Below are 115,343 nucleotides of genomic sequence, written 5' to 3' on the forward strand. Positions count from 1 at the left end.
GATTGCCAGGGATATCGGCCGGGCGCTCGGCGGCCGGATCGAGCAGGGCTTCGGCGCCGAATTCACCTCGATCGTCCTCTCGTTCCCGCTGACCGAACGCGAACGGGCCGCAAACTGGTCGATCGCAAAGCGCCAGATGAGGGCTCCGCGCCGCACGCGAGCCACCGCTTCAAACGACGCGGTGCTCACGGCAAGCGCAGCGGCCGATCAACGCGGGCCCACCGTTGAGACCGATCCCTTTGCCGGACGACTGCGCCAGCAAGAGGGCGAAATGGTCGTCCCCCGCCAATCCGCCGATCCGCTTGGCGGGCTGTTGTCATCTTCCCATCATACGGACGCGCCATGACAGGCCAATTCTCAAAGCCCGTTCGAACACCACATGTGGGGACGGCCCTCGCCGCAGCGACCGTGCTTGCCAGCGTTGCGCTGACTGGTTGCAACGATAACACGGCGCGGACGACCACACGGGCAACGCTGGTCCGGACCACGATCGTGCAGCCCCGCGACAGGCAAGGCTCCATCACATTGACTGGAGAGGTTCAGGCGCGCTTCCGTGCCGATCTTTCGTTCCGGGTCAGCGGACGTGTTGTCGCCCGCGATGTCGAGGTTGGCGCTCACGTCAAAAAGGGTGACGTCCTCGCCCGGCTCGATCCGGCCGAGCAGGCGGCCGACGTCGATGCTTCGACCGCGGCAGTGGCCTCCGCCGAAGCTCAGCTGCGCGTGGCGAAGGCGACGTTCGAGCGCCAGAAAGCACTGATCGCGAGCGGCTTCACCACCCGCACCGTTTACGATCAGGCCCAGGAGGGCCTGCGAACGGCGGAGGGCGTGCTGCAAGCAGCCCGGGCGCAGCTCGGCACCGCGCAAGATGCGCTGGGCCATACCGTTCTTCGCGCCGAAGCCGACGGCGTCGTGACCGCGCGAAATCTCGAGGTCGGCCAGGTCGTGCCGGCCGCGCAACCCGTGTTCTCGATCGCGCAGGACGGGGAGCGGGATGCCGTTTTCGACGTCTATGAGTCCGTCTTTCTCGGCCAGACCGACGGCCGCCGCGTCACGCTGGCGCTGGTCTCGGATCCCGCCGTGACCGCGACGGGCGAAGTGAGAGAGATTTCACCTGTGATCGATGCGAAGAGCTCGACGATCCGCGTCAAGGTGTCCATCGAAGATCCGCCGGTTGCGATGACGCTGGGCAGCGCCGTCGCTGGAACGGTCAAGGCGAAAGCCCAGCAGGAGATCACCTTGCCCTGGAGCGCGCTGATGGCCGCGGGCAGGAAGCCCGCCGTCTGGACCGTCGACCCCCAAACGCAGACAGCGTCGCTGAAGCCGGTCACGGTCGGCGCTTATGAAGCCGGCCAGGTGCTGATCAAGGCAGGGCTTGAGCCCGGCGAGCACGTCGTCGTCGACGGCGGCAAGCTCTTAAGCGCCGGCCAGCCTGTCACTGAAGAGGGAGGCCGGTCATGAAGCGACAGGTCATGATGATTGCCGGCACGCTCGCGGCGGCCTCGTTGCTCACAGGGTGCCAGCAGGAGACGAACGCGCCGGAGCCGGTGCGCCCCGTGCTCTCGATGCTGGCCAAGCCCAACAGCGGTGATAGCGCGGTTGCCGTGGGCGTCGTCGAGCCGCGCTACAAGACCAACCTTGGCTTTCGCGTGCTCGGACGGCTGACCTCGCGTCCGGTCTACGTCGGCGACATCGTCAACGAAGGGCAAATCATCGGGACGATTGACCCCACCGCGCTCGATCTCGCCGTTCGCGCAGCCAAAGCCCAGCTTGCGAAGGCCGAGGCGCAGCTTGCGACGGCCAGGGCCACCGAGGATCGGCAACGCACGCTCATCACCAGCGACGCGACCACCAGGCAGACGCTTGATAATGCCGAGCAAGCGCGCGCCGGTGCGGAAGCGACCGTCGCCCAGGAGCAGGCGAGCCTGACGAAAGCGATCGAGCAGCTCGGCTATGCCCAGATCAAGGCCGATTTCGGCGGCGTCGTCACCGCCGTCGGGGCGGAAGTGGGCCAGGTGGTCTCGCCCGGTCAAACAGTGGTGACGGTCGCGCGCCCGGACATCCGCGAGGCGGTCGTCGACATCGGGGAAGACTTTCCCGTGCCGCTCGAGGTCGGCCTCGCCTTCACCGTCAGCCTGCAGCTTCTTCCTGCCGTTCAGGTCGAGGGCAGGATCCGCGAAATCGCGCCGCAAGCCGATCCGGTGACACGGCTGCGACGTATCAGGATCGCGCTCGACAACCCGCCCGAAAGCTTCCGTCTTGGAGCGACCGTCACGGCAAAGCTCGGCAAGGATCAGGGCAAGGTCTTGCGCCTGCCCGCATCAGCGGTGCTCGCCAGGGACGGCGCCGATTTTGTCTGGGTGGTCGATCAGTCCACAAGCACTGTGTCCTTGCAGAAAATCGACAGCGTCGCCGAACCGGCGGGCATCCGCGTCTCCGGCGGGCTTGCCGCAGGCACTCGCGTCGTTACCGCCGGAATTCACAGCCTCAAGCCGGGACAGCACGTCCGCATCGAACAGGATCAAGAGCCATGAAGTCGTTCAACCTCTCCGACTGGGCGCTCGGCCATCGCTCGCTCGTCTGGTATTTCATGATCGCCTTCATGGCGGCCGGCCTATTTGCCTATCTCCAGCTCGGGCGCCAGGAGGACCCTGACTTCACCATCAAGACCATGGTGATTCAGGCGCAGTGGCCGGGCGCCTCGCCCGAGGAGATGACGCGTCAGGTCACCGACCGGATCGAGAAGAAGCTGGAGGAGCTGGAGTCGCTCGACTACACCAAGAGCGTGACGGTCGCGGGCCAGACGACCGTTTTCGTTTACTTGCGAGATTCGACCAAGGCGGCTGACGTCAAGCCGACCTGGGTGCGCGTCCGCAACATGATCGCCGACATCAGGGGCGATTTTCCCCAAGGCGTGATCGGCCCCGGCTTCAACGATCGCTTCGGCGACGTCTTCGGCAATGTCTATGCGTTCACCAGCGACGGCCTCAGCCAGCGGCAGCTCCGCGATCAGGTCGAGGACATCCGCGCCAAGGTGCTGACCGTGCCCAATGTTGGCAAGGTCGACATTCTCGGCGCGCAGGACGAGGTCATCTACCTCGAATTCTCCACCCGCAAGATCGCGGCCCTCGGCCTCGACGTCCACGCCATCATGAATTCGCTGCAGGGCCAGAACGCGGTTGCGCCCTCCGGCGTGTTCCAGGAGGGGCCGGAGCGGATCAGTGTCCGCGTCAACGGCCAGTTCACCTCCGAGGCGAGCCTGAAGGCGGTCAATCTGCGCATCAACGACCGCTTCTTCCCGTTGACCGATGTCGCAACCATCACGCGCGGCTACGCCGATCCGCCGTCAACCCTGTTCAGATACAACGGTCAGCCCGCCATTGCGCTCGCGATCGGCATGAAGTCCGGGGCCAATTTGCTCCAGTTCGGTGAAGCGCTGAAGGAGGAGATGACGAAGATCGTCGCCGACCTGCCGATCGGCGTCGGGGTCCACCTCGTGGCCGACCAGCCCGTCGTGGTCGAGCATGCCGTCTCGGGTTTCACCGAGGCGCTGTTCGAGGCCGTGATCATCGTGCTCGGCATCAGCTTCCTGAGCCTGGGCCTGCGCGCCGGCCTCGTGGTCGCCATCGCCATTCCGCTCGTGCTTGCGATCACCTTCGTCGTGATGGCCTATTGCGGCATCTCGCTGCAACGCATTTCGCTGGGGGCCCTGATCATCGCGCTCGGGCTGCTGGTCGATGACGCCATGATCGCAGTCGAGATGATGGTGGCGCGGCTCGAAATCGGCGATCCCCTCGAAAAGGCGGCAACGCACGTCTATACCTCGACCGCGTTCCCGATGCTGACGGGAACGCTGGTCACCGTAGCCGGCTTCATCCCGATCGGGCTCAACAGCAGCAATGCCGGCGAGTTCACCTTCACGCTGTTCGTGGTGATCGCGGTATCTCTGATCGTCTCCTGGATCGTCGCCGTCTTGTTCACGCCGCTGCTCGGCGTCACCATTTTGCCGGCCAGGATGAAGGGACATCACGGAGAGAAGGGCCGGGTGGCGCAGATGTTCGCGCGCCTCCTGCTGTTCTGCATGCGTCATCGTTGGAGCACCATCGCCGTGACGGCCGGCGCCTTCCTGCTCGCCCTGTTCGGCTTGCAGTTCGTGCAGCAGCAGTTCTTCCCCTCATCGGATCGCGCCGAGCTCGTGATCGACTGGAACCTGCCGCAGAACGCCTCCATCACCGAGACCAACGGGCAGATGGCGCGCTTCGAGCGCGAGCAGTTGCAGGGCAATGATTCGGTCGAGCACTGGTCGACCTATGTCGGCACCGGCGCGCCGCGCTTCGTGCTGTCCTTCGATGTGCAAACCGCCAACACCTGGTTCGGCCAGCAGGTGATCGTGACCAAGGGCGGCATCGCCGCGCGGGACAAGCTCAAGTCGCAGTTCGAGGATTACTTGCGGAAGACCTTTCCGGGCACCGACACCTACGTCAAGCTGCTCGAGGTCGGTCCTCCCGTCGGCCGTCCGGTACAATACCGCCTGAGCGGCCCAGACATCGCTGAGGTCCGCGACCTCTCGCAGAAACTTGCAGGCGTCATTCGCAGCAGTCCTGATCTCGGCAACGTGGTGTTCGACTGGATGGAGCCGGCGCGCGTCGTGAAAGTCGACGTGCTCCAGGACAAGGCGCGCCAGCTCGGCGTCACCTCGGAAGACATCGCCACCACGCTGAACTCAGTGCTCCAGGGCTCGCCAGTTACGCAGGTGCGTGACAGCATCTATCTGGTCAACGTCACGGGACGCGCGAACGCGCCGGAGCGCGCCTCGATCGATACGCTGCGCGATTTGCAACTGACAGGGCTCGGTGGCCAATCCGTGCCGCTCGGAGCCGTCGCCAATCTGCGCTACGAGCTGGAGCAGCCTACGATCTGGCGCCGCGCGCGGATTCCGACCATCACCCTGAAGGCCGCCGTGGTCAGCAACGTTCAGCCGAAGACGGTCGTCGACCAACTCGCGCCGAAGGTGACCGAGTTTGCGAAGCAGCTACCCGCGGGTTACTCGATCAAGATCGGCGGCTCGGTGGAGGAGAGTGCCAAGAGCCAGGGGCCGATCATCGCGGTCGTGCCGTTGATGCTGTTCGTCATGGCCACCGTGCTGATGGTGCAGCTGCAGAGCTTTTCGCGCCTGTTCCTGGTGTTCGCGGTCGCGCCGCTCGCGCTGATCGGCGTCGTCATGGCCATGCTGCCGAGCGGCGCGCCGCTGGGCTTCGTCGCCATCCTCGGCGTGCTGGCCCTCATCGGCATCCTGGTCCGAAACTCCGTGATCCTGATCGTGCAGATCGAGGATCTCAAGAAGGAGGGCAGGCCGGCTTGGGATGCCGTGGTGGAAGCAACCGAGCATCGCATGCGACCGATCCTGCTCACGGCCGCCGCCGCGAGCCTCGCGCTCATTCCAATCGCGCGCGAGATTTTCTGGGGCCCGATGGCCTACGCCATGATGGGCGGCATCATCGTCGGCACGCTGCTGACGCTGCTGTTCCTGCCGGCGCTGTATGTGGCCTGGTTCCGGATCCATCCGGGTCATGCGGATGAATCACCTTCACACGAGGCGGAAGCCGTTGCGAACGATGCGCCGGCCGGAGACAGGCCCGCTCTCCACGCGCCCCAGCCTATGCTCGAGCCCCAGATCTAGAATGGAGAAGACGATGCTCTCGAAGACGCTGTCAACCTTTGCTGTCGCTGTGACAGTCGCGGCAAGTTCGCTGGCCTCGTCTACTGCGTTTGCGCAATTTCCGCCGCCGCCACCGATGGCGCCCGCCGGCCCTCCGCCGATGGTGCCGGCAGGACCCCCAGCCCTCGCAGCTCCCGGTCCGGCCTCCGCGATCGCCACTCCCGGCCCTCGTCCCGCTCCAGCAGCCGGGCCGCGCGTTGATCTCGCCGCGCGAGGTGCGGGCGGTGGACCGGCTATCGTGGGCGCCGCGCGAACGACCGCGGTCAACATCGGTGGTGCCGGCTATCGCTACGGCGGCGAGCACGGCTATGGATATGGAGCGCGCGCCGCGGCCTATGCAGGCGCATACGCAGTCGGGGCCTATGCCGGATACGCCTATGGCGGTACGCGCTCGAGCTACTACGCGAGTAGCGAATGCCGTTACGTCTACAGCCGCCATCGCAGGTATCTCGTCTGCGATTAGCTTGTGAGCACGTTGCATGTGAATAGAGCAGCTTCGCTGACGGCCTGTGAGTCTCGGCATCATCAAGATTGCGGAAGCAAGTATGCATAGGATTTTCGCCTCCACCGTGGTTGTTGCAGCGTCAACCGCCACGGCGATTCTAATCCCGCCCGGAGCCGTCGCGGCAAAGGAATACGCGTTCTGCCGGCTCGACTACGACTCAGGCGTGCGGAGTTGCGCATTCGAGACGATCGACCAGTGTGTGTCGGCAATCGCCGGGCGTGGAGGAAGCTGCTTTCGCAGCCCGACGAGCCAGGCGAATGCATCATTGGCCCATGCTCCGAAGCTGCATGTTCGTCACGGCCACTGACCTGGCGGGCGCGGGTCGATAGAGAGGATCAGCTCAACCAGTTGCGGATTGCCGATGAGCGATACCGCGCGCTGATCAAGGCGGCTGGAGCCGTGGTATGGATCGCCAAATCGGATGGCCGAATCCATGAGCTCATCAACTGCGATCGTGGCGGGCAGGCCGTTGCGTCCGAGCTCGGCTGGCTGCAGCTCATTCATCCGGATGATCAGGACAGGATGATCAGAGTTCGCGATGAGGCAAGCCGGGAAAAGCGTGACTACGATGTCGTGCACCGCATCGTTCGGGCCCGACGGCACCTTCAAATGGAAGCCGTCGACCGGTCAGGCGGTGCTCGATGATGGGGGAACATCAAGGAGCGGCTCGGGATCAGCGTTGATCTCGACCGCAATACGACGCGCTCCGCCGACCGCCGCATGCTAGTCCAGCCCCAGGGCAATGCGTTCGAGATCGTCGCCAGACGACGCCGTTTCTTTGCCGCAAGCAAGCTCGCCGAGGAGCAGGGAATGCCGACCGCAGATGTCCTGCTGCCATGCGCGGTTAGGCAATTTTACTGTCTCCCAAGGCTTCCTTCAGTGCCTCACGGCGGCCTTGGAGCGGCGGGGAGGGCGGCCGACCTCGTGCATGTCTTCGATATGCAGATCGATGATATCGCCGAAGGTTTTTGCTTGGGCGCTGCGCGGGGTTTGCGCGATCCACTGCAGTCGATATTGCGCTCCATATCGAGCGCCCAATCTTCGCCGTTCTTGCGTCGGCGGAAGGTCTCTGCCACGTAACGGTTTTTCCGGCGGAGCTGGACGCGCCAGTTCCCGTGCACTGAGAGGTCAAAACAGGTACAAACGTGTGCAATTTCGGCGAGTTTGGAGTGCACATGTGCCGGATTCATCCCATTGAGAACATAGGATAAAGTATTGAAATCGCAAGGCTATCGCTTTTCCGTGGCTCCGATGATGGATTGGAACGAGAGTTCAAGTTTTTCAATCAGTTAGAGGCCGGCGTGTGCACGACGTGTGCACCGGGAGATCAAGAAAAATCCATTGGAGGCAAGCGCAGGTGATCCTTCGTTGGACCTACGCGCGACGTCCGCAAAGCGCGACGAGTGGAGAGCGGGTGCGGTGCGCAGGCTGGGCATAATCTCGCGAGCAGGGCTCAGCGTCGGTCAATCCCGAGATGTCACGTGAGCTGCAGCGAGAAAACAAAAAACCGGCGTCAGGGGTTCGAGTCGCTCCAGCGACTCGAACCCCCGACAACTCCAAGAACTCATTCAAACTCAAGCTGCTCTTCGTCGAGAGTTTGCTACCGAGCCATTCCGACAAGGGTAAAACCTGTTGGCGGTTCAATGCAGGATCGAGAGAGGTTTGTCGGAATAGCTACTGATTTTACTAGGAAATCATACGCCCCTTAATCAGCGGGTCCCAGGTTCGAGCCCTGGTGCGCCCACCATATAAATCAAGCACTTAGCAGCAGGTGTGACGCGGTGAGGTGGCCTCATTTTACAGATTGTTCTCGCTTCGAGCTTCGGCACCGCAGCTTCGGCGAGCTGAGTATCGCGACCCAAGTAATGTGCGGCAAGAATATCTGACGGTTCTATCAACGCTGCCCATCGCCTACGGAGATGTCGGACGCTGCGAGTCCGCCGATGCGCGCGTAAGGCCGGCCGCCGGTCGCCATCACGAGCCCGAAGGCGATCTCGTCGCGACGTGGCGCATCCCACAGCGTCATCTCGGCGGTGCCGAAATGGCTGCGAACATAGGCAGCGTGGATATGACCGAGCGGCACCATCAGCCGCGTACCGGGCCCGCCGATCGTCTTCGCCGCCGGCACGATCGCCTTCGGTTGTCCCAGCACCTCGCGCATACCGTGGCCGCCGGCCTCGTGCCAAACGGCGCCATGCTCGAGCTCGCCGTCTTCGCCGACGATGATGCCCTTGCCATAGGCCTCGATGCGCGATGCGCCGCCGAGCTGCGCGATCAACGCGCTTGCGAGCTCGCGCCCGAGCAAACGCAAGGACGCCTGAAATGGCATCAGGTCAGGCTCATAGCGGCCGGCGAAGGGATTGCGGATCACCGCAACAGCCGTTCCGACCAGCAGCGGCTTCTCCAGGCGGGGGCCGCGCTCATGCAAGATCGTCTCGACGCTGAGTGCGGACTTGCGGATGTCATACATGCGTGGCTCTAGGCCTCGTCCACGACGGGATTGCTGAGCACGCCGATATTCTCGATCTCGACCTCGACCACGTCGCCGGGCTTGAGGAAGACCGGCGGCTTGCGGGTGAAGCCGACGCCGGCCGGCGTGCCGGTGGCGATGACGTCGCCGGGGACCAGGTCGAAGATGGTCGAGCAATATTCGATCAGTCGCGGGATCGAGAAGATCAGCATCGAGGTGTCGGAAGACTGCACGGTCGCGCCGTTGACGCGCGTCTCCAGCTTCAGCTTGGTGGGATCGCCGATCTCGTCCGGCGTGACCAGCCACGGTCCGAACGGGCCGGTGCCGACGAAGTTCTTGCCCGAAGCGATCTGTTGCGCGTGGCGTTGCCAGTCGCGCACGCTGACGTCGTTGTAGATCGAGTAGCCCGCGACGTGATTCCAGGCATCAAGCTGGCTGATGTGGCGGCCGCCTTTGCCGATCACGACGGCGAGCTCGCCCTCCCAGTCGAAATTGTCCGAGACCTTCGGCCGTATCACCGGCGCGTTGTGCGCGACCTGCGAGCGCCAGACCCGCAGGAAGATCGGCGGAAACTCCGTGATCTCGCGCTTCATGCCGAACGCCACCGCCTCGTTGTGGTGGTCGAGATAGTTGCGCACGGCGCAGACGATCTTCTCGGGACGCGGGATCACCGGAAGGTATTTGATATCGCCGAGGGCCAGGGTGGGCTTGTGCTGAGCGACGATGGCCGCGCGGCGCGCAAAGTCGTCGCTGCCGAGGAAGTCGGCCAGCGTCGGGTATTGGGGCAGGGCGCGGCCGAGATCCACGACGCCGTTTTCGACAACGGCGCCCCAGCTTTCCCGATTTCCGTCCAAGAACGACAGCAGCTTCATGGTTTCGCCCCTAGGGTCAAAATTTTCGATATCTATATTATTTTCGAAAATCAGCCGGGACGCAAGCCCGCCCCGCATGAAAATGCGGGCGGCCTATTCGGTGTCGAGCAGATGCCCGGCGTAGGCCGCGACGTTGTCGGAGGTCGAGCGGATATGCGCCTCGATCAGCTGCACGGCGAGATCGGCGTTGCGGGAGATTGCGGCCTGCATGATCGCTTGGTGCTCACCGGCCTTGTCGCGCGGACGCGGTCGGAAATTGGCGGACAGGTGCCGGTAGCGCTCGGCGCGGTCGAACAGCTCGGCGCGAATGGCGAGCAGTGTCGCGGAGCCGCAGGCGGACACCAGCGCCTGGTGGAACTGGCGATGGGCGATCTTCCATTCGGGATCGCGCAGGGGATGTTCGGGATCACGCTGCTCGATCCGCTTCAGGCGGTGCAGCGTCGAAATGACGGCGATTTCCCAGTCATCGTCGCCGCGCTCGATCGAGCGGCGGATCAATTCCACCTCGATCAGCACCCGGGCGTCGGTGACCTCCACCAGATCCTGGCGGCTGACCGGCGCCACGCGAAATCCGCGCTGCTCCTGGGCGTCGACCAGGCCTTCGGCGGCGAGCGCGGTCAGCGCCTCGCGGAGCGTCGTAAAGCTCGCGCCGAACCGCTCGCGCAGCACGTCGAAGCGCAGCGGCTCGCCAGGTGCGAGGCCACAGGCAATGATCTCCTCGCGCAGCCGATGCGTGATGTCGGCGGCGATGGTCTTGCCGAATTCCTTGCGGGGGCGAATGGCGCTTTCGGACATGGCTCAGCCAATGAATCGATGCCTCAACATGCCGCGACAACGACCATCTTGCAATAATTTTCGTAAACGGTATTATTTTCGAAAATATCGGGCTGGGAGGCCGTGACATCATGAGGGCAGTGCTGGTGCGTCAGCCGGGTGGGCCGGATGCCCTCGAGGTGGTCGAGCTTCCGGTGCCTGTGCCGGGCGCCGGCCAGGTGCAGATCCGGGCCGAGGCGTTCGGGGTCGGGCAGCCCGACGCGCTGATCCGGCGCGGCGTCTACAAATGGATGCCGCCGCTGCCGGCCAATCCCGGCAACGACGTCGCCGGCCGCATTTCCGCGCTTGGGCCCGGCGTCGAGGGATTTGCAATCGGCCAGAAGGTGCTGCTGAGCGCGCGTGATCTGTCCCAGCGCGGCGGCTGCTACGCCGACTATGTGGTCGCGCCCGCGGACGCCGTTCACGCGCTGCCCAACCATGTCGATCTGCAAGCTGCTGTGTGCCTCTCGAACTACCAGGTCGCTTGGGCACTGCTGCATGAGTGCCGCCATCCGCGCGCACCCAGCAGCGTGCTGGTGATCGGCGCCGCCGGCGGCGTCGGCACTGCGCTGGTGCAGCTGGCGAAGCTCGCCGGGATGACCGTGATCGGCACGGTCTCGACCGAAGAGAAGGCCGCATTCGCACGAAGCAACGGCGCCGATCACGTCATCTTCTATCGCAGCGAGGATGTCGTGGCGCGGACGCGCGAGCTGACGAAGGGCGAAGGTGTCGGCCTCGTGCTCGACCACGTCTGTGGGCCCGAGTTCACCGCCTATCTCGGCGCGCTCGGCAAATGGGGCACGCTGCTGTCATACAACGCCTTCGCCGGATTGCCGGAAGAGAATCTGATGGCGGCGATGCGCAATCATCTCGACATCTGTCCGGCCGTGCGCTGCTTCTCCTTCCACATCTACGACCATGATCGCGACGGCCGCCGCGCCCTGATGCGCAGCGTGATCGAAGCGCTGGGCCGCAATGCCATCAAGCCCGCGATCTCGGCGGTCTTGAGGCTCGACGAGGTCAGGAAAGCCCATACGCTGCTGGAGCAAGGCTCCGCACTCGGCAAGATCATCATGACGCCGTGAGGGGATGGACCGCACGATGACACAAGCACCCATTGCACGCTTCACCCGGCTGCGGCACGCGACCTTCACCTCGCCCGATCCCGAGCGGCTGCTCGACTACTACCGCGGCGTGATCGGTCTTGGCCTGGTTGCCCGCGACGGAGGCCGCCTGTTCCTAGCCAACGACTCCGAGCAGCTGTCGCTGGTGATCGAGCGAGGGGACGCCGCGCTGAAGAGCATCGCCTTCGAGATATCTCCCGACGTCCAGCTGGAGGCGCTGGGCGCCGCGCTGAAGCAGGCTGACTTGCGGCCCGAGCTCCACAGCGATGCCCTGCCTGGCGTGTCCCGGCTGCTGTCCTTCAGCGACCCCGAGGGCACGCGCTTCGAGTTGATCCAGGGCTGGACGCCGACGCCCGCGCAGGAGCGGATCGGCGCCCTCGCTGTCGCCAAGCTCGGCCATGTCGCGCTGCGCACGCCCGATCCGAAAGCCGCTTCGGAGTTTTACGCCAACATGATGGGCCTGCGGGTTTCCGACTGGATCGAGGATCGCTTCGTCTTCATGCGCAGCGGCTTCGAACATCACACGCTGAACTTCGCCCGCGCGCCCACGCGCAGTCTTCATCACTTCGCCTTCGAGCTGCGCGGCCCCGAGCACATGCATCGCGCCTGCGATCATCTCGCGCGGCACAAGCTGCCAGTGCTCTGGGGGCCGGTTCGTCACGGCCCCGGCCACAACACAGCGATCTACCACCGCAATCCCGATGGCCATCTGGTCGAGCTGTTTTGCGATCTCGACCGCATGACCGACGAGGCGCTCGGCTATTTCGAGCCGCGGCCCTGGCACCGCGATCGTCCGCAGCGGCCAAAGGTCTGGGTTGGTCTGCCGCGCGATATCTGGGGCATGCCGCCATCGCCTGAATGCACGGAGTTCGCGCGCTAGCGCGATCGCGACTTGAAGACGCCGCACGCGCTGCGGTCAACGATAGAATAGTCAAAGGGAGAGAGCATCCATGCGTCGGATGAAGCGGCTTGCTGCGTCCATTTTTCTGCTGGGCATTTGTCTCGCAACCACCTCGGCGCCGGCGGAGACCTATCCGTCGCGTCCGATCCGCTTGCTGCACGGCTTCGCTGCGGGCGGTGCGGCCGACACGCTGTCGCGCATCATCGCCGACGGGCTCTCGAAGAAGCTCGGGCAGCCGATCATCGTCGAGGCCAAGCCTGGTGCTGGCGGCAATATCGCGGCGGACGCGGTCGCAAAGGCGGCACCGGATGGTTACACGCTCGGGCTCGTCACTGGGGCGCATGCGATTTCCGCGGCGACCTACAAGAGCCTCGCCTATCAGCCGGCGGAGAGCTTCGACATGATCTCGACACTGGTCTATTACGCGCTCGTCGTCGCCGTGCGCAGCGATTACCCGGCAAAATCGCTCGGCGAGCTCATCACGATCGCGAAGGAGAAGCCGGGCGCGCTCAGCTTCGGATCGGTCGGCTTCGGCAGCACGCATCATCTGGCGGGAGAGCTGTTGAACGCGACTGCCGGCGTCGAGATCGTGCACGTGCCGTATCGCGGCGATTCGCAATCCATCACCGCGCTGCTCGGTGGCGAGGTTCCGGTCATCGTCGGCACGCCCGTGTTGCTCGCCCCGCAGATCCAGAGCGGCGCGATCCGCGGCCTCGCGGTGACGTCGCCGACGCGCACCGCGTTGTTGCCCGATGTTCCCACGATTCAGGAAACCGGCATCAAGGGCTATGACGTGCGCACCTGGGCGGGCCTGCTGGCGCCGAAGGGCACGCCACCTGCGATCGTGGCGACGCTCAACGCGGCGACGCTCGATGTGATCAAAGATCCCGAGATCAGGCAGCGCCTGGAGACGGCGGTCGGCGGTGAAGTCCGCGGCAGCTCGCCAGCCGAGATGAAGGCGCTGATCGAGACCGAGATCGCCAAATGGACGGGCGTCGTGGAGGGGGCGAAGATCCCGAAGATCTGATCGCGAGCAACACCTCACGATGATCAGGGGAGCCGCCGAAACGTCGTGTTGCCGCCAGCAGGCGTTTGGCACAGCAAGTCCAAGGGGAGTCAACGTGTCAGGGGACCTTCGCTTTCGGCGATTTGATCTTCGGTGAGGTGTCTCACTCAGTCCGAACATTCTCGAAGGACGTGATGCCGACGGTTCGAGAAGCGAACTCCGCCGTGAGGCACAAATTTGAAATGGCCGCATGAGGTGTCGTATCGACGACCTTGCGGCAGGACGGCGACGAAAGGCGCGCTGGTGCGATTTGGGATGGCCAAATGTTTGATGATAATCGCACGCGTCGAGTGACAAGGCTGCTGAACTGTACCGCCTCAGAGGGGGCGTTGGACGAGCATCAGTTTCCCGGTTTCCCGAACGGTCTTTCCCAGGCTCGATCACCTATTGGTCCGCCAGTTGCAGCCGCAAGCTGGCGGACCTGTCATTTAAAGATCTCTCAGGCGCCGGGCCGCTGTCCCAGCCAGCCCGGACTCGGCTCGCCTCTCACTTCGCCAAAGTAGATCGCAAAAGTCTGGCGCCACCTCTCGACCAAGGCTCGATCTTCCATGAACCGCGGAAACTCGGCGAAATGGGAGTTTGCATAGTCCCATACCGGCTTCAGGCCGCCTTGCGGCTGCACGTCCGTGCGAACCGACCAGCCGTTATAGGCCTTGCGCTGATTCTCCTCCGAGATCTGCCAATTCATGTACAGCTTGGCAGCAGCCTTGTGAGGCGCCTCCTTGGGGATCGCGGCTCGTTGCCCCCAAGCAAGGAATGGATGTCCGTCTGCGATGGCCCATTTCACCGGCGCGTTGGCCGGTGTCGTCAGCGATCCGGATCCGCCGAGACCAACCGCTTTCTGATGCTGGGAGACGGCGAGGCCCGGCGAGTGCGTGCCGCGCGCGAACTGCAGGCCCTGATCTGCCAGCTTCTGGATCCAGTCCCAGCCATAGGTCTCCGCATAAAGCTTGTAGAGAAAGAGCACGGCGTCGTCGTCGCTCGGATATGAGGACGCAATGCGCCCGCGCCATTCTGGATTTGTCAGCTCCTTCGGCGATGCCGGCGGCTTTCCATCCACGGCGGACGGGTCATACATGTAGCTGAATGCGATGACGCCGATTGCCATCCAGGCGCCGTCCGGATCCCGAAGAGAATCGTGAAGTTTCGGAAACCCGGCAGGTTTGTAGTTGAGGAGGTGTCCCTCCTTTTTCCAACGCGCAAAATTCTGCAGGGTCTGCAACTGTACGACGTCGGGGACGACTGAACGGTCGGCAAGCTGACGATCAAGACGGACATCGTGATACTTGCTGTAGTCCACGATGATCGAGATGTTCATTTTGGGGAAGCGGGCAAGGAATCCCTTTTTGTTGTTGTCCTGCTGTGTCGGCGTATCGCCGCCCGCGTAAACGACGAGGTTGCCGCCCTCCGCCAATGCATCCTGATACAGCTCGTCCAGGCTGCGCGTCTCCGCTCCGCCACGCCCGGTGGCGGCCGGCGGCGCGGCCAAAGCGTGATCTGCGGCTATCGCCACGGGTACCGCCAGAGCCGTCGTTAGCAGCCTTCGTCGATCGAGCAGGGCCGGTTGTGCTTTCGCGTCCATTGTATCTCCACAAATTGGTTAGCAAAATTAGCATGTTAGACGATCTGTTGCGGTGCAACTCAAATGAGCTTGGGTATTGTATCGAATTGCTTTACAAATGAGACGTGAGCGAGCTTCGGGAGCTTGAGGCATTTGTGCTGACTGTGGAGCGCGGCAGCCAGACGTCGGCGGCCGCTGCGCTCGGTATTTCCCGCATGGCGATCAACCGGCTGATCGGCCAGCTCGAAGCGCGGGTGGATGGTCCGTTATTGATACGCACAACACGCAGCCAATCATTGACCGAAGCCGGCGAGCGTCTGCTCCGCGAAGCACGGAACATCCTCGATGATTATGACCGCGCGCTCCGCGGCGGCGCCGGGACGCATCAATCCAAAATTCGCCTCGGTGCGCCAATCTCATTCGGCTTGCGCTGCCTCATGCCGATCCTCGGGCAATTCAGTGAGATGTTCCCAGAGATCGAGATCGAGCTGATGTTGAGCGATCGACTGGTCAATCTCGCGGAAGAGGGACTGGATCTCGCAGTGCGGGTCAGCAACCGGCTCGATCCCGCGCTTAGCACCAAGCTTCTCACTCATTCGCGAACGGTGATCTGCGGCGCGCCCTCCTATCTCGCCCGCGCCGGCACGCCCCAAATTCCGACTGATCTGAGCAAACACAATTGCCTGCGCTATACGTCGGCGGAACACGGCCACGACTGGGTTCTTCGCGATGCCGATGGGAAATCCCATCGGGTGCCTATCCGAGGCACGCTGAGCTGCAACAATGGCGACGCCCTGGTGGCGGCGGCAGTGGCCGGAACAGGACTAGTGCTTCAGCCGAGCTTCCTTGTGGCCGACGAAATCGCGGACGGTCGACTTGTACCGGTGCTCGCGTGCTACAAGACGAGACAGTTTTTCGTCCAATCGCTCACGATTCCGACCGCTCGCCCCCGCAAGGACATTGCAAAGCTTTCGGAGTTTCTATTCGAAACGATGCGGCTTGAGAAATACTAGCGATGCCCGAGGCTGGCGTGGGTCAGATGTCAGTATGCCTCCGGATGTGAAACCTGCAATCCGAACCGTGTGAAATTCTGACCAGAGACACCGCGTCCTACCACACGACAGCGGCATCGAAAATGCGTTCGCGATCCTTCGCGACAAAGGCCGCTTTCACCCGACTGGTAGCCCGAGATCTTTCAGCATTCCCCTGCATGAGCGTAAAGCTGCGCTTACCCCAGGGTCCACGAACTGCCCTACGCGTAAGTTTGGATGAGATATCGTAGGTTTGGTTGGTGTGGGTGAGCGGCCCGAGACATAGGTGACAGAACGTACCGGACACATGGGTTACACTTTCCGCTTTGGTTCTGCGGGAGGTGTGGATGCCGTGGAAAGCGAGTTCGAAGCCCAGCGGCACGCCGCTTTTCGCCTAACAGGCAAGGCAAGGCCATGCTTCGTGCCGATCGCGCCGATCGTAATCTCCGTCCGATCAGACGTCGATGCTGGCCCATAGAGCGTGAGGCCGTTCGTCGGATTATCAGAAGTGTGCCCGTGCGCAAATTCGCCAGCCAGGCAAGCGGACCCTTACACCTCCACTATCCCATCAAAGTCGCGCTCAGGACCGACCGGCACGATTCCGGTTGGGTTGAGGAAGTTGTGGCTGCCATAATAGTGTGCCTTGATGTGTAGGAAACTGACGGTCGGCCGAATATCCGGATGCTGATAGAGGCGCCGGGTGTAAGACCATAGCGCCGGATAGTCGACGAGCGCGCGCAAATTGCATTTGAAATGCCCGAAGTAGACGGGATCGAAGCGCAGCAAGGTCGGCAGCAGGCGGATATCGGCCTCGGTCAGCTGCCCTCCAACCAGATAGGATTGCGTCGCGAGCCGGTCCTCGAGCCAGTCGAGCGCGTCGAAAACGGCCGCGACTTCGCGCTCATAGGCTTCCTGGGTACTGGCGAAGCCCGTCTTGTAGACGCCGTTGTTGAGATTGTCATAGACGCGGACATTCACGGCGTCGATTTCGGCCCGCAGCTCGTCGGGATAGTAGTCGCCGGCTTTTGCACCCAAATGATCGAACGCCGAGTTGAACATTCGGGTAATTTCGGAAGATTCATTCGAGACGATTGTCTTCTCTTGCTTGTCCCAAAGGACGGGAACCGTTACCCGCGACGTACAGGAGGGGTCAGCGAGGGTATAAAGCTCATGGAGCTTCGTGGCGCCATTGACGACGTCGGGGACGACACCGGGTCCCGGCTCGAAGGTCCATCCATCATCGAGCATGAGCCAGTGAACGACCGAGACGCCGATCAGATCGCCCAAACCCTTGAGTTGTCGCATGATCAGCGTTCGATGCGCCCATGGGCACGCGAGCGAGACGTAGAGATGGTAGCGGCCTGCCTCGGCCCTGAAGCGTCGTTTTCCCTCGGCGGCGTCCCCGTCAGGTGTGATCCAGTCGCGAAATATCGACGGCCGACGCTTGATCGTCCCACTCGACATATCGGCGCTTTTTGAGATATCGCCGCCCAGATCTACCTTCTGCCAGACGCCATTGATCAGTTCACCCATGCTATCTACACTTTCCGGTCTGGCGCGTCTCGAAGCAGTGGCACGACTTTGGTGCCAAGGAGCTCGATCGATCGCCGCATAGCCTCTGTTTCGAGCGCGGCGGTGCTCATCTGAAAGGTGATGCGGGACACGCCGCCCAATGCTTGGATGCAAGCCTTTATCTTGGCAGCGACCGTGTGCGGACTGCCGATCAGGAAGGCCCCTGCGGGACCGCACATCGCCTCGAATTGCGCCCTCGTCGGCGGCAACCAGCCCCGCTCCTTCGCGCCGGTGCTAAATGCCTGGAGCCAGCCGGGAAAGAAAGCCTCTCTGGCCGCCTCGTCCGTGTCGGCGACAAAACCCATGGCATGGACACCGACTTTTTGTTTGGCCAGCGGATGACCCGCGGCCCGCCAAGCGCGCCGGTAGAGGTCGACAGCAGGCCGGAAGCGCTCGAAACTGCCGCCGATAATGGCGACCATCAGCGGCAGGCCAAGCGTACCGGCGCGGGCGAACGAACCTGGCGTACCGCCGACGCCGAGCCAGATCGGCAACCGTTCCTGATGCGGGCGAGGATAAATACCTTCACCATTCAGCGCTGGCCGGAAACGGCCATTCCAACTGATATGAGGCGCATCGTTGAGCTTGAGCAGGAGGTCGAGCTTTTCGGCAAACAACGCATCATAGTCGCGCAGGTCATAGCCAAACAGCGGATAGGCTTCGGTGAAAGACCCCCTGCCAACCACAAGTTCGGCTCTGCCTTTCGAAATAAGATCGAGTGTCGCGAACTCCTGAAACACCCGTACCGGGTCGGCAGCGCTGATGACCGCCACAGCGCTTGTCAGCCTGATAGTCTTCGTGCGCGCCGCCGCAGCCGCGAGAATAACGGCAGGCGCCGAGTCGAGCGCGTTCTCCCGGTGATGCTCGCCCATGCCGAAGACGTCCAGGCCGACTTGGTCGGCCAGCTCCATTTCTGCAAGCACGCTTTCCATGCGATCAGGGGCGGACTGCAAATGGCCTGTCCTCGGGTCGATCGCAAGCATCGCAAAACTATCGATACCGATCTCCAATCTTCATTCCTTTCGAGGCGCGATGCCGAGAACTTGCGCGATCTGTAACCTCGACCTGCGATGTTGATCTTCAAGAGTGCCTGTTTTGAGCCCGACTTCGGTTTCAGCCGTGGTTCTGGAGGACGTTGGACAGACTGCGGCGATGCAGCCATGCGACAGTCGATGTGATCGCCAGCAGCACGATAGCCGGGAGCGGGCTCCCGCCGATCAGCGCCAGGTGAGTGAACACGGCGCAGACCATGGTAACAGCCAACAGAACGGCGCCGAACGCCGCCGTCGCCGGGACCAGAATGGCAATACCGCCCACGATCTCGACCACGCCAGTGAGGATCCTGAACCACTGGCCGGCCCCGATCTGCTCGAAAATAGCAACCATCATCGGCACGCCCGCAAGCTTGGCGCCGCCGGCAGAAATGAATGCAGCCGCACTGAGCAGGCGAAGAACCCGCGAAGTGATCGTGACAGCTTTGGTGGGAGTCTGTGAGTTTTGCGATGATGGCATAGAGCACCTTGAAACTGAGTGTTGGGGGGAAACTGCGCAGTCCAGACGAGTTTCCGCGAGGTAAATTTGCGAGGGCATGAAAGCTGATCGCGACATCACTTTTCTCGCGGTCCTTGCCATCTGAAAAGCCGTTATTATAAGATACATACCATCGGCCAATCCGATGGTTCATATCTCATGCTGGACGGTTTATCGCTTGATCAAGTGCGCACCTTCATTGCTGCGGTCGACGAGGGGAGTTTTTCCGCCGCCGCCCGCAAGCTGGGTCGCGCCCAGTCCGCCGTCAGCGAACTCGTGCGCGCTCTTGAGCATCAGTTGGGGGTGGAGCTCTTCGACCGGACCGGTCGCTACCCTCAACTCACGCCAGCCGGAAGCATGCTGCTCGCGGCCGCGCGCGATGTGGTCGCCAAAGTCGATGCGTTCAAGTCGCAGGCGAAAGGCATGGCATCCGGGCTCGAACCCGAGCTGTCGGTCGTCATCGACGTGTTCTTCCCCATCAGCGTCATTGCCGGGGCCGCCCGGGATTTTCGGGAGCAATTCCCTACCGTGCCGCTGCGGCTCTTCGTCGAGGTCCTGGGTGGCACGGTTCTGCCGATCCTTGATCGCCGCGCCCATTTGGGCATCGTCGGCACCTTGCCTGTCATGCCGCCCGGCATCAGCACAGAGCCGCTCGGCGCCGTGGACTTTGAAGTCGTGGCCGCTGCCAACCATCCGCTTACCGCGTTCGACGCGCCGATCCCGCGCGGTGAACTCAGCAACCATATCCAACTCGTCCTTACCGATCGGACCGAACTTTCCCAGGGGCGGGAGTTCGGGGTGCTGTCGTCACAGACCTGGCGGCTGGCGGATCTTTTCGCCAAGCACACGTTCCTGCTCAACGGCCTCGGCTGGGGCGGCATGCCCGGCCATGCCGTGAGGGCAGATATAGAGGAAGGGCGGCTGTCCCGCCTGCGCATCGAAGGCGTCGCCGCCAGCGATCTCAAACTGCCGATGTCCATCGCTTATCGCGCCGATGATCCCCCGGGACCGGCCGGCCGATGGCTTATCCAGCGATTGGGAAAATGCGCGCATCACCAGACAGATTCCTGACGAGGGCGAAGTGAAACGTCGCAATTCTATCGACGACGTCATTGCTTCGCGAGCGATGGCGACGCGAAAATTGCCCGTCCCGTTCCTCTGCTCGAATCATCTGGATCGCCAACACCGGTTAGCAAGGTGCCTAGCAGTCAGGGAGAACACGCTGATGTGTACGGCTACAGCCCGAAAACACCGCACAGCATTCTGAAACGAGTTCGACGGCTGATAGGCCGTTTGTCGATGGAAGCGTGTCCCCCCGTTTGGTCCTCACGATGGTGCCGCCGGATCTACGATCGAGCGGCGAAACTATGGCGAGTCGGATATGGAGCGGTAGCTTGCTGGCTGCTGAAGTATGGAAAGCGAGCGCGCTCGTCACCCTGGGCGTTTCTTGGACGAGAGCCGCTCGGCCTAGCCATCAGGTCCTTCAATTCAGCCGATCCACCTCTCGTTCTATTCAGCATCGGCCACAAGGCGCCGAGCATCCAACATCTGCTTGCGGCATCGGGATTCGTGATAAACCAAGCGGCATAGCCTCGGTGGTAACACGCCTAATTCCCGACCGAGCCTTCGATGACGGGACCGAACCCGACCCATCGCACGCCGTCGAATCGTTGCAACTGCATCTGTTCGATTGGGAAATGATCCGTCGCGGAGGTGTTCAGCCTGATGGTCGGTAGCAGGAGATCCAACTCGACGTCTTTGAGGCTTTCTGCCTGCCGTAGAACATTTTCGCGCGTGAGCGTATCGCCACACATCTCGAGCACCTTCACTAGCGTCTGCGCTGCGGTGTATCCGTAGGCCACGTAGGCGTTGTTGGTCTCCTCGTTCGGCAGATATTTTGCGGCGAATGTCAGGTATCGCTGCATGCCAGCGTCATCTTTCCATGCCGGGTCGTCCGGGTCTTTTATGTAATTAGCCGTGATCGTATCCTTGGCGTTTTCGAGGCCGGCAGGTTTCAGAACCGCGCTGATGGACTGCGAATTGCCGTGTAGGATATGGATCGGATGCCAGTTCAATTCAGCCGCCTTCTTGATCGCTTGCGCGGCAAACTTGGCCGAAGCAAAGTTGACGAAGATGGTCGCGCCCGACGATTTCATTCTGACCATTTCCGAGTCGATCGTCGGAGCGCTTGTGTCGTAGGTGACCTCAGCAACAATATTGCCTGCTCTTGCGCCAAGCCCGTCCTTCAATCCCTTGATGTTGTCCCGACCGAAATCATCGTTCGAGGACAGCACGGCGATCTTGGCATCGGGATGGTTTTCGACGATGAATGTCGCGAATACGCGCGTTTGGCTCTGGTAACTCGGCGCAAGAGGCATCGTCCACGGGTAAGCCTTGAAGTCTCCGAAGCTCGTCGCACCAGTCGCCAGGAAGAGTTGAGGGACCTTGCTGCTGTTGACGTACTTTATGACGGCTGCATTTGTCGGAGTGCCGAGTTGGTTGAACAGAAGGAGGACTTCGTCGCTTTCAATCAGCTTACGGGTTTGTTCGACGGTCTTTGGCGGGCTGTAGGCATCGTCATAGGAGACGAACTCGATCTTCCGGCCGTTGATGCCCCCTCGTTCATTGATCATCCTGAAGTAGGCAGCTTCGGTCCGAGGCACGGCGGCATTTGAGGACAAGGGACCGCTATAGGGAGCGGTATTGCCGATCTTGATCGTTGTGTCCGAGGCACCTGGTCCATAGGCCTTCGAACTCTGAGCCGCCGCAGGCGATAGCATACAATAGATTGCCGCGGCCGCGCTGAAGAAGGCGCGCGATGTCTGTCTGACCCTGTGAGACATGGATGCTCCTGTCATGCGCGAAGAACTGCCGGAACTATTGGCGCCTATACCGCCCGGAAGTCGAAGTCGAAGCGCGTGTTCCAGGTCGTGAGTTGTCCCAAGGGCCAAACACGCGGCCGCTGCGGAAATGCGTCGTGCCATGGGCGCGGTTCGAATATGTCGAGTTCGGGAATGACGATATCCATGTCCGTATAGCACTCGACGAGGAAGTGGCTCGGATCGAAATGATACGAAGCAAGATTGTGACCGGCTGTATGCCGGGATGGTCCCCACACGATGCCGTGCCCTTCGGTCGCGAGGAAATCTGCGACATCATGATGAGCGGCGCGACTGCGCAGCTCGAACGCCAGATGATGCAGCTTGTTGAAGGGCGCATTGACCACGTTGAGTACGTGATGCAGCCGATTGCAGGTGAGGAATGTCGCTGTTTCCTCAAACCAGTCCGTGGCACGAAATCCGATCGCGCTCAAGAATTTCACGAGTTTTTCGGCTTCACTTGACATCACGGCCAGGTGCCCAAGCTGTGTCGGAACGATGCCTGAATGGCGGAAGCCCGGGCCGGTCATGGTCATGTCCGGCACCAGATGGAACGTCTGCCCGCCAAGCTCCACTTCGACGAGTGCGGAAACACCTGGGCGCGAATCGCTTTTCGACACGCCCGACAGGCCTAGTCGTTGAAGATGCGCAAGTGTATCCGCAATCGGCTGTGGTTCGATCCGCAAGCCGATTGCCGCCAAGCGTGGGGTCGATGCCGCTTTGAGGCTGATGTTATGATGGTCGAGGCCGAGACTGAAATAGGCACGATCGCCGGCGACGGCATCAACTGCAGTCGCACCGATGATTCGTTGATAGTAGCTTATCTCCTCGTCAAGGACGTTTGTCTCGAGGTCGACGTAAGCAAGCTGATAGGCACGCGTCATTGAACACCTCCTCGTTACGCCGTCACCGGCGTGATATCTTCCGCGTCGTAGCCAAACAGCCTGTCGGCGACCTGGGGGCCGCCGCGACCGCCAATCTTTCGATAGGATGCATCCCTGGCGCGCTGCTCGGGGCCGTCGCGGAGATGGAACGTCAGCGAGTTGGCTCTGGCTGCTTGCTGTACCCACGTCGTTCGGGGCTGACGGGCCAGCACATAGGCTTCAATGGCCTTCTCGAGGTCGGCTCGGTCGACTTTGCCGACATGGGCGGCGAGGCAAGCGCCATCTTCAATCGCCTGGGCCGCGCCCTGCGCCATGTACGGCAACATCGGGTGGCAGGCGTCGCCGACGAGAACGACGTGTCCGGTGCTCCACCGCGGAAGCGGATCGCGATCAAACAGCGCCCATTTGAACGTTTCGTCGACGGCGTGCAGAATGGTGGCGATCTGCGGATGCCACCCGTTGTAGCTATCGGCAGCATCATCGACCGAACCGCGATCAGACCACTGCTCCCGCTGCCAGTTGCTCTCTTCTGTTACGGCAACGAAATTGAGGTAACGACCTCCGGCAACAAAATAGTGAACGAAATGGCCGCCCGGTCCCACCCAATTCGTGGCCTCGTGCGCGAGCTTCAGATGCGCAATTCGTTCGGCCGGCACGAGGCCACGATAGGCGACATTGCCGGAGAAGCGTGGCTGTTCGAACCCAAAGAGTTGTTCCCGGACTTTCGAATGAATTCCGTCCGCACCGATAAGGAGATCACCCCGGGCGCTCACGCCGTTGTCAAATTGCGCAACGACGCCGCGCTCATCCTGATCGAGGCGGGTCAACCGATGTCCCAGCCTGATATGCTCTTTGCCGTAATCTTGGGCCAGCAGCTCGATCAGATCGGCGCGATGGAAATGGTAATACGGCGCGCCATATTTGCCGGCGATTGCCTCGCCGAGAGGTTGCCGAGAGAGTTCGCTTCCATCCTCCCAGCGCCGGTGCACAACCGCAGAGGGCCGTACGGCCACCCGCTCCATCGCTTCGCCCAAGCCAAACCGGTTCAGGAGCCGCGATGCGTTTGGGCTGATTTGGATGCCGGCTCCCACTTCACTGATTGTCGAGGCTTGCTCGAATACCGACACATCCAGGCCCGCTCGGCGCATCGCGATCGCCGCCGAGATTCCGCCGATCCCGCCTCCGATGACGAGCGCGTGCAGGCCACTCATTGGCTTTCGCCCCAGCCGGCCGCCCTTCCCAGCACCTGGTCGGCGTTCTCTGCGGTCGGTCCGCGCCAGGCGATATGATGGTCTGGACGGACAAGAAGCATGCCGTTGCCGTAGATCCCTCGTGCGGCGGCTTCCTTAACGGTAAAGATCGACAACGGCACGTTTCGCCGTTTTGCAGCAGATGCAAATGCAGACGTGTCATGATCGCCAAAATTGAGAAGCGTGAAATATGGCCCTAATTGATCGTAGAGCGCCTTGCCATCCTCGAGGAAGATGCTCGGCAGCCGAGCGCCGGGTCTTGTCGTGGGCTTGTAGGTTAGCGGTTCAAAGGGAAATGCCTCGGTATCGTCGTCAGCCACGATCGGTGAGTCGCTATAGATAAAGCCATGCTCGATGCCGAAGCTTTCGTTTTCAGCGTTGCCGAGACGGGCGATACGCGCGCCCACCTCGGCCCGGCTCACGCTGTTGCCATCACCATCTTCAGGTATCGCCGCGCCGTAGGCTTCCGCGATCTTGATACGAACCTGCATGTGCCCGCCGGAAGCCTCGCGGTTGCGGGCACCAACGGGTCGACGTTCGATCTCGTAGGATGGCAGGAGCTTTGGACCGCCCCATCCTGAAAGCGTGGCAGCAAGCTTCCACCCAAGGTCGACGGCGTCGCCAATCCCTGTATTCATTCCATAGCCGCCGGTTGGAATGTATTGGTGGGCGGAATCTCCGGCCAGGAAGACTTGGTGGCTTCCATAGCTTTCTGCCAACAGCAGATGTGGCGTCCACGGATTTGCCACGAGCACCTCAAAGTCGAAAGAGCGACCGACAAACCTTTCAACAAGCTCTCGCGGGTTCATCGATGCCGGATCCTGGTCCGGTTTGACCCGGAAATGGATCGTCCAGATGTCCTTGTCGTTCTGCGCGATCATTGTTCCGAAGGGGGACTGATAATGCCAGGCTGTGCCCCATCGCTGTAGGATCTCGCGCTCGTTCGAGCGGAAATGCACCATGTAAAGGACGCCGATGCGAGCCTGTCCTTCAAGCTTGATTTTTGAAATCTCGCGGACGCGGCTCGACCCACCATCACACCCTACGAGGAATTCACAACGAACCCTCTCTTCGGTTCCGCTTTCGCGTTCACGCACCGTTGCGACGACACCTTCATCGTCGGTATCATAGTTTTCCAATGCGACGCCAAAGCGGACGTCGACATGATCGAGCTGATCGATTGCCGCTTTCAGGACCGGTTCGATCTCGACTTGAGAAACCCGCATGGGCGGTTCGAGCGTGAAGGTTCCGTCGTTGCGGATGCGGCTCCGGGCTCGGTACTCCTGCGGGCTTGCATAACGAAATCGATGCAGTTCGTAGCCGGACAGACTGGTGATCCACGCGACATCAAACGGATGGCTTTCTGGCACCGCGACACGGCGCAGCGCGTCTGCAAGACCGAACCTTCGGAACAGCTCCATGCTTCGGCCGTTGGTGATGTCCATCTTGGGATGACGCGTGGTCTCCCGATTGCGCTCGACCAGCATCGATTGGATGCCGAAATGAGCAAGCACATTGGCAAGCGTCATACCGACCGGGCCGCCGCCAGCAATGAGAACGGGAACGGACTTCATTGATCACTCCCAACATTTTATACGGCCGCCCTTATTTCGAGCGTTGTCGACGTTCGCGAAACTAAGCGGCGATGGTCGCGGAGCTTTCTGATTCCTGAATCACAGGATTGCGAAGGATGCCGAGGCCTTCAATTTCGACCTCGCATACGTCGCCGGGCTTCATGAAAACCGGCGGCTTGCGTGCCGCGCCCACTCCTGCCGGCGTGCCGGTTACAATCAGGTCACCGGGCAACAACGTCATGCCCACGCTGATAAGCGCGACCAATTTTGCGACGCTAAAGATAAGGTCATCGGTCGATGCTCTCTGCATCACCTTGCCGTTGAGGCGCGTTTCGATCTTCAGTCCGCGCGCGCCTGGCGGCAGCGCGTCGGCCGTTACGAGGGCCGGCCCGAATGCACCTGTGCCGTCAAAATTCTTGCCCATGGTCCATTGCGGGGTGCGCAGCTGATAGTCACGAATGGACCCGTCGTTGAAGATCGAATAGCCGACAACGTGCTCAAGGGCTGTCTCTTCGGGAATGTGCCGGCCCGCCTTGCCGATGACGGCAACGAGCTCGCCTTCATAGTCGAAGCGATCCGAAGCATTGGGCCGAATGAGTGGAGCTCCATGCCCGATAAGGCCCGATGCAAATCGTGCGAACAGGGTCGGATAATCCGGCTGCACCTGTTTACTCTCAGCGGTATGATCGGCGTAGTTCAGGCCGACGCAAATGATCTTGCCTGGTGACGGCAGCGGCGGCAGGCACGTGGCCCTCTGCAGGTCTATCAACTCCCCGTTGAGAAGAGCCCGGGCGAGGTCCCGCAGCACCGCCGGCCCGCACGCGACGGCGGCCTCAAGCCCTATGTCCAGCTGCGAGTTTGGCAAACCTCGGTACGACTCGTTCTGGTCAGCCGCGGCCAATCCCTGAACGCCATCGATTTCATAGGCCAGAAAGCGCATCGGCGTGCCGTGCTCCTGTTTCCTCAGATCGTCCGATAACGAGCTTCCGTGCATAAGTCAAATAAAAATGCATTTTATTTTCGATTGTGCATGTTACAACGGTTATGCCGGCTCGGTGTCAAGCGATCCCTTCTTCACGGCGATCGGTGATGCCCGATTTGAGCGTGGGCAAGCAGTCCGAGTTTCGTAGTGAGGGAGCTTCAATCGATGCCGACCGACGAGGGTCTATTGCGTCAGGGCGGCGCGAACGAAAGCGCGCCACTGACCCCGCCGGCCGGCCGTGCGATCGACTCGTCTTCAAGTCTTACCCAGAGCGCCTATGCGCGCCTTAGGTCAGAGCTCCTAAGCAGCCGTTTCGCGCCCGGAGAGAAGCTGAAGATCGACGATCTATGCGAGCGGTTGAGTGTTGGCTCAAGCGCAGTACGTGAAGCGCTATCGCGGCTCGCATCAGAGGGTTTTGTCGTCAGCGAACCGCAGCGTGGTTTTCGGGTTGCGCCGCTATCGATCGATGTGCTGCGAGATCTCACCGACGTACGCTGCAAGATCGAAGGTCTTTGTTTGCGTGGGGCCATAGAGAAAGGCAGCATCGAATGGCAATCGCAGGTGGTCGCCGCCCTGCATCGTTTGTGTCATACGCCGATGAAGCCCGGCAAGGATGGCGCCTCCTTCAACGGCGAATTCGCAAAGGCGCATGCCATATTCCATGAGGTGCTTGCAGCCGGATGCGGAAGTCCATGGCTCATGCAGCTCAGGCAAATCCTCTTCAACCAATCCGAGCGATATCGGTGGTACGCGACGGCCATCGCCAAGGAGAAGCGCGATCTTGAGAAAGAGCACCGGGACATTGCTGCGGCCGTCCTGGCCGGGAATGCCGATTTGGCGGTGCAGCTGATGAATGAGCATCTCTGGAAAACGGCCGACATTATCCTCGCTGCGGGTGGGAATCCGTTTCAGGCACGCACGACGAGCCGTCCGCGCAGAAATCCACGTGCACAATCGCCTGGGTAAAGCGCCGCAGCCCGATCCGAAGCCCTCAAGGCGGATTCGGTTTATCTCTCAATGACTAGACATTAGCCACTGCGTTCGGGACGCAGGAAGCCCGCTGGTCAGATCATCACCTGATCGGAATGTCCGTATCGGTGGTTGCGCCTCCGGGATTTGAACCTGCAATCCGACTCGTTTTATGAGTTGATGAGAATTGGGCGCATCGGCACGACAACGATCGGACGTCGGCGACTACTCGCTCATGCCATCAGACACGCAGAATTCGGTCCGTTTCGTCTGTCCGCTTGCACTTGGAGGTAGGGGTGCGGACGGCCAATCGGGCACCGCCAAAAAATAACATCATGTTAAGTTCGTGTAATAAATCGATAATTGTACTAGGTCAGCAACACGCTATCGTCGCGCAAGTCGGGCCTCCGCATTGGCGTTTTCCCGAAGGGCAGCGAACCGCTCATGAGTCACTGCAGCCGACCGCCTCGGCGACAGCCGCTTACTGACTGGCCTGATCGGCGCGGCTGCCGCGCATTTCGGCGTCGCCCGCGTTGGATGGACGATTGCGAACTCGTCTACGTGTCGTTTTTTAAGGTCGTCGAGCGGCGCAACTATCTGCCACCGACGTCGCTGTCCGGCTCGCCGCGCCGACCCGCGAGTCGCGGCCCCTGACAATGCCGATCATGGATTTGGCGGCTCCAGGCTGCCAACACAAAACAATAAGCAAGGGGAGAGAACGATGCCGATCGCGCGAAGGAATTTTTGGGCACTACTGCTGGTGGCTGCGACTTGCCAGGTAACATCGGCGTCCGCCGAGCCGATGGCCTGTGACGACGGCATCAAGGCTGCCTTTCATCCCGACGAGATCACGACCGTGATCGCGGTCCGCCAAGTCAAGAAGGGTGAGGAGTTGTTGGCGCCCGATGCGGCGAAGCCGGTCACGGCGGCAGCCGATCTTTGCCTCGTGAAGCTGCTGGTCGGTCCCGGCGTCACGGCTGAGAAGGACAAGACCGCGCCCTCTTATTCAGAAGGTATCGGCATCGAGGTCTGGCTGCCAACGCAGGCTAACTGGAACGAGCGCATTCGCAACTATGGCGGCGGCGGCTGGGTTGGCGGCGGCCATCGCTATGCCGACAAGATCGGCAGCAAGGTGCCGGCGATCGTCAATGCCAATATCGGCTATGCTTCCGGGACAACGGACGCCGGCCAACCCTGGTATCAGGACGGTTCGTTCGCCTTCCTCTCCGACGGCAAGGTCAACGTCGAGGGCTTCCGCGATTTCTCGGTGCGGGCGATGGTTGAGCAGGCGGTCAAGACCAAAGCGCTGGTCAACCTCTACTATGGCAAGACGCCGAAATTCGTCTACTACGACGGACACTCGCAGGGCGGCCGCCAGGGCCTGAAGATCGTGCAGGAATATCCCGAGCTCTATGACGGCTACATGATCGCGCAGCCTGCGCTGAATATCCCGAAGTTCGGCACCACCAGCCTCTATCCGCAGATCGTGATGAAGACCGAGCTCGGCTTTACCGCGATCGACAAGCCGGAGGCCGCCGCTTTCGCCGCGAAGGTCGAGGCCGCCAACAAGCGCGCCGTTGCGACCTGCGACAAGGCCGGCCTCGGCTTCCTGCTTGATCCCTTCGCCTGCGACTATAATCCCGCGCGTGACGCAGTGCTGCTCTGTGCGGGCGAAGCGGGCGACGGCGTCACTGGCAGCAATGCCGACAAGGCGGCCTGCATGAGCCCAAAGGAAGCGGGTGCGCTCAACAAGATGTGGTACGGCGCGACCCGCGATGGCAGCGTTGATCCGGCTCAGACGGCGGAAGCCCGGAGCGGCAAGGCGCTCGGCGTGAAGCAGCTGTGGTGGACTTTTACCAAGGGCACGTCGATCTCGATGCAGATCACGAGCGCCTCGACTGATAATTTTGCGCTCGGCGTGCAGGACGTCAGCTACGCCGCCGATGCCAGTGCAACGTCAGCCATTCCGATCACCAACGCCTCGACCGCCAAGCGTAACCGCTGGCTCGAGCTCGACTATGCAGACCTCGCCGCTGGCGTCGACAAGAACGTCGCGCTGCAGCCCACGCTATTCAGCAATCTGATCACTGACAAGACGGATCTCTCCAAGCTGCGCGATCTCGGCCGCAAGGTGATCGTGTGGAGCGGACTTGCGGATGATGCGATCCCGCCGGCAGGCAACGTCAACTATCACGAGCGCGTGCTTGCTGCGATGGGCGGCGATGCCGAGGTCTCAAAATTCATGCGGATGTATCTGGTGCCGGGGGTCGCGCATTCCTCGCAGGGTCGCTCGTACACCGTGACCGGCAAGAACGACGCAGTGCCACTGCCGAAACTGCCGGGCAACGCCAACCAAACGCCGACGCGCGACCGGGATCAGTTCTTCTCCGCATTGACCGATTGGGTCGAGACGGGAGTGGCGCCGGGCGAGATCACGTTGACCTCGCGCGATGGCAGTGTGAGCTATCCAATCTGCGTCTATCCCCAGCGGACGACATGGGATGGCCACGGCCCGGCGACGCAGCCTTCGAGCTTCAGCTGCCGCTAGCTAATCCCTGAAGCGCTGCGGGCCCGAAACCTGATTGTTGCGATGTGACGCGGGCGTTCTCAGTCAATCGCCTGCGTCCCAACGGTTCTCCGGAAACCCTTGAGCGATCCCCTCAATCGCAAGCAAATGGCCGGCTTCGGGTTCGCTGCTCAACTGCTCTGCGTTGAGAAATTTTTGCGCGCTGGTGACGAACATCGTCTTGTAGTCGCTGCCGCCGAAACAGACGCAGGTCGGATTGGTCACGGGCAGCGGGATGATCGTATCGATCCGGCCGTCCGGCCGGTAGCGCACCACGCGGGCTCCAGAGAAGAACGCCGTCCAGAGTCCACCATCGGCGTCGACACAGGCGCCGTCGGGCCGCTCCCCGGAAGCCGAATAGTCCGCGAACAAGCGCCTGTTGTCGATCGCGCCGTCGTCGAGATCGAAGTCGAAAGCCCAGGTACGGTACCGCCGGGTGTCCGTGAAATAGAGCGTGCGATTGTCGGGCGAGAACGCAATCCCGTTGGTGACGATGACGTCGTCGAAGAGCCGCGCCACCTGACCGTCGCCGGTCACGCGATACAGTGCGCCATTCGGCCGATGCAGCTCATTGTCCATCGTCCCGATCCAGAGACGTCCCCGTGCGTCGACGCGTCCGTCGTTGAGCCGATTATCCAGCCCCGTTTCGACCTCGCAGATGCGGCCTGTCAGGCCACCCGTGGCGTCGCGGCGAAACAGGCTAAGATCCATCGCAAGGACGTGCGAGCCGTCAGCCGTCAGCGCCTGACCACCGAGGAATTGGCAGTCGTAGGACGTAAGCTCATGGGCGCCCGTCACTGGGTCGAAGGATTGATGCAACCGGCCATCAATGTCGACCCACCACAGCTTGCGGGTCCGGTCGCACCACAAGGGCGTCTCGCCGAGAATATCGGTGCTGGCGACGGCGGTCTCAACCTTATTCGAGGGAATCGAATTCACGGTCATGCCGGAATCCGATTCCAGCCACGGGCGCCATCACCAAAGGCCTGATATCCGTCCGCGGTCACCGCAATGGTGTCCTCGAGCTTGATAAAACCCCGTCGTGGATGCGGCAGCGTCGTTTCAATCGAGATGACCATGCCTGCTTCGAGCGGCGCGTTGGCATCGTCGGCGGGATAGGGGATCGGACCGCTCGCCGTCAGGCGTGGCGCTTCATGGCTGACGATGCCCATGCCGTGCGCGACGAAATGCATCTGCTTGCCGTGAGGGGACCATGCCAGCGCTTCATTCGCAGCGGCATAGATCTCATGGCCGATGAGACCCGCGCGGATCGGCGTGCGGGCCGCCTGCTGGATCACATCGATCTCGTCGAGCAGATCGACAAGCTCGCCGTCCGGCGTCCCGTGCACGGCCATCCGGCAGAGATCGCCGATATAGCCTTTGTAATTTCCGCCCGAGTCCAGCGAGATGATATCGCCGCGCTTAAGCAGTTGCTCGGACGGTGCCCGGTTGAGGCTCGTCCCCATTGTTATCAGCGCATACTCGAAGGTCATGTCGCGCGAGAGTTCGGCGTGGCGCAGATGCGCGATGATCTCGCGCTTGGTCTGGCCGAGGCAGGTGCGGCTGGCTGCATCCATCATCGACGCAACCACGCGTTCCGATGCCTCGCGGAGGATCTCCAGCTCCGCTGGGGTCTTGATCGAGCGCAGTTGTTCCAGCGGCCGCATCGCTTCGATGAGCCGGCAATGGGGCAAGTCCCTGCGCAGCAAATCGGCGGCATCGGCTGGCAGGAACGACAGCTCCGCGCCGATCCGAAGCGAGGTCGTTGCGATCGATTTGATGTGCTTGAGCGCGAGCGTCATCGCCTCGACCGAGGTTGACGATCCGAACACTACCGGCGGCATCCAATAGCCGGCGTCGGCTCTATTCTGCACGCTGTCCCGCTCGTTGCGGTTGGCGATATAGGCCGACTTGTCAAGATCACCCTTCACGTACACGAAGACGGGGAGATAACGGCTGATGCCGATCGCTTCCATGTAGTCGAACTGGAAGTGATAGTAGCCGCCAAGAAGATACTGGATGTTGTGCTTGGAGGTGACGACCAGGATGTCGATGCCTGACGCATCGAGCAGGCCGTCCAGCCTGGCCGCGGAGAAGGGAATCTTGGCGTGCACTGATCGTTCCTCTGCGTCGACGATTTGCTTCTGTTACAGGCGAGGGCGATCAGGCGTCCTTCCAGGACGACAGCGCATGCGCGACGCAGCCGTTGATGTGGTCAGTGAGCACGGCCCTGGCGTGCTTAATGTCCCGCTTCAGGGCGCATTCCAGCAATGCCTTATGCTGGTTGATTGTCTCGTTACCGCGATAGCGCAGCGCGTAGCGGAAGTATTTGTCGAACACGATCGCGTGGGTGTGCATCAACTCGCGCGACCCGCAAGCCGAAATCAGCGCCTGGTGGAATTCGCCGTCGTAGCGCTTGCGCAGCTCGGGATCGTCGCCTTCCTTCTGGACGGTGCGTTCGGTCGCTGCCAGCTTGTGGTGCGCCGAGACGACGCGGCCCTCCCATTCGACGTCGCCGGCGCGGAACGACTCGGCCATTGCGTGATGCTCGAGCAAGATGCGCAGCTCCGCGAGCTCACGAAGGTTCTGGATCGAGACCGGTGCCACCTCGAAGCCGCGCTGGCCTTCGGCAACGACAAAGCCCTCTGACGTCAGCCGATTGAGGATCTCGCGCAACGTCGAGATGCTGACTCCGTAATCCTCCTTCATCGCATCGAGCTTGAGACGCCCGGAGGGCGTGAGCACGCCGAAAATGATGTCGGCGCGGATCCGCTGATAGCCGCTATCGCCCGCCGACATCGGTCGTTCCTCAAGTGCCGTCATTTCCTCTGATCCCGCTTTTCTGACCGCCGGCTGCCGTCCGGGCGTCCGAACCATCAATGTTGCCAGAACTATAGCAGGCTTCGCACATCAGACGTCTGCAATAATCTCATATGAAACATGTAATGTCGTTTGACTTCGAAATATATGTATGATGTGTAAATAGCCTGAGGGTTCGGGAAATGAGCGCGCTTAAGCTGCCGTCCGTGCCCCTAGGAACAGGGAGGAAACGATGAGCTTGTGGGTACGGGCGCTGACTGCGACGGCGATCTGCGTGGCGCTGATGGTCAGTGCATCCGCCGCTGACGACATTCAGGAGCGGACGATCAGGTGGGGGCACCTGAACAACACCGATCACCCCGTCAGCTTTGGCGTGCAGAAGTTTGCCGAGATCCTGCTGGCGAAGAGCGGGGGCAAGATGAAGGTCCGCGAATTCGCGGCCTCGCAGCTCGGCAACGAATTGCAGCAGCAATCGGCGCTGCGCGGTGGCACCCAGGAGATGCTGTCGGCCTCGACGACGTCGCTCGCAACCGTCATTCCGGAGTTCGGCCTCGTCGATTTCCCATTCCTCTTCAACACGGTCGAGCAGGCCGACGCGCTGGCGACCGGCAAATTCGGCACGGCGATGCTCGATACGTTGCCGTCGAAAGGGCTGATCGGTCTCGGCTATTGGGGCCTCGGCTTCCGCAACGTCACCAACAGCACCCGTCCGATCACGAAGCTCGAGGATTTCAGCGGGCTCAAGCTTCGCGTGATTCCGAACCCGGTCTATCTCGAAACCTTCGGCGCCTTTAAGGCCAATCCGGTCCCGATGGCTTTCGGCGAGCTGTATTCGGCGCTGGAAACCCGCACCGTCGACGGCGAGGAGAATCCCTACACGGTCATTCTCTCGAACAAGTTCTACGAGGTGCAGAAATACGTCTCCGCCACCAACCACACCTTCACCCTGAACATCATCCTGGTGAGCAAGGCGTTCTGGGACAAGCTGTCACCGACCGAGCAGCGGCTGATGCGCGAGGCCTATGAAGAAAGCCGCGGCTATCAGAAAGAGCGGACCCGTCTTCAGACCGAAAAGGCGCTCACGGAATTGCAGGCCAAGGGCATGCAGTACAACACCATCGCGCCCGAAGAGACTGAGCGCATGCGCAAGACGTCGCAGCCGGTCGCGGACAAGATCTCAGCCGGTTTTCGTCCCGAGACGGTGAAGCTGTTCAACGACGAAGTCGAGCGCATCCGCAAGGACGTGAAGTAGTCGATCTCTCCATCACGCAGGCGGCGGAGCCGGCACATGGCCGGCTCACGCCCCTCATTTGCCCGGACGTCACGCATGGCGCGAGCTCTCGATCTCTATTGCACCTTCCTGAAGGCCGTCATCGCCGCGTGTCTCGCGGTTATGGTCGTCCTGGTCTTCGGCAACGTGGTCCTGCGTTACGGTTTCAACTCCGGAATCACGATTTCGGAGGAGCTGTCGCGCTGGCTGCTGGTGTGGCTGACATTCTTCGGCGCGATTGTCGCGATGCGCGAGCACGCCCATCTCGGCGTCGACACGCTGATCCGGAAGCTGCCGGCGTCCGGCAAGCGTATCTGCTTTGTCCTCAATTATTGCCTGATGCTGTTCGCCGACTGGCTGCTGCTGTCCGGCAGCTGGCGGCAGACCATCATCAATCTGGACGACCGCGCGCCGGCCACCGGTCTTTCGATGGGTCTCTTCTACGCTGTCGGCGTGATCTTCGGCGTCTCGACGGCAATCATCCTTCTCTACGACCTGTACCGGGTGATCAGCGGGCAGGCGAGCGAGGAGGATATGGTCGCCATCAGGGAATCGGAGGAGCAGTGACATGACAATCGCGGTCTTCACGTTCTCCCTGCTTGGCGCAATGGCGCTGGGCATGCCGATCGCCTTCGCGCTTCTCATCTGCGGCGTCGCCCTGATGAGCACGATCGACATGTTCGACTCCCAGATCGTGGCGCAGAACGTCATCAACGGCGCGGACAGCTTTCCGCTGATGGCCATTCCGTTCTTCATGCTCGCGGGCGAGGTCATGAACAAGGGCGGGCTTGCCAAGCGCATCGTCAATGTCGCCCTCGTTGCGGTCGGACATTTTCGCGGTGGACTTGGCTACGTCACGATCATGGCAGCCTGCATCCTGTCGTCGCTATCAGGATCGGCGGCAGCCGATGCCGCCGCGCTGGCCGCACTGCTGGTGCCGATGATGGTCGCCGCCGGGCACAAGAAGACCTACGCGGCTGGCCTCGTCGCCGCCGGTGGCGTCATCGGCCCGGTTATCCCGCCCAGCATCGGTTTCGTGATCTTCGGCGTCGCGGCCAATGTGTCGATATCCAAGCTGTTTCTGGCCGGCATCGTACCCGGATTGTTCCTTGGCTTGGGTCTTTGCGGCGCCTGGTACTGGGTCGTGCGCAAGGAAAACCTGTCCCCGCCGCCGCGGGCCTCGCTTCGCGAAATCCTGCACGCCATCATCGACGGCTTCTGGGCGTTGATGCTGCCCGGGATTATCATCGTGGGCCTGCGCTTCGGCATCTTCACGCCGACCGAGGCGGGTGTCGTCGTCGCCGTCTACTCGCTGTTTGTCGCGACCTGCATCTACCGCGAGCTGAAATGGTCAGAGGTCTACGCGGTGATGGTGTCGTCCGCGGTGACGACGAGCGTCGTCATGTTTCTCGTCGCGGCGGCGTTGGTGTCGTCGTGGCTGATCACGGTATCAGAGATCTCCGCCCAGGTCGTCGATCTCCTGAAGCCCTTCATGGGTAACAACACGATCCTGATGCTGGCCATTATGGTCGTGGTGGTGATCGTGGGAACGGCGCTCGACATGACGCCGACCATCCTGATCCTGACCCCGATCCTGATGCCGATCATCAAGGCGGCGCATATCGACCCCGTCTATTTCGGCGTGCTCTTCATCATCAACAATTCGATCGGCCTCATCACGCCACCGGTTGGCATCGTGCTCAACGTCGTCTGCGGCGTCTCCAGGATCAGCATGGAGGATATCATCAAGGGCGTCTGGCCTTTCATGATCGCGCAGCTGATCGTCTTGTTCGCGATGGTACTCTTCCCGGGACTGGTGACGATCCCGGCAAGATGGCTCGGCGGCTAGTCGCACCGGACATAATTGAAGGAGCAGGGCAGTGGCCACGAAAATCATGATCCTCAACGGGCCCAATCTCAATTTCCTCGGCATCAGGGAACCGCACATCTACGGCCGGACGACGCTGAAGGAGATCGAAGCGAGCTGCCAGGCCTTGGCCGACCAGCTTGGCGTGTCGATCTCTTTCCACCAGTCCAACATGGAGGGCGAGCTCGTCGGCCTGATCCAGTCCGCGCATGGGAGCGCGGATGCGATCATCATCAACCCGGCGGCCTATTCTTTCACCTCGATTGCGCTGATCGATGCGCTCAAGATCTTCGAGGGCGTGAAGATCGAGCTGCATATCTCGAACATCCATGCCCGCGACGAGCTCCATCGTCACTCGATCACATCGAGCGCCTGCACGTCGGTCATTTGCGGCCTGGGTCCTTACGGCTATCTGGCCGCTATGCTGGCGGTTGTCCAGCGGCTCGGACAATTGCCTGCAACGATCCCGCCGGCGCTGCACGGGCTTAAGACCTAATACGGAGAGGCATCATGCGCGGATCGGGATTTCTCGCCATCTGGAGTGACGTCGCGGCGGAGGATTGGACCGATTACCGGCACTGGCTGACGCGCGAGCACACCACCGAGCGCGTGACGACGAGGGGCTTCCTGGCATCGCGCGTGTTCCGCGCTGTCAGGGACGACATCAACCGCGTTTTCATCCTGTACGAGCTGGAAGCACCGGAAGTGCTCGACGGTGAAGCCTATCTGGCGCGGCTTAACGCGCCGACGCCGTGGTCGCAACGGATCATGCCAAGGCTCGGCAACTTCAAGCGGGGCGGCGGCGTCATGGTAGCGCGGGCAGGGCGCGGTGAGGGGGCCACGATCATGGCGCTGCGGATTGAAAAACTGCCGGGAAACCCGCAACAATTGGCAGACGCGCTGGTTGTCTGCGACGGGATCGCCGCCGTGCAAATCGGAGCAACCGACGAGGCGCGGACATCGGTGTCGACAACTGAAAAGGGCATGCGCAAGGAGGAGGGGTTCTTCTCTGGTCTTCTCTTGATCGAGGCGCTCGACGGCGCCTCACTGCAAGCTGCCCTGCAGCAGGCGCGCAGGCATGCGCCTGATGTCCTCAACCGGGCAAGCGAGCCGGAGGTTTATCAAAGCATGTTTACGCTCGACGCCCGCATCGCGGATTTCGGCTGATGGCCACCTTCTCGCTCGCCGCGCTGACCGTGCTCGAGCTGGCGCCACCCGAGATGGTCGAGCTGGCGACGCGCTGCGGCTACGAGAAAGTCGGGCTAAGGCTACTGCCAGCAATGCCGGGCGGGATTGCCTATCGCCTGATGGATGATGCGGCGCTATTGCGGGAGACGCTGGCGCGACTGCAGTCGACGGGTGTGACAGTCGCCGATCTCGAGGTCGTCGCATTCAGACCGGAGACTGATCTCGCGTCGTTCACCCCGTTCTTCGAGACGGGCGCGCGGCTTGGCGCCAGGCACATCCTCGTCGCGGCCTACGATCCAGATCTGGCGCGGTTCTCGGACCGCTTCGGGCAGTTCTGCGACGCCGCCGCCAAATATGGGCTCACGTCGGATCTCGAATTCATGCCCTGGACCAGCGTCCCGGACCTCAAGACAGCCATGCGGATCGTCGCCGAGGTCGATCATCCCGCGGCCGGCGTGCTCGTCGACGCGCTGCATTTCGATCGGTCGCAGAGTTCGCTTGCGGACCTCCACACCATCCCGCGACATCGGTTGCACTATTGGCAGCTCTGCGACGGTCCGGCCGAGCGTCCCGCGACAACCGAGCAGCTCATCCACGCCGCGCGCGAGGACCGGATGTTTCCGGGCGAGGGCGGCATCGACCTAGTCGGATTGACGCGGGCGATGCCGGACCATCTCACGATCAGCATCGAGGTCCCGACCGTTCAGCTGGCGAAGACCGTGGATGCCGAAACGAAGGCACGCCGGGCGCTCGCGGCGGGCAAGTCCGTGGTCGAAAGGGCGCGCGCGAAGTCCTGAGGGAAGGGTGCTCCGGATGCCGCAAGGCAATCATTTCTGGGACATCGAGACCGACCTGCTGGTCGTCGGCGCAGGCGCGGGCGGCATGACAGCGGCGCTGGTCGCAGCCCTTGAAGGGCTCAACGTCATCCTCTGCGAGAAGTCGGACATGGTCGGTGGCACGACCGCGACCTCGGCCGGGACCGTCTGGATCCCCGGCAACCGGCAGGGACAGCGTGCCGGCATGCCTGACACGGTTGAATCCGCCAAGGCCTATCTGGCGGCCATGCTAGGCGCGCACGCGACAGACGAGCGCCTGGAGACGTTCCTGACGGCCGGCCCGATCGTTCTCGACTATCTCGAGCAGAAGACGATCGTGCAGTTCGCCGCGCCGGCCATCCATCCCGACTACAAGAATCTGCCGGGCGCTGCGATCGGCGGGCGGGCGCTCGGGGCAATTCCGTTCGACGGCCGAAAGCTCGGCAAGGACTTTGCCCGCGTCAGGCCGCCACGCCGGGAGTTCATGGTTCTTGGCGGCATGATGGTCGGGAAGGCGGACATTGCGCCCCTGCTGGCGCCCTTCCGCAGCTGGGCAAACTTCATGCACGTTGCCGGCCTGCTCGCACGGCATGCGCTGGATCGGCTCACGTACAAGCGCGGGACGCGCCTGATCATGGGCAATGCGCTGGTCGCCAGACTGTTTGACAGTGTCCGCCGAGCCGGCGTCGAGGTGCGGTTTGAGACGTCGCTTCGCGAGATCATTCGCGAGGGCGAGGACATCATTGGGGCCATCCTGTCGTCCCCCGGCGGAGAGATCGCCGTCCGTGCCAATAAGGGCGTGGTGCTGGCGACAGGAGGCGTCGGTTGGAGCCAGGACCTTCGCAACAGGCTGTTTCCGGATGCCGCACGCCGGCTTTCGCTTGCGCCATCATCCAACACCGGCGACGGCATTCTGGCAGCCGAGAGCCTTAACGCCGCTGTTGCGTGCGACCTCGAAAGCCTGGCCTTGTGGATGCCGAGTTCGGTTATGACGCAAGCCGACGGCCATGTTTCGGTCTACCCGCATATCATGCTGGATCGCGCCAAGCCGGGGCTGCTGGCCGTGAATAAATCTGGCCGCCGCTTCGTCAATGAGGCCGACTCCTATCACGACTTCGTCGCGGCGATGTTGGCGACGTCAGCGACGCCGGCGTTCCTGATCTGCGATCGTAGCTTCGTCAGGGACTTTGGCCTCGGGCTGGTTCGCCCCGGGGGCCAGGGACTTGAACGGCTTCTTGGGCGCCCACTATCTGGTGGAGGGCGACACCATCGAAGCCTTGGCGCGCAAGATCGGCGTCGATGGCGACCAGCTTGCGCGAACAGTCGCGCGATACAACGGCTTCGCGGACACCGGCCTGGACGAAGACTTCGGCCGAGGCTCCAGCGAACTGAATCGATTCAATGGCGATCCCCAGAGCCAGCCGAACCCCTGCCTGCGACGGATCGGGCCCGGGCCGTACTATGCGGTGGCCGTGTGGCCCTCTGATCTCGCCAGCAGCGCTGGCTTGCGCACGGATTATTGCGGCCGGGTCTTGTCTGGTGACGGGACGATCTTGGCTGGGCTGTACGCTGTCGGGACCGATGCATCCTCGATCTTCCGCGGCACTTACCCGGGACCTGGCGCAATGATCGGCCCGGCCATTGTCTTTGGCTGGTGCGCCGCGATGGACGCTGCAGGTACTCTGCCTAACCTCCCGCAGTCAGGTGCTTGAATTGGGGAGTCCTGCTGGCCGCAACGCGTCAGTTCGGCGGCATCAGATCGTCATGGTGGCGGGGACGGCGCCGATCAGGGCGAAGAAGGTCCGCTACTACGAGGATCGGTGGTTCACCGAACGGGTTCTGCCTCCGCCCGATCCCGCGAGCGCCGGCCGGTCATCGCGAACGGACGGATGGTCAGCGCTCGGACCGCTGAAGCCGACGGCATGCTCAACTGCTGCGGAGGCCGAGGAAGACAGGGCGAACGGCGGGCTCCGTCGGGAGCCCGAACTCTCCGATCACGTCGCGATCGCCAAGGAGGTGCCGAACCGACGCTTGCAGAGGAAGTTGCCGCCGTTCTTCATGATGACGAGGATCCCGTCCGCCAGTCTCGGCTTATGCGTGACGGCGTTAGATCAAGGCAGAATTGGTGGATGGTAGGTGAAGGTCGTCATCAGGATTGCAGCCAGGATCATGACAATCGGGAAGTGTACGAAGAACTGCACGGACGTGTAGCCGATCAGGTCTTTTGACTTCAATCCGAGCACGCCCAGCAGAGGCAGCATCCAGAACGGGTTGATGAAATTCGGCAGCGTCTCGGCGATGTTATAGACCATGGTGGTCCAGCCGAGATGAGCTCCGACTTCGTTGGCCGCCTTCATGATGTAGGGCGCCTCAATGAACCATTTTCCGCCGGCTGACGGTATGAAGAAACCCAGCGCCGCGGAATAGAGCCCGATCAGGAACGAGAACACGGTTGAGTTGACCGAGACGTTTGCGAACCAGTGCGCGACAGTATCGGACAGCGTCAGGCCGCTGCTGTTCGGAACCTTGGTCAGCATATGCGCAATGCCGGCATAGAAGGGAAACTGCAACAGCAGGCCGGAGATGCTGGGTGTTCCCTTGGAAAAGGCCACGAGAAGGCTGCGGGGGCGCCAATGCAGGAGGATGCCGAGCACCAGAAACACGAAGTTGTAGGTATTCAGGCCCGACAGGGTGATCAGCGGGTTGCCGGATTGAAAGGTCTGCCAGAGCCAGCCCGACGCCAGTACGACGATCAGGATGGTCAGAACGGGGCTGAACTCGAGAAAGTCGCCCGGCCGGGCCGGCTTCTTTGGCTCGATCCGGTCGTCGTCGAGAGACACGCCGAGATCTTCTGCGGTTCTGGTCAGCGCCTCGTTTGGCGCCGTCAGATAGCAGATCGCCGCTGACAGTGCAGTCACGACGACGATCGTGACGAGGTTCTGCCATGTCAGGATCGTCTCGGAGAAGCTGATGACGCCGGTGATTGGCAACAGCGAGGCCGGAATGCTCGCCGCATTGGCCTGGAGCTGGGCGACCGATGAGGTGATGCCGAGCGTGAAGCCGCAGCCAAGGCCGAGGTAGCCTGCCGCGCCGGCTGCGCGATAGTCGAGCTTGATGTCCTTGCGCCGCGCGATCTCGCGCACCAGAAGGCCCGAAAAGATCAGGCTCAGGCTCCAGTTCAGCAATGACGCGGCAATGCTCAGCACGCCGACGAAGACCACGGCGCCGCGGGCGGTGGAGGGTACGTTGGCAAGCCGTCGCATCAGCGCAGCGACGGGCGGCGACATCGCAACCACGTAGCCCGCGACCGCAGCGAGCGCCAACTGCATCGTGAACGGAATGAGATTCCAGAAACCGTCGCCGAAGGCGCGGCTGACCGCGAGCGGCGAGCCGCCATGCACGATGGTGCCGAGTGCGATGACCACCACGGCGACGAGAACGAACACGTAAGCATCGGGGAACCAGCGCTCCGCGAAGCTGACCATGTGCTGGGAGAATCTCGCAAGCACACTGGCCTTTGTCGGCATCTCATCCAGGAAGATGGTTTTATCCGTCGTGTCGGTCATTGCGGCCCCCATAGTCGCGTTGGTGTTGCGTTCGTTTCATGGCTGTGGATCAGAGTGCGAGCGTGAGTTCCGAGAGCGGAACGGATTGGCAGGTCAGGCACTGATCGGGCGTGCTCTCCGCGCCGCCGAGCTGAGCGACATTGCCGTCGACGACGCGCATGAGGCAGCTCTCGCATTGGCCGACACGGCAACCGCTGGGCAGGGACAGACCGGCTGCCTGAGCCGCGTCGAGAAGGGTCCCGAGCTGCGGCGTCCAGGTGAAGCTCCTGTCCCTGTCGACGATGTGGACGGTTTGCGACTTCAGTGTGCGCGGCACGACCGGCGGCGAAGCGAAAGCTTCCGAGAAAACATCGTAGCGCGGAACGCCCCGGTCGATCAGGCGGGCCGTCATCGATGCCGTGAAGTCCGGCGAACCGCAGAGATAGGCGAGGGGCCTTTGCGGCAGCAAAGGATCGATCGCCGAGAGGTCCAGCCGTCCCGCGTAGTCGTAGTCGCGGGGGCAACGATCCTGTGCGCGCGGCGCCGAGTACGCCGTGACGAGATCGAGCTCCGGCAGCAGGTCCGCCAGCTCTCGCAACCGGCCGGCAAATGGATGTTCGCCGCCGTTGCGGCAACCATGGAGCAGCAACACCCGAGCGACGCGTTCGGCAGGCTCCAGCCTCGCCAGCGCTTCGAGATGACCGATAAACGGCGTGATACCGATTCCGGCGGCAAGGAAAATCAGCGGCCGGCTTCCCTGCAGCGGCGGTGTGAAGATGCCCCTTGGTGCTTCGATCCGAACGTGATCGCCAACTGCCAGACGATGAACGTGATCGGAAAGATGAACCGTTTCGTCGGCTGGTCCTGAAGCGTGGGTCCGCCGTTTCCTGACCGCGATCGACAGACCATCGCGGCCGTCCTGGCCGGTCAGCGAATAGGCGCGGGCAACATCGAGGCCCGGCAGGCTCAGCATGACGTGCTGTCCAGGAAGAAAGGTGGGAAGCGCGCCGCCGTCGCGCGGCGAAAGCTCCAGGGCGACGACGTCGTCGGCCTCGCGATGTACGGCCGAGACCGCGAAGTCGCGTTTGCCGGTCCAGTGGCCGCGGCTTGCGGTCGCATCCTTGCGGATGTTGCAACTCGTGGCGCGCAGCGGTACCGAGCCGCTCACGGGATCGCGAGCCGCGTCGTTCAGGGCATCGTTCATGTTCGACGTCGATCGTCCCGCAGCCGGCATCGCGTCTCGTCCGAGCGGTGGACAATCCTCCCACCAGCCGAACTCGGCGACGGCGACGCGATGGTCGAGCGCCTCGTTCAACCGCACGCGCAGCCGGACCTCGCTCGTCGAGGTCATGACGATGGCCCAGTCGCCATCCCTGAGGCCACGCGCGGCTGCGAGCGTCGGGCTGATCTCGATCGCAGGATCTGGCGTCTTCTTGCGAAGCGAAGCGACGTGACGATGCGAGGAGTGGACGAACCAGCCGCTCTTGGCTGTGGTGAGCACCAGCGGAAGGCGGCCGTCGGTGTGGTCAGCGAGCGGACTCTCGGCGGGCTCGATGTGGCCTGGCAACGGCGCGTAGCCGTGTTCTAGCATCAATTCCGAATAGATCTCGACGCGCCGCGTCGCGGTGGCAAAGCCCGCAATCGTGCCATCCTGTTGCGCGAGCGCATACTTCTCGTAACGAAGGCGATGCGGGAAACGCTTGCCCTCGGGATGGCCGCGTAACTCGTCGACCGTCACGCCGAGCGGTGCGAGCTGATAGTTCCAGCCGGCGTAGATGTCCCCGCCAAAGAATTGATCGGTCAGGCCTAGCCTTGCCGCAAGTTCGATGGCGATTTCATAGTCCGCCTTGCAAGCGCCGAGCTGCGGCAACATCTGAGGGCGGAACTGGATCGTCTCGACGGCTTCCTGAGTGATCTCGAAGCCGATCTTCAGGGCATCCCGTTCCCAGGGCATGTTGGCCGGCAGCACGATGTCGGCATTCTCAGCCGTCGGATTCATGAACATGTCGACGTGGACGTGGAAGTCGAGCGCGCGTAGCGCCTCGCGGTTGCGCGACGAGTGGCCCTGCGAGACAACGAAATTGGTCCCGAAGCTCATCAGCGCCCGCACCTGGTAGGGCTCGCCGGTCAGCACCGCGCGGCTGAAGTCCCGTGCCGTGATCCATCCCCGGCTCGGCGGCCCGAGCGGCAATTCGTCCAGGCCGAGCGCCTTGGCCTGTTGCTCACGCGGCAACAAGGAATAGTCGTTGACGCTGCGCGTCGGAGGAGGCGCCAGCCAGACATTACCGCCTGGGCGATCGCAAGCACCGGTGAGTGCATAGAGCGTTGCGATCGCCCGCTCGATCATCGTCGCGTTGGTGTGCTGGCCGACGCCGGTCCAGGAATGATAGGCGAGCCGCGGACTGTTCTCGAACAGTTGGTAGAAATCCGCGATCTTGCTCTCGTCGAGCCAAGTCAATTCGGCCACGCGAGCAGGCGTGTAAGGAGCGGCCTCGGCCTTCAGTAAACGGAAGGCTGTTGCGGCCGCAATCGCGCGCCCATCCAGCGCAGTAAGCGTTGCACCACCATCGAGCTCGCAGGAGGCCGGGTCCAGCGCCGCAAGGCCTGGATCGAAGGCGTGCGCTGCTCCGGACCGATCTAGCACGACAAAGCTGCCGTTTGATTGATGGGCCCAGAGTTCGGACGCGCGAACGAAGCGGCCCGTATCGATGTCGATCAGGAGCGGCCCGTTGGTCCAGCGCGTCACGAAGTCTGAGTCATATGCGTTCGTGGTGATGAGGTGCCGGATTGCGCCCATCGCCAGTGCGCCGTCGGCGCCGGGTCGGACGCGCAGCCAGATATCGGCCTGCTGTCCGGAACCGTTCGGCTTGGGATCGACCACCGCGACCCGCGCGCCGCGTCGCCGAGCGTCGGCGACGCGTGTGGCCTGGGCGAGCCAGGTGCGGGCCGGATTGTGTCCCCACAGCACGATGGCATCGGCTTGGTCGTAATCGGGCACGCCGATGCCGCGTCCGAAAGTCAGCGCATGGGCGTAGTCCTTGTGCCAACCGCAGACTTCGACCGCGTAGATCAAGTTAGGACTGCCGAAGCAGCGGATGAAGCGCTCGACCCATTCGAAGCTATCCACCATCGGCGTGCCACTCGGAGTGGTGACGGCGAAGGCCACTGCTTCGGCGCCGGATGTATTACGGATATCCCCGAGCTTCTCGGCAATCTCGTCCAACGCCTCTTCCCAGGAAATTTCGCACCAGCCGGGATCGGCTGCGTCCCTGGGCACGGTACGGCGAAGCGGTTTGGTCAGGCGGCGCGGGCTGTGCACCATCTCGGGCGCGGCCCGGCCCTTCGCGCAGAGCGCGCCGCCGGTCGGATGGCCGGGCAGGGTCTCGACAGCGATGAGCCGGCCATTCTCGACCACCATGGTCGATCCGCACCGGGATCGGCAGAGCGTGCAATAGCCGGGTACGCGCTGCGCCATATGAGGTGCCACACCGTCCGAAGGTTAGTTAGTAGTGCGTTACTGTAAAACGTTACATATCCTCATCCGTGACGTATTCTTCGTCAAGCCCATTTATTGTGCCGTGACCAAACCTGACTATTGTGCCGCGGACGAACCGGATGATTCCGGGAGCCGACGAAGCGGGAGCGGAATGGATCAGAATCTAAGGGAGCAGGTGCTGCAGCAGGTGCGCGCGGAGATCATTTCCGGCCAGAGCATGCCCGGATCGATGTATTCCGTGCCGACACTCGCAGCCAGCCTGGGTGTGTCGACGACTCCCGTCAGGGAGGCGCTGCTCGAACTGGCACGCAGCGGCCTCATCGAGCCAATGCGCAATCGTGGTTTCAAGGTGGTCGAGCCGACTTTGGCCGAGCTGCGCAACCTGTTCGATCTCCGCGAGGTGCTGGAGCTTCATGCGGCGGCGGTGGTCGCGCGCAAGCCGAAGAAGAATCTCAAGAAGCTCGTTCCGTTTGCCGATGAGGTCGCGCGCGCGGTCAAGGCGGAGGACATCAGGCTTTATCTCGAGGCCGATCGAACCTTTCACCGATTGCTGACGGAGGCGGCGGACAATCCGCGCCTCACCGAAATGGTGATGGGTTTGCGCGATCAGATGCGTCTCTACGGCATCAAGTCGCGCGCGGGTCTTGCCCGCCAGAATGAATCCGCGGCCGAGCACTATCAGATCATCGAACTTGCGATGGCCGGCAAGGAAGAGGCCCTTACCAATCTTCTCAGGCGTCACATCAGGTCGTGGGAGCCGATCTTTGTCGAGGCGCTGTCGCGGATGACAAATCCGCGCGAGCCGATCGTCGCGATCCGCGGGCGTGGCCGGCTATAGCTGGCCGAAACCAAAGCAGATCAAGGGTTACCTCGATATTGGCGATCGCAATGAACCGGCGGGGCGAGGCCTGCTGGTGTCTTCGCGCGTTCACGAGAGCTCCGCAACCGCGCGCGCGATGCGCCGGCATGCATCTTCGAGTTCGACAGCGGAGGTCGCGTAGGAAATCCTGAAATAGGGTGCGAGGCCGAACGCCGACCCAGGGACAACCGCAACGCCCGCTGCGTGCAGGAGATGCTCGGCAAAGTCCTTGTCGCTCTTGACCGTTCGCCCATCGGGAGTGGTTTTTCCGATCACGCCTGAGCAGCTTGCGAACGTATAGAAGGCGCCCTCGGGTACGCGGCAGGTGATGCCTTCGACGCCGTTCAATGCGCCGACCACAAGATCGCGCCGCTCTTGGAATGACCGGCAGCACTCGCGGACAAAATCCTGCGGACCATTCAACGCTTCGATGGCAGCGGCCTGACTGAGAGAGGAGGGGCAGGAGGTCGACTGGCTCTGAACAACGGCCATGGCCCGGATCAGGGCGCTTGGTCCGCCGCCATAGCCGATGCGCCAGCCGGTCATCGCGTAAGCCTTCGAAACGCCGTTCACGGTCAGCGTCCGATTGCGCAGAGCCGGCTCGATCGCTGCCGGCGTGGCAAAGCGAAAGCCGTCATAGACAATATGCTCGTAGATATCGTCCACCATCAGCCAGACGTGCGGATGCTCGAGGAGCACGTCGAGGATCGGTCGATAGCCGGCCTCCGAATAGGCCGCACCAGATGGGTTTGACGGCGAGTTCAGCATGACCCATCGCGTGCGAGACGTGATGGCGCGTTCGAGATCATCAGCCGTCAGCCGAAAACCGTTGACTTCGGAGCATGGCACCAGCACCGGCGTGCCGCCGGCGATCGCGACGATGTCGGCATAGGTCACCCAGAACGGCGTCGGGATGATGACCTCGTCGCCAGGGTTGAGGGTGGCCATCATAGCGTTGAAGATCACCTGCTTGGCGCCGGCTGACACGGTGATCTCGTCCTGCGCGAATTCGAGCCCGTTGTCGCGCCTGAACTTTGCACGGATGGCGGCCTTGAGGTCCGGCGTGCCGTCCAATGCTGTGTACTTGGTTGCGCCGGCGCGCATGGCGCGCTCGGCTGCATCCTTGATGAAGTCCGGCGTATCGAAGTCAGGCTCGCCCGCACCGAGGATGATGATGTCCCGACCCTGGAGCTTCATCTCAGCGGCAAGCCCGCTGATCTTCAGGATCTCCGACACGCCGATCGACGAAAGGCGGTGGGAGGGGCGGAATAATGCCGAGCTGTGAAGAGGCGCGTTCATCTATCTTTTCTTTACGCCACGTCGAACTTGACGCCCTGCGCGAGCGGCAATGTCCGGCCGAAATTGATCGTATTGGTCGCGCGGCGCATGTAGGCCTTCCAGGCATCCGAGCCCGACTCGCGTCCACCGCCGGTTTCCTTCTCGCCTCCGAAGGCGCCGCCGATTTCGGCGCCGGATGGGCCGATATTGACATTGGCAATGCCGCAATCCGATCCGCGCGCCGACAGGAACGCTTCGGCCTCGCGAAGGTCGTTGGTGAAGATCGAGGACGAGAGTCCCTGCGGCACTGCGTTGTGCAGGTCGAGCACCGCATTGAAGTCGCGGTATTTGATCACGTAGAGAATGGGCGCGAAGGTTTCGTGCACGACCGGGCCAGTCTGTTCTGAGATCTCGACCAGCGCCGGGCGAACATAATACGCCTCATCGGCGCTGTCGGCGAGAACGCGCTCGCCGCCGAACACCCTGGCGCCCGCCGCCCGCGCCTCGCTCAGCGCTTTCTGCATCGAGGCGAAGGCTGCGGCGTCGATCAGCGGACCGACCAGGGTGCCGTCCTTGAGCGGGTCGCCAATGGTGACGGATTCATAGGCGCGCTTCAGTCGCGGCACGAACGTGTCATAGACGCTTTCGTGGACGAAGAGGCGTCGCAGCGTCGTGCAGCGCTGACCTGCCGTGCCCATGGCGGCGAAGGCGACCCCGCGCAGCGTCAGGGCGAGGTCGGCTGTCGGCGCGACGATCGCGGCGTTGTTGCCGCCGAGCTCCAGGATCGCGCGCGCAAAGCGTTTTGCGAGCCGCGGGCCGACGGTACGTCCCATCGCGGTCGAGCCGGTCGCCGACACCAACGGCACCTTGGCGTGATCGACAAGGATCTCGCCGATCTCGCGACCACCAAACAGAACAGCTGACAGCGCGTCCGGCGCCTTGCCGCCTTCCGCTCTGAAGCGCTCCAGCGCGCGATCGAACAAAGCTTCCGTCGCAAGAGCCGTCAGCGGCGTCTTCTCGGACGGTTTCCAGACGATGCTGTTGCCGCAAATCAGCGCCAGCGCCGCATTCCAGGACCATACCGCGACCGGGAAGTTGAACGCCGAGATGATCCCGGTGACGCCGAGCGGATGCCAGCTTTCCATCATCCGGTGCTCGCTGCGCTCAGTCGCAATGGTCAGTCCATAGAGTTGGCGCGACAGACCCACCGCGAAGTCGCAGATATCGATCATCTCCTGAACCTCGCCGAGGCCCTCGGACGCAATCTTGCCGGCCTCGATCGACACGAGCCTGCCAAGCGCCTGCTTGTTGGCGCGCAACTCCTCGCCGAGAAGGCGGACGAGCTCGCCGCGCTTCGGCGCAGGCACCAGTCGCCATTCGAGGAAGGCCGCATGCGCCTTGTCGATGGCCGCCTGAGCATCGGCGGTACCAATCTCGTTGACATGGCCCGTGATCTCGCCGGTGATCGGCGATCGCGCAATCAGCTTGCCGCCGGTGTACCGGCTGTGCTTGACGCCGAGTGAGCTCAGGAGTGCGTCTGCCTCGCCCGCCAGGGAATTGATGGCGCGTGCTGAAGTCTGGGTTGTGATCGTCATGGCGGTCTTTTCTTAGAGGTTTGAAATGCGGTTCGATCAGGCCATCGCCCGACGTGCGAGGTGCGGTGACCCGAGCTGGACCAGAGCTTGCTCCAGGGACTCCCTTTCCGCCCGCGCGTAGAGCTCCATCTCGTCGTAAACCTTGGCACCGAGGGCGGCTTCGAACGCAGCGCGGTTGGAACGCGCGGCGTAGTTCTGCTGCTGGTCGGTGCCGAGATTCGACTGGAAGATTCCCGCCGCGCTGACAGGGAGGAAATCCTCGTAGACGATCGGATCGTAGCGCAGAAAGCCCGCAGCCACCAAATCATCAAGGCTGGATGGCGGAGCTTGCCGCTTGCATGCCTCAATGCCTGCTTGCGTCGCCGAATAGCGGAAGAAGGCGAGCCCCTGCGCGCGAAGCTCCAACCAATCGTCCGGAAACGCTTTGAATTGATCGGCCAATTCGGTGTCGTAGTCGCGCGCGGTCGCGCCGGCCTGCCGCACGGAGGCGAGCAGTCGGTCGTAGAGCTCGCGGCCCTTGAGCGTGAGGGCAACACCGCGCTGCTCGATCTCGCCGAAGCGGGCTGTATGCGTTCCGGTGATTTTTGTGGCATTCGCCTGCCTGAACAGGATGGGCTCTTCGAGTGCCTTGAAGCTGGTCTGGCGCAGCAGGATCGGGCAGTCGCGGCGCGGCGGCCCTTCGATGACAGCCTTCGGCACAATGCCGCGTCGTGGCATCCCGGCCTGGACGGCATCAATGTCCAGCGTGCGCGGCGTCAGATGGTTGATGTGAGGGCCTCTAAAGCTCACCACGTCGGCGATCAGCCGATGGGCGTCATGCAGCCTCTTGTAGACGTCGAGGTTGACGGTCGCTTCGCTATGCCAACGGAACGTATCAAGCGCTTCGCGCACGAACTCCTCCGCCTGCGCGACGGTCAGGTGACCCTCCGTCTCGAAAATGCTCACGAGCTCGAGTGTGCGAGGCGTAAAGATGCGGCGCTCACCAAGGATTCGCTCCGCCTGGGCGCGAAGGGTCTCATCCTCGATCAGGTCGAGGCGCAGCAGCGAGGTGAATACCCGGAATGAGTTGTGCCGGAGCGCGGCATCGTCGATCGGCCGAAAGGCCGTGGCATGGACAGGCACGCCGGCCACCGACAGGTCATAATAGCCAACCGGGTGCATCCCCATCACCGCAAAGGCGCGACGCATGTTGCGCAATTCGTCCGCGCGCCCCAGGCGAATAGCGCCGTGACGCTCGACGTTCAACCGCTCGAGTTCGTCGCCTCGCTCGAGGCTCGCACGAAGCTGCGCGTGCTGCCGCAACGTTTCGCGATTGGTTTCGTTGACGAGCTCCATGAGGGTGCCGTATTGCGGCACTTCGAGCCGGTACATGTCCGACATGGCGCGGGAAAACAGAGTGCGGATCTCGTCCGCGTCCGCGCGCAGCGCTGGCATCAAAAATCTCCATCGACGGCGGATCGGCCGTCCTCGTTGGCTGGATCCAGAGATCATACAATTTCATCATGATCTCGGCGATTAGACCTTGCCTGTTCGGCTAGTTCAAACGATGTTTTGTCAGAAGATCATTCTAAAACGGAATGAATGGGGATGACCCCGCAAACACCACGTCGCTTTCTTCCTTCGACCGCCGTCCTGTCGGCGTTCGAAGCCACCGCGCGGACCGGCAGCATGACGCTCGCCGCGCGCGAGCTTCGACTGACCCAAAGCGCCGTTAGCAGGCAGATCAAGATCCTGGAAGAGCAGCTCGAGGTCGAGCTCTTCATCCGTGAGCGTCAGACGGTCCGATTGACCTCCGTTGGCGAGTCCTATGCCCGCGAGATCCGCGACGCGCTCCACAAGATCAGCACCGCCTCCTTCAATCTCCATGCGAACCCGCGGGGAGGGACTCTCAATCTCGCCATTCTGCCGACCTTCGGCACCCGCTGGCTCGCGCCGCGCCTGCCCGGGTTTCTGGCTGCCAATCCTGGGATCACCATCAATCTTACGACCCGCTTGTCCTATTTCGATTTCCGGGCCGAGTCCCTGGACGCGGCGATTCACTTCGGCCAACCGGAGTGGCCCGGGGCCGAGATGGCTCTGTTGCGATCCGAGCAAGTTGTCCCTGCGTGCAGCCCTGGGCTGAAGAAGCAATACGGCTTCCGGCTTGCGGGTGATCTCCGAAAGGCGCCGCTGCTGAGCATCTCAACCCGCTTTCACGCGTGGGATCGGTGGTTTTCCGCTCACGATGTGTCAGCCAGGACCGCTCAGGGCATGGTGTTCGACCAGTTCGCGACCGCAGCCCAAGCGGCGATCGCCGGCCTCGGCGTTGCGCTTCTGCCGACCTTCCTCATCCAGGACGAGCTGGCGAGCCGCAAGCTGGTCCGCGCCATCAACCTGCCTATGGAAAGTCCCGAACGCTATTACCTTGTTTGGCCCTCCGATCGGGCGACGTACCCGCCGCTTGCGGCTTTCCGGGAGTGGCTGGTCGCGGAGACCGCGCCGGATCGTTAATGACGATGGGCTGGACCTTTCTCCAACGGAGCGCAATAATTTCCCTTCGTTTTGTTCAGAACCAGTCACTTTGCGGAGTTGTAAATGGCGCGCCCGGCAGATGCCAGGAAAGACCAGGATCTTCTCAACATCCTGATCGCAAATGCGCGGACGTCGATCTCCGATATCGCCAAGGCGTTGGGCGTGTCCCGCGCGACCGCACAGGGGCGAATGGCGAGACTGGAAAAGGAAGGAACGATCGCCGGTTACACGGCGGTTCTGGGCAAACAGGATCATGTCACGGCGATCTCCGCGATTATCCTGATCGAGCTGGAGGTGAAGCAGCAGGGAAATGTCATCGCGGCCCTGCGAAAAAAGGCCGAGGTCGTGCACTGCTACACGCTGAGCGGTCCGTTCGATCTGTTCGTGAAGATCAATTGCGCGACGTCAACGCATCTCGACGAGATCATCGACTGGATCGCCGAGATGGAAGGTGTTCGCCGCACAACGTCATCGATTCTTCTCGCCAGAAAATTCGAAAGATGAGCAGCGCTTAGGCAAACACTGCCTCGCAGCTGGTGTCGCTGCTCCATTTCTTAGCAAAATTTCTCATTTCCCATCGAAATAGAACTTAGTCCGACGGTCTGTAACTATATTCTTCCTATAGCCGGCGGTTTGGATATTTATGTCGCGCCTATGCTCCTGAATAAAAGTAACGACCAAGGAGCATTTTGGAAATGAATGGTGCGTCCGCTCTCGTGAGCATGCTGTCCGGATACGGTGTCGAGGTCATTTTTGGCGTCCCCGGCGATACGAACGTTGCCTTCTATGAGGCTTTGAGAATCACGAGGGATGCGCCGCGTCATATCCTGTGCCGCGACGAGCGCTCTGCGGTGTTCATGGCCGACTGCTATGCGCGCCTGTCCGGAAAGCCCGGTGTGGCGGAGGTGCCGAGCGGCGCGGGCGCGCTTTACGGTCTGCCGGGCGTAGCCGAAGCGAACAAGTCTTCAGTGCCGCTGATCCTCCTCGTGAACGATATTCCCCAGCCCGGCGTCGGCCGCGGCACCCTGACCGAGCTGCCCGTCGAGGAGTTGTTCAAGCCGGTCAGCAAGCGCGCAGAGACGCTAGGTCATGTCGGAAAATTGCCTGAGCTCGTACGCCGCGCCTTCCGCGAGGCCACCGGCGGGCGTCCGGGCGCCGTCGTTCTCGCTCTGCCCGAGGACGTTCTCTATCAGGAGCTTCCGGATGCAGCCGCGTCCCTCCATGTCGAGCCGCAGTGCCGACGAGCGCCGTCGTACCGAAGCAGGCCGCCGGATGGCGATCTCGATGCGGCCATCAAGGCCATTCTCGCCGCCGAGCGCCCGCTGATCGTTGCCGGCGGTGGCGCCAATCGGTCCGGCGCGGGGGGCTCCATCACGGCGTTTGGCGAACGGCTCGGCATCCCCGTGGTCACCACGATCACAGGGCAGGGCGTCATTCGCGATGACCACAAGCTCGGTATTGGCATCATTGGCGACAACGGCTTCCATCCGCATGCGGTGTGGGCGCTCGGACGAGCCGACCTCGTCATCTATGTGGGCTGCCGCATGGGCTCGGTCGCCACCATGAACTGGCAATGGCCGCTGCCGAATGGCGAGACGCGCATCGTTCAGATCGATCTCGAGCCGGAAGTCATCGGCAATACCTACGCGATCGATCATCCGCTTGTGGGCGATGCGCGTGCGGTGATCGATGCCCTCCATGCCAAGATACCCGCGGATCATGCGGCCACTACGGTGGGATGGGTCGGCGACATCAACCACCGCCGTGCCGAGTTCTGGGACGTGATGGCGCCGCATCTCGAGAGCGACGCTATCCCCTTGCGTCCCGAGCGGGTCATCGAGACGCTCAACCGCTGCATGCCTGTGCCCTGCAACGTGGTGTCAGACGCCGGCACGCCGACCCCCTATGCGACGCGCTTCCTGCGCCTGCGCGATCCGCAATCCAAGCTCGTGATCCCGCGCTTCTACGGGGGGCTTGGCTATGCCATTCCGGCTGTCATCGGGGCCTATTTCGCAGCGCCGCATCTGAGGCCCGTTGGCTTGTTCGGCGACGGTTCGCTCGGCATGTCGGCGGGTGAACTTGAGACGCTGTCGCGCTTGCAGATCCCGGCCGTGCTGGTTCATTTCAACAACGCATGCTTTGGCTGGATCAAGGCGCTGCAGCGGGTCGTCGACTGTGACCATGCCCGCAAGGCCTCCGGGGCTGGAGAGCCTGCACCGGCCAACGACCCAACGTTCAGCGTCGATTTCGGCCGTTACGATATGAGCAGGCTCGCCGCCGTGTACGGAATCCGGAGCTTCCGCGTCGAGACGCCGGCGCAACTGGAGACGGCCTTGCGTGAGGCTTTCGCGTTGAGCGAGCCGGTTTTCGTCGATGTCGCGGTCGAATCCATCGCCGATCGCCTGCCGCCGGTGTTCTCGTGGCTGAAGAAGGTAGGCGCCGACCCGGCTGCGATTGGCGTCCAGGCTGCTCTCTAGAGAGGTTCGAAATGGCTCATTCATCGCAAAAGATCGCAGTTTTGGGGGCCGGGCAGATCGGCGCCGTAATCGCTGGCATGCTGGCGGGGCAGGGACACAAAGTTACGCTGGCTGACGCTTCAGAGACGCAACTCGGCTTGAGCGTTGGGCAAACCTTCGCTACCAAGATCGTGGACGCTGGAGATCTCCATGCGGTGCGCGGCTTCCTGAAGGACCAGGATATCGTCGTCAGCGCCTGTCCGTATTTTCTCAATCAGGGTATCGCGCGGATCGCTGTGGAGACCGGAACGCACTATTTCGATCTGACTGAGGACGTGGCGACAACGGCCTACATCAAGGAGATCTCAGCAGCCGCAGACGTGATGCTGGCACCGCAGTGCGGGCTTGCGCCGGGCTTCATCTGCGTGCTCGGAGCCGATATGGCGGCCCGTTTCGAGACGGTGAAAGCCATCAAGATGCGGGTCGGAGCACTGCCGCTCTATCCGACCAACGCCTTGCGCTACAACGTCACCTGGTCCGTCGACGGCCTGATCAACGAATATTGCAATCCCTGCGAGATCGTCTTCGATGGCAAGCCGATATCGGTTCCGGCCCTCGAGGGCGTCGAGAGCGTGATGATCGACGGCGTCGCCTACGAGGCGTTCAACACCTCGGGCGGCCTCGGGACACTGACGGAGACGCTGGCCGGCAAGGTCCGCGACATGAGCTACAAGACGCTGCGCTATCCCGGCCACGCCGAGATCATGAAGCTTCTGCTGCAAGGCTTGGGGCTCGCCGACGATCGCGAAACCATGCGGCGCATCCTCAACCGCGCCGCGCCGTTCACGCGAAAGGACGTCGTCGTCATCTTCGTGACCGGCATCGGCGAGCGCAATGGGCGCATGGAGGAGGATAGCGTCGTGCTGCGCTACGATGGACGGCCGGAGCTCGGCGCGATCCAGCTCACCACGGCTGCCGGCTGCGTCGCGATGGTCGAGCTGTTCCTTTCGGGCAAGCTTCCCGCAAGGGGATTCGTGCGGCAGGAGGATGCGAGCCTAGCCGATTTTCTCGCGACACGCGAGGGCGGCCGGCTGGCGAAAGAGGCACGCAGCTCCGAGACGAACGATTTTGCGGAACGGTTCTCCACCAAGCGGGCAGCTTAGGGAGCGCAGAGACCGATGGACCGGATCTTGCGTCCATAGTCAGGGTTTGAGGAATTCAACCGAAGAGGGGTAGCTTGATATGGTCAATCGTCGTGACATCGGATCGCTCGTTGGGCTCGGCGCCGCCGCGGCGGCTATGGCGGCCGGCTCAGCCGTGTCCCAGGCCGTCGCCCAGACGCCGCCGGCCGAGAGTACGTTTGCGCAAATTCGCAGGACGAAAAAGCTTCGCATCGCCGGAATTGTCGGGACGGAGCCCTACTATCACAAGGACATCGCCACGGGGCAGTGGTCGGGCTTTTGCGTGAGCATGGCGACTGATCTCGCCAAGGCGCTCGAGGCCGAGGTCGAGAATCATCGAATCGACCTGGGGCAACTCGGTCCTCGATCTTCAGAGCAACAAGATCGACATCATGTTCGGCCTCAGCCCGACGCCCTCGCGCGCCCTGATCGTCGAATTCACGCGCCCGATCATGAACAACACCTTCACGATCATCGCCAAGTCCGGTTTTGAACCGAAGACATGGGAAGATCTCAACAAGCCGGAGGTGCGGGTTGCCGTCGATATCGGCTCCACCCACGATCTCTACGCGCGCCGGACGCTGCCCAAGGCAACGCTGGTCGCGCTGAAGACGCCTGACGAGGCCGTGCTGGCGGTGCAGGCCGGGCGGGCGGATTGCCTGATCCAGGTCGCGATGCTGTCGCTGGTGACGGTCAAGAAGAATGCGAAGGTGGGCAAGGTTATCATCCCGACTCCGGTTGCCTCGCAACCGACCTGCTGCGGCGTGCGTGTGGACGTCGATACCCGCTTCCGCACCTATGTCGATAACTGGCTCGAATACAGCCGCTCGCTTGGTGCGCTGCGCGAGTGGATTCTCTCGAGCCTGTCGCTGGTCAATATCGGGGAGCAGGACATTCCGCCCGGCCTTCAGTTTTGATCTCCGGCTGCCCGCGTCGTCAGATGACGCGGGCAGTTTCGTTTCAACAGCGTCGTTGGGTTTGGACCATCCGGCGTCCGGCGAGATAGGAACATCCGATCGATGCAACATGAGCGATATCCTCCGCTGGGCATCATCATGCTTGACATCGCGATCGAGCGCCCGCCGGGAGATGTGGGGCATTCCGCAAGCTGGCCCTTCGACGTCGTCTTCAGGGCCGTCCCGGGCGCGACTGCGCGGAAGATCGTGAGCGGCGACGACGCCGACCTCATGGACGCATTCGTCGCGGCCGGCGACGAATTGCATGCGGAGGGCGCGATCGGCCTGATTACGTCGTGCGGCTTTCTGGCCTCGCGTCAGCGCGAGCTTTCCGCGCGGATGAAGCTGCCGCTCGCGACGTCGAGCCTCTTGCAATTGCCCACGGTGGAGCGCTGCCTTCCCTCCGGTCGCCGCGCAGGGGTCGTCACCTACGACGCGGAGGCGTTGACGGACAGGCATTTTGCCCGGGTCGGCGCTGATCCAGCGACGCCGCGTGTCGGCCTTCCGCCAGACGGTAGCTTGCGCGCGCATATTGAGCAGGGCCGCCCCTATGATCGAGATGGGCTACGGCGTGACGTGCACGCAGCCGTCGGCGCGCTGCTCTCGCGCAATCCGGGCATTGGCGCAATCGTCTTCGAATGCACCAACCTTCCGCCCTTCTCGGAGGAGGTGTCGCGCGAGTTCGGATTGCCCGTCTACGACATCATCACGCTCGGGCGCTGGTTCTATTCGGGACTGATCCAGAGCGCCTATTCGCAATCGCCGAGCATGGGATAGCAGCGATGCACTACGACTGGAATTTTGGTTTCCTTCTGCAATACAGCAAGCTGATCGGCGTCGGCACCGCTTACACGATCGGCTTTACCATCCTCACCGCGGCGAGCGGATTTGTGATCGGATGCGTCGTCGCTATCGCCAGCCTGTCCAACATAAGGTTCGTCTCGGCGCCTCTCGTGATGCTGGTCGAGGTGTTTCGCTGCACGCCGGTGCTGGTTCAGCTGGTGTGGATCTATTACGCGCTTCCGGTGCTGATCGGCGTTGAGCTCTCTCCCGCCGTCGCGGCATTCATCGCACTGAGCTTTTATGGCGGTGCGTTCTATTCGGAAATCATACGCGGTGGCATCGTGTCGATCGACGTGGGGCAATGGGACGCCGGCCGCGCGCTGGGCATGCGCCGCTTCGATCTGATGAAGCGCATCGTCATGCCGCAGGCCCTGAAGCGAATGATTCCTCCGCTCGTCAACCAGGCCGTGCTGCAACTGAAGAACACCTCCCTGCTCTCGGTCCTGGCGGTCCCGGACCTGCTCTACCAGGGGCAACTCATCACATCCGCGACCTACCGGCCGTTGGAGACATACACCATGATCGCCGTGATCTACTTCCTCATTCTGTTCCCGATGACGCGCGCTGCGAGCGTGCTCGAAGCGCGGCTGGCGCGGTGATGTCGATCAAAGAGAGGAATGGTTCCGTGTCTGACAACGCGATGATCGAGCTGGTGCACGTGAAAAAGTCTTTCGGGACCGTCAGCGTGCTGAAGGACATATCGCTGCGAGTCCCCCGCGGCGGTGTGCTCGCGCTGATCGGGCCCAGCGGATCGGGCAAGTCGACGCTGCTGCGATGCCTCAATCTGTTGACCATCCCGGACAGCGGCGCCATCCGCGTTGGTCAAAGCACCATGGATTTTACCAACGGGCACAAGCTGCCCCGTGACAAGGAACTGGCGGCGTTCCGCGCGCGGACCGGCATGGTGTTCCAGAATTTCAATCTCTTTCCTCACATGTCCACTCTTCAGAACGTGATGGAAGGACCAGTCACGGTTCTGAAGATCCAGCCGGAGGCGGCGCGCGAGACGGCGCTTGGGTTGCTGGAGAAGGTAGGGTTGAAGGACAAGGCCGACGTCGCGCCCGACAAGCTGTCCGGCGGCCAGAAGCAGCGCGTGGCGATCGCGCGTGCTTTGGCGATGAAGCCGCAAGTGATGCTGTTCGACGAGGCAACGTCTGCGCTCGACCCCGAGCTGGTTGGAGAGGTCCTTGCAGTGGTCCGCCAGCTCGCGGCCGAGGGAATGACCATGGTGCTCGTGACCCATGAAATGGCGTTTGCGCGCGAGGTGGCTGATAGCGTCGTCTTCATGCGCGACGGCGTCGTCGTGGAGGAGGGGCCGGCCCGGCAGGTGATCGACACGCCAAGCCAGCCGGCAACACGGGCCTTCCTGAGCCACTTCCATAGCAGCGGCTTGCCGGCAGCCGTCGTGAACGGTTGACGTGACGATTTGCAATCGGGTTGAAGGATGAAGCAGGATAGGACGCCCTTGCGCATCGCTGTCATCGGCGCAGGTATCGTCGGCGCTGCGACCGCATGGGAGCTCATCAAGGAGGGACACGACGTTACGCTGATTGAGCCAGGAGAGCCGGGCGGGCCGCAGGCGGCGAGCTATGGCAACGGTGCCTGGATCAGCCCCGCCTCGATCATCCCGATGTCCATGCCCGGCCTGTGGCGCAAATTGCCGAGCTATCTGTTCGATCCGAACGGGCCTCTGGTGTTGCGCTGGACGGCACTGCCAGCGCTTGCGCCCTGGCTCCTCCGCTTCCTCGCAGCTGGATGGACGGTCGCGAAGGTCGAGCGTACCGCGCGCGTACTCGCGTCGATCTTGCGCGACGGTCCGGCGCGGCACGTCGTGCTCGCGAAGGAGATCGGGAAGCCGAACTACATACAGCAAACGGGCCTGCTCTACGCCTATCCCGATCGCAAAGCGTTTGACGACGAGGCGCTCGCCTGGCGGCTTCGAAAGGACAATGGGCTGCAGTGGCTCGAGCTCGATGCCGCCGAGCTGCGCCGGCGGGAGCCGGATTTGAGCTCCAGCTATCAGTTCGGTGCTTTTGTCCACGAAGGAGCCTACTGCACCGATCCGGGCGCTTATGCGCGAGACATTGTTGATGCCGCGCGTGCGCGCAGCGCCCGTCTGGTCAAGGCGCGCGCAACCGGCTTTGTTGTTGCCGATGGCCGTCTCACGGTGGTCGTCACGGATCAAGGCCCGATTGAATGCGATCGCGCCGTCATCTGCGCCGGCATCTGGTCGAAGGCGCTTGCTGAGGCGGCGGGCGATCGCGTGCCGCTGGCGAGCGAGCGGGGCTATCACGGGGTCATTGCATCGCCCGCGGCCGGCCCAAGGCTTCCGATCATGCCGAGCGACGGGAGAATGGCCAACACGCCGACTCCGGCGGGCTTGCGCCTTTCGGGACAGGTCGAGCTCGCGCGGCTTGACGCCGAGCCCGATTGGGCGCGGGTCGAGATTCTCGTTGCGCATGCCTTGCGCACATATCCTGGCCTTGGACCGCGCGTCAACCTGTCGATCGATCGCTGGATGGGACACCGGCCATCGACGCCGGATGGGCGTCCTGTCATCGGCACGGCATCGGCATCGACGGATATTGTCCACGCGTTCGGACACGGCCATGTCGGCCTGGCGTCGGGCCCGGTCACGGGCTCTATCGTCGCCGATCTCATTGCCGGCAGGACTGCCGGCATCGATATCGCGCCATTTGGCGCGCCACGTTTTCGCCATTGATCCCTGGAGACGACTATGAAACTGCGCGGCGGCTACACCAACCATGGCGAGACGATCGGCATTCTGATGCTGGACACAAAATTCCCGCGCCCGCGCGGTGATATCGGCAATGCGCTCTCCTACGATTTTCCGGTGCGCTACAAGATCGTGCGCGGTGCTCATGCGACCAAGATCATGGGCGACCATCCGGATGCGAGCCTTCTGGAACCCTTCGTGGCCGCCGCGAAGGAGCTGGAAGCCGAGGGTGTCAAGGCGATCACGACCAGCTGCGGTTTCCTGGCCCCGTTCCAGAAGCAGCTTGCCGCGGCGGTGAACATTCCTGTTTTCGCTTGCGATTTTTCGCGACAAAGGCCGCCTTCACCCGACTGGTAGCCCGAGATCTTTCAACATTCCCCTGCATGAGCGTAAAGCTGCGCTTACCCCAGGGGCCACGAACTGCCCTATGCGTAAGATTGAATGAGATATCGTAGGTTTGGTCGGTGTGGGGAAAGGCGGTAGCGCTCCACTGACTCGAACCCCCGATCGCTCTTCGGGCGAGACGATTTGAACCTCAGAATTCACTTCCATGCGGCACGACGCTATTGTTAACGGGTTCTAGTTGGACCTTGGTTGCCCGAGCTAGTTCAAACTTGCCCATGATGGATTGGAGCGAGAGGTCAATTTTTTCAATTGGTTAGAAGGCGGCGTGTGCACGACGTGTGCACCGAGAGATCAAGAAAAATCTTGTCACAGCCAACGTGAGCAAGGCGCATGCGCAGGGTCTGAATACGGTACGCATTTCCCGATGACTTCGACGGAACGGCGATCAGCACCGCGTGCCGCTTCCGGTTCTTGCAGGATTCTTCTGACCGAGCGGGAGCAGAGCCCGCAGTGCACCAGGTGACCGAGCGATTGTAGACCTGCGCGGTCGAACACGACTCGTCATCAGCAGAGCCGACAGCGTCTCTCACATCATGATCGCTGATGGATATTGCAGGAGCAGATGATCATTGCAATTGCGCCTCCTGGCATCCGGGCTCGTGGGAGCGCAAGGTTGCGGGATGATGCGACGACGTCGGGGCAGTTCGGCCCATAGAATAATTTGATGACGACGCGAAGCGTATTGCACGTTTCGTCGTCGTCATCATTTTCACCTCGCCAACGTTGACGAGAGGCGATCAGTGATACCCCGCTTCGGCCTTGACCTTTCCGCGGAACACCCAATACGACCAGCTCGAATAGGTCAGGATAACGGGCAGCAGGAATAGCGTTCCGACCAGCAGGAATGCCTGGGTGCGCGGCGAGGAGGCTGCCTCCCACAGCGTCAGTTGGTAGGGCACGATCATCGGATAGAGGCTGACAGCCATTCCGATATAGGTCAGGACGAACAGCCCGATCGCACTTAAGAATGGCGCCGCCTCAGCCTTGCTGTTGAGGGATCGCCAAGTCCAGAGTGCAACCACGCCTGACAGCACCGGCACCGGCATGAACAGCACGAAATTGGGCAAGCTGAACCAGCGCGCCGCCACCGCCGGGCTCATGATCGGTGTCCAGACACTCACGATGGCAATCGCGGCGACGACGCCGACGAGGCAGATTCGGCCGTAACGGCGGGCCGCGGCCTGAATGTCACCTTCAGTCTTCAGGATCAGCCAGCCCGCGCCGAGAAGACCGTAGCCGAACATCAGGGCGACGCCGGTCAGGACCGAGAACGGCGTGAGGAACCCAAAGGACGTTCCCGCGAACTGCCCGTCCTGCACCGGAAAACCCTGCACGAACGCGCCGAGCACGACGCCTTGCGCGAAGGTGGCGATGGCGGATCCATAGCAGAATGCGCGGTCCCAGAACGTCTTGTGTTCGGCATCGCGAACGCGGAATTCGAAGGCCACGCCGCGAAACACCAGGCCGAGCAGCATAACCAGAATGGGGAAATACACTGCTGGAATGATAACCGCGAAGGCGGCGGGGAAGGCGGCGAGAAGGCCAAGGCCGCCAAGCACCAGCCAGGTCTCGTTGCCATCCCAGATGGGGGCAATCGAGTTCATCATGGTGTTGCGGGAGTGCTTGTCGCCTGCCAGGCCATAGAGCATCCCGACGCCAAGATCGAAGCCGTCCAGCAGCACGTAGAAGAACACGGCCGCGGCCAGGATCACCGTCCAGATTGGGACCAAATCGAGGACCTGGGTCATTACACCTCTCCTTTGACGACGTTGATGGCGGGGGTGAGGACCGGCGCGGAGGCAATGCCAGCCTCGATGGCCGAAGCCGTTTCACTGATCTCGGCCGGCCCCTTGCGAATGAGCCTGGCAATCAGCATGACCCCGCAGGGATAGATCAGCAGGTACACCGCCATGTAGGCCAGCAACGACAGCGTCACGTCGGAGCTCGTCAGGGACGGCGACACCGAGGCTGCCGTGCGCAAGAGCCCATAGACCGTCCATGGCTGCCGGCCGACCTCGGTCACGAACCATCCGGCCACGACGGCGATGAAGCCGAGCGGAAGCGCGCACTGACATGCCAACAGATAAAGCCGCGTGTCGTAGAGCTGCTCGCGCCACCGCAACCAGCCGCCCAAGAGCACGAGTCCCAGCATCAGGCCCGCGCATCCAACCATCGCGCGGAAGGCGAAGAACGGGATCGCCACCGGCGGCCGCTGATCGGCGGGGAAGTCCTTTAGGCCCTTCACCTCGCCATGGAGCTCGTGAGTCAGGATCAGGCTTCCGAGCAATGGAATTTCGATCGCGAACTTGTTCTGCTCGGCCTTGTCATCGGGGATCGCAAAGACCGTCAGCGGCACGCCCTTGCCGGTCTCCCAGCGGGATTCGATGGCCGCCAGCTTTGCAGGCTGATATTTGCGGGTGTTGAGCCCGTGCATATCGCCGATCAGCATCTGCATCGGCACCAGCACGGTCAGCGCCCACAGTGCCATCGAGAACATGGTGCGCGCTTCGCGAACCGAGCGGCTGCGCCTCAGCAGGTATGCGCCGACACCGAGGACGACGAAGCCGGTGGTGGTGAAGAATGCGAATGCGGTATGCGCCAGCCGATAAGGAAAGGACGGATTGAAGATCACCTTGATCCAGTCTATCGGAATGAACTGACCGTTGACGATCTCGTAGCCGGCTGGCGTCTGCATCCAGCTGTTGGCGGACAGGATCCAGAACGTGGAAAACAACGTCCCGATTGCCACCATGATTGCCGCGAAGAAGTGCGCCCACGGCGGCACCAGCTTGCGGCCGAACAAGAGCACGCCGAGGAAGCCGGCTTCCAGGAAGAAAGCAGTCAAGCCCTCATATGCAAATAGCGGCGACAGGACGTCGCCGACGGCGGCCGCATAACGGCTCCAATTGGTGCCGAACTGGAATGGCATGACGAGCCCGCTCACGACGCCCATGCCGAATGCGATGGCGAAGATCTTGGTCCAGAATGTCGAGATGCGGGCATATTCTTCGCGTCCGGTCGCGAAACTCAAGCCCTCGACGACCGCGATGAAAGACGCACATCCCACGGTGAACGCGGGCAGCAGGATGTGCCAAGCGACGACCCAGGCGAACTGGATGCGTGATAACAGGACTGGATCGACGTGCATCGCTGAACCTCTCGTGTTTCGGTCATGTAGAGAGAGAGCAGCCGAAGGGCTCTCAGAGCTGTCTGCAAGGCATGCAGGCCCGTTGAAAATAGATCGCGCAGCTCGGATGCATGAGTAAACGCCGCCAAATCCCAGCAAATTGTTCAAAAGCAGCAGAAACAACTATGTTGGGTGCATGCTCAACGGTGATCGAGCACTCGGCCCAGCGTTGCTCGCTGAAGTCCGGCAGCGGATTGGCTGCGCGGCCGTTCATCAGCTCGCGCAATTCCGAACCACCAAACGCTTGTTACTGCTCGCTCTAGGTGCTCTCATTGGAAAATGTGCACGCTTGCGAAAGTCTCCGCGAGCCGTTTGCCTCCCTGCTCGTAAGCCGGCCTATCCCCGCCTGAGCTGTTCGAGCCAGCTCGCAAAGCGTGGGTGCCTGGTAAATCTACCCTCTAGAGCAGCCAACTCTTGCCGAAAAAACGGAAGAGAAAGAGTTCTTTCAATATCGGGCTCCCTTATCTTCCAGATCGCCGATGGAAGGAAGCCATGCACCTTGAGCTCATAAAGCTCGTAGATAGAGTAGATGATTTCATGTGCTGCTCGACGCTCTTCCGGCGTCATGTCGAGGTTGCACGCTGTATCTGTTTCAACGAAAGCAGCTATCGGGAGGGTGCGCCTCAGGTTGGAGATCCGATCGGAATATTTGAGGAAAATGTCAGCTCCGACACGCCTGTTGTTGGTGTGCAGCGCGGCGTAGATGGCAATACTGCTAACTATGACGGTGCCAAGCGTCATAAATCTCAACATGTGATCTAGCACCTGCATTGTCCATCAACTCGGGGATCCGAATTATCGACTTTAAACGTGGCGTCCTTTTACGATGTCGACTGGTAGCCATCACGCGAGTCCGGCATGGGAGACGCGACCCTCGGCGGCTCCGGGATCAATCGCGAGCTGCGCTGTCCAGTGAAATACGACCAGAGCCACTGGTGCTGCACGCGCCAACGGTTCTGCAACTGTGGCAGGGCGAGGACGTGAACGAACGCCCACACCAGCCACGTCAGGGCGCCGCTCGTGCGCAGCCAGCCGCGCTCCAGTACAGCGTAATTCTTGCCGACGACCGCCATATTGCCCTTGTCGAAGTAGCTGAACGGGCGCTTGGCTTTCTGTCCGTTCAGCTCCTTGGCGATGAGCCGCCCGACATAGTGTCCTTCCTGAATCGCCGCCTGCGCCACGCCTGGCACCCGCTGTCCGTTTTTCATGATCGCCGCCGCATCGCCGGCGACGAAGACGCCGGGCGCCTCCACGACCTTGAGGAAGGGATCAACGAGCGCGCGCCCTGCGCGGTCGGTCTTGGTGCCGAGCATCGTTGGGATCGGCGATGCCGCAACCCCCGCAGTCCAGAGCACCGTTGCGCTGGGGATCCGGTTTCCGCCGGCGACCACGCCCTGCGCGTCGACGGTCTCGACTTTCACTTCGGTCAAGATCTTTACGCCGAGCTTTTCAAGCCGTCGGGTTGCCCTGCGGGACAGCGACTCGGCAAAGGTCGACAGAATCCGCTTGCCTGCGTCAAGCAGAATGATGTTCGCCTGTGCCGGATCGATGTAGCGGAAGTTGCCGCGCAACGTGACCTTCACCATTTGCGCGAGGGATGCTGCGAGTTCCACACCCGTTGGACCTGCGCCGACCAGCACGAACGTCATTTGTCGCGCGCGTTCGGCCTCGTCCTCACTCGTTGCGGCCAGTTCAAACGCGCCGAGGATTTTGGCTCGGATGGTCTCGGCGTCACGGAGGTTCTTGAGGCCCGGTGCATATTGAGCGAACTCGTCGTGCCCGAAGTAGCTCGGACGCATGCCGGTCGCGACCACCAGATAGTCGTAGGCGATCTTGAGCGCGCCCGCGCCAGGCGAAGACGCCTCGATCGTGCGGGACGCCACGTCAACGGCGGTGACCTCCGCCAAGAGCACGCGGAGGTTTTTCTGCCTCACCTCGAGCTGGCGGATCGGCGCGGCGATCTCGGCGGGCGAGAGGACCGCCGTCGCGACCTGGTAGAGCAGCGGTTGAAATATGTGGTGGTTGCGGCGGTCGATTAGGATGACATCGACATCGGCGCGCCGCAGTGCCCGTGTGGCAGCGACGCCGGCAAAGCCGCCGCCGATGATGACAACGCGCTTGCGCTCACGCCGGGTAGCCTGTGCGACGGCAGTCGCTTCGTCAGCCTGAGTCTCAGCCATGATTACACTCATAGGTTCACCTCGTTCGTGCTCACCGCCGCTTCAGGTGTTTCGGTCGTGCGGTGATGTTTCTCAAGGCTGCATCCCACGGATTCGCTACGGTAGCCCCACGCACCAGAGAGCGGCCAGTCTGCAGTACGCAGGCCTGCCCGATTGTGTTACCGCACCGGTCGGATTTGGCTTCAACATGGTCAGGAACACCGCGAAGCACAGAGCTCCCGCGGCGAACGTGACCACGCTCAAAACGCTTTTCATATCTGCTCCACCCTTCCTTCCGCACGGCGCCGGAGCGATGCGGCGCCGTGTTGTTGCCATGAGCGCTGAAATCTGATTGCGACCTACGCCGTCGTCTTGTTGAAATTGGGCGGTCGCTTCTCGAGAAAGGCCGAGAGCGCTTCCTTGGCCTCTGGTCCGCTCACCCGCTCCATGAACTCCTTGCTTTCGCTCTCGATCGCCGCATTGAGCTGACCAATCGAAGCCTGCTTGAGGAGCCGCTTGCTCGTCCGCAACGCCCCGCTCGGTTTTGCCGCGAGCTTCTGCGCTGTCGCGGTGGCGGTCGGGACCAGATCGGTGTCGGGGACCACGCGGGTCACGAGGCCAAGCTCCGCTGCCCGCGCGGCGGTGAAGGACTCTCCCAGCAGGTACAATTCCGCCGCCCGGAGATGGCCCGTGCGCGCCGGTATCGAAAAGCTCGATCCGAATTCCGGCACCAGCGCCAGGTTGATGAACGGTAATTGGAATCTTGCGCTCTCGACCGCATAGACGAAATCGCAGTGCGTCAGCATCGTCGTTCCACCGCCGATCGCCGCGCCTTGCACGGCTGCGACGATCGGCTTTTCGAACCTGACGAACGCCTCCATCAGGTCGCCCTGCGGAAATGCCCCCGGCCTTGGCGGATTCTTGAGGAAATCCGCGACGTCGTTTCCGGCGCAGAACACGTTTCCGGTGCTGTGCCAGAGCACGACACGGATCGTGTCGTCCTTGGAGGCTTCGTTGAGGATGTCGGTCAGGTTCGTATACATGGCGGACGTCATCGCGTTCTTGTGGGCTGGGCGATTAAGCTGAACCCGCAGGATGCCGTCGGTACGCTCGGCGAGAATGTCGCTCATGGGCTTGTTCCTTTCTCTCAGTCCGCCCTGTGTCAGGCGTGTTCCTTGACTTTCGGCACGGCGCCGCTCGTGCGCAGGCCGTCGATGCCGTTGGCGTCAAATCCCAGGTCACGGAGGATCTCTTCGGTGTGCTCGCCGAGGCGGGGCCCGCGCCGGGCTGGGACCTTGGCGATACCGTGCACCTGGATCGGACTGCTGATCGTCGTGGTCAGCCGGCCCCCGGCGCCTTCGAGCGGAACGATGACATCGTTCGCCCGCAACTGCGGATCTTCGATCACCTCTTGCGGTTCGCGCACGGGGCCGAACGTGACGTGGACGCCGCTGAAGATCTCGTTCCAGTGCGCCATCGGCTGCGCGGCGAAAACTTCGTCGAGGATGGCCGCGAGATGATGCATGTTTGCCATCAGCTTCGTCGGTTCAGAGAACCGAGCATCGGTCAGGAGGTCCGGACGGTCGATGGCTTTCGCGACGGCGCTCAACCTGTCGGGGGTGACGATGAGAACGAACCAGGTGCCGTCGGAGGAGCGATACACGTTGAACGCCGCATTGGCCGGATGCATGCGATCGTGCAGCCCATAGAACTTCGCGCCGGCCAAGGCGGCCTGGATGGAAACGCTCGCGGACCAGACGCCCTCGGCGAGCAGCGAAGTCGTGACATACGAACCCTTGCCGGTGCGCTCGCGGCGGTAAAGCGCCGTGACGATCGCCGAATAGATTGCGACAGCCGTCGCATTGTCACCGCTGCCGCTCACCGGCAAGGTCGGCGGCGCGCCGGCATCGCGCGTCATCGACAGCAGGCCGCTGCGCGCCCAGTATGACGTGATGTCGAAGCCCGGTAGACTTGCATCCGGCCCCTTTTCGCCGAAGCCGGTGAGGTCCGCGTAGATCAGACGCGGATTCCAGCGCACCACATCATCGTATTCGAGCTTTAATTTCGTGCGCGCGGGGTGCGGCGTGTTGACGATGAATACGTCAGCCCACGTGACCAGCTTCTGCAGAACCTGCTGGGCGCTGGGCGACTTCAGGTCGAGCGTGATGCTACGCTTGTTGCGGTTGACGAGATGCCACTGGTAGGGATCGTCTGCCGCCGGCTGCGGCGGGATCCTGTGCCCATTTCTCCAAGGGTCGCCGCTCGGCGGCTCGACCTTGATGACATCGGCTCCGAAGTCCGAAAGGATCACGGCGGCTCCGGGCGCCGCAACGAAGCTCGAGAAGTCAACCACCTTGAGCCCGGAAAAAATGTTGTCGTTTGCCATTGAATCTCTCCTGAATTGTCGTGCTTGCTTCACCGCCCCAGGAACTGGGGGGCTCGCTTTGCGAGGAAGGCGGAAGTGCCTTCCTTCTTGTCGTCTGTCCCGGCGCACAGCCCGAAGTAGGAGGCTTCCAGCGCAAACCCCTCGCTCTGGCTTGTGTCCAATCCCTTATTCACCGCGTCGAGCGACAGCTTGACAGCGACAGGCGCGTTCGCGGCGATCATCTTCAGGATGGCTTCCGCGCGCGGAATGAGATCGGCTGCCGGCACGACCTCGTTGATGAGTCCGATGCGATGGGCCTCCTGCGCGCTGATGGTCTCTCCGGATAGAATGAGCTGGAGTGCGCGGCCCTTTCCGACCAGGCGCGGCAGACGTTGCGTGCCGCCGCCGCCGGGAAGCAATCCCAGCTTGACCTCGGGCTGGCCGAACTTGGCGTGCTCGACCGCGATGCGGATGGTGCATGCCATTGCCGTCTCGCAACCGCCGCCCAGCGCAAAGCCGTTGATCGCTGCGATCACCGGCTTGCCGAGATTCTCGACGAGATCGAGCACCTCATGCCCGTAGCGGCTTGACCGTTCGGCGTCGATCGCGCTCGCACGCGCGAGCTCGCTGATGTCGGCGCCAGCTATGAATGCCTTCTCGCCTGCGCCGGTGAGAATGATGCCACGCACCGCAGCGTCGTCCCGTGCAGCCTCGAAGGCCGTCCGCAGATCCTTCCATGTCGGGGTGTTCAGCGCGTTGAGCACCTTGGGCCGGTTGACGATCACATAGGCGATCGCGCCGCGCTTTTCGTACAGGACGTTCGCGAGCGTCAGGACCGCCGCCGATGAATCGGCTGGCACTGTCGCAGGCGATGATACGAGTGTCGTCGTTGTCGATGACATATTTATCTCTCTTTCCAGTTGGGGAGCCGGCGCAAAGCGCGCCGGCGCGCGTTGGGGGTCTCAGGCGAAGGCGCTAAATCCGGTGATCGCCTTGCCGACGATCAGGTTCTGCATCTGATAGGTGCCTTCGTATGAATAGAGCGCCTCGGCATCAGCAAAGAAGCGCGCGACGTTGTAGTCGACGATAATGCCGTTACCACCGAGCACCTCGCGCGCCCAGGCGACCGTCTCGCGCGCCTTGGCCGTGCAGAACGCCTTCGAAAGCGCGGCTTGCTGATCGGTCAGCTTGCCTTCGTCTGCGAGCTGGGCCGTGCGAACCACCATGCCCTGGCACGCAGTGATGTTGGCGAGCATCTTCGCAAGGAGGTCCTGAACTAGCTGGAACGAGGCGATCGGCTTTCCGAACTGCAATCGCTCCTGCGTGTATTTGAGCGCATGCTCGTAGGCGCCCATCTGGATTCCCGTCGATTCAGTTCCCACGTAGTACCGCGTCCCACGCAGCACGCCCGCGGTGTCGCGGAAGGTCTGGGCGCCCGATGCGAGGTGATTTGCTACCGGGACCCGGCAGTCTGTCATCGTGATCTGACCGTTCTGGACCACCTTGAGCGCGACTTTGTTGTGCATCTTTTCAACGCTGAAGCCGGGCGTGTTCTTGTTCTCGACGATGAAGCCCTTGACCTGGTTGTCGTCGACGTCGCGCGCCCAGATGACCGAGATATCGCACCAGGGGGCGTTGCCGATCCAGCGCTTCTGGCCGTTGAGGACCCAGGTGTCGCCCTCGCGCTTTGCCGTCGTGGTCAGGCCGCCAGCCGCTCCCGAGCCGACCAGCGGCTCGGTCAGACCGAAGCAGCCGATCTTTTCCATGCGCGCCATCGGCGGCAGCCACTTCTGCTTCTGCTCCTCCGATCCGGCAAGCGCGATCGAACCCATCGACAGGAGGTTGTGGACGCCGAAGAAGGTCGCGATCGAGGCGTCGACCCGCGCCATTTCGATTCCAACAAGGCCGATCAGCAGTTGACTACCGCCGGCGCAGCCATATCCCTCGGTGCCGAGGCCGCCAAGGTTCAGCTCGTTGAACGCGGGCAACAGCTCAAACGGGAAAGTGTCTTCGACCCAGTACTTGTTGATGATCGGCTGGACTTTGGATTCCATGAACGTGCGCACCTTCTGCAGCACCGCTTGCTCGTCTGCCTTCAGCAGATCTGCATAGTGATAGAAATCACTGTTCGGCGCTGGAAGCTGGTTCGGGGTCTTGGTAAGCATTCTGGGTCTCCTGTTGCCGTGTTTGAAAGCCGGGGGCGTCGGCGCAAGGCGCGCCGGCGCACTTGCATCTCACACGAAAGCGCTGAAGCCGGTGATCGCCTTGCCGACGATCAGGTTCTGCATCTGGTAGGTGCCTTCGTAGGAGTAGATCGCTTCGGTATCGGCAAAGAAGCGCGCGACGTTGTAGTCGACCAGGATTCCGTTGCCGCCCAGCACCTCGCGGGCCCACGCGACCGTTTCCCGCGCTTTAGACGTGCAGAACGCCTTGACAATCGCTGCCTGCGCATCAGTCAGCTTGCCTTCGGTCTCCAGCTGCACCGAGCGAACCAACATAGATTGACAGGCCACGATGTTGGCCAGCATCTTCGCCAGCAGCTCCTGAATGAGCTGGAAGGACCCGATCGGCTTGCCAAACTGCAGGCGCTCCTGGGCGTACTTCAGGGCATTTTCGTAGGCACCCATCTGGGCGCCGGTGATTTCCCAGCCGACACCATGCCGAGTACCGCGCAGCACCAGCGCAGGGTCGCGAAACGTTCCTTGGCCTCCCTGGAGACGATTCGCATCGGGCACACGGCAGTCGGTCATCGTGATCTGGCCGTTCTGCACGACCTTCAGCGCGATCTTGTTCTGCATCTTCTCGACGCTGAACCCGGGTGACTTGTTCTCGACGATGAAGCCCTTGACCTGGTTGTCGCCCACGTCGCGCGCCCAGACGATCGAGATGTCGCACCACGGTGCGTTGCCGATCCAGCGCTTCTGGCCGTTGAGGATCCAGGTGTCGCCTTCGCGTTTCGCAGTGGTCATGAGACCAGCACCAGTCCCTGAGCCCACCAGCGGCTCGGTCAACGCGAAGCAACCGACCTTTTCCATGCGCGCCATCGGCGGCAGCCACTTCTGCTTCTGCTCCTCGGTGCCCGCGAGATAGATGGAATTCATCGCGAGACCGGTGTGGACACCATGGAAGGTGCAGAATGAAACATCGGTTCGCGCGATCTCGAGGGCGACCAGGCCGAACAGCAAGGGGCTTCCGCCTGGGCAGCCGTAACCATCAATGCCGAGACCGGCGATGTTTAGCTCCTTGTACGATGGCAGCAGTTCGAACGGGAAAGAATCCTCGACCCAGTGTTTGTTGATGATGGGTGCGACTTTCGTCTCCATGTAGGCGCGTACCTTCTTTACGATCGCCCGTTCCTCGTCGCCCAGCGTTTCGGCGAATTGAAAGAAGTCGCTATTTGGCAGCGGAAGCTGCTTCGGGGCTTTGGTAAGCATTTGGGGTTCCTGTTGTTGTGGCTTGAAAGCCGGGGGCCTGAGCCTGCAGCGATCGCTATTCGGCTGCGACTTCGCGCGGAGCAACCGTCTCCGACCGCTTGCGCAGTTCGATGAGCCCGAGCAGAACCTCGTCGCGCGTCTGCTCCAGCTCCTGGACGGAGCGTGATCCGACTTCGGCATGAACGCTGTCGATAAGCTTTTTCTGCACGTCCGGACTCAGCACCGGCGAACCGAGGGTCTTCCACCAGGCCGACATCGGACCGGCGAACTGGTGAAAAAAGTGCTCGATGCCGCCCGGGCCGCCGCCGAGGTGGTTAAGCATCATGTTGCCCATGATGCCCCAGCGCAGGCCCGGCCCCCAGGAGAGGGCGGTGTCGACGTCGGCGGCGCTGACAATCCCTTCGGAGACGAGGTAATAGACCTCGCGGCCCAGCGCGGCCTGTAAGCGATTGGCAACGTGGCCAGGCAGCTCCTTGTTGATGCGCACCGTCCGCTGGCCAATCGAGGTGTAGAACTCCTCAACGCGCCGGAGCGTCTCCTCGGAGGTCTTAGCTCCGCCGACGATCTCGGTCAGCGGGATCAAGTGCGGCGGATTGAAGGGGTGGCCGATGACGCAGCGCTCAGGATGTGCCGCGGCGCCCTTCTGGATCTCGCTCATGGTGAGCCCCGACGAGCTCGATGCAATGATCACCTCGGGCGCCAGCAGCTCGTCGAGCTGCCCATAGAGCTTCTGCTTGAATTCGATCCGCTCGGGGCCGTTCTCCTGAACGAGGTCGACGCCGGCGATCGCTTGCGCGAGATCTGCCGTGAAGGTGAGGTTCGACGGCGATGCTCCCGCCGACAGGCCCAGACGCTTGAGAGCTGGCCAGGCCATGTCGACGAACTTGCGGAGCGAGGTCTCCGCGTTCGGCGCCGGGTCCGTTGCGACAACCTGCAATCCCTTGGCGAGGAACAGCGAGGCCCAGCTCGCGCCGATCACGCCGGTGCCGATGATGGCGATGCGGCGAATGGGTTTGGTGTTGGTCATGTCATGTCTCCGATGCGTGCGTCAGATTTCGGCGTAGGCGATGCCGGTGAGGTTACCCTGCGCATAGAGGAAGTTGCGCTCGTTCTTGCCATCGAGATCGGCGGAATAGACCGAGCCGGCGAAGTCGGTGACGAACATCCGATTGCCGGGAACGTCGAGGGCGATTCCGATGCCCTCCATCAAATGCGTGACCACGATCTCCGGATCAGCCCTTGTGTCGACCGGCGCACGATTGACGGTGTTGCCGCGCGGTGGATCGCCACGATCGGTCCAGTAGAGGACACGGTTCGCCACATCGAGCTCGAGATCGATCGGCTCCGGCAGACGATCGAACAGCACCTCGATGTCGGAACGGTTCGTCGGGGTCTCGCCCTTTGGGATCTCGATGTTGGCGCGTAAGATGCGGCCCTGCTCGCCATTATCGGGGCCCTTCTGCGTCCAGTAGATCTTCTTGAACTTCGGATCGATCGTGATCCCGACGCACCATCTGCTCTGATCGCGCGCATCCTCGTCGCCGTGGCCGGTCTGGACCAGTGTCTCGACCTGCGAGCCATCGAGATTGGCGCGCATCACGCGCATGCCCTCGCGGTCACACCAGTAGAGTTTGCCGTTCTCTTTATCGAGGTGGATCTGCTTCGGCGTGTGGGTCACGCCCTGCGGGACGATGACCTTGCGGTTCCTGCCGTCGATGTCGGAGCGCTCGATCGAGCCATCGTTGAGAGGGGGGACGCCCATGTTGGTCCAATAGATGTGACCCGCCTCTACATCCACGACGATGCCGTCGGGGAGGCGGCCATCGGTCACGATGACCTTGCGGTTGGACCCATCGGGATTCATCGAGTGAATGCGGTCGCCGCTCAGTTCGAGAACGAACAGCCGGCCGGAGCTGGTGCCCGATGAGGCTTTGGATGTGGTTGCTTGAAGGACTTTCATGTCTTTCCTCTGTGTCGCCCTTGCGCCTGGAGTGTCGCTCGCCGACAGGCACTCTTACGGTTGGGATTGTCGGGATTGTTCGCGCTCAGTTGTTGGTCTTCGCAGCCGAACTGCGTCTGGTGCGCTCGCGGTGGGGCGGACGAGGCGAGTAGGCGTAGGCGTTACGGTCGACCGTTGCGATGCCGTTGCTTCCGAGAGATGATGCGCTCAAGCACTCTCCGCCGCGACCGGACCGCGCCGCCTCGCACATCTCGATCGAACTAAAGCTGCAGTCGGTCATGTAGTCGGTATCCCGGCTGCAATACTCGCCGGCGCGCGCTGCGGGTAGCAGTGCAGCGAATGCGATCGCGGCAGCCAGAGCGGCAGCAGGAATAGTCATGGGTCTCAACACGGCGGTGGTCATCTGGGGCTCCTTTCAGCAGGCCTGCGTTGGGCACTATTTGATCCGGATGTGCTGTGCGTGCGAGTGAAGCGGAGCAAATCGCGCCAAATCGTTGCGAACGAATGTGCCCGAGCGCCGGTCGTTTCGACCGCTGTTGTTGTTCACCAGACAGCACAACGCGCGGCATCGGGTGATGCCGCGCGCTGCAGAGCCTGCGTAGACTTAGTTCTTGTCCGGCAGAGCGTATGCGATCAGGGAGTCGCCCCCCGGCGTCATCATGAAGTGATGGCCGCCTGCCATGATGACAACGTACTCCTTGCCATCCTGCTCGTACACGATCGGGGCTGCCTGGCCGCCGGCGGGGAGCACGTCGCTCCAGACGATCTCACCGGTCTTGATGTCGATCGCCTTGATCAGATCGTCGGTTGCTGCCGAGATGAAGATCAGACCACCGGCCGTCACGACCGATCCGCCATTGTTCGGCGTGCCGATCTCGAGCGGAATGAAGGTCGGCATTCCGAACGGACCATTCCGCCTCGCCGAACCGAACGGGCGATCCCACAACGTCTTGCCCGTCGCGAGATCAATCGCACGGATGCCCCCATAGGGAGGCCGCGTGCAGAGCACGCCAGTCGGCATCTGCCAGCCCGCGTTCACGAGGATGCCATAGGGCGTTCCCGTCTGGGCGCCGGCGCCTTCAGCGCTTGAGGCGCTTCCGGCCGCACGCGGATCGCCGGCGGGGAACAGTCCCATCGCGTCCGCGTCCTTGCGAGTGACAAGCTTGTCGTAGTTGGGCATGTCGTTGTAGTTCGCGATGATCACCCCGCGCTGCGGATCGACGGCGACGCTGCCCCAGTCCGACCCGCCGTTGTAGCCGGGATATTCAATGTTGTGGCGGTCGAGCTCCGGCGGAGTGAACGGGCCCTCATAACGAGCACGCTTGAAGTTGATCCGGCAGATCATCTGGTCGATAGGCGAGATGCCCCACATGTCGTGCTCGACCAGATCGGGTTTGCGCAGCGTGTGGTAACGCGAGAACGGCTGCGTTGGAGAGCGCTGGTCGGGCTCGGCGCCGCCTTGCGGGACGGCAACTTCGTCGACCTGGTGCAGCGGCTTGCCGGTGGCACGGTCGAGCACGAACATGTCGCCTTGCTTGGTCGGCAGCAGCACTGCTGGCACCTTGCCGCGCGCGGTGGGGAATTCGACCAGGGTCGGCTGAGAGCCGAGGTCATAATCCCACACGTCGTTATGCACGGTCTGGTACACCCAGCGCGGCTTGCCCGTCTCCACATCGAGCGCGACGAGTGCGGAGCTGTACTTCTTCTCCTCATCCGAGCGCAGCGAGGTGTGGTAGTCGCCCGCCGAATTGCCCATCGGCAAGTAGACGAGGCCGAGCTTTTCGTCACCGACGGCGGTCGTCCACATGTTCGGCGTGCCCATCGAGTACGGCTTGCCGTCCGGCGGCAGCTTTGTCACCTCCGGCTGGTTGATGTCCCAGGCAAAGCGCAATTCACCCGTGACAGCGTCGTAGCCGCGGATGACGCCAGATGCTGCCCAGCGGCGTTGACCATCGAGCACCTGATGCCCGGTGACGACGACCCCGTGCACGATGACAGGGACGCCAGTGATGGCCGCTGTGCCCGGAACGACGGGCGTGATGGCGCCATTGGCGCTATCCTTCTGCGCAAGTCCGACCTTGAGATCGGCGGCGCCGTTCTTGCCAAAATCCTGGCACGGCTGGCCCGTCTTGGCGTCCACCGCGATCAGGCGCATGTCGAGCGTTCCCTCGATGATGCGTGCCGCGCAGGCCTCGCCGGCTGCGGCCTTGGGGTTCTCATAGTATGCCACACCGCGGCAGGCCGCCGTGTAGGGCACCCAGGACGCCGGAACCTCGGGATCGTACATCCACTCCTTCTGGCCTGTCGCCGCATTCAGCTTGAACAATTTGTTCATGGGCGTGCAGCCGTAGATCGCATTGCCGATCTTGAGCGGCGTCAATTCCGATCCGTATTTCTTCGGAATGTCGCCCGTGTGGAAGGTCCAAACGCGCTTGAGGTCCTTGGCGTTCGCGGGCGTGATCTGCGCAAGGTCCGAAAAACGCTGTGCGCTCTGACCGCCGCCATAGGCGTTCCACTCACCCTTCTTGGGCGCATAGGCGGAATCCGCGAAGGGGGCGTTTGCGTGCGCCTCAGGGAGCTGGTTCGGTGCCGCTTGCTGATTGAAGATCGGGATGAGAACCGCAAGGGCCGCGACGAAGAAGCCGGAGCCCGCGAGGCCCAAATTGCGTGCCCGCCGTCCCGTCGCTCGGTCGAGTACCGGAGCCACCAGGATTGCCAGCACGAGCAGGACGAAAGGTCCGACAAGCCGCGGGATCAGCTCCCAGCCAGACAGGCCGACCTCCCAAAAGCTCCAGACAGCCGTGAAGGCGACCGCGCCGATGTAGGTGTAGACGCCCGCGATTTTGCCCTTGATCATGAGCAAGCCCGCAGCGATCAGCATCGCGCCGGCCACAACGTAGTAGAGGCTGCCGCCGAGCGAGGCGAGGTAAGCACCGCCGCCCGCGAGAATGCAACCGAGCAGGGCGATCACGCCGCCCAGCAGCGCAGGTGTCCACGCGAGGTATTTCTGCAACTCTGATGCCCGGTGTCGAGTCGGTGCTTCCGGACCTACATGAACTGTCGAAGACATCTCGTTCTCCTTTTTGGATATCCAGTATTTCAAAAGCGACGCGCCCAGCGTTTTCACGCTGCGAGGGCTCGAGGCCCACCTCAGTGATCGCCGGCCTTAGTTCAGCTCGGCGCGCGCGTAAGAGTTGATTTCCAGGCCGACGGCGATCTCGACGATGCATGGAGTGGTCCACCTCATCGGCGTTACTTCCTGAGCCGGCGGAGGAAGCGGGCTCGCCGTCGAAGCTCTGAGTGCTGTAGCTGTGGGCATCTGGATCTCCTTTGTTTCACGCGTGAGTGCGTCGGTATCCATTTGACCCGCATGCGCAGAAGGCGCGAGTGAAGGGCGGCAAATCGCGCCAAATTGTTGCTAGTGAACACGGCGTATCGGCGTACGTTGAGCCAGAAAGATCAACGGACGGACGGCATGTCTCGGCAGCGATCGAGTCCATCCAGTGTTTTGAGACTGGACTACGATTTGCCCGGTCCGAATACACGACGACGAGAGATCGGCTGAACATGCAAATGAGTTCGAGTGCACCAGCGATTGAATGTGCGTGAGCCTCCCCGTCGCGGGTGTTCCAGCACGTTGCGTGTGCTCGGACCGAATCCCACTCTCCCTTTCCTGAATGGCCTGGAGCACCGAAGGCGGCTGAAAGGCTAGCCTGGTCGCCCGTGTTGGTGCGCCGTCGTTCAGCACGTCTCGATATGGATACATGGCTTGGAAAGCATCCGGATCGCCAAAGGGCGGCTGAGCGAGAGCCGGGATCGCCGTCACGGCCCACAAGAGTGCGGCTTTGGCGACGGCTTTAAATGAGGTCGGAATATTGTCGCGTGCTGTTGCCATTTGGCTTCCCATTCTTTCACACTGCCAACGTTGGCTTCCAGCTAGGCCGCTTGCGCTACCCTCGCGAGTAAAGCCCCCCAAATCGCGGCAAATTGCTGCTAGGGAGACGGGCGGATCCGTGTGCGTCCGGACCAGGCAAGGTGAACAGGCGGCTGGCATTTCTCGGGCGATGCGGTACGATTTCTGCTGAGAGGCATAAGCAAAAGCCCGGTCAGCCAAGTTCGACCCGGAAGCCCGACCCCGGAGTTCGTCAGGTGGTGCCGCATTCGGTAAACAGTGCGTACTCGAACGGTGGCCTCCAGTTCCTGTGGGAGGACGGCGAACGCATCTTGAGCCGCGACTGGCGACTGGACGATACTGGCAAGCGCCGCGCCGTGCTGGTCGCTACTCCAGCGGCCGACCATCCGTCTCGATCAAGTCTCGACCGCCTCGCGCATGAATTCGAATTTAGGGATCAGCTGGACGGGGCGTGGGCGGCGCGGCCGCTGGAGCTCATACGCGATGCTGGTCGACCCATGCTGGTGCTCGAGGACGCGGGCGGCGAGCCACTCGAGCGCTTGCTGGCTGGGCCGATGGAAGTGGGACGCTTCCTGCGCCTCGCCGTCGCTGTGACGTTCGCTCTCGGCAGACTTCACCAGAGTGGGCTCGTTCACAAAGATGTCAAGCCGGCCAACATCCTGCTTAACGACGCGACCGGCGAAGTGCGGCTGACCGGGTTCGGCATCGCCTCGCGCTTCGCGCGCGAACGTCAATCGCCTCATCCTCCCGAGACGATCGCCGGCACGCTTGCCTACATGGCGCCCGAGCAGACCGGTCGAATGAATCGCTCAATCGACTCCCGGAGCGACCTGTACGCCCTCGGCGTCACTTTCTACCAGATGCTCACCGGTGTTTTGCCGTTTGCCGCTGCGGAGCCGATGGAATGGGTGCACTGCCATCTCGCCAGACGGCCGATGCCTCCGGCCGAGCGACTGAAAGAGATCCCGGTCGCCGTCTCGGCCATTGTCATGAAGCTGCTCGCGAAGCGGGCGGAAGATCGCTATCAAACGACGGCCGGCCTCGAAAGCGATCTTCGCTACTGTCAGACCGAGTGGGCAGCGCAGCGCCAGATCGATGATTTTCCCCTTGGCGAACACGACACATCCGACCGGCTCCTAATCCCGGAGAAACTTTACGGGCGGCGACGCGAGGTCGACATTTTGCTCGCTGCCTTCGATCGTGTCGTTAAGGGCGGCGCGCCCGAATTGGTCCTAGTCTCGGGCTATTCCGGCATTGGCAAATCCTCCGTGGTCAATGAGCTGCAGCCGGTGCTGGTGCCGCCGCGCGGCCTGTTCGCTTCCGGCAAATTCGATCAGCTCAAACGGGATGTTCCCTACGCGACGCTGGCACAGGCGCTTCAGAGCCTGGTCCGGCCGCTGCTCGGCAAGAGTGACGCCGACCTTGCGCCATGGCGTGACGCGCTGCAGGAGGCACTGGGGTCCAACACAGGACTGATGGTGGATCTCGTTCCCGAGCTGAAGGTTCTCCTCGGCGAGCCGCCGGCGGTCCCCGAACTTCCACCTCAGGACGCGCAGCGGCGCTTCCAGATGGTGCTTCGGCAATTGATCGGTATCTTTGCGCGGCCGGAACATCCCCTGGCACTGTTCCTCGATGACTTGCAGTGGCTCGACGCAGCGACGCTCGACCTTTTGGAAGACCTGTTGAGCCGGTCCGAACTCCGTAATCTTTTCCTCGTCGGTGCTTTTCGCGATAACGAAGTCACGGCGGCACATCCGCTCATGCGCAAGCTGGAGGCGATCCGGGCAACTGGAAGAGTGCAGGACATCAAACTTGCTCCGCTCACAACCGAGCATCTGGACGAACTCGTCGCGGATACGCTCCGCTGCAACGCGGAGCGGGCTTGTTCGCTCGCAAGTTTGGTGCACGCGAAGACGGACGGCAATCCGTTCTTCGTCATCCAGTTTCTTCGCGTGCTCGCCGACGAGGGCCTGTTGGCCTTTGATCATGCGCGGGGGCGATGGTCTTGGGACATCGGCGGCATCCATGCCAAAGGGTACACCGATAATGTGGTGGAGCTTCTGGCCGGGAAGCTGACGCGGCTACCGCTCGACACGCAAGAGGCGTTGCGACAGCTCGCGTGCCTCGGCAACGTTGCCGATATCGATATCCTTTCCGTCGTTCTCGGAACGGTCGAGGAACAGGTGCACGCGGCTCTCTCGGAAGCCATGCGTCAACAACTGATCGATCGCCTCGTGCGCTCATACAAGTTCATTCACGACCGGGTGCAGGAAGCGGCCTATGCGCTGATTCCGGAAAGGTCTCGCGCGGAATCGCATTTGACGATCGGCCGGCTACTGCTGGCGAGGGCTTCACCGGAAAAGCGCGACGAGGTGATCTTCGAGATCGTCAACCAGCTCAACCGCGGCGCAACGCTGATCACGTCCGATGAGGAACGCGAACAACTTGCGGAGCTAAACCTGGCCGCTGGCAAGCGCGCCAAGGCGTCGTCGGCTTATGCCTCCGCGCTGACCTATCTGACCACCGGTGCGGCCCTGTTGCCAGGGGACATCTGGGAGCGCCGGCCCGACCTCGCCTTTGAACTGGAGCTGCATTCGGCCGACTGTGAAGTTTATGCGGGCGCGGCGCAGCCTGCCGATCAACGTCTAGCGGCGCTGGCACGGCGCGCGCTCAGCGCAGTCCAAAAATGCCTCGTGGCCTACCGGCGGGTGGATCTATGCGCAATGCTTGGGTCGGGCGAAAGGGCGGTGACAATTGCACTGGAGTGTCTGCGGCATGTAGGCATCGATTGGTCAGCGCATCCCACCGAGGCGGACGCACGTCGCGAGTACGAGCGCATTTGGTCGTTGCTCGGAGATCGCTCGATAGAGGATATTGTTGACCTGCCGCTGATCCAAGACCAGGAGGCAAGAGCGACGCTCGACCTGCTCAGCAGCCTCGCTCTACCGGCCATGTACACCGACAAGAACTTGCACGCACTCAGCGTCTGTGCGGCCACAAATCTCAGCCTGGAGCACGGCATCAGCGAAGCGGCGCCGTTTAACTACGTGGCAGTGGCGATGCTCGCCGGTCCCCGCTTCGGCCAGTACGTTGAAGGCTATCGATTTGGAAAGTCGGCCTGCGATCTGCTGGAACGTCGCGGATTGACAGACTTTGGCGCGAAGACCTACGTCGCCTTCGCGATTGTGGTCCCGTGGACGCGACCGCTAAGAGAGGGCATTGAACCGTCACGTCGCGCCTTCGAGTTGGCGAAGTATCACGGCGATCCGACATATGCCTCACTGGCCTCTCGTGGTCTCAGCAGCATTCTTCTTGCGTCGGGCCATCCACTTGACCAATTCGAGCGCGAAGCCCAGGAAGCATTGGCATTCGTGCAGAGGTATGGATTTTTCCTCGACAGACTATCCGCGCCCATTGCGCTTGCCCGGACCTTGCGCGGGAAAATCGCGAATTTCGGTTCCCTCGATGATGGTGAATTCACGGAGCGATCCTTCGAGGACCGCATCACAGGTCAACCCGCTCGCGCCTTTTTGGAATGTTACTACTGGATCCGGAAGCTACAGGCGCGCTTCTTCGCCGGCGATTATGTTTCGGCCTTCGACGCAGCGGAGAAGGCGGGGACATGGTACGCAGCTTCCCCGGCGCTGTCGCTCTTTCCGGCGGAGAAAGCCGAATGGCATTTCTATGCCGGCCTGTGCCGGGCCGCTCAGTGTGAGCCCTTCGGCCCCGAGCCGTACGCCAAGCATCGAGACGCGCTTGGCGACCACGAGCGGGAGCTACGGGCCTGGGCGGCGAATTGTCCTGAGAATTTCGAGAATCGTGCAGCGCTGGTCGCTGCCGAGATTGCCCGGATTGAGGATCGTCCGCTCGAGGCCATGGACCTTTACGAGCGCGCCATCGTGTTGGCGCGGACAAACGGTTTTGTCCACGATGAAGCGATTGCTTACGAGCTCGCAGCCCACTTTTACGAGGCGCGAGGCCTCGAGGAAATTGCGCATCTCTACCTGGGAAACGCCCGGCGCGGTTATCAGCAATGGGGCGCCGACGGAAAGGTACGACAACTTGAGCAGCTTCACCCGCGGCTAAGGCAGGACGACCGCGCGCGGGATCAAACGGGTACGATCGAGGCACCTGTGGAACATCTCGATCTCGCGACGATGATCGAAGTCTCGCAGGTTCTTTCTGGCGAAATAGTTCTGGAAAAGCTGATCGACAAAATTATGCGTGCAGCTCTGAAACACGCCGGCGCCGAACGGGGCCTTCTGATTGTCCCGCGAGGTGATGAGCTACAGATACAGGCGGATGCGATCGCCAGTGGCGACAATGTATCCGTGCATCGGCGTGACGGTTTCTACAGTACAGCCGCCTTGCCGGAGTCGTTGGTTCGTTATGGAATGCGCACCCATGAGACGGTGATTCTCGACGATGCTTTATCTCAGCGGACATTTTCCGATCCCTATCTGCTTCAGGGGCGTGTCCGCTCCATTCTCAGCTTGCCGTTGATCAATCAGGGAAAGCTCACGGCGATTCTCTATCTTGAGAATAATCTGGCGCCTAACGTTTTCACGCCTGACCGCGTCGCTCTGTTGAAGGTCCTTGCGTCGCAGGCGGCAATCTCGATCGAAAATGCGAAGCTCTATCATGACATCGCAGATCGCGAACGGAAGATTCGGCATTTGGTTGAGGCCAACATCATCGGGATAATCATTGCTGATCGCGAACGTCGGATTGTCGAAACGAATGACGCATTTCTGCGCATGCTGGGATATGATCGTCTGGACTTTGCCTTGGGGCGCGTCAGCTTGACCGAATTGACGCCGCCGGAATGGCGCGAAGCCGACGAACGTATCTGGGCAGAAATGATCTCGACCGGAATCGCTGAACCCTTCGAGAAAGAATACTTCCGTAAAGACGGCAGTCGCGTCCCCGTGCTTGTTGGGGCCGCCACGATTTTTAAGGACGGAGGCAACGAAGGGCTGGCGTTCGTGCTCGATCTAACCGAGCGCAAACGGGCGGAGGAGGCGCTGCGACGCAGCGAAGCCTATTTGGCTGAAGCCCAACGCTTGAGTCATACCAGCAGCTGGGCCTTGAATGTGCGCCGTCGAGAGTTCGTGTATTTGTCGTCCGAAGCATACCGCCTTTTTGGGTTCGATCCGGAGAAGGACATAAGATCACCCCAGCCTTTCTATGATCGTATTCTTCCCGAGGACAGAGAGCGGGTCATCGAAATGGCGCAACAGGCGGTTCAAGAGAGAGCAGGTCGCGAAGTCGATTTTCGCATTGCACTGCCAGACGGATCGATCAAGTACGTACATTCCGTGGGGCATCCCTTGCTCGGAACGGATAGCGAAGTAGTCGAAGTGGTTAGTACGCATATCGATGTTACGGAGCAGCAGCTGGCGAACGAGAGGCTGCAAAAGGCCTTCGACGATATCAAGAAGTCAGAAGATCGCCTTCGACTGGTCGTCGACACAATTCCTGCGTTGGTCTGGCGCGCCAACCCGGATGGGATTCCCGACTTCCTCAATCAGCCGGCCCTCGACTACACCGGCCTCAAATTGGACCAGGCCGAAACCGGCTGGCCTCGCGCCTTTCATCCGGAAGACAAGAAGGGCATGTTGCAAAAATGGACTGCAATACGGGAGTCGGGCATGCCCGGCGAGCTCGAAGCCCGACTTCGCCGCTTCGATGGTGAATATCGCCGGTTTTTGTTCCGCGGCGTGCCGCTGCGCGATGAGTTGGGCAATATTGTCAAATGGTACGGGTCGTCTACTGACATCGAGGATCGGACACAGGCGCTGGCGCGGTTGCAGCAGATGCAGTCGGATCTCGCGCACATGAACCGCGTCAGCGTGATGGGAGAACTGGCGGCTTCGCTCTCTCACGAGATCGCACAACCGATCGCCAGCGCGCGCAACAACGCTCGGGCGGCCCAGAATTTCATGAAGATGCAGCCGCCGGACCTGGGCGAGGTCCGGGAAGCGCTCTCCTGTGTGGTTGCGGACGCGGATCGATCCGCGGAGATCATCGATCGCATCCGAGAGCAAATCAAGAAAGCTCCGCCGCGAAAGGAGCGGTTTGATCTCAACGCTGCGATTAGGGAGGTGATCATATTGGGGCAAAGCGTGACTGTCAGGAATGGCGTTTCGGTCCAGGCTCGGCTTGCGGAGGGACTGGCTTCGGTTCTGGGGGATCGTATTCAGCTGCAACAGGTCATGCTGAATCTGATTCTGAATGCGGCTGAAGCAATGAGCTCGGTTGAAGAGGGAGCAAGAGAGCTGTTGATCAGCACCGAGCAGGACCGAGCAGGCGCCCTTGTGAGCGTACGCGATTCCGGGCCTGGCATTGATCCGGCACATCTCGATCGGGTCTTCGATGCCTTCTATACCACAAAATCCAGTGGAACGGGCATGGGGTTGTCGATATGCCGGTCCATCATCCACGCGCACGGAGGCAAGTTGTGGGTCGAAGCTAACGAGCCTCGCGGCGCCGCCTTTCAGTTCACCTTGCCCGATGCGGAAACAGAGCTCACGGCTCCTCTTCAGGCGAGCCCGCGAGTGTGAGAGCTTCGCGAACGCATCGTGTGAGATGCTCTTCGTCCAGGGGCTTGCGCAGGTAACACAAGACGCCATCTTCGAGCGCACGAGCCCGGTCAACGTCATTCGGGAACGCCGTCACGAGGATCGTCGGAATCGCGAGGCCCGTATCGATAATGGATCGACGGAGTTCGAGTCCCGTCATGACAGGCATATGGATGTCGGCGATCAGGCATGCGGTTTCCGGGAGGCGCGGGGACGCGAGAAACTCGGCTGCGGTCGAGAAAACATCGACCGTGTGGCCAAGCGATCTCATGAGCCTGCACATGGAGTCCCGAAAGAACCGGTCATCATCGACGACCGAAACCAGTACCTTCTTCATCATGCCTCTATGGCCACTCGCAGGACCCGTCGTGCGGGCGGCGTAACGGTGCCGCAACTCCGCGTGGGATTGCTTGACTTGCGTCAAGGATGACACTAATGCGACGCCGGTGCCCCGTAAACTTTGGCTTACCTCGACGACCAAATGCCAAGCTCGGCAGGCGTAGCTTTCTGATGGAAAATTGTCGCTGAACGGACTTGGTCGCGGGGATCATGCCTGCCGATCTCAGGTCGTGGCGTAGCCATATAAGCCTTCGTATCGCCGTCCTGCCTCCCTTGGAGGGCCTGCATCGACTCGCGGTCAATTGAGGTGCCAGTGACGATCCTCCTAATGTCCATGCGTCCGGAATGCGCAGCGGCCAACAGGAGAGAACGATGCCTTACCGCATGGAAAGTCACGGGTCTCGCAGGGTTACACGATGCGCCGTCTGTGATGGCAAGTTCGGACTCGTCCGATATTATTCGTGGCGAACCCAGCTTTGCTCCCGGAACTGTGTTGATCGCCTCAGGAACCGTCGCCAAAGTGACGGCAACTGGATGGGCTGGTTCCAAATCACCTCCGACCAGTCGCTCGAAAGCGGGGTGAGGGCCTCATGACACTTCAGATCTCGCCACGAGGCAGGCAATATTTGAAAACGGCAGAGACTTTGCTTCGCACCGCCAAAACCATGACGGATCGAGCGGTTGCGGGTCAGCTCAAGGCGCTTGCCGACGACTATGAGCGGCGAGCCGCGAAGGCTTCGCGCGATGATGCAGACAAAGCGTCGGCTCGATTGGCCAATGATGTTGAACGCGCGTGGAGCGCATGAGCTGATGGGCGGTGTTGCTCATCAGCTATCGGACGAACCGTATATGGTCCGGCAAGGCCGACCAGCGTTGGGCGAGGCCAGCTGCGTCGGTGTTGCGTAAACTTTGGTGTACGCCCCGCGCGCATCTCTGGAAAATTGGGACTGTTCAGGCTCCGGGATTCGGACTAGAAATGCGCAATCTGGCCGCGGTCCACGATGAAGTCGAAAGTTTCGCGGCTTCCCGAGCAGCAGCGATGCCTGGCGCAGATTCCACCGTGTTGGTCATCGACGACGATCCGGACCTCCGTGCGTCGGTCGGACGTCTGCTGCGATCGCTTAGCATCAATGTTCAGCTATTTGCCTCCATTCCTGACTTCCTGAAATCCGATCTACCGGATGGGCCCACCTGCCTGGTGCTCGACATCAGAATGCCGGGCCAAAGCGGCCTCGATCTTCAGCGCGAGCTTGCTGCATCAAACAGGGATATCCCAATCATCTTCGTCACCGGGCACGGCGACATACCGATGTCCGTGCAGGCCATGAAACGGGGGGCCATCGAGTTCCTGACCAAGCCGTACCGCGACCAGGATCTCCTCGATGCCATTCAACTCGGGCTTTCTCGCGATCGTGAACGGCGGGAAAATGACAAGGATCTGGTTGCGTTGAGGGAGCGTTTCGCTTCGTTGAGTCCCAGGGAACGCGAAATCGTGATTCAAGTCGCGCGAGGCCGTCTGAGCAAACAGATCGCCCACGATATCGGCATCGCCGAAGCCACCGTGAAGGTGCACCGCAGCAGGGCGATGCAGAAGATGCAGGCCGGTTCTCTTCCCGAGCTTGGCCGGATGGCCGACAAGCTCAAGCTGGTGCCCGGCACGACGCAGCGCGCTTGAGTGGTCGCTTTGCTACGTGCCATTCGCACGCTCAGATCCGCAGTCGCTTATCTCCAGGCAAACCAATAGAAGAGGCCGACGGGCGTTACGCCGCCGACCTCTTCTTGCAACTGCCGGCTCGTGGGTCCGGTTCCGCTGCGATTCCGGCGTGGGTGCCGGAGCAATAAAGGGCGGCCCACTATGCATTGGTGATCCGCATCGGGTGGATCGTTACAGCAGAGCGATGCCCTGCACCATTGCACGCGGGTATGGCGCGACTGTACCGAGGGCAGTTCGCGCGAGTGATCTAGACACAGCCAGTTATACGTTGGTTTATCGATCACGAAGTGCCATGCAGGGCGCGCGCGCTAGGCCTCGGAGGTTTCGGGGCGTCTTGATCGTGCCACAGCACTCGTGATCGATGGCCCGCTCCCTCGCGCAGCCTGTAAATCTAGGTTTAGGTCATGCAACCAAATCTGTCATTGCGCGCGACCAGCGTGGAATAGCTCGCGGCTCTCCAAATCGTCAAATTGCGGGCCACTGGCACCTTTGCGGGGATTAGCCCTGCAAAAGCACGCGAGGTCACGATGCGATCGATTTCAGCTTTCGGCCGCCTAGAGCAATTTCATCCTGAACCGAGGCTCGACACCGGGCACACGGTTCAGGGACCGCTTTCGACCAGACCATTCTTCTCGCAGCGAGCCGGATCGGCCGGAGTCACCTCAGCCGACGTTTCTTTCGGACCGTTCCGGCTACATCCGACGCAGCTTCTTCTCTTGGAAGGGGAAAAGCCTGTCTGCCTCGGAAGTCGCGCCCTGGAGATCCTGATCGCCTTGCTCGAGCGCCGCGGTGAACTGGTCAGCAAGCAGGACTTGATGGCGCGGGTCTGGCCCAATGTCTTTGTCGAGCCAGCGAACCTCACGGTCCATATGTCCGCGCTGCGTCGTGCGCTGCGTGATGGCCGCGACGGGCACCGGTTCATCGTCAACATTCCCGGACGTGGCTATTGCTTCGTCGGCAGGGTCGACGAATTGAGCGCGAATGGTGAAGCATTGTAGAGATCAAACCGTGGTCGCGACGACAACAGAACAGCCGCTCACCATAGCGAAGATACCTGTCGGCTCCTGGAGCTTCGCCATCCGTGTTTGGTTGGCCACGATCCTGGCGCTGTTCGTGAGTTTTTGGCTGCACCTTGAATCGCCGACGACGGCCGCCCTTACGGTTGCTGTTCTCGCCGAACCAACCCGCGGTCAGGCCTTGGACAAGGCGCGTTGGCGTCTGCTTGCCACTGTCGTGGGCGTGGCAGCGTCAATCGCAATCACCGGTCTCTTCTCGCAAGCGAGGGATCTGATCCTCGCAGCATTTGCGGTCTGGCTTGGTGTCTGCGTGTTCGCGGCAAAGCTCCTGGATGGCTATCGGGCTTATGCGGCGGTGCTGTCCGGCTATACCGTCGCATTTATTGCGACACAGCAGCTTGACAGCCCGCAGCACGTCTTCGAATCCGGTATGGCGCGTGGCGCCGCGATCGTGATCGGCGTTCTCTCGATCGCAGTGGTGAATACGTTGATGTTTGCGCCCGATCGCCGATCGCACCTGGTCACCCAGCTCGCGGCGATCCATCGTCGCGTTCGCCTCTATGCCAATGCTTCGCTCCCGGGCGAACCGGGCGACCCGACCACATTCCTGATGCTGTTGCGGGAGATTGTGGCGCTGCGGCCGGAGATCGCGAGCGTAGCGCTGGAGTCGGGCGGCGGGTTGATTGGGAGCGCGGCTGCCCGCAGCACCGCGGTCTCGCTCATCGCCGAATTGCAGGCTGCTCGGAGCGTTAGCAGCGACCGTGCCCGCGGCGGTGACGCTGAAACCGAAATTCTGACACGGAGTGAGGTGTTTCTACGGGACGAACATGTCTCTCACGACTTGCTCGCCCTGAGTTCGGTGAAGTGGCCGCGGCGATTGTGGCGTGCGCCCCTGTATCGCTCCTACCGAATTGCGGCCGAGAGCGCCGTCCGCGCCGCTCTATGGCTCGCCATCGCCTCGGCGCTCTACGTGTGGGCCGGGTGGCCTGCCGCGAGCGTTTCGCTGTCGTTCGTGGCACTGATGATCGGACTGGGGGCCACAACTCCGAAACCGCGCGCCTTCACGGCGATCGCACTCGTTGCTGCGCCGATCGCGATCGTGCTGACCGGCATACTCGAGTTCTTCATCCTCAATGGTGCCGATGACTTTCCGCTGCTGGCCATCGGTCTTGCCCCCTTTGTGATCGGCGCTGGGCTCCTCGTTACCTCCAGCAATCTTCTGTGGTCCTCGCTTGGCCGCACCATTCTGCCCTTCATCATGCTCCTCCTGACGCCGAGTAATCCGCAGACCTACAATCCGCAAGCCTTCCTCTTTACGTCAGTGTTTATTATCGCGGCGGCAGCGTTGCTGCTTGCAACGCAAACACTGATTCCTCCCTTGTCCGATGACAAACGAAGGATGCAGCTTCTGGCGGAGGCCCGCAGCGAGCTGCATGAGCCGTCTGTCAAAAATGGAGAGGCGCCGGAAGAGGCAATGTTCCGGGAGGCCTCACGGCTTGGGCAGTTTCTTTCCGCCGGCGGCGCAGAGGACAGGGAGGCTCTAGCCGAGATGGTCTCTTGTTTCGACCAGTCAGCAATAATCCGGTGCGGTGGTTCGAAGCTGACCCCACCCAGGGATGGGCGTTGCGACAAAGATCTCGATCTATCGGAGGTAACCAGATGGCACAGACCTTTGCAGAGCTAGTGATCGGAGGCGTCCTGTTCGCTCCGTTTCTAACTTATCTCGCGGTAGCTCTCATCATGATCCTCGCGCTTCGGCCCCTTCTGCATGCCGTCGGCTTTGCGAAGATGTTCAGCCACGCCGCGATCGCCGAGATGAGCCTGTTTGTGACGGTTCTCGGCCTGTTGATCCTGTTGATCTAGAGGAGGGCGCCATGGATGCGGTCGTTCATGATGTGACTGTTCGTGAGATACAGGCAAATGCCGCTTTGCCGAGTGCAACTGAGGAATCGGTTCGTCGAGTGAGCCTGGTCGACCAACCGGCGCTGAGGGTATCGGAAGGTCACACGGATGATGGGCCGACCGCACCGGCACCAGTGAAATCGACGCCGCCACTCCGAAACGATGGCTCGCGAACCGGGCGGCTTCTGGTGCGCAAGCTGGCGACCGTCGGAATCGCCGCCACTGCGGTGTTGGCTGCGCTCGTGTCCTGGGACCAGTATAACGCGGGACCGTGGACGCGCGATGGGCGGCTGCGCGTGCAGGTGGCGAGTGTTGCGCCCGAGATCTCCGGAAGAATCAAGGAGCTGCGAGTCGTCGACAACCAATTTGTTCATAAGGGTGACGTCCTGTACGTCGTCGACCCCTTTGATTTCGAGGTGGCGCTGCGCACGAACAAGGCGGCCCTCCAGCAGAAGATGGCGGATCTGAGCGTGAAGGCATTGCAGTCCGAGCGGCGGAGCCGCTTATCTGATCTGGCTGCGTCCACCGAGCAGAAGCAGGTCTATGAGGGAAACGCGCTTCAGGCAAAGGCGGCTGTCGAATCGGCCGAGCAGCAGGTTGCGCAGGCGGAGATCAACCTGGAGCGTACTGAAGTGCGCAGTCCGGTGAATGGAATCGTCACCAATCTCCTGCTCCGGGAGGGTGACTACGCGCATCTTGGTGCCGCAAACGTCTCCATCATCGACACGGACAGCTATTGGGTCGACGGCTATTTCGAGGAAACCAAGCTGGCGAGGCTGTGCGTAGGTGACCGTGCCGAGGCCAAGCTGATGGGCTATTCGGCGCCGATTACAGGACATATCGCAACAGTGACGCGTGGCGTCAGCGTATCCAATGCGGCCGCTGCCACGCAGGGCTTGCCCAACGTCGATCCGGTCTACACCTGGGTCCGTCTGGCGCAGCGCGTGCCGGTCCGAATCGCGATTGATCACGTTCCGGCCGGCGTGCCGCTGGTGTCGGGTCTGACAGCAACTGTGACGATTCGGGACGGCACGGATGGCGAGAGCGCAACGCTCTTGCAAAGAGCCCGCGCCGAACTCGAAACGAGCCTGTACGGATTGATCGGCAGAGCCTCGGCGCGGACGGGCTGCATTCCAAACCCGGCGTGAGTCTGCACGACAGCTTCAGCGCGGTCAGCATGTTCGCCAGCGCGCAGGCTGACTGCGTCAACTCGTGTCACCTCGAACGAAGGTAGGCCGTCGCACCATACAGAGTCGCTCGGTAAGCCAAGGTTCAGTTGATGCAACCACAGCTGTACCCGGAGCGACTCGCGCGCAATGGAAGATCGCCTGAAGAACTGTAACTCTCCTCGTAACAATTCCCCTTGCGGAGTTCGATCATGAGGAGATTAGCCGTTCTCATCGCTTCCGCCGCGATCGTCGCATCTGCGGCCCCCTCGCTTGCGGCTGAATGTACCTCAAGCAAGGACGTCGATGCCTTTTGCAAGCGCTGGCCGACCGTGCAGAGCCAGTCGGCCACTCCCGAAGAGAAAGACAAGAGCTGTCGCGCCTACGCCGCGTCATTCTACGAGTCGGTGATGTTGCGGCAAATGGCAGCCAACCGCGTCGATGGAGCGCGGGTCCTGGCCGCGCTCGATTCCGTGATCAACGCCTTCAACGACCTGCTGGCGACAAAGTGCGGCAGCTGAGCCTCACCATTCGTGGCCAATCGCAACTCAAGAGGTGCGCAGATGATCCTGTTTCCGCTGATGACCACCTGGATGTGGTTCCAAATATTCGTTGCTTCGCCGCTGCCTGCCTGGCGCCGCCTCCTCGAGGACACGAGCGACGCGTGACTTTCGCTGCTCCCCATTCGAGCCAAAAGGAGACTGAACGTGACTCAGGTCTACTTCCACTGCTCCAACACGAAGAAGGTGTTCGTCGATCGTCGCGGCGCCTTGGTGGATGATCTCACTGAGGCGTGCGATCATGCGACCCGCATCGTTCGATCCTTGATCGACGAGCGCAGCCTTGAGGATTGGCGTGACTGGGCCCTGCATGTCAGCGACGAGCAGGGCGGTGAACTGTTTGTTGTTCCCTTCACTTTCGTGCTCGGCAAATCGCATTGAGGTCGCTATGGCAGTTCATTCACTTACACAAAATGCGCTGTGCTGCTCCTTCTGCGGCAAGAGCCAGCATGAGGTCCGCAAGGTCATCGCAGGGCCGACGGCGTTCATCTGCGACGAATGCGTCGGGCTCTGCGTGGACATGACCCGTGAGGAGAACCGGTTCTCGCCGGTGGAGTCGCCTGACGGCGTCCCGACCCCGAAGGACATCTGCAAGGTCCTCGATGACTATGTGATCGGCCAGAGCCACGCCAAGAAGGTGCTGTCCGTCGCTGTGCACAATCACTACAAGCGGCTCAACCACCAGACCAAGCACAACGACGTCGAGCTCGCGAAATCGAACATCCTGCTGATCGGGCCGACAGGTGCGGGCAAGACGCTGCTGGCGCAAACGCTCGCCCGCATCCTCGACGTGCCCTTCACGATGGCGGATGCCACCACGCTGACAGAGGCCGGCTATGTCGGCGAGGACGTCGAGAGCATCATCCTGAAGCTGTTGCAGGCCGCCGACTACAATGTGGAGCGTGCCCAGCGCGGCATCGTCTATATCGACGAAATCGACAAGATCAGCCGCAAGTCCGAGAATCCGTCGATTACTCGCGACGTGTCAGGAGAGGGCGTGCAGCAGGCGCTGCTCAAGATCATCGAAGGCACGGTGGCTTCAATTCCGCCGAAGGGCGGCCGCAAGCATCCGGAGCAGGAGCTTCTGCAGGTCGACACCACCAACATCTTGTTCATCTGCGGTGGTGCGTTCTCGGGGCTGGAGAAAATCATCTCCGCGCGCGGCCGTTCGACCTCGATCGGCTTCGGAGCCCAGGTACTTGCCCCGGACGACCGCGGCAGCGGCGAGATCTTTCGCCATGTCGAACCAGAGGATCTCTCGAAGTACGGGCTGATTCCGGAATTCGTCGGCCGCGTGCCGGTGGTCGCCACGCTCGAGGACTTGGACGAGATCTCGCTGAAGAAGATCCTCACCGATCCAAAGAACGCGCTGGTGAAGCAGTACCAGCGCCTGTTTGACATGGAGAACGTCGAACTGGCCTTCGCCGACGAGGCACTTGGCGCGGTTGCGCGCAAGGCGATCGAGCGCAAGACCGGCGCGCGCGGCCTGCGCTCGATCCTCGAAAGCATCCTGCTCGAGACCATGTTCGATCTGCCGGGCCTCGAAGGTGTCGAGCAAGTCGTGATCTCGCGCGAAGTGGTGGAGGGGACCGCGCGTCCGCTCTACATCTACGCCGATCGGCCCGATCGTGCGGTGGCGGGCGGCGCGCAATTCAGAAGAGGCTGATGATGGAAGAATTCTTTCGATTTATCCAAGCGTCTGGGCGCGAACGAAGCCGCCCGATTCATGAAGCCTGCGCGATTAGCGACAGCGTCATCCCGTCGGCTCCCGTCAGCAAGCAGGACAAGAAACCGCCGATGGGTCAAGCAATCAGCAACATCAATGCCGGAGTTGTCTCGTGATCAAGATCATTGCGGTGCTTTGCAGCCTGTCTTCTCCGGCGAATTGCCACGAGCAGATCGTCACCACGTCGGATTTCGCCAACGTCTCGGTGCAGTCATGCTTGATGGGCGCGCCGCAGCTTGCCGACTGGATGACGCAGCATCCGGCCGAGCGTCTCGCGGCATGGCGCTGCGTGATCGGCAAACAGGACGGCAGGGGAGCCTAAGGTAGAAATTGGGTCGCCAGCAGGTTCGGTGGTTCAGATCGAGCTGGATATTGGTCCGGATTTCCGCAAGTTCTTTGTTGGTGGCTGACCCGAAGCGGGCGGCTGGAACTCCCCGAAAACTGTCTTGAGCCTCGGCGCAGCAAAATCGAGGAAAGCGCGGACCTTGATCGGCAGAAACCGGTTGGCCGCGTACACGAGATTGACCGGCAGCGGTTCGGGCTGGAACTCATCGAGCAGAGTCGTGAGATCACCGCGCTTGAGCGCCGCCTGGAAATGATAGGCGAAGGCAGAGGTAATGCCGATGCCGGCGCATGCTGCGTCACAGGCTGCTTCCGCGCTGCCGACCACAAGCCGTGCGCGTACGGGCACCGCGACAGCTGTCTTATTCTTGAAGAATGTCCAGACATCGGGCGACATGAAACCCGCATAGGTGATGCAATCATGCCCGGCGAGTTCGTCCGGCGTGCGCGGTGCTCCGTGGGCTGCGAGGTAGGCTGGACTGGCGCAAACCACGCGACGCGTCGTGCCGACGCGTACCGCAATCAGGCTGCTGTCGGGCAGGGGACCGATTCGTAAGCCAAGGTCGATCTGCTCCTGAAACAGGCTCTGCACGCGGTCGGCGAGCTGCAAGCTTGCCTTGATATCCGGGTAGGCCTTGAGGAAATCCGCGAGGATCGGAATGAGGTAAGCGCGGCCAAGTCCCACCGGAGCGGTTACGATCAGCTCTCCGGTCGGCTCAGAATATTCACCGGATGCGGCGCGCTCGGCCTCGGTTACATCAGCCAAGATCCGCTTGCACGCGGCGAAGTAGGAGCTGCCTGCATCGGTCAGGACCAGCTTGCGGCTTGAACGGTTGAACAGTTTCGTGCGGAGATGGGACTCCAGTTCGGAGACCTTGCGGCTGACCGTTGCAAGTGGCGTCTTCAGTCGCCGCGCGGCGGCCGACAAGCTGCCAGTCTCGACCACGGCCAGAAAAGTCGACATCGACTCCAGGCGATCCATCGGTTCGTCCCTTCCACTTTGTGGAAAGATAGCTCTCAAAAGTAACGTATAGCGTCAAATTTCGGAAGGTCATAGGTGTGGACGGCAAAGGAGAACGTCCATGAGCACTACGACCAAAGGCACTGCCCTCATCACGGGCGCGTCCGCTGGCATCGGAGCCATCTATGCCGATCGTCTGGCCAAGCGTGGTTATGACCTGATCCTGGTCGCCCGCGACAAGACCCGTCTCGCCAGCCTGGCGCAGCGCTTGCGCAGTTCAAGCGGCCGCTCCGTTGATACGGTCGCAGCCGACCTCAACGACAAGACGGATCTCGCCAAGATCGATGCCATCTTGCGCGCCAACGTGGACATCACGCTCCTGGTCAACAATGCCGGCGTCGGGGCCACAGCGCCGCTGCTCAACGCCAACGTCGCAAAAATGGATGAGATGATCCGTCTCAATGTCGGCGCGCTCACGCGCCTGAGCTATGCCGCAGCCCCGGGCTTTGTCGCCCGTGGCGTCGGTACCATCATCAACATTTCTTCGATCGTCGCGATTTCTCCCGAGACGCTCAATGGCGTTTACGGTGGCAGCAAGGCCTACGTGTTGGCTTTCTCGCTCTCGCTGCATCACGAACTCGCCGAGAAGGGTGTGCGCATCCAGGCCGTCCTGCCCGGCGCAACCGCGACAGATTTCTGGGACGCCGCAGGCGTGCCGTTGCACCACCTCCCGGCCGCGATCGTGATGTCCGCCGACGATATGGTCGACGCCGCTCTGGCCGGTCTCGACCAAGGTGAGGTCGTCACCATTCCCGCGCTCGCCGACAAGGCCGACTGGGACAGATACGAGGCCGCGCGCCGCGCGATGTCCGGCAAGCTCTCAAGCGCCGTTCCGGCTCCCCGATACGGGGGCGGAGCGACCGGCCCCACGCCGAAGGCTGCCGTAGCGTCTGCAAAGTAGTCCAATCACCACCGTAACCCAAGGAAAGTCGAACGAAAGGAGATGTGCCATGAAACGTTTAGTGCTGTTTGCCGCCGTTGCCCTCGCCATCGCGAACGGAATTGGTGCGGCCGCCGCTGCCGAACTCCCCATTTATGAATCAACGGGCTTCCCGATCACCGCGCACCAGGTTTCCGTAATGGGCGCGGGGCATGTTGAGGAGACTTCCTCCGTTGCCGCGCTGACGCTGGGTGGCATGCCTGCCTCGCCCAGTCAGATCCAGGTCTTGACGGCGCACAAGCAGCTTCTCGGCAGCAAGCCTCAAAGCTGACGGCTTATGCGTAACCAAAGAGCCAACGCGCGATGGTGATTCAATCTGATCCCATCGCGCTTTAGCTCCTACCGGATCGGCCACTCAAGCTGAGGATTGGAGAAGCTGTGGAGTTCGATTTCGAAAAGATGGGCGCGCCCGAGCGCTACAAATTGCTGCTGGCGACAGTTTTGCCGCGGCCGATCGCATGGGTGACGACGCGGGATGCTGCCGGGGCCATCAACGCCGCGCCGTTCTCGTTCTTCAATGTCTTCGGCAGCGACCCCGCGACCGTCGGTATTGGCATTGGCAGCAAGGGACCGGCTGAGCCAAAGGACACGCGCGCCAATATTCGCGGCAACGAGCAGTTCGTGGTCAATCTGGTGCCGTTCGCACTGGCCGAGCAGATGCGCGTCACGTCGATTGCCTTTCCCAGAGGCGTCGAGGAGCCGAAAGAGGCGGAACTGTCGCTGGCACCCTCGATGCGGGTCGGCGCTCCCCGTATCGCGGATGCGCCGGTCTCGATGGAGTGCACCTTCATGCAGGAAATCGCGCTCGGCAGCTTCAGCCTGGTGCTCGGCAAGATCCTGATGGTGCATGTCAGGGACGAGGCCGTGACCAACGCGGCGCGCCAGCACGTCGATGCCGAAAAGCTTGACCTGATCGGCCGCATGGAAGGCGGTTGGTACACGCGCACGCGTGAGCGCTTTGAAATGCCGGCGATCGCACTAGAGGATTGGAGGGGAAAGCCATGAACGAGTTGCTCACGAAAGTTCTCGACGCCCATGGCGGCCTGGAGCGCTGGCGTAGCTACAACAAGGTTGAGGCCACGATTGTCAGCGGCGGCGGCTTCTTTGCCTTGAAAGGCGTCCTGCAGGACGCGAATCCGCGCCGCATGACTGTATGGCTGCACGAGGAGCGATCGTCCGTCACACCTTATGGCGCGGCCGATCAGCGCACGATGTTCACGCCCGACCGGATCGCCATCGAGAAGCTGGACGGCACCGTCGTTGCCGAGCGGCGCATGCCCAGGGATTCATTTGCCGGACACCAGATGCACACACCCGGGGATCCCCTCCATCGCGCCTATTTCAACGGCGAAGCCCTATGGACCTACCTTGCGACGCCTTTCGCCTTTGCAATGGACGGCTTCCGCGTCGAGGAGATAGCGCCCTGGCAGGAGGGTAAAGAGACCTGGCGAGTGCTGCGGGTTTATCTCCCCGGCTCGATCGAGACGCATTGCCAGATTCAGGATTTCTTCTTCGACGAGCAACTTGAGCTCCGCCGCCACGACTACAGTGTCAACATCGCCGGTGGCTTCCCCGCCGCGCAACTGATGCTGGAATATACCGAGGCCAACGGCATGCGGTTGCCGAGCAAGCGGCGCGCCTATACGCGCGGTCCCGACCGGCGTCCGATTCTGGATATGCTGATGGTGTCTATCGACATCAGCGAGGTTGTCTTCTCTTAGGCTGCTGCTGGCCGATGCGCTGCCCTTACGCATTCGCCACGATTTGCCGGGATTTGCATTGCTTCACTCGCATCGGCGCCTCCTGTCGCGTACTAGTGGGCTCAACGGAGCGAAGCGATACTCACACGTGCTTGGCCCCGGCGCCTTGTCCCCGCCGCGGCTTCCCGCGGCCGGTCCTTTTCCTCCCGGAGGACCGGCCGCCCCTTCAAGGCCTGATGATGCGAGGACGCCGGATCTTGCTCCATGACCTATAATCATTTCTTCTCTGCCGCGCTTGCTCGTCTGCGTGCCGAACGGCGGTACCGCGTATTTGCCGATCTCGAGCGCATCGCCGGTCATTTCCCGCATGCGACATGGTATTCCCCGAACGGCCCGCGGCCTGTCGTGATTTGGTGCTCGAACGATTACCTTGGCATGGGCCAGCATCCGAAGGTGGTCGGAGCCATGGTTGAAACGGCCACTCGCGTGGGCGCCGGCGCAGGCGGCACCCGCAATATTTCAGGCACCAACCATCCGCTGGTCGAGCTGGAGCGTGAACTCGCCGACCTGCATGGCAAGGAGGCGGCCCTGGTTTTCACCTCGGGCTATATATCGAACGAGACCGGTATCTCGACCATCGCCAAGCTGCTGCCGAACTGCGTGATCCTGTCGGATGCCTGGAACCACAACTCGATGATCGAGGGCGTGCATCGCGCCGGCGCGGAAAAGAAGATCTGGCGCCACAATGACGTCGGTCATCTGCGAGAATTGCTGGCTGCGGAGGCGCCGGAGCGGCCCAAGTTGATCCTGTTCGAGGCGCTCTATTCGATGGACGGCGACGTCGCGCCAGTGAAACAGATCTGCGACCTCGCGGAAAGCTACGGCGCCATGATCTATATCGACGAGGTCCACTCGGCAGGCATGTATGGCCCACGCGGCGCCGGCATCGCCGCGCGGGAAGGTGCCCTGCACCGTATCGACGTGATCGAGGGGACGCTGGCGAAGGCGTTCGGCTGTGTCGGCGGCTATATCGCGGCGAGTACCGATATCATCGATGCGGTGCGCTCCTACGCGCCCGGTTTCATTTTTACGACGGCGCTGCCGCCGGCGGTGTGCGCCGCCGCCACCGCCGCAATCCGGCACCTCAAGACGTCGCAATGGGAGCGCAACCGCCATCAGGACCGTGCGGCGCGGGTGAAGGCCGTGCTCAATGCGGTAGGCCTGCCGGTCATGCCCAGCGAGACGCACATCGTCCCCGTGATGGTGGGCGATCCCGAGAAGTGCAAGCAGGCAAGCGATCTGCTGCTTACCGAGCACGGCATCTATGTCCAGCCGATCAACTATCCGACCGTTCCCCGCGGCACCGAACGGCTGCGCATCACGCCGACACCATGCCACGATGACGCTCTCATCAATGCGCTTGCCGAGGCGCTGGCCCATGTCTGGGAGCACCTCGGTTTACCTCTCCGTTACGGCGCGCTCGCGGCAGAGTGAACACCATCCCAGGGTAGCCTCGGTGGTGCGCTTTAACCCAAATACCAACGTTTATTCGCAGATGCGCCGGTGCATAGCACCATGTATTCAAGCAGGTTCGGTGGTGGTGACAGCGCTCCTGGCATGGCCAAGGTTCTCAAAACGATGTAATCCGGCCGAAGGAGAATGCAGGTGCTTGATCATATTCTCCGATTCATGACGCTTGGCACCGTCATTGTTGGCAGTATTGCCATCTACACTGCGCTTTACACTCAATAGGCGCTTGGGAGCCGAGATATTTCTCAAATATTCCGATCGAATCTCTGACGTGAGGCGCAACCTCCCAACGACTGCTTTCGACAGACGGGACAGGCCTGGCAATTTGGAGATGACGCCGGAAGAACGTCGAGCAGCACATGAAGTCATCTACTCGATCCTCGAGCTTTATGAGCTCAAAGTGCATGGCCACCTCCCATCGGAGGTCTGGAAAATAAGAGAGCCCGATATCAAAACACTCTTTCTCTCTCGATTTTTCGACAAGAATTAGCGGCATTGGAGAGAAGATTTGCGAGACACCCACGCTTTGTAAGCTGGGTCGAACAGGTCAAGCTGATATAGGCCGGCTTACGACCAGAAAAGCATTCGCGGAGGAGCGACTTCGGGAGGACTCGCTTGAAATGTCAATGCGAGGCCGATTGGCAGTCGACGACCCGGCCGTGAAACGAGATCACTTCAGTCAGGAGCCCTCGAATTTGAATGAGACGTTGAGTTTGGCGCGATAGGCTTCGATTTTTCCCTGGGCGTCCAGTTGCATGTCGAGCTTAACGACCTCTGCAACTCGAAGATCTCGCAGGGATTTTGCAGCTTGCTCAACTGCGTTGGCGGCGGCCTTTTCCCAGGATGTGTCGCTGGTCCCGATGAGCTCAATGACCTTATAGACGCTCTCAGCCATGTTGTTCTCCCGTCCGGTATGAGCCAGGAAGCAGGTACTTCCTGTCGACGTCGAACCTAGCATCACGATGTCGATGCTGAAAGGACGCGGTATCACCGCAGGGCAGTGAGTTGGGCCGTGTTGCATCGCGGCAGGTTGAAGGCCGGCTGAGGCTCGGGCACATAAACTTAGGTTTGCTCTTGTTAGCCAAAGTACCGTCCGCAATCGACCTCTGTGCAATGGTTTGCTTCTCCTCTCGTGGACTACGCTCGGGGCGTCAATTGTCCCATCTCTCGCGGCAATCGAGGAGACACGTGATGACAATCATGGATGCAGCCGCATTGTCAGGTTTTGCTCGCAGGACGGCCGAGTCAGCCTCCGATTTCGCCGGTGTGGTTCGCAACCTGATTCTGGACGTGCGCGACAGTTACCGACCCGAGCTGCACTACATGCGCGGCCCTGGTCCTAAATGGCGTGCCAAGCATCAACCCTGGCTGAAATTCGATGGTCGAGCAGTACCGCCGGCCGGGCAGCACCAGCTGTCGCCACTGTATGTCCACCGCCGCGACGCGGCCAGCCCCACTCGATAGTTAGGCCGAGGTTACGGAATCATGCTCGTCTCGAGGGCCGGATCCTTGGATTGTGCCCGTACCTCCGATCCAACCTCTGCTCGCGCTCCTTGGGCGGAAATTCGAGGTTGGATGCTGCTCATCGGCGCCGCTCTTTGCATCGCATTGGTGGCCATGCTGAGCAGTTCGGCGCATGCCGGCGTTGCGGTCGAAGAACGCAAATTGCCGATGAAATTTAGCTGGGTTGCTTGCCAGCCCAATTGTCGGGACTGGATCAGTGCTGTCGGCATCGTGACCGCCGATAGTCCAAGAGATTTCGATGAATTCGCGCGCGGCCGACAGCTCGACGGCGTCACCATCGCGCTGGATTCCAGCGGCGGTTCGGTCAACGATGCGATCGCGCTTGGACGGCGCTGGCGCAATCTCGGAGTGCTGACCACCGTCGGTGGCGGCGTTCAGATCAATACGGCGCAGGGCGATCCTCTCAATATAGCGCCCGCGGCTTATTGCGAATCGATGTGCGTGTTCCTGCTTCTGTCTGGCAAGATGCGTTACGTGCCCGAGGCCGCCCATGTTCGTGTGCATCAGATATGGATGGGGGACCGCGCCAACGACGCCAGGGCCGCGACTTATAGCGCAGATGATCTGACGATCGTGGAACGCGATATTGGGCGTCTCGTCAAATACACGTTCGACATGGGAGGGGCCGGCGATCTGTTATCGCTTTCGCTGAATGTGCCGCCCTGGGAAGATCTACACGAGCTGTCACGGGACGAATTGCGACTGACCAATCTCGTCAACACAGATATGATTGACCAGCCGGGTAGCCCAAACGCAGCGGTGGTCGAGCTCACGCCCAAGCCAGTACAGGGGGGCGGCTTCGTTGGCAGTGCCGCTGCGAGCGTGACATCTCCGGAGCCCGCGAAACCGATCCAGTCGGCTGAAGCCGTGGGGTGGATGGGCGGCGTGAGGGCCGCAGTGGAGGCGCGTGGACAAGAGTAGCGGGTTAGAGGAAGCCGCAACTCTGCGGCCTGCTCGTCGCGCTCCTTTGGCATCTTGACCTCTGACCGCAGGGTGACGCGCGCTCCCGTGCGAAGTGCGCACAGTGTGCGCCTGACAGCCTACGCCAATAGAGGGGGATGCTCAGAGCGACAAGTACGGCATTCTCTACCGGAGCCGTCAGTGCGGCAGCGCGCCCTTGAAAGTTGACCCCAAGTATCCGACGGCAACGCGGGCTTGGTTCAGCGAGGTGAACAACACGCTGTGCCGAACAAAATCAATGGCTTAGAATATATTTATTGCCCTTCGACGTAGAAGTCTCTTCGTCAGATCGCAACCTGAACAGAATGTCGGTATCGGTGGTTGCGCCTCCACGATTTGAACCTGCGGGCATCTTTGGTCGCGGGGTGAGGAGGAGAGGACGGTCTTCTGTTTTGTTAATGCTGGGACGACTCGGATTGGATCTGATTGGACATCGGTTGCTGGAGTTAGCTCAAACTTGCCCATAATGGATTGGACCGAGACTTCCATTTTTTCAATGAGTTAGAAGCTGTCGTGTGAGGACGTGTGCACCGGCAGATCTCGAAAACTCAATTCAGGGCTAGCATGCTCCAGTCGTCTTGGAGTGATCTAACCTCCACAGACGCCAGGCAATCAAAAGAGTAGCGCCGCAAAACAAGGCACTCACGGAAGGTTTGAGGTTGATGGCATCCCCGCGGGCACAGCTCCGTCAGCCGATTACGAAGCACTGGCAACTGCAGTAAAGACAACGACCGATATTGGGCGTTCGCGTCGCTAACGTTCCCCGACATAGCCATAGGGAACGGGGCGGGCCGCCCTAACTCGTTTCCTGAAGCAGGGCTTAAAGCGCCAATTAGGAGGAGTGAGATGAACAACAGCCTTTGGCGGCAGCTAGCGCGCGGGTCAACGGCTGCTGTCAACTCTCAAGCCAACGTGTTTCGGTCTTCTGCCGGAAGGCTGCTAGTGGGCCAGTAGCTGACGTCCAGGCTGCGGGCGCCATAAGCGCGCGCTAACCCGCACGCCGCCAATTGCTTGGGGTTTCCCCGGTCAACTTCCTGAACGCCGCGGCGAACGCGCTCTGGGAGGAATAGCCGAGCGCGACCGCGATCGAGAGGACTGACGCGTTGGTGTCGCGAAGCATGTTTTTGGCCTCCTCGAGCCGCTGTTCGCGCCGCCAGGCATGCGGGGAGAGCCCGGTGCTTTCCTTGAAGGCGCGGCAGAAGTGAAATCGCGAAACGCCGGCATCAGAAGCGAGCGCCGCGAGCGATACGGGCGCCGCCTCAGCCTTGCTGTTGAGGGATCGCCAAGTCCAGAGTGCAACCACGCCTGACAGCACCGGCACCGGCATGAACAGCACGAAATTGGGCAAGCTGAACCAGCGCGCCGCCACCGCCGGGCTCATGATCGGTGTCCAGACACTCACGATGGCAATCGCGGCGACGACGCCGACGAGGCAGACTCGGCCGTAACGGCGGGCCGCGGCCTGGACGTCACCCTCGGTCTTCAGGATCAGCCAGCCGGCGCCGAGAAGGCCATAACCGAACATCAGGGCGACGCCGGTCAGGACCGAGAACGGCGTGAGGAACCCAAAGGACGTTCCCGCGAATTGCCCGTTTTGGACCGGAAAACCCCGGACAAATGCACCGAGCACGACGCCTTGCGCGAAAGTGGCGATCGCGGATCCGTAGCAGAATGCGCGGTCCCAGAACGTCCTGTGTTCCGCATCGCGAACCCGGAATTCGATGGCCACGCCGCGAAACACCAGGCCGAGCAGCATAACCAGAATGGGGAAATACACTGCTGGAATGATAACCGCGAAGGCGGCGGGGAAGGCGGCGAGAAGGCCAAGGCCGCCAAGCACCAGCCAGGTCTCGTTGCCATCCCAGATGGGGGCAATCGAGTTCATCATGGTGTTGCGGGAGTGCTTGTCGCCTGCCAGGCCATAGAGCATCCCGACGCCAAGATCGAAGCCGTCCAGCAGCACGTAGAAGAACACGGCCGCGGCCAGGATCACCGTCCAGATTGGGACCAAATCGAGGACCTGGGTCATTACACCTCTCCTTTGACGACGTTGATGGCGGGGGTGAGGACCGGCGCGGAGGAAATGCCAGCCTCGATGGCCGAAGCCGTTTCACTGATCTCGGCCGGCCCCTTGCGAATGAGCCTGGCAATCAGCATGACCCCGCAGGGAAAGATCAGCAGGTACACCGCCATGTAGGCCAGCAACGACAGCGTCACGTCGGAGCTCGTCAGGGACGGCGACACCGACGCTGCCGTGCGCAAGAGCCCATAGACCGTCCATGGCTGCCGGCCGACCTCGGTCACGAACCATCCGGCCACGACGGCGATGAAGCCGAGCGGAAGCGCGCACTGACATGCCAACAGATAAAGCCGCGTGTCGTAGAGCTGCCCGCGCCACCGCAACCAGCCGCCCAAGAGCACGAGCCCCAGCATCAGGCCCGCGCATCCAACCATCGCGCGGAAGGCGAAGAAGGGGATCGCCACCGGCGGCCGCTGATCGGCGGGGAAGTCCCTTCAGACCTTTCACTTCGCCATAGAGGTCGTGAGTCAGGATCAGGCTTCCGAGGAATGGAATTTCGATCGCGAACTTGTTCTGCTCGGCCTTGTCGTCGGGGATCGCAAAGACCGTCAGCGGCACGCCCTTGCCGGTCTCCCAGCGGGATTCGATGGCCGCCAGCTTGGCAGGCTGATATTTGCGGGTGTTGAGCCCGTGCATATCGCCGATCACCATCTGCATCGGCACCAGCACAGTCAGTGCCAGAGCGCCATCGAGAACATGATGCGCGCTTCCCGAACCGAGTGATTGCGCCTTAAGAGGTATGCGCCGACACCGAGGACAACGAAGCCGGTGGTGGTGAAGAATGCGAATGCGGTGTGCGCCAGCCGATAAGGAAAGGACGGATTGAAGATCACCTTGATCCAGTCTGTCGGAATGAACTGGCCATTGACGATCTCGTAGCCGGCTGGCGTCTGCATCCAGCTGTTGGCAGAAAGGATCCAGAACGTGGAAAACAACGTCCCGATTGCCACCATGAGAGCCGCGAAAAAGTTGGCCCACGGCGGCACCAGTTTGCGGCCGAACAAGAGCACGCCGAGGAAGCCGGCTTCCAGGAAGAAGGCAGTCAAGCCCTCATATGCAAATAGCGGCGACAGGACGTCGCCGACGGCGGCCGCATAACGGCTCCAATTGGTACCGAACTGAAACGGCATGACGAGCCCGCTCACGACGCCCATGCCGAATGCGATGGCGAAGATCTTGGTCCAGAATGTCGAGATGCGGGCATATTCTTCATACCGGTTTGCGCGATTTCGCTGGCAACATCCGGGTGTGCGAAGGGCCGATAGCATGGCCGAGCAACCTGCAAAGCGCATACCTCAGTGGCTCGCGATTGACGTGCTGGTGATCCTCGTATCACTGACCATCATCGGCATTGGGATCTGGGGCATAGGACTCTGATCGACGTTTAGGCTCGTGTGCGAAAAAATTCGGCGACGCGGGCGTGCGTGCCCTGCTGCGTTTCAGTCCTCCTGGTCGCCATGCTTGACGATCCGAAGGCTGCCGTCGACGTGCGCCTCGATCCGCCACTCGCCGCCGTAGACGTCGCGAAACCCGTCTGCGACCAGAAGCGCGCTCTCAAACGGCGTCAGGTCTTTGCAGAGCTCTGCGAGCTCGGCGAGCATTGCCTCTAGCTCCGGATCGGGTCTGCGCGTCATCGTTCTGGCCTCCTCGAATCGAGCTCGCCGTGCCCATTTCAGGCGGATCGAAATCGGGCCGCACGTCGGCGCCGCGCCGGCAACCCGCGCGAAGACCGCCCGGTCATACGGGCAAACCTGCGCAATGAAAGCGGGCCGCCAACCTATTGGCGGCTTACCGCTCTCAAAATCCGGTCGGACATCGGCACCGCGTCTGCCGCGAGCCCGGCAAATGAACTGCGGCTCAAAATTCGATAGCCGCACATCATCAGCCCATCGATCGGCGCTCAAAGCAACGCTGTGGCCACAACGATAATCGGCGCAGAAAACGATGATGCCGCGGACTCCCATCTCGCGCATCTCGGCGAATGTGATCTTACGCGGGCGGCCGCCGGCGCAGGCGGACGTATGGCGACGGGCAGGGCGGGGCATTTCCGCTATCAAAGGGGCGACCTAAGTACATCGCAAATTGTCGATTCCTTGTGCGAAGCCCTAACCGATTATGGCTTCGGGCCCCACCGTGTGCCGCTGGAGCAAAAGTTTCTTGAAGCCTTCCATCGTCCGAATGTCGAGATCGTCGGCGTCAAATCCAATCCAATCGAATGTGTGACGCCTGGGGGCATCCAGACAGCCGACGGAACGATCCACGAGCTCGACATCATCATTCTGGCGACCGGATTCGGAACCGGTGCGTTGACGCGCATCGATATCAGGGGTCGCGGCGGCCGTGCGCTGAGGGAAGACTGGAGCACCGGACATCCGCACGACGATGGGTCTGCAGGTTCATGGCTACCCGAATCTCTTCACCACCGCCGTGCCGCTCGCGCCTTCTGCGGCGCTCTGCAACATGACGACATGCCTGCAGCAGCAGGTCGAATGGACCGACGGTTGCATCAGGTACGAGCCTTGACGTCGTCGAGCCGACGAAGGAGGCCGAGGACAGCTGGGTGGCGCATCACGATGAGATCGCCAATGCGACGCTGATCGCCAAGACCAATTCCTGGTACTTGGGCGTCGAATGCGAAGGCAAGCCGCGCCGCGTTCTGTCCTATTGCGGCGGTGTCGGCAGTTATCGCCAGAAATGCGACGAGGTCGCCGCGAAAGGCTACCAAGGGTTTGCGATGCAGAGTCGAGTTGGAGAACGCTGTCTTCGGTGTGAGAAGACGCCGTCCCGATACGCAAACCCGCTCGTTCCAGCTTGTCATGCTGTGCCAATCTCTTGCTCATTTTCGCCATTGATGCAGCAACGGACCGGCAGCGCTTGGCGGTCAGCGTGCGGATCTTAGGCTGAATTGGTTCAAGACGATTTCGGAAGGTGATCCGCGGCCGTTGGCGTGTGATGCGCATCACGGTGAAACTGAAACGGTGGCCTATTCTCGCGACAGGCTAGCAAAAATGCCTGCCTGAGTACCAACTATGGAGGATAGTGATGCCCAAAGTCATTCCAGCAGTATTCTTTCAGAAGCAACTAGACGGCGTTAAGTTTGATGCCCAGAAGCCCGAACGGCTCGAACTCTTCGAGAGCCAGCTCCTCGAGGTAGCCGGAGGACTGAGCCAGGTCCGCCACGCAACCGGATCACGACTGACAATCGATGGGCCTGACGGTTCCGGTGGTCACACGACCTTTTCGGGTTCGGCTGGATGGGCGGATGTCATGCAGGCTGACGACTGCGCAGCCTAACGATCCGGCTTTCTGGACCAGTCCGGAAAGCCGGGACTTCCATAGGAGAAGAGCCACCATGGAACCGCGGATTGGGATCATAACGTACGGTGACGATCCACATGGCCATCTGATCAAGAAGAAGATCGGCGAGCAGCATGGAGTCTGGTGCTGCCTGATCCCAAGCGACGAGCTTGTACTCCGCGGGCGCCTGGAGTGGTCGTCGGACAGTGACGCACCAGCCTTTCTCCCGACCATGGATGGGCAGACCGTCGACGTCAGGACGCTCAATACGCTGTGGTACCGCCGCACCACCGTAAAACAGTTGCTGCCCGAACACACTGACGCTGCCTATGAGCTGCCTATCTTTCGTGGCACTGAGAGAGTCCTCGAGGGCATACTCCTGAACGCCTTTCAAGGGCACTGGGTCAGCCATCCTCTTGCCACCCGCTTGGCGGAGAACAAGCTGGTGCAGCTACATGCCGCGAAGCGCGCCGGTCTCCGGATTCCAGCCACGCTCGTCAGTCAAGATCCAGTGCACATCCGCCGCTTTTGCGCGGCGCATCCGGGCGCGATCATCAAGCCCGTCGCGACGCCGCGTGGCGTCGAACTGGCGTCGACAGCAGTAGTCAGCCAGGAGTTGCTCGACAACGAGGAAACCCTGGCCCTGACGGCGTCGATCTACCAGGAGTGCATCCCAGGCACGCGCCACCTGCGCATCTCCGTCCTTGGCGAGCGCTGCGATGGTGCACTCATTGAGGCCGAGGCACTCGACTGGCGGTTTGATCTCAATGTGCCCTTCAGACCTTATCCGCTCGACAGGCACCTCGAACAAAGGTTGCGCGACACCCTCCACGAGCTTGGTTTGGTCATGGGGATCTTCGACGTGAAGTTGACCGACGACGATGAGCCCGTGTTCCTCGAGGTCAACCCGCAGGGACAGTTTCTCTTCGTGGAGGCCCTGTGCGACCTGCCTCTCGCCGATATCTTCGCCGCCTTCCTTGTCGACCAGGCGACGGAAGATATGAGGTCGCGGCAGCGTTAGGCTCGTACGACAACGTGGGCTCGCTAAGGTCTCTATCCCAGATCGTCCACTTGCCCTCCTTCAGATTGGCAGTGGCTGGTCTTGCGCTTTGGCTCGGCCCCTTACATGGAGCAGATCGCTCACTGTGAGCTGCTGCCGGTTTGGTGGACACCCGGTTAAGCTAATCCCACCTTGCGCTCGAACTCAACAGGGCTGAGATAGCCGATGGTCGAGTGCCTCCGGGTCGTGTTGTAAAATCGTTCGATGTAGTCGAACACATCGGCGCGTGCCTCGTCTCTGGTTCGATAAATCTTGTTGGCCGTACGCTCGGTTTTCAGCGAGGAGAAGAAGCTCTCCATCGCCGCGTTGTCCCAGACGTTGCCGGAGCGGCTCATGCTGCAAACGATGCCGTGATCGGCCATCAGGCGCTGGAACTGTTCGCTGGTGTACTGGCTGCCCTGATCGGAGTGATGCAACAGCGCATCGGCTTGCCGCGTCGCCAGACGGCCATCAACAATGCGTCCGTGACGAGCTGTGCTGTCATGGCGGCACTCATCGACCAGCCGACCACCCGACGTGAGAACAGGTCGATCACCGCTGCGACATAGAGCCAGCCTTCGGCCGTCCAGAAATAGGTGAAGTCGGCGATCCATTTCTGGTTGGGACGCTCGGCGGCGAACTGCCGGTCAAGGAGGTTCGCCGGTACGGCCTCAAGCTGTCGATCGCCGGCATCCTTCGGCAAGCGCCGACGTCGCGGCCGCGCCCGCAAGCCTTGCAGGCGCATCAGCCGCTCAATCCGGTGCAGGCCGCAATCCGCCCCGTCAGCGAGCAGATCACGCCACACCCGGCGTGCGCCATAGGTGCGGTCGCTGGCGACAAAGCTGGCCTTGACCTTGTCGCCGAGCTCCTCGTCGCTGCGGGATCTGGCGCTGGGAGAGCGGTTCAGCCAGGCATGGAAGCCCGACCGCGACACTCCCAGCGCATCGCATAGCCATGCCACCGGCCAGATCGTCCGGTGCTTCGCGACGAAGGCGAACTTCATGTCGCTTCCTTCGCGAAGTAGGCTGCGGCCTTTTTTAGGATATCCCGCTCGGCCTTCAGCTTGGCGACCTCGCGGCGCAGCCGCTCGATCTCTTGCTGCTCGGGCTTCATCTGACCATGGCCGGGAAAGGCCTGAACCGGGTCAGAGCCGAACTCCTTCACCCATTTGCGCATTACGTTCTCATGAACCCCCAGGTCGCGGCCGGCTTGCGCCACCGACACCCCGCGCTCCCTGACAAACTTGACCGCTTCGATCTTGAACTCTCGGCTGAACTTCCGTCTCTGCATGACCAACCTCCGGCTTGATAAAACACCCAATCTCGGTGTCCATCAAACCGGCAGCAGCTCACTGGTCATCATGGATATGGGACGGGGCGCAGTCCGCATCTTTCTTGGTCGCGCGCGGCAATCTCGACGCGCCAGTCCTTTGCCCAGCGTCGGCAGGCAAAACTCGAAGAGCATGGGCCAAACATACGCATCCCACTTCGGATTTGCGAATCCTGCCGGCTTTTCTCTTCCCCCTTTTTCGGCATCCGCCTTCGCTCAAACTGCGGCGTCCAAGCCGACCGCGCCGCCCAAAGCCCGCGCGGCCAAGCCGCAAAAACAGCCTCCGGCCCAATGGGTTGTAAGCTCGTGGGAACGGTGAAGGGGACCAAGCTATGGGCGGGCGATTGCATGGCGCCTCTAGCGAGATGCTCATCGTATTTCTCCTTCGTGGACTTGCTGAGATAGTCAAATAGACACGCGTTTCGCGCGGCATGTCGCCCGGCATTGCGCCACATCGCGTCATCCGATTGAGAGTACGTGAGCGGCATGAGCACATGCCTCTTAGGGAGAACTCACCTACCCATTTCGGGGTAAGCGACTTACCCGCGAGCTTCAAGAGACATGTTCCGCGTGTCGCGCGGCGAAGTTGGACTTGAATTCCACATCCCGCTTTCACGGAAGTTGGAGTGAAGAGCCCCTGTCGCAGCCGCCGTGCGAGCTGCTCCGCAGAAAAGGAGTTGAGGAAAAATCTTCAGTGGGAAGACTTCCCGAAATGGTCGTTGGTCTGACAGAGGACTTTTATGTATCGTCATTCATGACTTCCGAAGGGAATCCCCACTGGAGCTTGTTCGATCGGCGGTCCGCCCTGTGACTTGGCTGTGCTTCCGGGATGGCATCTTGCAACTTGAAGTCTCTAAGAACGATCGCGGCGGTTCCGGCGGGTAATTCAGCTTTCCGCTGTCGGACGCGGAACAAAGTTGAGGCGCGTTGCCGTGTGGGCTGTCGGCGGCAGACCGGCCGCGGGGCCGTGCTACCACGATCGCTGCCTGTGACCCAGAGCGGTCATCGCCCGGCCCGAAATCTCGCACCGGGCCGTCTCCCGCCGTCTCGCCGTGTGATATCCTTTCACTCGCAAGAAGAGGAGGGACTGCACAGTGAATCGCCGCGAGTTCATTACGCTGCTAGGCGGCGCAGCGGCGGCGCACAGCGTGGTCGGTAACCGCTGATGGGTACGGCAAGCAAGACGGTCAACCTTGCCTTACAGGGTGGCGGTGCGCATGGCGCCTTCACCTGGGGCGTTTTGGATCGCCTGCTCGAAGATGAGCGGATGTCGTTTGAGGGGATCTGCGCTACCAGCGCTGGCGCCATGAACGGCACGGTCATGGCTTACGGCCTGACGATAGGCGGGCGCGAAGGCGCAAAACTCACTCTCGCCGAGTATTGGCGCCGCATCAGCGAAGCTGCGGCCTGGGGACCGCTGCAGCCGTCCATTTTCGATCGTCTGTCGCAAAATCGTTTTATCGAGAGATCGCCGGCCTTTATGTTCTTCGACATGATGACACGACTGTTGTCACCCTATCAGTTTAACCCATTGAACTACAACCCGTTGCGTGACGTGCTCGAGAAGACCATCGATTTCGACCGACTGCGCAGGGAGAATGTCGTCAAGCTGTTCCTTTGTGCGACAAACGTCCGCACTGGAAAGGTGAAGATCTTTGACAACCATGAGCTCACTGTCTCGGCCGTTCTCGCTTCCGGGTGCCTTCCCCAACTCTTTCAGGCTATTGAAATCGATGGCGAAGCCTATTGGGATGGCGGCTACATGGGCAACCCAGCAATCTTCCCGCTGATCTATGGCTGCCAATCCACAGACGTGATTGTTATTCACATCAATCCAATTGTGCGTGGGGAAATTCCTCGCACGGCGAGCGATATATTAAACCGATTGAACGAAATTAGCTTCAATTCGTCGCTGATGCGCGAGATGCGAGCAATTGCCTTCGCCAACAAGCTCGTCAGCAGAGGCGCGCTGCGCGACGAGATAAAGACGATGCTGATTCATGCCATAGAGGCGGATTCGTTCATGAAAGATCTCGGCGTCGCCTCCAAGTTTAATGCAGACTGGGAGTTTCTCACCTATCTGCGCGACATGGGCCGTACCTGCGCTGAGGAGTGGTTAGCCGCAAATTATTGCCATATCGGTGTGCGTTCGACCATCGACATTCACGGCAGATATTTGTAGCGCGTTTAGATTGTTTCAGCAAGATAAGCAGCCAGAGACTGTCACGAAGAAGTGTGGTTCTCGAGCTAATTGGGTTGCGTTCGTCGAGAAAAAAAGCCGGCGGTATTCATTGTAATGGCTGGGCGGGATGATCGAGGTGGTCTCTATGCGGCCTTGCGATAGGCATGGCGATCAGCTTGGCCAATCTTTCCGAAGGTTCTGTGCGCTGGTGAGAGTGAACTCGTCGCGCGCGCCGTTTGGGCCTCGCAATCGTAAACCATCGAGCTTGAGAATGCGCTGAGGTGCGCAAATAGCATCTCGATCTTCTTGCGGGCGTGAAGTACGGCCCTCCCATGATCGTGCTATCGCGCTCGCCATGTGCGAGCGTCCTCGTAGATCGAGCGAGACACTTTGCGGACTTGGTCCTTGGGGCAGCAGCGAGCCTTCAAGGCGCACCCGGCGCAATCGTGCTTGGTCGCCCGGTAGAGCATCGTTGGGCCATCGTTCACCAGTGTTCCGGTTGTGGTCAGCATCCTGCGGCCGGGGCAGGTACAGACGTCGCTGGTGTGATCATAGGTGAAGTCCTCGCGCGAAAGGCGAGCGCTCAATCATGCGCTTGGTAGCCAACACCTCCGCCTGCCGAATTGCCGTGGTTGCATCGACATCGACAATGATCGCGCTCTCGACGTCAACCGGGTAATTTGTCGAGTAGGCGAAGAAGGCTTGGCCGCCGTGCGCGCCCGTCCAGCGCCAGGCGATACGAACTTCGGCGTGACCTCCGTCGCTGCACCGAAAGCGGCATCATCGAGGACACCAGGATAGTCATTAACCTCTCGGCCTGCCGCCTCCGGTGGGAGTTCCTTCTCGCCCTCAATCCCCTTTTTGCCGATTTGCGTCGGCCTTGATCAGGCTCGCATCGACTGCAAATCCCGCCGACCAGCCGCTCCGCAATACAACTGTGCAAGACGTGCTCGAACACGCGACGACAGAGATCGCTTTCTCGGAAGGGACCATGTCTGTTCTTGAGGACGTCGAGTGATCCGGCGCCGCACCGTCCAGCCCGAGCCGGCAGAACCACCGGTAGGCCAAATTGAGGCAAACCTCATCGCGCAGGCGCCGCTCCGATCGGATGCCGAGCAATAGCCGATTAGGAGCATCCGGATCAGCAGCTCGGGATCGAAGGTCGACCGATCTTACTGTAGAACTGCGCCAGGTCCCGCCTAATCTGTTCAAGATCAACAAATCTATCGATCGAGCGAAGCAGTCGTTGGAAGACACGTGCGACAACTCATCGAACAAAGCAGCCTGCTCGAATTGCCGATGTCCCATCATGATCTTCAGTCCTGCCAATTAGACAGACTGAATCACCGGTATGTCTGAGTCGCAACTGCGGCCTTTTTCAACAAAATCGGCCTCGCTTCCGTTGGCGCGTCGCAACGAGATGTCCGGTGCGTATTTCGCAAAAACGGGACAGTGGTTTCGCTAACTGACGGACAGCAGTTTCGCTAAATCGCGGACAGCGTGGCGGCGCTGGCTTTTGGGTGCCTGGTTGTTGAAGTCAGTTGGTATTCGTTTCGCTGTTTTCGACGTCGGTCAAGGGGCGCGCGGCTTTTTTCCTTCGCATGCTGTCGCCTTCGAGAGCGATGCGGTGGGAGTTGTGGATGATCCGGTCGAGGATAGCGTCTGCGATGGTCGGCTCGCCGATCATGTCGTGCCATTGCGCAACGGGCAGCTGGGCGGTAATCAAGGTCGATTTGCGCCTATAGCGCTCTTCGAAGATTTCGAGGAGATCAAGGCGCTGCTGATCATTGAGGGTGTGGGTGCCCCAGTCGTCGAGGATGAGCAACTGGACCCGTGCGAGCTTGTCGATGAGGCGCGGGAAGCGACCATCGAGACGGGCCATGGCGAGGTCTTCGAACAGGCGCGGCATACGCAAATAAAGGACGGAATGATCGAGCCTGGCCGCCTGGCGTCCGAAGGCGCACGCCAGCCAGGTTTTACCAGTCCCGGTCAGGCCGGTGATGATGAAGTTCTCATGGGCTTTCAGCCAAGCGCCTTGCGCCAGTTGCAGGGTGTTGCGCCGGTCAAGGCCGCGGCGGGACGCGAAGTCGACGTCTTCGATACAGGCGTCGACGAAGCGCAGCTTGGCTGCGGCGAGGCGATTGGTCAGGCGCCGGTCGGCACGCATGGCGGCTTCACGATCGAGCATCAGGCCGAGCCACTCATCCCGGCTGAGATCGGCGGCATTGTCCTGTTCGGCTAGTTGCCTGTAAGCGGCCGCCATTCCGGCAAGGCCGAGCGCCTGCATCTGCTCGAGGGTCGGGTGGGTCAGCATCGCGATGTTCCTTTCCTTCATTGATAATAGGCGCCGCCACGGATGGTTGGCGTGGGAGGGCGTGGCTTTGATGGGCTCGGCGGCAGGGCTCGCGCGGTCCAGCCCGGATTTGAGGATGGCGCTCACGGAGGAGTAATTGATCGCGTTGATGGCGAGCGCCCTCTCACAGGCCGCTTCCAGCCGATTGCGCTCGTAGCGCCGCGCCAGGGCGATGATCCCCATGGCGGAGCGATAACCCTGCTCGGGATGCGGGCGCTCACGCATCATCCGCTCGACCAGGGTGGCGGCGTTGACGCCGACCCGCGCCGCCATCTTGATCAAACTCGCCGGCGTCATATTGGCGTAACGCTGATGGGCCTTGGGCATGTGCTCGTTCACGGTGACATGGCCGCTGCGCTGAGAGCGGCGCACATGGCTGGCGACACGCGTGTGATCCTGGAAGATCTCGACGGCTCGATACGTGAGCCGGACGTCCACCCGACGGCCGATCAGTCGGTGCGGCACCGAGTAAAGGGTCTTGTCGACTTCGACGTGATAATCGGGATGGACCTTCGCGGTTTTCCACTCGGCGTATTCGAATAGTTCGCTCGGCAGCGGCGCCAGCGCCTCGCGCTCGATCTCCTCGAACAGCTGCCGGCGGGATTTGCCGATATGGCGCATCGGCCGATTGTTCAGCTCCTCCAGCAAACCGCCGATCGCGGCATTGAGATCGGTCAGGTTGAAGAACCGCCGATGGCGCAGCCGTGCCAGAATCCAGCGCTCAACAATTAGCACCGCGCCTTCAACCTTGCCCTTGTCGCGGGGCTTGCGGCTGCGGGTCGGCAAAATCGTCGTGTCGTAGTGCTCGGCCATGGCGGCAAAGGTTTGGTTGAGCGTCGGCTCGAACCATAACGCCTTGACGACCCCGGCCTTCAGATTGTCGCAGACGATCGCCTTGGGAACTCCGCCGAAGTACGACAAGGCTCGGGTCTGGCCTTCGATCCAATCTGGTAGTCGCTGACCGAAGCTTCCCATAGCGAAGGTCAGCGACGAGGCCCCGAGCACCGCGACAAATATCTGCGCCTGACGGATCTCGCCGGTTTGCGGGTCGATCACCTCCACCGTCGGACCGGCATAGTCGGTCTGCATAACTGCACCCGCCGCGTGGCGATGACGGAAGGTCGGGTTCGCCCGGCGCCGATAGACGTCAAACTTCTCGCAGAACCACGTGTAACCATAGCCCTCGGGATGCGCCGTCCGGTATTCCTGCCACAGCAGCGTCAGTGTCACGCCCTTGCGCTTGAGCTCCTGCGCGACCCGCGGCCACTCAGGCTCACTCAAGTCCTGCGGAGGCCGCCCGACCCGCCGGAACAGAGCCCGCTGCAACGCCGCCTCGCTCGCGTAAATCGGCGGTAACGGCCAGCTTAAGCCCGCCTCGCGTGCCCGCAGCAGGTAGGTGGCAACCGAGCTCTTGCTGATCTGCAGCCGTTCCGAGATCTCCCGAACCGACAGGTCCTGCTCGTACGTCAGCCTCAGGATCGATCGTAGGTCCTTCACAGTGGTTCGTTTCGCTTGCTTCCGTCTCGGCATTGCCCCTCTCAAACTCAGCTTGAGAGAGAACATTGCCTGAACGGCGCTCCCGAAAACCAACCTCCCGCAACTGTCCGCGATTTAGCGGAATCCCTGTCCCGAAATTACTGAAATCGCTGTCCGCGAATTACCGAAATCGGTGTCCGGAAATTGCCGAAACACGCAGTCCGGTGCGGAAGCGCCCGGGCGTTGGTCTAAACGGCGCTTTTGAAACCCGAGTCGGACATTGGCCGCGAATGATAACTCGCTTGGCTCGGAGGCGATGCTGTCTGGTGGCGCGCGACTCAATAAGGTGTTTGATTTGGCGGCCGGTCGCTACCGTGGCTTAAGCGGCTTGGCGCCCCCGACCAAGGTCGCCGTTCTGTATGTTCCGACTTCCATTCCACACTTTCAGCGCATTCGCTGGGCTTAGCAACGCCGTTGGCTGTTGCATAAGATTGGCCACTTCCAAGAACTTGGTCGCCAGCGCGGCATCACATTGCGCCGCTCGGTAAAATTTCGCTATGTACCAGTTGACAAAGCGCACCTGCGCCGTCCGCCTGCCCTCGACGCGCGGGTTTTGCAAATCACTGCCAACGACGATTTGCCAGGGAGCTTCAATGAACCGACTAGCCATCTGGAAGGAGCGACGAGCAATTCCTTGCATTCCGTTTGCCAAACACTCGCGCAAGGCCAGGGATTCCAGACAGGCCACCGTCATTCCTTGACCATAGGCTGGATCGAAGCTGCACAAGGCGTCGCCATACACCAGATAGCCTTCTGGAAAGCGGCGCAGCTTCTCGTAATGGCGTCTCAAGTTGGAAACAAACTTGTATGACGTAAGCGGAGTAAGTGGTTCTGCATTCTGGATCACGTTGAATATTTCCGGCTCTTGCAAGCTGCGCGCAAACTCAAGGAAACCAGCATCATCCTCTGGCACTTGATCGTCCCTGTAACCGCCTAATGTCACAGTCCAACGTTCGCCCTCCTGTGGCAAAAGAGCACCGAAACGAAAATCAGGCGAACACGCTCCCATGATAACGAACTTCCTGCCATGCAAACAATTCGTCATGTGTTCGGGTTTGAGACGATAGAAGCGGCTCACATAGCCAAGATTGATAGTGATCAGCTCCTCCGGCGGCTTTGGAAAACCACACGCACTCAGCCATGCAGGGCTCGATGATCCGCGACCGCTGGTATCAACCACGAGATCGGCGTCTATTGTTTCCCTGTCACCTGAAGCATTTTTTGATCGGACGCGAACACCAGTCACGCGGCTCGATAGTCGATCAAAAACCGGCTCCACAACGTCACGTCGCTCCCGCACCCGAATGTTGGACAGTTGAACGAGCCGCCGACGCACGAAGCCTTCCAGCGTCGGTCGGCTCACCCCGAGCCCAACCATCTTGCTGGGGCTGTTGTGAAGAT

General features: G+C 61.6%; 97 protein-coding genes and 7 pseudogenes (2 of these 104 running past the window's edge). 56 read left to right on the forward strand and 48 right to left on the reverse strand.

Annotated elements, in window-relative coordinates; genetic code table 11:
• The 6 genes from AC5V87_RS15590 to AC5V87_RS15615 all read left to right on the forward strand — a co-directional run.
• Positions 1-346 carry the final stretch of an ATP-binding protein gene (locus AC5V87_RS15590; protein ID WP_495371503.1) on the forward strand. 524 nt of this gene lie to the left of the window's left edge, so 346 of the gene's 870 nt are visible here — the last part of the coding sequence; its start codon lies off the left edge, out of view; it ends in the stop codon at positions 344-346.
• Entirely contained in the window at positions 343-1,458 is a 1,116-nt protein-coding gene (locus tag AC5V87_RS15595) for an efflux RND transporter periplasmic adaptor subunit (RefSeq protein ID WP_495371504.1), read from the forward strand. Before AC5V87_RS15590 ends, AC5V87_RS15595 begins: the two co-directional genes overlap by 4 nt.
• Positions 1,455-2,531, forward strand: a complete 1,077-nt coding sequence (locus tag AC5V87_RS15600; protein WP_495371505.1) for an efflux RND transporter periplasmic adaptor subunit — start codon at positions 1,455-1,457, stop codon at positions 2,529-2,531. Before AC5V87_RS15595 ends, AC5V87_RS15600 begins: the two co-directional genes overlap by 4 nt.
• Positions 2,528-5,677 carry an efflux RND transporter permease subunit gene (locus AC5V87_RS15605; RefSeq protein ID WP_495371506.1) on the forward strand — a complete coding sequence of 1,050 codons (3,150 nt, stop codon included), beginning with the start codon at positions 2,528-2,530 and terminating at the stop codon, positions 5,675-5,677. The genes AC5V87_RS15600 and AC5V87_RS15605 overlap by 4 nt, the downstream gene beginning before the upstream one ends.
• A 277-nt stretch (positions 5,678-5,954) precedes the next feature.
• Complete coding sequence (locus tag AC5V87_RS15610; RefSeq protein WP_456839242.1) at positions 5,955-6,179, forward strand: hypothetical protein; 225 nt, start codon at positions 5,955-5,957, stop codon at positions 6,177-6,179.
• 82 nt (positions 6,180-6,261) lie between these two features.
• A complete protein-coding gene (locus tag AC5V87_RS15615; protein ID WP_456843380.1) occupies positions 6,262-6,528 on the forward strand; it encodes a DUF3551 domain-containing protein in 267 nt (88 codons plus the stop codon).
• Here AC5V87_RS15615 and AC5V87_RS15620 read toward each other — a convergent pair.
• From AC5V87_RS15620 to AC5V87_RS15635, 4 genes are all read right to left on the reverse strand, one after another.
• The gene (locus AC5V87_RS15620) at positions 6,516-6,830 is read right to left on the reverse strand and encodes a hypothetical protein (RefSeq protein ID WP_456839241.1); all 315 of its coding nucleotides are present in this window, start codon (positions 6,828-6,830) and stop codon (positions 6,516-6,518) included. The two genes, AC5V87_RS15615 and AC5V87_RS15620, sit on opposite strands and share 13 nt — an antisense overlap.
• 1,285 nt (positions 6,831-8,115) lie before the next feature.
• Positions 8,116-8,691: an amino acid synthesis family protein gene (locus AC5V87_RS15625; protein ID WP_456837494.1), complete on the reverse strand. Its 576-nt coding sequence runs from the start codon at positions 8,689-8,691 to the stop codon at positions 8,116-8,118.
• An 8-nt stretch (positions 8,692-8,699) separates the two neighbouring features.
• The gene (locus AC5V87_RS15630) at positions 8,700-9,563 is read right to left on the reverse strand and encodes a fumarylacetoacetate hydrolase family protein (RefSeq protein WP_456837495.1); all 864 of its coding nucleotides are present in this window, start codon (positions 9,561-9,563) and stop codon (positions 8,700-8,702) included.
• Positions 9,564-9,656: 93 nt separating this feature from the next.
• Entirely contained in the window at positions 9,657-10,358 is a 702-nt protein-coding gene (locus AC5V87_RS15635; RefSeq protein ID WP_456837496.1) for an FCD domain-containing protein, read from the reverse strand.
• Positions 10,359-10,468: 110 nt separating this feature from the next.
• Between AC5V87_RS15635 and AC5V87_RS15640 the strand changes: the two genes are divergently transcribed.
• From AC5V87_RS15640 to AC5V87_RS15650, 3 genes are all read left to right on the forward strand, one after another.
• On the forward strand, positions 10,469-11,461 hold the full coding sequence (locus tag AC5V87_RS15640) for a zinc-dependent alcohol dehydrogenase family protein (RefSeq protein WP_456837497.1): 993 nt from the start codon (positions 10,469-10,471) through the stop codon (positions 11,459-11,461).
• A 16-nt stretch (positions 11,462-11,477) separates the two neighbouring features.
• Complete coding sequence (locus AC5V87_RS15645; protein WP_456837498.1) at positions 11,478-12,380, forward strand: VOC family protein; 903 nt, start codon at positions 11,478-11,480, stop codon at positions 12,378-12,380.
• Positions 12,381-12,450: 70 nt separating this feature from the next.
• Complete coding sequence (locus AC5V87_RS15650) at positions 12,451-13,428, forward strand: tripartite tricarboxylate transporter substrate binding protein (protein ID WP_456837499.1); 978 nt, start codon at positions 12,451-12,453, stop codon at positions 13,426-13,428.
• 478 nt (positions 13,429-13,906) lie between these two features.
• On the opposite strand, the gene AC5V87_RS15655 is transcribed toward AC5V87_RS15650, so the two are convergent.
• A complete protein-coding gene (locus AC5V87_RS15655; protein WP_495371507.1) occupies positions 13,907-15,049 on the reverse strand; it encodes an ABC transporter substrate-binding protein in 1,143 nt (380 codons plus the stop codon).
• 104 nt (positions 15,050-15,153) lie between these two features.
• Here AC5V87_RS15655 and AC5V87_RS15660 point away from each other — a divergent pair, with 104 nt between their 5' ends.
• Complete coding sequence (locus tag AC5V87_RS15660) at positions 15,154-16,041, forward strand: LysR family transcriptional regulator (RefSeq protein WP_495371508.1); 888 nt, start codon at positions 15,154-15,156, stop codon at positions 16,039-16,041.
• Between the two features lie 567 nt (positions 16,042-16,608).
• Here AC5V87_RS15660 and AC5V87_RS15665 read toward each other — a convergent pair.
• The 3 genes from AC5V87_RS15665 to AC5V87_RS15675 form a co-directional block, all read right to left on the reverse strand.
• Positions 16,609-17,592: a glutathione S-transferase family protein gene (locus AC5V87_RS15665; RefSeq protein WP_495371509.1), complete on the reverse strand. Its 984-nt coding sequence runs from the start codon at positions 17,590-17,592 to the stop codon at positions 16,609-16,611.
• Between the two features lie 5 nt (positions 17,593-17,597).
• Positions 17,598-18,641 (reverse strand): Atu2307/SP_0267 family LLM class monooxygenase, encoded by a 1,044-nt coding sequence (locus AC5V87_RS15670; protein ID WP_456837502.1) that lies wholly within the window; start codon positions 18,639-18,641, stop codon positions 17,598-17,600.
• A gap of 103 nt (positions 18,642-18,744) precedes the next feature.
• Positions 18,745-19,143 carry a DoxX family protein gene (locus AC5V87_RS15675; protein ID WP_495371510.1) on the reverse strand — a complete coding sequence of 133 codons (399 nt, stop codon included), beginning with the start codon at positions 19,141-19,143 and terminating at the stop codon, positions 18,745-18,747.
• Between the two features lie 177 nt (positions 19,144-19,320).
• Here AC5V87_RS15675 and AC5V87_RS15680 point away from each other — a divergent pair, with 177 nt between their 5' ends.
• Positions 19,321-20,232, forward strand: a complete 912-nt coding sequence (locus tag AC5V87_RS15680; RefSeq protein WP_495371511.1) for a LysR family transcriptional regulator — start codon at positions 19,321-19,323, stop codon at positions 20,230-20,232.
• A gap of 536 nt (positions 20,233-20,768) precedes the next feature.
• Here the strand turns inward: AC5V87_RS15680 and AC5V87_RS15685 are convergent.
• From AC5V87_RS15685 to AC5V87_RS15705, 5 genes are all read right to left on the reverse strand, one after another.
• Positions 20,769-22,004: an ABC transporter substrate-binding protein gene (locus tag AC5V87_RS15685; protein ID WP_495371512.1), complete on the reverse strand. Its 1,236-nt coding sequence runs from the start codon at positions 22,002-22,004 to the stop codon at positions 20,769-20,771.
• Between the two features lie 44 nt (positions 22,005-22,048).
• Entirely contained in the window at positions 22,049-22,924 is an 876-nt protein-coding gene (locus tag AC5V87_RS15690) for a VOC family protein (RefSeq protein WP_495371513.1), read from the reverse strand.
• Between the two features lie 14 nt (positions 22,925-22,938).
• Positions 22,939-24,135, reverse strand: coding sequence for an FAD-dependent monooxygenase (locus tag AC5V87_RS15695; protein ID WP_495371514.1), 1,197 nt, complete (start codon positions 24,133-24,135; stop codon positions 22,939-22,941).
• On the reverse strand, positions 24,132-25,748 hold the full coding sequence (locus AC5V87_RS15700) for an FAD-dependent monooxygenase (RefSeq protein WP_495371515.1): 1,617 nt from the start codon (positions 25,746-25,748) through the stop codon (positions 24,132-24,134). Before AC5V87_RS15700 ends, AC5V87_RS15695 begins: the two co-directional genes overlap by 4 nt.
• Before the next feature lie 61 nt (positions 25,749-25,809).
• On the reverse strand, positions 25,810-26,688 hold the full coding sequence (locus tag AC5V87_RS15705) for a fumarylacetoacetate hydrolase family protein (protein WP_495371516.1): 879 nt from the start codon (positions 26,686-26,688) through the stop codon (positions 25,810-25,812).
• Between the two features lie 207 nt (positions 26,689-26,895).
• On the opposite strand from AC5V87_RS15705, the gene AC5V87_RS15710 reads away from it, so the two are divergent.
• The gene (locus AC5V87_RS15710) at positions 26,896-27,696 is read left to right on the forward strand and encodes a GntR family transcriptional regulator (protein ID WP_495371517.1); all 801 of its coding nucleotides are present in this window, start codon (positions 26,896-26,898) and stop codon (positions 27,694-27,696) included.
• Positions 27,697-28,420: 724 nt separating this feature from the next.
• Positions 28,421-30,247, forward strand: a complete 1,827-nt coding sequence (locus AC5V87_RS15715; RefSeq protein WP_495371518.1) for a tannase/feruloyl esterase family alpha/beta hydrolase — start codon at positions 28,421-28,423, stop codon at positions 30,245-30,247.
• 63 nt (positions 30,248-30,310) lie between these two features.
• On the opposite strand, the gene AC5V87_RS15720 is transcribed toward AC5V87_RS15715, so the two are convergent.
• From AC5V87_RS15720 to AC5V87_RS15730, 3 genes are read right to left on the reverse strand one after another with little or no spacing between them, the layout of a single operon-like run.
• Positions 30,311-31,210: an SMP-30/gluconolactonase/LRE family protein gene (locus AC5V87_RS15720; protein ID WP_495371519.1), complete on the reverse strand. Its 900-nt coding sequence runs from the start codon at positions 31,208-31,210 to the stop codon at positions 30,311-30,313.
• Complete coding sequence (locus AC5V87_RS15725; RefSeq protein WP_495371520.1) at positions 31,207-32,379, reverse strand: M24 family metallopeptidase; 1,173 nt, start codon at positions 32,377-32,379, stop codon at positions 31,207-31,209. The genes AC5V87_RS15720 and AC5V87_RS15725 overlap by 4 nt, the downstream gene beginning before the upstream one ends.
• A 49-nt stretch (positions 32,380-32,428) precedes the next feature.
• Positions 32,429-33,088, reverse strand: a complete 660-nt coding sequence (locus AC5V87_RS15730; RefSeq protein ID WP_495371521.1) for a GntR family transcriptional regulator — start codon at positions 33,086-33,088, stop codon at positions 32,429-32,431.
• Positions 33,089-33,317: 229 nt separating this feature from the next.
• Here AC5V87_RS15730 and AC5V87_RS15735 point away from each other — a divergent pair, with 229 nt between their 5' ends.
• From AC5V87_RS15735 to AC5V87_RS15770, 8 genes and pseudogenes are all read left to right on the forward strand, one after another.
• Positions 33,318-34,337, forward strand: coding sequence for a TRAP transporter substrate-binding protein (locus tag AC5V87_RS15735; RefSeq protein WP_495371522.1), 1,020 nt, complete (start codon positions 33,318-33,320; stop codon positions 34,335-34,337).
• A gap of 75 nt (positions 34,338-34,412) precedes the next feature.
• Entirely contained in the window at positions 34,413-34,922 is a 510-nt protein-coding gene (locus tag AC5V87_RS15740; protein ID WP_495371523.1) for a TRAP transporter small permease, read from the forward strand.
• A gap of 1 nt (position 34,923) precedes the next feature.
• Complete coding sequence (locus tag AC5V87_RS15745; RefSeq protein WP_456837517.1) at positions 34,924-36,204, forward strand: TRAP transporter large permease; 1,281 nt, start codon at positions 34,924-34,926, stop codon at positions 36,202-36,204.
• 31 nt (positions 36,205-36,235) lie between these two features.
• A complete protein-coding gene (locus AC5V87_RS15750; protein WP_495371524.1) occupies positions 36,236-36,718 on the forward strand; it encodes a type II 3-dehydroquinate dehydratase in 483 nt (160 codons plus the stop codon).
• A gap of 14 nt (positions 36,719-36,732) precedes the next feature.
• Positions 36,733-37,389, forward strand: coding sequence for a hypothetical protein (locus AC5V87_RS15755; RefSeq protein WP_495371525.1), 657 nt, complete (start codon positions 36,733-36,735; stop codon positions 37,387-37,389).
• The gene (locus tag AC5V87_RS15760) at positions 37,389-38,207 is read left to right on the forward strand and encodes a sugar phosphate isomerase/epimerase family protein (protein WP_495371526.1); all 819 of its coding nucleotides are present in this window, start codon (positions 37,389-37,391) and stop codon (positions 38,205-38,207) included. The genes AC5V87_RS15755 and AC5V87_RS15760 overlap by 1 nt, the downstream gene beginning before the upstream one ends.
• A gap of 85 nt (positions 38,208-38,292) precedes the next feature.
• Positions 38,293-39,333, forward strand: a pseudogene (locus AC5V87_RS15765) (FAD-binding protein); the annotation flags it as partial.
• A 145-nt stretch (positions 39,334-39,478) separates the two neighbouring features.
• Positions 39,479-39,937 (forward strand): FAD-binding protein, encoded by a 459-nt coding sequence (locus AC5V87_RS15770; protein WP_495371527.1) that lies wholly within the window; start codon positions 39,479-39,481, stop codon positions 39,935-39,937.
• Positions 39,938-40,336: 399 nt separating this feature from the next.
• Here the strand turns inward: AC5V87_RS15770 and AC5V87_RS15775 are convergent, their stop codons facing one another.
• Complete coding sequence (locus AC5V87_RS15775; protein ID WP_495371528.1) at positions 40,337-41,791, reverse strand: short-chain fatty acid transporter; 1,455 nt, start codon at positions 41,789-41,791, stop codon at positions 40,337-40,339.
• 49 nt (positions 41,792-41,840) lie between these two features.
• Positions 41,841-45,188: a molybdopterin-dependent oxidoreductase gene (locus AC5V87_RS15780; protein ID WP_495371529.1), complete on the reverse strand. Its 3,348-nt coding sequence runs from the start codon at positions 45,186-45,188 to the stop codon at positions 41,841-41,843.
• 229 nt (positions 45,189-45,417) lie between these two features.
• Here AC5V87_RS15780 and AC5V87_RS15785 point away from each other — a divergent pair, with 229 nt between their 5' ends.
• Positions 45,418-46,104, forward strand: a complete 687-nt coding sequence (locus AC5V87_RS15785; protein ID WP_495371530.1) for a GntR family transcriptional regulator — start codon at positions 45,418-45,420, stop codon at positions 46,102-46,104.
• A gap of 90 nt (positions 46,105-46,194) precedes the next feature.
• Here the strand turns inward: AC5V87_RS15785 and AC5V87_RS15790 are convergent, their stop codons facing one another.
• The 3 genes from AC5V87_RS15790 to hglS are packed head-to-tail and all read right to left on the reverse strand — an operon-like array spanning position 46,195 to position 50,432.
• Positions 46,195-47,424, reverse strand: a complete 1,230-nt coding sequence (locus AC5V87_RS15790; protein WP_495371531.1) for a pyridoxal phosphate-dependent aminotransferase — start codon at positions 47,422-47,424, stop codon at positions 46,195-46,197.
• Between the two features lie 11 nt (positions 47,425-47,435).
• Positions 47,436-48,998 carry an L-piperidine-6-carboxylate dehydrogenase gene (amaB, locus tag AC5V87_RS15795; RefSeq protein ID WP_495371532.1) on the reverse strand — a complete coding sequence of 521 codons (1,563 nt, stop codon included), beginning with the start codon at positions 48,996-48,998 and terminating at the stop codon, positions 47,436-47,438.
• Positions 48,999-49,034: 36 nt separating this feature from the next.
• Entirely contained in the window at positions 49,035-50,432 is a 1,398-nt protein-coding gene (hglS, locus tag AC5V87_RS15800) for a 2-oxoadipate dioxygenase/decarboxylase HglS (protein ID WP_495371533.1), read from the reverse strand.
• A 153-nt stretch (positions 50,433-50,585) separates the two neighbouring features.
• Between hglS and AC5V87_RS15805 the strand changes: the two genes are divergently transcribed.
• The 10 genes and pseudogenes from AC5V87_RS15805 (at position 50,586) to AC5V87_RS15850 (ending at position 60,039) form a co-directional block, all read left to right on the forward strand.
• Complete coding sequence (locus AC5V87_RS15805; RefSeq protein ID WP_495371534.1) at positions 50,586-51,488, forward strand: LysR family transcriptional regulator; 903 nt, start codon at positions 50,586-50,588, stop codon at positions 51,486-51,488.
• 84 nt (positions 51,489-51,572) lie between these two features.
• Positions 51,573-52,013, forward strand: coding sequence for an Lrp/AsnC family transcriptional regulator (locus AC5V87_RS15810; RefSeq protein ID WP_495371535.1), 441 nt, complete (start codon positions 51,573-51,575; stop codon positions 52,011-52,013).
• Positions 52,014-52,204: 191 nt separating this feature from the next.
• Positions 52,205-53,986 carry a thiamine pyrophosphate-binding protein gene (locus tag AC5V87_RS15815; protein WP_495371536.1) on the forward strand — a complete coding sequence of 594 codons (1,782 nt, stop codon included), beginning with the start codon at positions 52,205-52,207 and terminating at the stop codon, positions 53,984-53,986.
• Positions 53,987-53,997: 11 nt separating this feature from the next.
• Entirely contained in the window at positions 53,998-55,128 is a 1,131-nt protein-coding gene (locus AC5V87_RS15820) for a saccharopine dehydrogenase family protein (RefSeq protein ID WP_495371537.1), read from the forward strand.
• Between the two features lie 79 nt (positions 55,129-55,207).
• Positions 55,208-56,063, forward strand: a pseudogene (locus AC5V87_RS15825) (transporter substrate-binding domain-containing protein).
• Positions 56,064-56,201: 138 nt separating this feature from the next.
• Positions 56,202-56,879, forward strand: a complete 678-nt coding sequence (locus AC5V87_RS15830) for an aspartate/glutamate racemase family protein (RefSeq protein ID WP_495371538.1) — start codon at positions 56,202-56,204, stop codon at positions 56,877-56,879.
• Positions 56,880-56,884: 5 nt separating this feature from the next.
• Entirely contained in the window at positions 56,885-57,544 is a 660-nt protein-coding gene (locus tag AC5V87_RS15835) for an amino acid ABC transporter permease (RefSeq protein WP_495371539.1), read from the forward strand.
• On the forward strand, positions 57,544-58,362 hold the full coding sequence (locus AC5V87_RS15840) for an amino acid ABC transporter ATP-binding protein (protein WP_495371540.1): 819 nt from the start codon (positions 57,544-57,546) through the stop codon (positions 58,360-58,362). The genes AC5V87_RS15835 and AC5V87_RS15840 overlap by 1 nt, the downstream gene beginning before the upstream one ends.
• 27 nt (positions 58,363-58,389) lie before the next feature.
• Positions 58,390-59,667, forward strand: a complete 1,278-nt coding sequence (locus AC5V87_RS15845; protein ID WP_495371541.1) for an NAD(P)/FAD-dependent oxidoreductase — start codon at positions 58,390-58,392, stop codon at positions 59,665-59,667.
• Between the two features lie 15 nt (positions 59,668-59,682).
• The gene (locus AC5V87_RS15850) at positions 59,683-60,039 is read left to right on the forward strand and encodes an aspartate/glutamate racemase family protein (protein WP_495371542.1); all 357 of its coding nucleotides are present in this window, start codon (positions 59,683-59,685) and stop codon (positions 60,037-60,039) included.
• A gap of 785 nt (positions 60,040-60,824) precedes the next feature.
• Here AC5V87_RS15850 and cydB (AC5V87_RS15855) read toward each other — a convergent pair.
• The 15 genes from cydB (AC5V87_RS15855) to pqqA form a co-directional block, all read right to left on the reverse strand.
• Entirely contained in the window at positions 60,825-61,835 is a 1,011-nt protein-coding gene (gene cydB / locus AC5V87_RS15855) for a cytochrome d ubiquinol oxidase subunit II (protein WP_495371543.1), read from the reverse strand.
• The gene (locus AC5V87_RS15860) at positions 61,835-63,235 is read right to left on the reverse strand and encodes a cytochrome ubiquinol oxidase subunit I (RefSeq protein ID WP_495371544.1); all 1,401 of its coding nucleotides are present in this window, start codon (positions 63,233-63,235) and stop codon (positions 61,835-61,837) included. Before AC5V87_RS15860 ends, cydB (AC5V87_RS15855) begins: the two co-directional genes overlap by 1 nt.
• A 52-nt stretch (positions 63,236-63,287) precedes the next feature.
• Entirely contained in the window at positions 63,288-63,500 is a 213-nt protein-coding gene (locus tag AC5V87_RS15865; protein WP_495371545.1) for a hypothetical protein, read from the reverse strand.
• Between the two features lie 110 nt (positions 63,501-63,610).
• Positions 63,611-64,045, reverse strand: coding sequence for a hypothetical protein (locus AC5V87_RS15870; protein WP_495371546.1), 435 nt, complete (start codon positions 64,043-64,045; stop codon positions 63,611-63,613).
• A 50-nt stretch (positions 64,046-64,095) separates the two neighbouring features.
• Positions 64,096-65,454 (reverse strand): NAD(P)/FAD-dependent oxidoreductase, encoded by a 1,359-nt coding sequence (locus AC5V87_RS15875; RefSeq protein WP_495371547.1) that lies wholly within the window; start codon positions 65,452-65,454, stop codon positions 64,096-64,098.
• 338 nt (positions 65,455-65,792) lie between these two features.
• Positions 65,793-66,563 (reverse strand): enoyl-CoA hydratase, encoded by a 771-nt coding sequence (locus AC5V87_RS15880; RefSeq protein ID WP_495371548.1) that lies wholly within the window; start codon positions 66,561-66,563, stop codon positions 65,793-65,795.
• A gap of 32 nt (positions 66,564-66,595) precedes the next feature.
• A complete protein-coding gene (locus AC5V87_RS15885; RefSeq protein ID WP_495371549.1) occupies positions 66,596-67,927 on the reverse strand; it encodes a CaiB/BaiF CoA transferase family protein in 1,332 nt (443 codons plus the stop codon).
• The gene (locus tag AC5V87_RS15890; protein WP_495371550.1) at positions 67,849-68,700 is read right to left on the reverse strand and encodes an enoyl-CoA hydratase-related protein; all 852 of its coding nucleotides are present in this window, start codon (positions 68,698-68,700) and stop codon (positions 67,849-67,851) included. Before AC5V87_RS15890 ends, AC5V87_RS15885 begins: the two co-directional genes overlap by 79 nt.
• A 60-nt stretch (positions 68,701-68,760) precedes the next feature.
• Entirely contained in the window at positions 68,761-69,963 is a 1,203-nt protein-coding gene (locus AC5V87_RS15895; RefSeq protein WP_495371551.1) for an acyl-CoA dehydrogenase family protein, read from the reverse strand.
• A 69-nt stretch (positions 69,964-70,032) separates the two neighbouring features.
• On the reverse strand, positions 70,033-71,232 hold the full coding sequence (locus AC5V87_RS15900; protein WP_495371552.1) for an acyl-CoA dehydrogenase family protein: 1,200 nt from the start codon (positions 71,230-71,232) through the stop codon (positions 70,033-70,035).
• 55 nt (positions 71,233-71,287) lie between these two features.
• Positions 71,288-72,259 carry a 3-hydroxyacyl-CoA dehydrogenase NAD-binding domain-containing protein gene (locus AC5V87_RS15905; protein WP_495371553.1) on the reverse strand — a complete coding sequence of 324 codons (972 nt, stop codon included), beginning with the start codon at positions 72,257-72,259 and terminating at the stop codon, positions 71,288-71,290.
• Positions 72,260-72,280: 21 nt separating this feature from the next.
• A complete protein-coding gene (locus AC5V87_RS15910) occupies positions 72,281-73,192 on the reverse strand; it encodes a 3-hydroxyacyl-CoA dehydrogenase (protein WP_495371554.1) in 912 nt (303 codons plus the stop codon).
• Positions 73,193-73,277: 85 nt separating this feature from the next.
• Complete coding sequence (locus AC5V87_RS15915; protein ID WP_495371555.1) at positions 73,278-73,595, reverse strand: DUF3551 domain-containing protein; 318 nt, start codon at positions 73,593-73,595, stop codon at positions 73,278-73,280.
• Positions 73,596-73,796: 201 nt separating this feature from the next.
• The gene (locus AC5V87_RS15920; protein WP_495371556.1) at positions 73,797-76,205 is read right to left on the reverse strand and encodes a membrane-bound PQQ-dependent dehydrogenase, glucose/quinate/shikimate family; all 2,409 of its coding nucleotides are present in this window, start codon (positions 76,203-76,205) and stop codon (positions 73,797-73,799) included.
• 153 nt (positions 76,206-76,358) lie between these two features.
• A complete protein-coding gene (gene pqqA / locus AC5V87_RS15925) occupies positions 76,359-76,553 on the reverse strand; it encodes a pyrroloquinoline quinone precursor peptide PqqA (protein ID WP_495371557.1) in 195 nt (64 codons plus the stop codon).
• 788 nt (positions 76,554-77,341) lie between these two features.
• On the opposite strand from pqqA, the gene AC5V87_RS15930 reads away from it, so the two are divergent.
• A complete protein-coding gene (locus AC5V87_RS15930) occupies positions 77,342-83,668 on the forward strand; it encodes an AAA family ATPase (RefSeq protein WP_495371558.1) in 6,327 nt (2,108 codons plus the stop codon).
• Here the strand turns inward: AC5V87_RS15930 and AC5V87_RS15935 are convergent.
• Positions 83,634-84,023 (reverse strand): response regulator transcription factor, encoded by a 390-nt coding sequence (locus AC5V87_RS15935; protein ID WP_495371559.1) that lies wholly within the window; start codon positions 84,021-84,023, stop codon positions 83,634-83,636. The two genes, AC5V87_RS15930 and AC5V87_RS15935, sit on opposite strands and share 35 nt — an antisense overlap.
• A 592-nt stretch (positions 84,024-84,615) precedes the next feature.
• On the opposite strand from AC5V87_RS15935, the gene AC5V87_RS15940 reads away from it, so the two are divergent.
• The 11 genes from AC5V87_RS15940 to AC5V87_RS15990 all read left to right on the forward strand — a co-directional run bounded on the left by AC5V87_RS15940 (position 84,616) and on the right by AC5V87_RS15990 (position 92,431).
• Positions 84,616-84,831 carry a hypothetical protein gene (locus AC5V87_RS15940; protein ID WP_495371560.1) on the forward strand — a complete coding sequence of 72 codons (216 nt, stop codon included), beginning with the start codon at positions 84,616-84,618 and terminating at the stop codon, positions 84,829-84,831.
• Between the two features lie 233 nt (positions 84,832-85,064).
• A complete protein-coding gene (locus tag AC5V87_RS15945; protein WP_495371900.1) occupies positions 85,065-85,700 on the forward strand; it encodes a response regulator transcription factor in 636 nt (211 codons plus the stop codon).
• 566 nt (positions 85,701-86,266) lie between these two features.
• Positions 86,267-86,737, forward strand: coding sequence for a winged helix-turn-helix domain-containing protein (locus tag AC5V87_RS15950; RefSeq protein WP_495371561.1), 471 nt, complete (start codon positions 86,267-86,269; stop codon positions 86,735-86,737).
• On the forward strand, positions 86,721-88,439 hold the full coding sequence (locus tag AC5V87_RS15955; protein WP_495371562.1) for an FUSC family protein: 1,719 nt from the start codon (positions 86,721-86,723) through the stop codon (positions 88,437-88,439). Before AC5V87_RS15950 ends, AC5V87_RS15955 begins: the two co-directional genes overlap by 17 nt.
• Positions 88,415-88,618 (forward strand): DUF1656 domain-containing protein, encoded by a 204-nt coding sequence (locus tag AC5V87_RS15960; RefSeq protein ID WP_495371563.1) that lies wholly within the window; start codon positions 88,415-88,417, stop codon positions 88,616-88,618. The genes AC5V87_RS15955 and AC5V87_RS15960 overlap by 25 nt, the downstream gene beginning before the upstream one ends.
• A gap of 11 nt (positions 88,619-88,629) precedes the next feature.
• Positions 88,630-89,805: an HlyD family secretion protein gene (locus AC5V87_RS15965; RefSeq protein ID WP_495371564.1), complete on the forward strand. Its 1,176-nt coding sequence runs from the start codon at positions 88,630-88,632 to the stop codon at positions 89,803-89,805.
• A gap of 215 nt (positions 89,806-90,020) precedes the next feature.
• Positions 90,021-90,344, forward strand: a complete 324-nt coding sequence (locus AC5V87_RS15970; RefSeq protein ID WP_495371565.1) for a hypothetical protein — start codon at positions 90,021-90,023, stop codon at positions 90,342-90,344.
• Between the two features lie 186 nt (positions 90,345-90,530).
• Positions 90,531-90,764, forward strand: coding sequence for a DUF6894 family protein (locus AC5V87_RS15975; protein WP_495371566.1), 234 nt, complete (start codon positions 90,531-90,533; stop codon positions 90,762-90,764).
• A 7-nt stretch (positions 90,765-90,771) separates the two neighbouring features.
• Complete coding sequence (gene clpX / locus AC5V87_RS15980; protein WP_495371567.1) at positions 90,772-92,049, forward strand: ATP-dependent Clp protease ATP-binding subunit ClpX; 1,278 nt, start codon at positions 90,772-90,774, stop codon at positions 92,047-92,049.
• A complete protein-coding gene (locus tag AC5V87_RS15985) occupies positions 92,049-92,225 on the forward strand; it encodes a hypothetical protein (RefSeq protein ID WP_495371568.1) in 177 nt (58 codons plus the stop codon). The genes clpX and AC5V87_RS15985 overlap by 1 nt, the downstream gene beginning before the upstream one ends.
• Complete coding sequence (locus AC5V87_RS15990) at positions 92,222-92,431, forward strand: hypothetical protein (protein WP_057020993.1); 210 nt, start codon at positions 92,222-92,224, stop codon at positions 92,429-92,431. The genes AC5V87_RS15985 and AC5V87_RS15990 overlap by 4 nt, the downstream gene beginning before the upstream one ends.
• A gap of 33 nt (positions 92,432-92,464) precedes the next feature.
• Here AC5V87_RS15990 and AC5V87_RS15995 read toward each other — a convergent pair whose 3' ends face one another.
• On the reverse strand, positions 92,465-93,433 hold the full coding sequence (locus tag AC5V87_RS15995; RefSeq protein WP_495371569.1) for a LysR family transcriptional regulator: 969 nt from the start codon (positions 93,431-93,433) through the stop codon (positions 92,465-92,467).
• A gap of 100 nt (positions 93,434-93,533) precedes the next feature.
• Between AC5V87_RS15995 and AC5V87_RS16000 the strand changes: the two genes are divergently transcribed.
• From AC5V87_RS16000 to hemA, 5 genes are all read left to right on the forward strand, one after another.
• On the forward strand, positions 93,534-94,373 hold the full coding sequence (locus tag AC5V87_RS16000) for an SDR family NAD(P)-dependent oxidoreductase (RefSeq protein WP_495371570.1): 840 nt from the start codon (positions 93,534-93,536) through the stop codon (positions 94,371-94,373).
• A 49-nt stretch (positions 94,374-94,422) separates the two neighbouring features.
• Positions 94,423-94,683 (forward strand): hypothetical protein, encoded by a 261-nt coding sequence (locus AC5V87_RS16005; RefSeq protein WP_495371571.1) that lies wholly within the window; start codon positions 94,423-94,425, stop codon positions 94,681-94,683.
• 107 nt (positions 94,684-94,790) lie between these two features.
• On the forward strand, positions 94,791-95,417 hold the full coding sequence (locus AC5V87_RS16010; RefSeq protein ID WP_495371572.1) for a flavin reductase family protein: 627 nt from the start codon (positions 94,791-94,793) through the stop codon (positions 95,415-95,417).
• Entirely contained in the window at positions 95,414-96,133 is a 720-nt protein-coding gene (locus AC5V87_RS16015; RefSeq protein ID WP_495371573.1) for a hypothetical protein, read from the forward strand. Before AC5V87_RS16010 ends, AC5V87_RS16015 begins: the two co-directional genes overlap by 4 nt.
• A 243-nt stretch (positions 96,134-96,376) precedes the next feature.
• Complete coding sequence (gene hemA, locus AC5V87_RS16020) at positions 96,377-97,606, forward strand: 5-aminolevulinate synthase (protein ID WP_495371574.1); 1,230 nt, start codon at positions 96,377-96,379, stop codon at positions 97,604-97,606.
• A gap of 715 nt (positions 97,607-98,321) precedes the next feature.
• Here hemA and AC5V87_RS16025 read toward each other — a convergent pair.
• The gene (locus AC5V87_RS16025) at positions 98,322-98,537 is read right to left on the reverse strand and encodes a dodecin family protein (protein WP_283049107.1); all 216 of its coding nucleotides are present in this window, start codon (positions 98,535-98,537) and stop codon (positions 98,322-98,324) included.
• Between the two features lie 296 nt (positions 98,538-98,833).
• On the opposite strand from AC5V87_RS16025, the gene AC5V87_RS16030 reads away from it, so the two are divergent.
• Positions 98,834-99,106, forward strand: coding sequence for a hypothetical protein (locus tag AC5V87_RS16030; protein WP_495371575.1), 273 nt, complete (start codon positions 98,834-98,836; stop codon positions 99,104-99,106).
• Positions 99,107-99,217: 111 nt separating this feature from the next.
• Positions 99,218-100,087 carry a COG3904 family protein gene (locus tag AC5V87_RS16035; protein WP_495371576.1) on the forward strand — a complete coding sequence of 290 codons (870 nt, stop codon included), beginning with the start codon at positions 99,218-99,220 and terminating at the stop codon, positions 100,085-100,087.
• A 1,027-nt stretch (positions 100,088-101,114) separates the two neighbouring features.
• On the opposite strand, the gene cydB (AC5V87_RS16040) is transcribed toward AC5V87_RS16035, so the two are convergent.
• From cydB (AC5V87_RS16040) to AC5V87_RS16050, 3 genes and pseudogenes are all read right to left on the reverse strand, one after another.
• Entirely contained in the window at positions 101,115-102,155 is a 1,041-nt protein-coding gene (gene cydB, locus AC5V87_RS16040; RefSeq protein ID WP_495371577.1) for a cytochrome d ubiquinol oxidase subunit II, read from the reverse strand.
• Positions 102,155-102,610: a cytochrome ubiquinol oxidase subunit I gene (locus tag AC5V87_RS16045; RefSeq protein ID WP_495371901.1), complete on the reverse strand. Its 456-nt coding sequence runs from the start codon at positions 102,608-102,610 to the stop codon at positions 102,155-102,157. The genes cydB (AC5V87_RS16040) and AC5V87_RS16045 overlap by 1 nt, the downstream gene beginning before the upstream one ends.
• Before the next feature lie 73 nt (positions 102,611-102,683).
• A pseudogene (locus AC5V87_RS16050) lies at positions 102,684-103,402 on the reverse strand (cytochrome ubiquinol oxidase subunit I); the annotation flags it as partial.
• On the opposite strand from AC5V87_RS16050, the gene AC5V87_RS16055 reads away from it, so the two are divergent.
• Positions 103,335-103,583 carry a hypothetical protein gene (locus AC5V87_RS16055; RefSeq protein ID WP_495372051.1) on the forward strand — a complete coding sequence of 83 codons (249 nt, stop codon included), beginning with the start codon at positions 103,335-103,337 and terminating at the stop codon, positions 103,581-103,583. The pseudogene AC5V87_RS16050 and the gene AC5V87_RS16055 sit on opposite strands and share 68 nt — an antisense overlap.
• A gap of 62 nt (positions 103,584-103,645) precedes the next feature.
• Here the strand turns inward: AC5V87_RS16055 and AC5V87_RS16060 are convergent, their stop codons facing one another.
• Positions 103,646-104,251 carry a hypothetical protein gene (locus AC5V87_RS16060; protein WP_495372052.1) on the reverse strand — a complete coding sequence of 202 codons (606 nt, stop codon included), beginning with the start codon at positions 104,249-104,251 and terminating at the stop codon, positions 103,646-103,648.
• A 48-nt stretch (positions 104,252-104,299) separates the two neighbouring features.
• Here AC5V87_RS16060 and AC5V87_RS16065 point away from each other — a divergent pair.
• The 3 genes and pseudogenes from AC5V87_RS16065 to AC5V87_RS16075 all read left to right on the forward strand — a co-directional run.
• Positions 104,300-104,946 (forward strand): annotated as a pseudogene (locus tag AC5V87_RS16065) (NAD(P)/FAD-dependent oxidoreductase); the annotation flags it as partial.
• Positions 104,947-105,248: 302 nt separating this feature from the next.
• Positions 105,249-105,500, forward strand: a complete 252-nt coding sequence (locus tag AC5V87_RS16070; RefSeq protein WP_456839238.1) for a hypothetical protein — start codon at positions 105,249-105,251, stop codon at positions 105,498-105,500.
• Between the two features lie 58 nt (positions 105,501-105,558).
• On the forward strand, positions 105,559-106,524 hold the full coding sequence (locus AC5V87_RS16075) for an ATP-grasp domain-containing protein (RefSeq protein ID WP_456839237.1): 966 nt from the start codon (positions 105,559-105,561) through the stop codon (positions 106,522-106,524).
• A 155-nt stretch (positions 106,525-106,679) separates the two neighbouring features.
• On the opposite strand, the pseudogene AC5V87_RS16080 reads toward AC5V87_RS16075, so the two are convergent.
• Positions 106,680-107,832, reverse strand: a pseudogene (locus AC5V87_RS16080) (IS3 family transposase).
• A 1,204-nt stretch (positions 107,833-109,036) separates the two neighbouring features.
• On the opposite strand from AC5V87_RS16080, the gene AC5V87_RS16085 reads away from it, so the two are divergent.
• A complete protein-coding gene (locus tag AC5V87_RS16085) occupies positions 109,037-110,053 on the forward strand; it encodes a patatin-like phospholipase family protein (protein ID WP_495371578.1) in 1,017 nt (338 codons plus the stop codon).
• A gap of 106 nt (positions 110,054-110,159) precedes the next feature.
• Here the strand turns inward: AC5V87_RS16085 and AC5V87_RS16090 are convergent.
• The 4 genes and pseudogenes from AC5V87_RS16090 to AC5V87_RS16105 all read right to left on the reverse strand — a co-directional run.
• Positions 110,160-111,364: pseudogene (locus AC5V87_RS16090) on the reverse strand (transposase).
• Between the two features lie 226 nt (positions 111,365-111,590).
• On the reverse strand, positions 111,591-112,367 hold the full coding sequence (gene istB / locus AC5V87_RS16095; protein WP_069279867.1) for an IS21-like element helper ATPase IstB: 777 nt from the start codon (positions 112,365-112,367) through the stop codon (positions 111,591-111,593).
• A 17-nt stretch (positions 112,368-112,384) separates the two neighbouring features.
• Positions 112,385-113,936, reverse strand: a pseudogene (gene istA / locus AC5V87_RS16100) (IS21 family transposase).
• A 325-nt stretch (positions 113,937-114,261) separates the two neighbouring features.
• A protein-coding gene (locus tag AC5V87_RS16105; RefSeq protein WP_495371579.1) for an FAD-dependent oxidoreductase crosses the window boundary here: on the reverse strand, positions 114,262-115,343 show its 3' portion. It continues 295 nt past the right edge of the window; the window shows 1,082 of its 1,377 coding nt (coding positions 296-1,377); the start codon falls outside the window, past its right edge; its stop codon occupies positions 114,262-114,264.

Source organism: Bradyrhizobium sp. SOJA106, assembly GCF_059448745.1.

Coding starts and splice junctions, on each gene's coding strand:
- AC5V87_RS15595 (WP_495371504.1), top strand. CDS start 343: ATGACAGGCCAATTCTCAAAGCCCGTTCGAACACCACATGTGGGGACG.
- AC5V87_RS15600 (WP_495371505.1), top strand. CDS start 1,455: ATGAAGCGACAGGTCATGATGATTGCCGGCACGCTCGCGGCGGCCTCG.
- AC5V87_RS15605 (WP_495371506.1), top strand. CDS start 2,528: ATGAAGTCGTTCAACCTCTCCGACTGGGCGCTCGGCCATCGCTCGCTC.
- AC5V87_RS15615 (WP_456843380.1), top strand. CDS start 6,262: ATGCATAGGATTTTCGCCTCCACCGTGGTTGTTGCAGCGTCAACCGCC.
- AC5V87_RS15625 (WP_456837494.1), bottom strand. CDS start 8,691: ATGTATGACATCCGCAAGTCCGCACTCAGCGTCGAGACGATCTTGCAT.
- AC5V87_RS15630 (WP_456837495.1), bottom strand. CDS start 9,563: ATGAAGCTGCTGTCGTTCTTGGACGGAAATCGGGAAAGCTGGGGCGCC.
- AC5V87_RS15635 (WP_456837496.1), bottom strand. CDS start 10,358: ATGTCCGAAAGCGCCATTCGCCCCCGCAAGGAATTCGGCAAGACCATC.
- AC5V87_RS15640 (WP_456837497.1), top strand. CDS start 10,469: ATGAGGGCAGTGCTGGTGCGTCAGCCGGGTGGGCCGGATGCCCTCGAG.
- AC5V87_RS15645 (WP_456837498.1), top strand. CDS start 11,478: ATGACACAAGCACCCATTGCACGCTTCACCCGGCTGCGGCACGCGACC.
- AC5V87_RS15650 (WP_456837499.1), top strand. CDS start 12,451: ATGCGTCGGATGAAGCGGCTTGCTGCGTCCATTTTTCTGCTGGGCATT.
- AC5V87_RS15655 (WP_495371507.1), bottom strand. CDS start 15,049: ATGGACGCGAAAGCACAACCGGCCCTGCTCGATCGACGAAGGCTGCTA.
- AC5V87_RS15665 (WP_495371509.1), bottom strand. CDS start 17,592: ATGGGTGAACTGATCAATGGCGTCTGGCAGAAGGTAGATCTGGGCGGC.
- AC5V87_RS15675 (WP_495371510.1), bottom strand. CDS start 19,143: ATGCCATCATCGCAAAACTCACAGACTCCCACCAAAGCTGTCACGATC.
- AC5V87_RS15680 (WP_495371511.1), top strand. CDS start 19,321: ATGCTGGACGGTTTATCGCTTGATCAAGTGCGCACCTTCATTGCTGCG.
- AC5V87_RS15685 (WP_495371512.1), bottom strand. CDS start 22,004: ATGTCTCACAGGGTCAGACAGACATCGCGCGCCTTCTTCAGCGCGGCC.
- AC5V87_RS15690 (WP_495371513.1), bottom strand. CDS start 22,924: ATGACGCGTGCCTATCAGCTTGCTTACGTCGACCTCGAGACAAACGTC.
- AC5V87_RS15695 (WP_495371514.1), bottom strand. CDS start 24,135: ATGAGTGGCCTGCACGCGCTCGTCATCGGAGGCGGGATCGGCGGAATC.
- AC5V87_RS15700 (WP_495371515.1), bottom strand. CDS start 25,748: ATGAAGTCCGTTCCCGTTCTCATTGCTGGCGGCGGCCCGGTCGGTATG.
- AC5V87_RS15705 (WP_495371516.1), bottom strand. CDS start 26,688: ATGCGCTTTCTGGCCTATGAAATCGATGGCGTTCAGGGATTGGCCGCG.
- AC5V87_RS15710 (WP_495371517.1), top strand. CDS start 26,896: ATGCCGACCGACGAGGGTCTATTGCGTCAGGGCGGCGCGAACGAAAGC.
- AC5V87_RS15715 (WP_495371518.1), top strand. CDS start 28,421: ATGCCGATCGCGCGAAGGAATTTTTGGGCACTACTGCTGGTGGCTGCG.
- AC5V87_RS15720 (WP_495371519.1), bottom strand. CDS start 31,210: ATGACCGTGAATTCGATTCCCTCGAATAAGGTTGAGACCGCCGTCGCC.
- AC5V87_RS15730 (WP_495371521.1), bottom strand. CDS start 33,088: ATGACGGCACTTGAGGAACGACCGATGTCGGCGGGCGATAGCGGCTAT.
- AC5V87_RS15735 (WP_495371522.1), top strand. CDS start 33,318: ATGAGCTTGTGGGTACGGGCGCTGACTGCGACGGCGATCTGCGTGGCG.
- AC5V87_RS15740 (WP_495371523.1), top strand. CDS start 34,413: ATGGCGCGAGCTCTCGATCTCTATTGCACCTTCCTGAAGGCCGTCATC.
- AC5V87_RS15745 (WP_456837517.1), top strand. CDS start 34,924: ATGACAATCGCGGTCTTCACGTTCTCCCTGCTTGGCGCAATGGCGCTG.
- AC5V87_RS15755 (WP_495371525.1), top strand. CDS start 36,733: ATGCGCGGATCGGGATTTCTCGCCATCTGGAGTGACGTCGCGGCGGAG.
- AC5V87_RS15760 (WP_495371526.1), top strand. CDS start 37,389: ATGGCCACCTTCTCGCTCGCCGCGCTGACCGTGCTCGAGCTGGCGCCA.
- AC5V87_RS15775 (WP_495371528.1), bottom strand. CDS start 41,791: ATGACCGACACGACGGATAAAACCATCTTCCTGGATGAGATGCCGACA.
- AC5V87_RS15780 (WP_495371529.1), bottom strand. CDS start 45,188: ATGGTGGTCGAGAATGGCCGGCTCATCGCTGTCGAGACCCTGCCCGGC.
- AC5V87_RS15785 (WP_495371530.1), top strand. CDS start 45,418: ATGGATCAGAATCTAAGGGAGCAGGTGCTGCAGCAGGTGCGCGCGGAG.
- AC5V87_RS15790 (WP_495371531.1), bottom strand. CDS start 47,424: ATGAACGCGCCTCTTCACAGCTCGGCATTATTCCGCCCCTCCCACCGC.
- amaB (WP_495371532.1), bottom strand. CDS start 48,998: ATGACGATCACAACCCAGACTTCAGCACGCGCCATCAATTCCCTGGCG.
- hglS (WP_495371533.1), bottom strand. CDS start 50,432: ATGCCAGCGCTGCGCGCGGACGCGGACGAGATCCGCACTCTGTTTTCC.
- AC5V87_RS15805 (WP_495371534.1), top strand. CDS start 50,586: ATGACCCCGCAAACACCACGTCGCTTTCTTCCTTCGACCGCCGTCCTG.
- AC5V87_RS15810 (WP_495371535.1), top strand. CDS start 51,573: ATGGCGCGCCCGGCAGATGCCAGGAAAGACCAGGATCTTCTCAACATC.
- AC5V87_RS15815 (WP_495371536.1), top strand. CDS start 52,205: ATGAATGGTGCGTCCGCTCTCGTGAGCATGCTGTCCGGATACGGTGTC.
- AC5V87_RS15820 (WP_495371537.1), top strand. CDS start 53,998: ATGGCTCATTCATCGCAAAAGATCGCAGTTTTGGGGGCCGGGCAGATC.
- AC5V87_RS15830 (WP_495371538.1), top strand. CDS start 56,202: ATGCTTGACATCGCGATCGAGCGCCCGCCGGGAGATGTGGGGCATTCC.
- AC5V87_RS15835 (WP_495371539.1), top strand. CDS start 56,885: ATGCACTACGACTGGAATTTTGGTTTCCTTCTGCAATACAGCAAGCTG.
- AC5V87_RS15840 (WP_495371540.1), top strand. CDS start 57,544: ATGTCGATCAAAGAGAGGAATGGTTCCGTGTCTGACAACGCGATGATC.
- AC5V87_RS15845 (WP_495371541.1), top strand. CDS start 58,390: ATGAAGCAGGATAGGACGCCCTTGCGCATCGCTGTCATCGGCGCAGGT.
- AC5V87_RS15850 (WP_495371542.1), top strand. CDS start 59,683: ATGAAACTGCGCGGCGGCTACACCAACCATGGCGAGACGATCGGCATT.
- cydB (WP_495371543.1), bottom strand. CDS start 61,835: ATGACCCAGGTCCTCGATTTGGTCCCAATCTGGACGGTGATCCTGGCC.
- AC5V87_RS15860 (WP_495371544.1), bottom strand. CDS start 63,235: ATGCACGTCGATCCAGTCCTGTTATCACGCATCCAGTTCGCCTGGGTC.
- AC5V87_RS15870 (WP_495371546.1), bottom strand. CDS start 64,045: ATGCAGGTGCTAGATCACATGTTGAGATTTATGACGCTTGGCACCGTC.
- AC5V87_RS15875 (WP_495371547.1), bottom strand. CDS start 65,454: ATGGCTGAGACTCAGGCTGACGAAGCGACTGCCGTCGCACAGGCTACC.
- AC5V87_RS15880 (WP_495371548.1), bottom strand. CDS start 66,563: ATGAGCGACATTCTCGCCGAGCGTACCGACGGCATCCTGCGGGTTCAG.
- AC5V87_RS15890 (WP_495371550.1), bottom strand. CDS start 68,700: ATGTCATCGACAACGACGACACTCGTATCATCGCCTGCGACAGTGCCA.
- AC5V87_RS15895 (WP_495371551.1), bottom strand. CDS start 69,963: ATGCTTACCAAGACCCCGAACCAGCTTCCAGCGCCGAACAGTGATTTC.
- AC5V87_RS15900 (WP_495371552.1), bottom strand. CDS start 71,232: ATGCTTACCAAAGCCCCGAAGCAGCTTCCGCTGCCAAATAGCGACTTC.
- AC5V87_RS15905 (WP_495371553.1), bottom strand. CDS start 72,259: ATGACCAACACCAAACCCATTCGCCGCATCGCCATCATCGGCACCGGC.
- AC5V87_RS15910 (WP_495371554.1), bottom strand. CDS start 73,192: ATGAAAGTCCTTCAAGCAACCACATCCAAAGCCTCATCGGGCACCAGC.
- AC5V87_RS15915 (WP_495371555.1), bottom strand. CDS start 73,595: ATGACCACCGCCGTGTTGAGACCCATGACTATTCCTGCTGCCGCTCTG.
- pqqA (WP_495371557.1), bottom strand. CDS start 76,553: ATGGATACCGACGCACTCACGCGTGAAACAAAGGAGATCCAGATGCCC.
- AC5V87_RS15935 (WP_495371559.1), bottom strand. CDS start 84,023: ATGAAGAAGGTACTGGTTTCGGTCGTCGATGATGACCGGTTCTTTCGG.
- AC5V87_RS15940 (WP_495371560.1), top strand. CDS start 84,616: ATGACACTTCAGATCTCGCCACGAGGCAGGCAATATTTGAAAACGGCA.
- AC5V87_RS15945 (WP_495371900.1), top strand. CDS start 85,065: ATGCCTGGCGCAGATTCCACCGTGTTGGTCATCGACGACGATCCGGAC.
- AC5V87_RS15950 (WP_495371561.1), top strand. CDS start 86,267: ATGCGATCGATTTCAGCTTTCGGCCGCCTAGAGCAATTTCATCCTGAA.
- AC5V87_RS15955 (WP_495371562.1), top strand. CDS start 86,721: ATGGTGAAGCATTGTAGAGATCAAACCGTGGTCGCGACGACAACAGAA.
- AC5V87_RS15960 (WP_495371563.1), top strand. CDS start 88,415: ATGGCACAGACCTTTGCAGAGCTAGTGATCGGAGGCGTCCTGTTCGCT.
- AC5V87_RS15965 (WP_495371564.1), top strand. CDS start 88,630: ATGGATGCGGTCGTTCATGATGTGACTGTTCGTGAGATACAGGCAAAT.
- clpX (WP_495371567.1), top strand. CDS start 90,772: ATGGCAGTTCATTCACTTACACAAAATGCGCTGTGCTGCTCCTTCTGC.
- AC5V87_RS15985 (WP_495371568.1), top strand. CDS start 92,049: ATGATGGAAGAATTCTTTCGATTTATCCAAGCGTCTGGGCGCGAACGA.
- AC5V87_RS15995 (WP_495371569.1), bottom strand. CDS start 93,433: ATGGATCGCCTGGAGTCGATGTCGACTTTTCTGGCCGTGGTCGAGACT.
- AC5V87_RS16000 (WP_495371570.1), top strand. CDS start 93,534: ATGAGCACTACGACCAAAGGCACTGCCCTCATCACGGGCGCGTCCGCT.
- AC5V87_RS16005 (WP_495371571.1), top strand. CDS start 94,423: ATGAAACGTTTAGTGCTGTTTGCCGCCGTTGCCCTCGCCATCGCGAAC.
- AC5V87_RS16015 (WP_495371573.1), top strand. CDS start 95,414: ATGAACGAGTTGCTCACGAAAGTTCTCGACGCCCATGGCGGCCTGGAG.
- hemA (WP_495371574.1), top strand. CDS start 96,377: ATGACCTATAATCATTTCTTCTCTGCCGCGCTTGCTCGTCTGCGTGCC.
- AC5V87_RS16025 (WP_283049107.1), bottom strand. CDS start 98,537: ATGGCTGAGAGCGTCTATAAGGTCATTGAGCTCATCGGGACCAGCGAC.
- AC5V87_RS16030 (WP_495371575.1), top strand. CDS start 98,834: ATGACAATCATGGATGCAGCCGCATTGTCAGGTTTTGCTCGCAGGACG.
- AC5V87_RS16035 (WP_495371576.1), top strand. CDS start 99,218: ATGCTGCTCATCGGCGCCGCTCTTTGCATCGCATTGGTGGCCATGCTG.
- cydB (WP_495371577.1), bottom strand. CDS start 102,155: ATGACCCAGGTCCTCGATTTGGTCCCAATCTGGACGGTGATCCTGGCC.
- AC5V87_RS16055 (WP_495372051.1), top strand. CDS start 103,335: ATGACGAGCCCGCTCACGACGCCCATGCCGAATGCGATGGCGAAGATC.
- AC5V87_RS16060 (WP_495372052.1), bottom strand. CDS start 104,251: ATGCCCCGCCCTGCCCGTCGCCATACGTCCGCCTGCGCCGGCGGCCGC.
- AC5V87_RS16070 (WP_456839238.1), top strand. CDS start 105,249: ATGCCCAAAGTCATTCCAGCAGTATTCTTTCAGAAGCAACTAGACGGC.
- AC5V87_RS16075 (WP_456839237.1), top strand. CDS start 105,559: ATGGAACCGCGGATTGGGATCATAACGTACGGTGACGATCCACATGGC.
- AC5V87_RS16085 (WP_495371578.1), top strand. CDS start 109,037: ATGGGTACGGCAAGCAAGACGGTCAACCTTGCCTTACAGGGTGGCGGT.
- istB (WP_069279867.1), bottom strand. CDS start 112,367: ATGCTGACCCACCCGACCCTCGAGCAGATGCAGGCGCTCGGCCTTGCC.